Here is a 112,515-nt window from a genome sequence, read left to right on the forward strand (position 1 = left end):
AGTGACGGAATCGCTACAGTCACCGACGGCCCCGTGCCGATTTCCACCCCTCGATGCCTTGGAGGCCGATTTCCATGCCCGCATACCGTGCGGTGGTGTTCGACTTCTTCGGCACTCTCACCCGCTCGGTGCAGCGTGGTCCACAGCACGCCGACATCGCCCGGTCGCTCGGCGCGGACCCGGAAGCGGTGCGGGGCGTGCTGGACCGGACGTTCCGGGCCCGGGCCTGCGGACAATACGGCTCCGCCGAGGCCACCCTGCGCTGGGTGATCGAGCAGGCCGGTGGCCGACCGCGACCGGGCGCCATCCGGGCGGCGGCGCCGGCCCGCGTCGACGCGCTGCGCGCCGACACCCAGCTGCGGCCGGACGCGGTCGACGCGCTCGACGCGATCCGCCGCCGCGGCCTGCGCACGGCACTGATCAGCGACTGCACCCACGAGCTTCCCGCCTTCCTGCCCGGGCTCCCGGTGGCGCCGTTGCTGGACGCCCAGATCTTCTCCGTCGAGCTCGGCGTCTGCAAGCCGGATCCCCGGATCTACCTGGCCGCCTGCGACGCGCTGGGCGTGTCCCCGCAGGACTGCCTCTACGTCGGGGACGGCGGCAGCCACGAGCTGACCGGCGCCGCCGCGGTCGGCATGACACCGGTCCGGCTCGCCGCGCGCGACCTGTCGAACCACCTGGTCTTCGACGCCGACACGAACTTCGCCGGGCGTACGGTGCGATCGCTCACCGAGGTGCTCACGCTCCTGGAGCACACTCCGGCCCTGGTCTGATCGATCGAGTCGGGAAAGCCGGTCGAGGGCGGAGCGCGAACCAGGAGAAGCGGCCTACCATCACTGACGTGACCGGTGTGCTGGACGAGGCGATCAAGAAGGCGGCCGTCGCCTGGATCTCGGTGGACGACGGCCCGGCGTACGCACTCTGGTGCATGCCGGTGGACACGTCGCTGGCCGTGATCACCGGGCCCGGCGAACAGTTCGCGCCCGGCCTGGCCGAGGCCCGGCAGGCCACGGTCCGGCTGCGCGGCGACCACGGTGGCCTGATCGTGACGACCGGGGCCGTCGTCACCCGCCTCGACCCGAACGGGGCGGAGTGGGCGGAACTCGCCCCGCAACTCGCCGGGAAACGCCTCAACGCTCCGGGCAGCGCGGACGAGCTCGTGGCGCGCTGGGCCGCTTCGGACTGCGCGCTGCTGCGGATCACGCCGGCCGAGGAGACGCTGGTCGCCGGGGCGGCGCTGGGTGACGACACGGGAGCGGCGCCGCCGCGGGAGACGCCGGCCCGGGTCGAGACGCGCAAGCCGTTCCGACTGCACAAGGTCACCCGCCGCTGACCTGAGCGGGCCGGGCCGCGCGAGGCACAGCCGCGTTGTCGATCAGCTGGAAGTTGTCCACATTCCTGGGTTGTCCACAGGGCTTCAGCGTGCCGGGCCCCCTCCCCGCGACAATGGCATTGGGCAGGCCCCCCAGTGGCGGGTGGGGACTCGGTGGTGGGTGGGAAGTCGGTGGTTCCGGTGGTCCTTGGGACTGATCAGCCGATGAACGGTGGGACGGCGATCTTGCCGCTGGCGACCGGGTAGACGTGGCCCGTCACCGTGGCGGACGTGGCGGCGCCCGCTGTCGCGGTGACCGTGCAGTCCAGCACCGACGGGCGTTTCATCTCGACGCCCTGGTGGACGCGGAACGACGAGGTGCCGTCGGCGGGGAGCCAGCCGGCCGCGACCAGCCACACGCCGAGGCCCAGCGCCGCCGAGCCGGTTGCCGGGTCCTCCCAGACCGCGTCGCCGGGGACGAAGACGCGCGCGTGGGCCACCCCGTCCTCCCAGGTGAAGATGCAGAGGCCGGTCACTCCGTGCCGGGCGGCTGCCTGATGGTCGAGCTGGACGGCGGCGAGGGCAGAACGCCGTACGGCGAAGAAGTCCCAATCGAGACCGCAGCCTGCCGTGCGTGGCGTGGCCAGGTCTCCACCAGCGGCGTCGTCGGCCGTCAGGCCGGTGATCTCGAGCAGCGCGCCGAGCGGGATCGGATCGCCGAGCCGGGGCGTGGCGCCGGTGAGGGTTGCCGAGCCCGCGGCGGTCACGTCGAGGGGCAGCAGCCCCGCGGCGCATTCCTGCACCACCGGCCCGGGCCCGAACAGGCCCCGCCGCATCAGGGTCACCGCGGTGCCGACGCTGGGGTGGCCGGCGAACGGCAGCTCGGCGGAGGCCGTGAAGATCCTTATCCGGTACGTCGCCGCGGGGTCGGTGGGCGGCAGCACGAACGTGGTCTCGGCCAGGTTGAACTCGCGGGCCAGCGTCTGCATCTGGGCGGTGTCCAGATGGTCGGCGCCGAGGACCACGGCGAGTGGGTTGCCGGCGAAGGGACGGTCCGTGAACACGTCGACGATCTCGTAGGCCACGGTGGACATGTCCGGACCCTAACCTAATGTTGGGCTGTGACCATGGGGACGAGGGTTTATCTGGCCCGCCTGGCCGGCCTGCCGGTGTTCGACCCCAACGGCGACCGGGTCGGGCGGGTGCGTGACGCGGTGGTCAGGCTGCGCACCACGAACCGCCCGCCGCAGGTGGTCGGCCTGGTGGCGGAGATGGCGCTGCGCCGCCGCATCTTCCTGCCGATCGGCCGGATCACCGGGATGGACGCCGAGTCGGTGGTGCTCGGCACCGGGTCGCTGAATCTGCGCCGGTTCGAGAAACGGCCGAACGAGCTGCTCGTCCTGGAGGATCTGCTGGATCGCCGGGTCACCGTCGATCCGGAGCAGGAGGGCGGTGAGGCGAACGACGCCATCGTCGTGGACATCGGCATGGAGCTGAACCGCAACACCGAGTGGGTGGTGACCCGCCTCGCGGTCCGCGAGCACACCGGGCGGCTGGCCCGGCGGGGCCACATCTACCAGGTGGAGTACGACCGGGTGCGCAACCTGGTCGGCCCGACCGACACGCAGGGCACGTCGAACCTGCTGGCGCTGCTGGAGCAGATGCGCCCGGCGGACATGGCGAACGCACTGCAGGACCTGCCGGACGCGCGCCGCAACGAGGTGGCCACCGCGCTGAGCGACCGGAAGCTTGCCGATGTGCTGGAGGAACTGCCCGAGCACGACCAGGTGGAGATCCTGGCCCGGCTGGACCGGGAGCGGGCCGCCGACGTGCTCGAGCGGATGGATCCGGACGACGCCGCGGACCTGCTCGCCGAGCTGCCCAAGGCGGAACAGGCGGTGCTGCTGGACCTGATGGAGCCGGAGGAGGCCGCGCCGGTCCGCCAGCTGATGCACTACCGCCCGGGCACCGCGGGCAGTGTGATGACGTCGGAGCCGGTGATCCTCACCCCGGACGCGACGGTCGCCGAGGCGCTGGCCCGGATCCGTGAGCCGGAGCTGTCCCCGGTGGTGGCCGCACAGGTGTTCGTGGCTCGCGCGCCGAGCGCCACCCCGACCGGGAAGTATCTGGGCATGGTCCACTTCCAGCGGCTGCTCCGGGAGCCGCCGGCCTCGATCGTGGGCGGGCTGGTGGACAGCGACATCGAGCCGCTGCGACCGGACATCGGGCTGCCCGAGATCACCCGCCGGATGGCGACGTACGACATGGTCGCGATGCCGGTGGTCGACAGCACGAACCGGCTGGTCGGCGCGGTGACCGTCGACGACCTGCTGGACCACTCGCTGCCCCGGGACTGGCGGGATCGCGACGCCCACGACGACGAGGAGATCCCATGAGCGGCCGAGGGAGATCCGTCCTGACGGCGCGGAGCGCGGCGGGGGGCCGGCATGACTGAGCCCCGGCGGGATCGTCTGGACCAGCCGCGCGAGCCGGGGCGGATGCACCTGCCGAGATTCGATCCGGAGGCGTTCGGTCGCTGGTCGGAGAGCATCGCGCGGTACATGGGGACGGCCAAGTTCATCGTCTACATGACGATCGTGATCGGGGCCTGGTTCGCCTGGAACACGCTGGCGCCGGAGCGGCTGCGGTTCGACCCGTACACGTTCACGTTCCTCACCCTGATCCTGTCGCTGCAGGCGTCCTACGCCGCGCCGCTGATCCTGCTGGCGCAGAACCGGCAGGCCGACCGGGACCGCCTGACCATGGAAGAGGATCGACGCCGGGCCACCCTGCAGAAGGCCGACACGGAATTCCTGACCCGGGAGATCGCCTCCCTGCGGATCGCGCTCGGCGAGGTCGCCACCAGGGATTTCCTTCGCTCCGAGCTGGCCCGGCTGGCCGGCGAGCTGGACGATGCGGCGCTCCGGCGGGAGAAGCGCGCCCGTATGGAGTGGGACGAGGAGCACTCCTGACCTCGACGTAGCATGGGCAGCATGTCCGCACCCGCTTCCACCCTCGAGGGCGCCGTCCAGGCTGCTCTGGCGACCGTCGACGACCCCGAGATCCGCCGCCCGATCACCGACCTCGGCATGGTCCAGGGCTTCACCGTGCAGGACGGTCTGGTCAAGGTCGACCTGCTGCTCACCGTCGCCGGCTGCCCCCTGCGGGACAAGCTGACCTCCGACATCACCGCCGCGGTCACGAAGATCCCGGGGATCACCGGCGCCGAGATCAACTTCGGCGTGATGAACGAGGAACAGCGCAAGGCGTTGCAGACGACGCTGCGCGGCGGGGGTACGGCGGAGCCGGTCATCCCGTTCGCCCAGCCCGGCTCCCGGACCAGGGTGTACGCGGTTGCCAGCGGCAAGGGCGGCGTCGGCAAGTCCAGCGTGACGGTGAACCTGGCCGCCGCGCTCGCCAAGCGGGGACTGTCCGTCGGGGTGGTCGACGCGGACATCTACGGCCACTCGGTGCCGCGGATGCTCGGCGTCGAGGCCCGGCCCACCCGCGTCGAGGACATGATCATGCCGCCGCAGTCGCACGGGGTGAAGGTCATCTCGATCGGCATGTTCACCGCCGGGAACGCCGCGGTGGTGTGGCGCGGCCCGATGCTGCACCGCGCGCTGCAGCAGTTCCTCGCCGACGTCTACTGGGGCGACCTGGACGTGCTGCTGCTCGACCTGCCCCCGGGCACCGGCGACGTGGCGATCTCCCTCGCGCAGCTCCTGCCGAACGCGGAGATCCTGGTCGTCACCACCCCGCAGATGGCGGCCGCCGAGGTGGCCGAGCGGGCCGGCGCGATCGCGCTGCAGACCCACCAGCGCCTGGTCGGCGTCGTGGAGAACATGTCCTGGCTGGAGCTGCCGGACGGGTCGCGCATGGAGGTCTTCGGCGCCGGCGGCGGTCAGACCGTGGCCGAGTCGCTGACCCAGACGGTGGGCGCGCGGGTGCCGCTGCTCGGGCAGATCCCGCTGGACACCCGGGTGCGGGAGGCGGGCGACGCCGGCAACCCGATCGTGCTGGCGGACCCTGAGGCGCCGGCGGCGAAGGCGCTGGACGCGGTGGCCGACAAGCTGGCGGTCCGCCGCGAGTCCCTGGTCGGCAAGCCTCTCGGCCTCATGGTCACCACCAAGTAACCGACTTCGCAGCGATCCGGCTGACGGCCGCTGAGGTGGGAGGCGATTCCGGCTCGGAAACGCCTGCCGCCCGCTGAGCGGCACGGAACACCTGCCGCTCGGGGAGCGGCACGGAAACACCTGCCGCTCGGTGAGCGGCACGGAAGCACGAAAGGCGTGCCGCCTCGGATGAGCGGCACGCCTTCTGTCTTCGGGGCATCGGCCGGCCACGCCGGGAGAAGCCCTGCGTTGTTCTAGGTCGCGTCGAGGTCGAAACGCTGGGCCGGGCGCACCGCCTGCGGGGCGGGCTCGGCCGGGGCTGCCGCCGGCCTCCGGGACGCCGCGCCCTTGAGGTCGGCCGCCGTCTCGTTCAGGTGTGACTTGACGCCGTCGAGGTCGCCCTTCACCCCGTTCAGATCCTGCTTCACGTCGTCGAAGAGGCTCTGCAGCGGCTTGCGCAGCGACTGCTCCTCGTCCTCGCTGAGGATGTGCTTACGGATGAACGCCTTCGGATGCAAATCCTCCAGCTGGATGTCGGTGCCCAGCTCACGGCTCAGGTCAGAGGTCGCGTTCTGCGCCATGGCGCGCAGGCCGCGCACCATGCGCAGGCCGTCGCCGATGACTTTCGGCAGGCGCTCCCCGAAGATCAGCAACGCGAGCAGCAGCAGCGCGCCGATCTCCCACCAGTTCAGATTCTCGAACACTGACGGCCTCCCAAGCGTCCGGGAGCAAGCGTACGCACGGACGCTCTCCGCGAACACCCCACAGCGCTGTGAGGTGGCCTCTTTTGTGAGTCCTAGTTCGTGTCCGCCGCGAGCGTCACGGAGGCGGACGCGGTCTTGGTGCCGCGCTTGTACTCCACCGCGACGACCGCGCCCGGCGCGTATTTACGGACCAGGGCGATCAGGTCGGTGCCGTCCTGCAGCGGATGCCCGTCGATCTTGGTGAGCACGTCACCGGCCTTCAGCCCGGCCGCGGCGGCGGGGCCGGCCGGCTCGACCGAGCGCAGCCGGGCGCCGGACGCGCTGCTGCCGCCGGTGGTGACCTCGGCGCCGATCACCGTGCGCCGGGCCTTGCCGGTGTCGATGATGTCCTGCGCGATGCGCTTGGCCTGGTTGATCGGGATGGCGAAGGCGAGACCGATGTTGCCGGCCTCGGTGTCCGCGCCGCCGACCGAACGGATCACCGAGTTCACCCCGATGACCTGGCCGGCCGCGTTCACCAGCGGGCCACCGGAGTTGCCCTGGTTGACCGCGGCGTCGGTCTGGATGGCTGCGTAGTACCGCGTGGCGCCGCCGGACTCGCCGGCCTCGATCGTGCGGTCCAGCGCGCTGACGATGCCGGCGGTCACGGTGTTCTCCAGCGCGAGCGGGGAACCGAACGCGAGCACCGGGTCACCGACGGCAATCGCGTCGGAATCGCCGAACTCGATCGCGGGCAGATTGGATTTTGCGACTTTGATCACCGCGATGTCCGACTCCTGCGCGCGGCCGACGAGCGTGGCCGGGGCGGTCGAACCGTCGCTGAACGAGACGCTCATCGTGTCGCCGGCGCCGTCCACCACGTGGTCGTTGGTGATCACGTAACCGTCCGCGGAGACCACGAAACCGGAGCCGATCGCGCCCGTCACGTGCACGGTCACGACGCTGGGCTGCACCTTTTGCGTGATCCCGGCGAACGACTCCGGGTCGCGGCTCACGGTGGCCGGCGTCTGCTGCCCGGCCGCGCCGAGCTGCGTGCCGGGGCCGCCGACATAGCCCCCGCGGACCGCGAAGACGAAGCCGAGCGTCCCGCCGATGCCACCCGCCAGAAGGGCGGTGAGCAGGCAGATCAGAAGAACTGGGGTGTACGACCGGCGCGGCGCGTCCGGATCCGGAACGGGATCGAGAACGGGGCCGCCGGTCGGCGCCGGCGCGGGAAGCACCACCGCGGACGGGGCGTGTGGGTCGCGCCACGGATCGTTGAGCGCATCGGTCCACCAGGGTGACCCGGGCGGCGGCTGGTGCCCGCCGGGCACAGACGACGCCGTGGGTGGCCGGCGCCAGTTCCCGCCGTCGGTCACGTCAGGGCCTCCAGTCGTCGTTCGCCCGCCTCGCGCATCCAGGATGACACGGATTCGGAGTGTCGCGCCGTCCAGCCGAAGCCCTGCCGCGACGAGTGGCCCGTTTATGCATCGACGGCACCGTGCATCACGGGTGATGGTCGCTCTACTCTCTTATCCGATGTGCGTGGTCGGGTCTGTTTCGCCGGGTGATCCCGCGGGGACGGGTCGGACGCCACGCACGTCGCCCCTCGCGCAGCACGGAGGTTCGTCATCATCGGTCCCGCCGCCCGCTCCTTCGGCCAGCAACCGGGCCACTCCATGCCGTTCGCCGAGACGTATGCGGCCGAGGATCCGATCCTGCAGACGGCCCGCTCCCTCGCCCACGAGCTCGGGCTGCCGTGCGTCTCCCCCGGCGCCGGCTCGGTCCTGCGCCTGCTGGCCGCCGCCGGCAACGCCAAAGCGGTCGTCGAGATCGGCACCGGCACCGGCGTGAGCGGCATCTGGCTGCTCCGCGGCATGCGCCCGGACGGGGTGCTGACCACCATCGACGTCGAGCACGAGCACCAGCGGATCGCCCGGCGGGTGTTCGTCGAGGCCGGCTTCGCGCCGTCGCGCACCCGGATCATCAGCGGCCGCTCGCTGGACGTGCTGCCCCGCCTCGCCGACGGGGCGTATGACCTGATCTTCGTGGACGCCGACACGACCGAGTTCGCGGCGTGCACCGACGCGGCCCTGCGACTGCTGCGGCCCGGCGGCGTGCTCATCGTGAACGGGGTCCACGCGAACGGCCGGATCAACGACCCGTCCGCCCGCGACGTGGACACGCTCACCGTGCGCGAGACGGTGAAGGCGATCCGCGAGTCCGAGGAGTGGATCCCGGCGGTGATCTCGTCCGGCGCTGGGCTGTTGACGGCGGTCAAACGGGGTTGAAGTCGGGCTGTGCCTGATGGCCTCGCTTCGCTCGGCGGGCACTGCGCCCCTTTGGTGCTAGGGCAATGACGACAAGTAGCGGATCAGGAAGCGGGCTCCCCAGCCCGTGGCTCCCTTGGTGAGTTCGGCGTCGGGGGCCTCGGCCCACGAGGGGGCGGACATGTCCAGGTGGGCCCAGGTGGTGTCGCCGAAGAAGTCGCGCAGGAACAGGGCGGCCATGACCGAACCGGGGCCCTGCGGGGCGCTGATCCGGTCGGCGATGTCGCTGCGCAGGTACTCGACGTAGTCACCGGGCAGCGGCAGCCGCCACATCCGCTCGCCGGCCGCGTCACCGGCCGCGGCGAGCGCCGTGGCGAGGTCGTCGTCGGGGCTGTAGAGGGCGGCGGTGCGCTTGCCGAGCGCGACAGCGTTCGCCCCGGTCAGCGTCGCCAGGTTGAGCACCAGGTCGGGCTGGAGACGCTCGGCCGCGTAGGCGAGCGCGTCGGCCAGCACGATCCGGCCCTCGGCGTCGGAGTTCGTGTTCTCGCTGGTCGACCCGTCGTAGTGGGTAATCACGTCACCGGGACGGAACGCCGACCCGCTGATCGCGTTCTCGGCGAGCGGGGTGAGCGCGGTGATCCGGACCGGCAGTCGGAGGTCCGCGGCGGCGAGGGTGGCGGCGATGACGGCGGCCGCCCCGCCCATGTCCTTCTTCATCAGCTTCATGGCGTCGCGCGGCTTGATCGAGATGCCGCCCGTGTCGAACGTGATGCCCTTGCCGACCAGCACCACGTGCCGCGGCGACGCCACTCCGGGCGGCGTCCAGGAGAGCTCGACGAAGCGTGGCGGCGAGACCGAACCGGCGCCGACCGCCCGCAGGCCGCCGAAGCGTTCGAGCTGGTCGCCGGCGAGCACCGTCACGGTCACGCCCGGACGGGTCGCGGCCTCGGCGACGACCTGGTCCGCGAACCACGCCGGGTTCTTCACCGACGCCGGGGTGTTGGTGAGGTCGCGCGCCAGCCAGGCGGCGGCCGCTGTCGCGTGCGCCCGGGCGAGGACATCGACGTACCGCGAAGGATCGGCGGTGTTGATCTCCAGAGGCCCGGATCGGCGTGGCTTGGGCGCGTCGCGATAGCGGTAGCCGGCCAGCCAGAGGCCCTCGGCGAGGCCGCGCACAGCGTCCTCGGAGATCCCCGGGGGGATCACGATCTGGGCGTGCTCGTCGTCCTGCAGGGCCCGGACGATCGCGGCGCCGGTGGTGCGCCAGGCTGCCTCGTCACCGTCCTCGACGCCGGCCAGGAGCACGCGGCTCGGACGGCGCAGCGGACGTGGCAGGACGACGACCTCGCCGGGCTTCGCGTCGAGCGCGGCGATCTCCGCCCCGACCTCGCCGGGCAGGGTCCCACCAGCGGGAACGACCCAGGTGTGCGCCTCGTCGAGCGCTTGCGTCAATCCGATCGAGAACACGGGAGGATGACCTTTCCGTAAGACGTGGAAAGCCCGCCGGTACGGGCGGTACCGTACCGGCGGGCTCGCGTGAAACGTCAGCCGGCGATCGACTTCAACGCGTCACCCAGCGCGCTGGCCTCGTCCGGGGTCATCTCCACGACGAGACGGCCACCACCTTCCAGCGGGACGCGCATGACGATGCCACGCCCCTCCTTGGTGACCTCCAGCGGACCATCGCCCGTCCGCGGCTTCATCGCCGCCATCTTGTCTCCCCTCAGACCTACGTCAGGGTCGGTGGGTTGCCCCACAGCCACTTGCTCCTGGAATGCCAGCAGCCACGTCACGTGCTCAGCCCCACATGACGCGGTGCTCGTTTCCGACCGGCGGCCGTACAGGCCGTTTCACGCTTTCACGCGTTGCGGCCCACCGTGCCGATCAAACATTTTCCCTGATGAACACCGGCGAACCCAAACCCAGCCCGGGCGGATGTGACAGCATCTAGCATAACGTCTTTTGGGCTGTCACAATGTGCGGTCATGCAGGCGCGGTCCGCACTCTTCGACCTGTACGGCGACTACCTGCGTACCAGGGGCTCCCGGGCACCCGTCGCGGCCCTCGTACGGCTGCTCGCTCCGCTCGACATCGCGGCCCCGGCAGTCCGCACAGCGGTGTCGCGAATGGTGCGACAAGGCTGGCTGCATCCGCTGCGCCTGGCCTCCGGAGCGGGCTATCTGCTCACTCCCAAGGCGGCGCGCCGCCTGGACGAGGCCGCCGCGCGGGTGTACCGAACCGGTCGTGGCGGCTGGGACGGACGGTTCGACCTGATCATGTTGCACCAGCCGCCGCTGGCCCGGCGGGAGGCGGAACGGCTGGCGTTTCTCGGCTACGGCGCGCTCAGCGATCAGGTGTGGGTCGCCCCGCGGGCGTCGGACGAGCTGGAGGCGGTGCTGCAGGAGGCCGAGGCGGGGTACGACCGGTTCAGCGCCGCCCACACGGCCGGCTCGGCGGGAGCGAGCGGCATCGTCGGGCGGGCCTGGGACCTCGGCCGGATCGGGCGGTCGTACCAGGAGTTCGAGGACGAGCTGCGCCCCGTGGTCAAGGCGGTCACCGCACGCAGCTCGGACGAGGAGGCGTACGCGGCCAGGTTCCGCCTGGTGCACGCGTGGCGCTCGTTCCTCTTCCAGGACCCTCAGCTGCCCGCGGCCCTGTTGCCGCCAGGCTGGCCGGGGCTGCGCGCGGCGGCCTTCTTCGACAAGCACGCCGCCCGGTTGCGCCCAGCGGCCGATCGCTACGTCGAACGGTGCCTGCGCAACGGCCGGAATCACGGCGAGCCGGCCTGACCCGCGCTCGCCCACCGCCGGCTGCGATGCCCAGCTGACGCAGGCGAGGGCCGGGCGGGCGCGGCAACGGTAGATTCGCCCCATGACCGACGTGCTCCTCGTCGACCGCACTGACGCGGTCGTCACACTGACCCTGAACCGGCCCGAGGCGATGAACTCCTTCACCGTGGACCTGAAGGAGGCCCTCCGGGACACCCTGACCCAGCTGGAGACCGACCGGTCCTGCCGGGCGATCGTGCTGGCCGGCGCCGGGAACGCGTTCTGCGGCGGGCAGGACCTGCGCGAGCACGCGGCGCTGCTGGAGAAGAGCACCGACCTGGACACCGTCCGGGTGCACTACAACCCGATCGCCCAGCGGCTGGCCAGCATGCCGAAACCGGTGGTCGCCGCGGTGCGCGGGATGGCGGCCGGCGCGGGCGCCTCGCTGGCGCTGCTCGCCGACTTCCGGATCGGTGGCCCGAAGACGTCGTTCCTGATGGCGTTCGCGAACGTCGCCCTGGCCGGTGACAGCGGCATCTCCTGGTCGCTGCCGCGGATCGTGGGGCACGCCAGGGCGGTCGAGCTGCTGCTGCTCGCCGAGCCGGTGAAGGCTCAGAGGGCGTACGAGATCGGCATGCTCTCCCGTCTCGTCGAGGACGACGAGCAGGTGCTGCCGGCCGCCCAGGAGCTGGCCGCGCGTCTCGCGGCGGGGCCGACGGTGGCCTACGGCGCGATCAAGCGTGAGCTGTCGATCGGGGACGCGGGGACGCTCTCCGACGCGCTGGCCGCCGAGGCGCAGGCGCAGTCGATCTGCGGCGCGACCGCGGACCACCGGAACGCGGTGGCCGCCTTCGTCAACAAGCAGAAGCCGGTCTACGAGGGCAGGTGACCCTCAGTCCGTCTCCTCCTCGTCCTCTTCCTCGGGGTCCTGGTTCGCCTCGGCCCCGAGGACGAAGGCCTGCATGGCCAGCTCGTCGCCGGACGGCCAGACGTAGGTGGGCAGTTCCCGCGGGCCCAGCTCGTTCACGTGCGACCAGAACTGCCGGACCGCCTCGGCCGGGTTCACCGCCTCGATCGGCATGGCGACGCTGACCAGCCAGTTCCGCTTCGGCAGGGGCCGGCCGAGCCGGTCGGCGTAGCGCCGGAACTCGTCCTCGGTCACCGGGCCACCGGTCAGCCCGGCGGCCGGGATCGGCTCGTCGAAGGCCCGCCGCAGGTACGCCAGAGCCAGGTAACCACCGGTCTTCTCCACCCGGGCCAGGGCCACCACGTGCTCGTCGGCGACCAGCAACACCTCGTCACCGGGTGACACGCCGGCCGGGCCGCCCTGCACCACCACGACGTCCTGCTGGAACAACCGTTCCGTCGCCCACTGCTCCGACGGGATGACCACTGACCATTGCGCCATGGTCCTATCGAATCACGGGAACCCAGCAGCCGAGCAGGTGGTCGTCGACCATGCCGGTGGCCTGCATCAACGCGTACGCCGTGGTGGGGCCGACGAACTTGAAACCGCGCTTCTTGAGCGTCTTGGCCATCGCCGTGGACTCCGGGGTCACGGCCGGGACGTCCGTCATCCCGGCGGGCCGCGGCCGCCTGGCCGGCGCGAACGACCACAGCAGCTCGGTGAGCTCGCCGGGGGCCAGCTCGGCGGCGACCCGGGCGTTGTGCATCGCCGCGTCGACCTTCATCCGGTTCCGCACGATGCCGGCGTCGGCCATCAGCCGGGTCGCGTCGTTCTCGTCGTAGGCCGCGACCTTGGCGATGGAGAAGTCGTCGAACGCCGCCCGGAACGCGGGGCGCTTGCGCAGAATGGTGATCCAGGAGAGGCCCGACTGGAAGGCCTCCAGGGTGAGCCGCTCGAACAGCGCGTCGTCACCGCGGACCGGCTTGCCCCACTCGTCGTCGTGATACGCCGCGTACTCCGGGGAGCTGCCGCCCCAGGAACAGCGGGCCTTGCCGTCGTCGCCGAGCGCCAGATCGCCGGTCACGGGAGACGCCCCTGCTCGATCAGCCGGCCGAACTTCTTCAGCGCGCCGGTGAACCCCAGCTTCGAGCCGGGCCACAGCACCGGCCAGGCGATCTTGCCGACCGGGCCGGCCGGCAGGTGGAACCACTCGTGCAGGACGACCTGGGTGCGGTCACCGGACATCGCGGTGCAGCGCATCGAGCCGGGCCCGCGGAGCACCTTGCCGCAGTGCACGACGCGGACCTCGTACGGCGCGTTCACCTTCACCACGCGCAGCTCGTCGCGCAGCACCGCCGGGCCGATCGCGGTGACCGCCTCGACCAGGCTGCCCTCGCCGCCGTCGCCCTCGACCACCCGGACCCGGGTGAACGGGATCCACTCGCCCTGCTTCTCCCAGTTCATGAACGCCGCGAAGACCTTCGGTGCCGGGGCGTTCACGATCACCGTGGCGGTGAACTCGCCGGAGCCGGGACGGGCGGCATCGTCGGCGCCCCCGGCTGGGCTCATCCCGCCGCCTCCGCTGCGCTCCGGCGTCGCGACGAGATGATCACTGGTCCCATGGATTCGCTCGCAAGCTCGCTCATCGGCTCTCCGCCGGCTCCTCGTCGGCGGCCGGCGGGATCTCGGCCACCTCGGCGACCGGACCGTCCGTGTCCTCGCCGATCTTCTCCGCCTCGGCGGTCTTCTTCTCCGCCTCGGCCGGCGTGGCCTGGGTCGGCGCGACCGCGGCCTCCCGGGCGGCGCGCAGCGCGTCGGCGTCCTCGGTGCGGCCCTCGCGCAACGCGGTCACCTCGGCCTCCAGCACGCTGATCAGCTCGCCCTTGTAGCCGATGTCGTACGCCGCGCGCTGCAGCGCCTGATCGACCTGAGCCATCCGGTACCCGCGCCAGGCGGTGTCGAACCTGGTCCTGCCGATGTCGTCCTCGCCCAAGGGCCGGTCACCGGGCAGCGGCACCGACTGGCCGTCGGGCTCGACCGGGGTCAGCCCGGAGTCGCCCCCGCTCAGAAGGACGGTCACGCCGAAGACGATCGTCCCGACGACCAGTGCTACGACAATGAAGAGCAGAAGCTGACTCATGCGCACGATGTTGACATGTCGGCTTTCCGTAGGCGAGTCCGCCACCCAGCAAGGTGCCTCCTCGTGGGCCGGACGCACCGCGGCCCCCGCGTGAAGCCCTTTCAGGTCCAGGTCAGGATCTTCTTGCGCCAGGCATAGAGAATGCCCAGCGCCAGCACAGCCACGAAGACACCCATCTCGGCGATCGCGGCGCCGCCGAATCCGGGGAGATCGAAGATCACCGCCCACGGGAAGAGGAAAACGGCCTCTACCGCGAAAAGCACATAAAGGTACGCATACACGTAGTACCTGATCTGTGCCTGCGCCCAATCGCCGCCGACCGGGTCGATGCCGCTCTCGTACGGGATCCGCTTGCCGGCCGGCTCCGCGGGACGGGCCGGGCGGAGCAGCCGGTTCGCTCCGAAGGCGGCCACGAACAGCAGAACCCCGGCCGCGAGCACCAGCCCGAGCGTGGCGTACGAGCCGAGATATCCCTCCACGAATGGGCAGCCTACCCAAGAGCACTAGCTCATGACAGCGCCGGATGACTACTGTGGGCAACGGTCCGCGGCCGCCTCCGTAAGGAGCGGCGAAGTAGTGTGGAACTGACGATGTGCGGGCCTGCTTCATCGACGTGCGCCCGCGCTCTTTGGAGGTTGAAACGTGGCCGCTCCCGCGAAGCGAGTCGAGCAGCTGGACCGGGTGGTGATCCGATTCGCCGGGGACTCCGGAGACGGTATGCAGCTCACCGGCGACCGGTTCACCTCGGAGACCGCGCAGCTGGGCAACGACATCTCGACGCTGCCCAACTTTCCCGCCGAGATCCGCGCGCCCGCAGGGACCCTGCCGGGCGTCTCGAGTTTTCAGGTCCATTTCGCCGACTACGACATCCTGACCCCGGGCGACTCGCCGAACGTGCTGGTCGCCATGAACCCGGCCGCGCTCAAGGCGAACCTGTCGGAGCTCCCGGCCGGCGCCGATCTGATCGTCAACACCGACGAGTTCACCAAGCGCAACCTCGCCAAGGTCGGCTATCCGAGCAATCCCCTGGAGGACGGCTCGCTCGCCGAGTTCTCGGTGCATCCGGTCGCGCTGACCTCGATGACCGTCGGCGCGCTGGCCGGCCTCGGCATCGCCAAGAAGGACGCCGAACGCGCCAAGAACATGTTCGCGCTCGGCCTGCTCAGCTGGATGTACTCGCGGCCGTTCGAGTCGACGCTGCGGTTCCTGGAGCGCAAGTTCGCCAAGCGGCCGGAGCTGGTCGAGGCGAACAAGACCGCGTTCCGGGCCGGGTGGAACTACGGCGAGACCACCGAGGCGTTCTCGGTGCGCTACGAGATCAAGCCGGCCAAGATGCTGCCGGGGACGTACCGGAACATCACCGGCAACCAGGCTCTCGCGCTCGGGCTGGTGGCCGCGGCGGTGCGCTCCAAGCTGCCGCTGTTCCTGGGCGCCTACCCGATCACGCCGGCCTCCGACATCCTGCACGAGCTTTCCAAGCACAAGCGGTTCGGCATCACCACGATGCAGGCCGAGGACGAGATCGCGGCGATAGGGGCGGCACTCGGCGCGGCGTACGGTGGGGCGCTGGGGGTCACCACGACCTCCGGGCCGGGCGTGGCGCTCAAGGGCGAGACGATCTCCCTGGCCATCGCGCTGGAGCTGCCGCTGGTGATCGTCGACGTGCAGCGGGCCGGGCCGTCGACCGGTATGCCGACGAAGACCGAGCAGGCCGACCTCAACATGGCGCTCTACGGCCGGCACGGCGAGGCGCCGCTGGCCGTGGTCGCGCCGAAATCCCCGTCGGACTGCTTCCACGCCGCGTTGGAGGCGGCGCGGATCGCCCTGACCTACCGGACGCCGGTCATCCTGCTCTCCGACAACTACGTGGCCAACGGCTCCGAGCCGTGGCTGCTGCCGTCGGTCGACGAACTGCCCGACCTGTCGGTCTCGTTCGCGACCGAGCCGAACTCACCCGACGGCAAGTTCCTGCCCTACCTGCGGGACCCGGCGACGATGGCACGGCCGTGGGCGGTGCCGGGCACCCCGGGGCTGGAACACCGGATCGGCGGGCTGGAGAAGGCCGACAAGACCGGCGACATCTCCTACGACCCGGAGAACCACGATTTCATGGTACGGACGAGAGCCGCCCGCATCGAGGCGATCGGAGTCCCGGACATCGACGTCGAGGACCCGTCGGAGGCCGCCCGCATCCTCGTGCTGGGCTGGGGTTCGACGTACGGGCCGATCGGAGCGGCGTGCCGGGCGCTGCGGCAGCGGGGCCTGACGATCGCCCAGGCGCACCTGCGTCACCTGTCGCCCCTGCCGGCCAACCTCGGTGAGGTCCTGAAGTCGTACGAGAAAGTGGTCATCCCGGAGATGAACCTCGGCCAGCTCGCCCACGTGATCCGGGCCCGTTATCTGGTTGACGCGGTGCCGTTCAACCAGGTCAGCGGCCTGCCGTTCACCGCCGCGACGCTGGAGAGCATGTTGGAGGACGTGGTCAAGAATGGCTAGCCCCACGATTCCGCTGAAACTGACCGCGAAGGACTTCAAGTCCGACCAGGAGGTTCGCTGGTGCCCGGGCTGCGGTGACTACGCGATCCTCGCCGCCGTGCAGGGCTTCATGCCGGAGCTCGGCATCCCGCGGGAGAACATCGTCTTCGTCTCCGGGATCGGGTGCTCGTCCCGTTTCCCGTACTACATGAACACGTACGGGATGCACTCGATCCACGGCCGCGCACCGGCGATCGCGACCGGCCTCTCCGCGTCCCGGCCCGACCTGAGCGTCTGGGTCGTCACCGGCGACGGGGACGCGCTGTCGATCGGCGGCAACCACCTGATCCACGCGCTGCGCCGCAACGTCAACCTGAAGATCCTGCTGTTCAACAACCGGATCTACGGCCTGACCAAGGGGCAGTACTCCCCGACCTCTGAGCTCGGCAAGATCACCAAGTCGACGCCGGCCGGGTCGGCGGACTCGCCGTTCAACCCGCTCTCCCTGGCGCTCGGCGCCGAGGCGACGTTCGTGGCGCGGACCATCGACTCGGACCGCAAGCACCTGCAGTCGGTGCTGCGGGCCGCCGCCGAGCACGAGGGCTCCGCGTTCGTCGAGATCTACCAGAACTGCAACATCTTCAACGACGGCGCGTTCGACCTGATCAAGGATGCCGGGTCCCGCGACGAGCACCTGATCCGCCTGGAGCAGGGCCAGCCGATCACGTTCGGACGGGAGAACGAGTGGTCGGTCGTGCACCCCGAGGGCAGCTTCGGCCTGCGCGTCCAGCAGGGCGGGACACCGCTGGTCCACGACGCGACGGTGGAGGACCCGGCCTACGCGTTCGCGTTGTCCCGGCTCTCCGGCTCTGATCTGAACACGACACCGATCGGGGTGTTCCGCAACGTGCAGCGGCCCTCCTACGACGAGATCGTCCGCAAGCAGCTGGTCGACGCACGGTCGCAGTCGACCGGCACGCCCGAGGAGATGCTCAACGATCTCCTCGGTTCCGGGGACACCTGGACGATTCTCTAGCTCCGCTCGGAGGTCCGGCGCCGCTCGGTGCCGGGCCTTCGCCATTCCCTGGGTACGCCGTGAGCCGACGCCCGTGGCCGTCGCCGGCGCGAGCCCGCCGCCGCTTCAGCCCAAGCCGCGGGTTGCGGTTCCGGCTGGTCCTCATGGGCGTTATTCGTGCCTCATAACGCCCATGAGGACCAGCCGGAAGAGGGGGCGCGTCGCTGCCGTGAGCCGGCGACTACGTCGCGGACTCCGACGGGCAGGGCTCTGCAGCGAGCGGGAGGTGTGGACCGGGTTTGTGCTCTGAGCGGGACCACCCACGGAGATCGCCCTGGAGGGGTTCGCGTTCTGGGCGCGCCAGCGCCCTGCGAAGCCCGGAAGGGTCCCCGCGGGAGCGACGATCCGGACCACAGCGGACGTAGGACCTGAAGATCTTGAAGTTGATCTTCAGGGGGCGCCGAGCAGCAGGGCGCCGCCGAACTCGCTCAGAGCGCGACGCCTGCCGAGGCCGCTTCGTCGGCGCGGATGTAGACCAGCAGGTCGCCGGTCTCGATGGTGACGACCTTCTCGCCGCCGAGCGGGAGAACCTTGCCGCGGCGGATCAACGCGACGACCAGGGTCGAGAGCTCGCGCGGGTTGCGGCCGACCTCGGCGCGCTCGGCGGAGCGCATCGCGAGCGCCATGCCCTGGCCCGGGGTGAGCAGGTCCTCGACAACGTCGATCAGCGGGGGCGCGGTGGTGGTGAGGCCGAGCAGGCGGCCCGCGGTCGACGAGGAGACGATCACGTGATGCGCGCCGGACTGTTTGAGCAGCGCGGCGTTCTCCTGCTCGCGGACCGCGGCGATGATCCGGACCTGGCCGGCGGTGAGCTGGCGCACGGTCAGCGTGATCAGCACGGACGCCTCGTCCTGATCGGTCGCGATGATCACCGACTTGGCGTTCTTGACGTCCGCCTCGAGCAGGACCGACGAGCGGGTCGCGCTGCCCTCGATCACCACGAAGCCGTTGGCGGTCGCCTGCCGGACGGCGGCCGCGCGGTTCTCCACGATCACGATGCGGGTCTTGTCGTAGCCCGTCTCCAGCAGCGCGGCAACCGCGGCCCGGCCCTTGGTGCCGTAGCCACAGATGATCACGTGGTCTTTCAACTTCCGCCTCCACCGGCTGATCCGCAGGCCCCTGCGGTACTGGTCGGTCAGCACTTCCAGAGTCGTGCCGACCAGGATGATCAGGAACAGCACGCGGGCGGGCGTGATGAACAGGACGTTGACCAGCCGGGCGCTCTGGGTGGCCGGCGTGATGTCGCCGTAGCCGGTGGTGGAGAGCGAGACGACCGCGTAGTAGAAGCAGTCGAGCAGGGTGAGGCCGTCGTCGTTCACGTCCCGGTAGCCGGCGCGGTCCACATAGACGATCGTGACCGCACTCAGCACCAGCAGCAGTGCCATCGCCAGCCGGACGGCGAGAGCTCTCAACGGTCCTTGTCGGACCAGTGGCAGATGAATCATGGCAGCGCCTGTACGGACACGCCCTAATCAGATCAGTAGTCGGGGTGATCCGCATCATCCGATCTTCAGAATGAGCCGATCAGCGCACTATCTGGGCAAACCTGGCGGCACCGTCCTCGAGGTCGGGATGCTCGACGGCCAGGGCCATCGCGACGATCCGATCGAAGCCCAGATTGGCGCCGTCCGCGTAGGCGGCGTCGAACGCGGCGTCGCCGAGCGCCAGCCGCAGCGCGATCTGCTGCTCCGACCAGAACGCGCCGAACGACTCCGTGCGGCGGGCGCCGCGAGCCGCCTCCGCCCCGCCGAACAGCACCGTCGCGTTCACCGCGTCCCCGCCCAGCGCGCAGCGGGCAGCGATCGCCGCCACCGCATCGGCGGCCGCGCCCCGGAAACCGTGCCGCAGCCGCGACCGCAACGCCACCACCAGGTGATCGTGCGCGGCCACCAGGTCACCGCGGCGCAGCGCGACCATGCCGAGCAGCCAGTCCACGGCACGTCGCCCGCGGTCCTCGGGGCGGCCGGCCTCCAAGTGGCGGGCAGCGCCCAGCAACTCGGCGGCCTCGGTCAGCGCGCCGCGCCGCCAGAACAGCTCGGCCAGCGCCAGCACCGCCGGCAGCGACTCGGTCGCCACCCCGGCCTGTTCCGCCTCGGCGATCACCGACCGGCACGAGACCTCGGTCGCCTGCTCGCCGTGCTCGTCGAGCCGGATCCGGCGGCTTCCCAGCGCCCGCACGAGCAGCGCCGGGTCACCGGCCCGGCGGGCCGCGGCCTCCGCACGGATCAGGAACGCGTCCCGCTCGGACTCCTCGTCGGCCAGGTCGGCGTGGATCAAGTACGCCTGCGCCAGCCCGGCCGGGTCGGCCTCCTCGTCGGCGCGCTCGTACAGCCGGGTGAGCAGGGCGCGGCCCTCACCGGCGCCGCCGTGCTCGCGCCACCACGGGTTCAGCGCGCCGGCCAGACGCAGACCGGCTCGCACGTCACCACCCGCGGACGCCCAGCGCAGCGCGGCCTGCCACTCCGACACGTACGGGCCGAGGTCGGTCAGGGACACCGTCCGCCGCTGGCCGTCGGTGTCCACCGCGACGTCCGTGAGCGTCTCCAGCGACCAGGCGAGATGCCGGTCCCGGGCGGCGGGCTCGTCACCGGTGGCGGCGAGGCGGCGCAGCGCGTACGACCGGACCAGGTCCGACATCCGGTAGCGCGGCCCCGGCACCACCTCGACCAGCGACTTCTCGACCAGCTCGGAGAGCGCGCTGAGGGCGCCCTCGCCGCACCAGTCGACGGTCGCGAGGTCCACCGGGCCGGCGTAGACCGCGAGCCGGTGCAGCAGCTCGGTGGCGCGGCTGCCGAGCCTGCGGTACGACCACTCCAGGCTGTTCCGCAAGCTGTCGTGCCGCCCGTCGCCGCACGCGTCGCTGTCCAGCGCGCCGATCGGATCGTCCAGCCGTCGTGCCAGCAGCTCGGCCGGCAACAGCCGCAGCCGGGCCGAGGCCAGCTCGATGGCCAGCGGCGAACCCTCCAACCGAGCCGCGAGCTCGGCGAGATGCTCGTCGTCGTCACTGCGACGGCCGCCGAGAGCCGCTGCCGCCCGCTCCTTGAGCAGCGCGAACGCGTCAGCCGGGACCATCGGCGGGATCCGCCACACGGTCTCCCCCGGCAGGCCCAGCGGCGCGCGACCGGTGGCCAGCACATCCAACCGGCGGCAGCGCGACAGCAGCCGATGCGCCAGCGTCGCGGTCAGCCCGGGCGCCGCGTCGCAGGTCTGCAGGATCACCAGCATGCGGCGCTCGGCGCACTGCTCGACCAGCGTCTCGATCATCGGCCGGCCGGGTTCCGGGCGCAGCCCCAAGGCCGAGGCGAGCGCGGCCGGCAGCCCACCGGACGCGCTCTCCGCGTCGATCGTCCACACGCCACCCGGATACGCGTCGAGCACCTGCTCGGCCACCTTCAGGCTGAGCCGCGTCTTGCCGGCGCCACCCGGGCCGACCACGCTGACCAGCCGATGGTGGCTGATCAGCTCGGCCAGCTCGGTCGCCTCAGCCTGCCGGCCGACGAACGAGCTGTGCTCGGCCGGCAGGTTGTGGCGGGGCGCCTGCGCGGTCCGCGGGCGCGGGAACTCGCGCTCCAGACCCGGCGCGAGCACCTGGAAGATCCGCTCGTCGTCGTCGAAGCCACGCAGCCGGAACGCGCCCAGGTCGAGCAGGTCCACACCGGCCAGGATCTCCTTGGTGACAGAGAAGTTCGTGGTCACGGCGAGGGCGGTGGCCTCCGAGCAGAGCACCTGCCCACCGTGCGCGGCGGCGGCGACCCGGGCCGCGCGGTGCACTTCGGGGCTCGCGTACTCCACCCCGATCGGCGTGGCGTGCCCGGTGTGCAGTCCCATCCGGACCTTCGGCGCCGCGTCCGGGCGTGGCCAGTCGAACGCGGCCAGTCGCCGCTGGGCCTCCACACAGGCCGCCACGGCAGCCTCGGCGTTGTCGAACGCCACGAAGAAGGAGTCACCCTCCGTCAAGAGTTCGACACCACCGAAGTCACTCAGCGCCGCGCGTAACACAGAGCGATGTGCGTTCAGCACAGCGCGATAGGTGTCACCGAGCATCCGGGCCAGTCGTGTTGACCCCTCTATGTCGGTGAACATAAAGGTCACGAGGCCACTGGGTAGCTCGATCCGTCCCGACACGGTGGAACCTCCGCCCCCTTTGGAAGTCGTGACTCATGCTGCCGTATCTCTGAGTCACCGCCCATCGTAGAAACGGACGGTAACCAAGTTCCCGCCACGGCCGACCCCTTACGGAGTACTTCACCGAAGAGTGGGATCGACATCGGCATACGGGATTACGGGTGTCGTAACGAAAGAGACTGAACGCGGAAACGACGCGCTCGGGCAAAACCGCCGGGCCGTTCGGGTGTACCCGTACGTGTTGTCCCATCCCCTGGGAAAGGAGCGTTGAGCTGGGCAGATTTCTCGGCGGAGGGCTCATCGACAGTCACCGAGGGTGAGAATGGACAGCGGGTTGACCACCAATGTCGACGGACGACCGGTATCGAGCGGTTTGAGGTAAGGAGTGAATCAGATCACTCCTTCGGGTGATGAAAGGATCAACTTCAAGATCTTTCAGGTCCCCTCTCCGCTGTGGTCCGGATCGTCGCTCCCGCGGGGACCCTTGCGGGCTTCGCAGGGCCGCGAGGCGGCCCAGAACGCGAAACCCTCCAGGGCGATCTCCGTGGGTGGGCACGGTCAGAGCCCAAACCCCCACGGGCCCGCGGGGTGTGGAAGCGCACGCGCGGGCCCGCCTTCGTGCGACGAGCACGGGCCAGCCTTCGTGCGACGAGCACCAGCCGAAGAAGGCCTTCGACGCCAAACTCCGTGCGACAGGCGCAGCGTGGAGCACCCGGGAGGCCGCCGTTGGTCACGGTCGCGGCGCGCCCTGAGGTTCTGGCTGGTGCTCACGGTTGCTATCGGGCGGGAAAACAACCGTGAGCGCCAGCCGGGACCGCGACGTTGGCAGGGTCGGATGGCGGGCGCTGAGCGGGTGGTGCGGAGCTGGGTGGCTGGCGCTCGGCGGTGGGTGGTGACGGGCGCTGGATGGCGGCAGGCACTCGGTGGTGGCGGGTGGCCGGCGGACGCTCAGAGGCCGGGGGACGCTCGGTCGTGACAGGCGCTCGGTGGCTGGCGGGCGCTCGGTGGCTGGCGGCCCCCTCGGCGCCTGGCGGTTGCCGGGGCCGGGTCAGCAGCCGCAGGCGCCGCCGCAGCAGCCTCCGCCGGCGCCGGGGGCCGGGGTGGCGGCGCCGCGACCGGTGACGGCGACTGTGGACAGCAGCTTGACGGTGTCGTCATGGCCCTGCGGGCAGGTGGCAGGCTCGGCGGACTCGCGCATCGGGCGGCTGAGCTCGAAGGTGTCACCGCAGGCGCGGCAGCGGAAGTCATAACGCGGCATCGGACCAGCGTAAAGCGCCTTTGCCGAAGCGTTGTCCACAGGTCTCCGACGACTTTCCCAACGTTGGTCGCGGCCCGGTAGGGTCGAGCGCGTGGCGGAGGCACCGAAGACCCCAGCAGAGCGGCCGGAGTTGCGGTCGGCGGCGCCCCCTCAGGGCGGCCCGCTGGGCAGTTCGGGGGCTGCGCCGGGCGGGGCTTCCACCGGCGGTAAGAGCACGCCGCCGCCCAGGTCGGGCAGGTCGGACAAGTCTGCCGCCGCGGCGACTCCCAGCGCGGCGACTCCCGCCGCAGCGACTCCCAGCGCGGCGACTCCCGGCGCGGCGAGTGCTGGGACGGCGAGTGCTGGCGCGGGAAGTGCCGGCACGGCGAGTGCGTCTGCGAGCAAGACTGAGGAAGCGGGCAAGGCGAAAGCGGGCGAACCGGCTGATACAGGTGCCGACAAGACGACCGCGAGCAAGGCGGTCGTCGGTGGCACGGCTGGCGCGGAGGTGTCCGCTTCCGGCGCGGGTAAGGCGGACACGGAGAAGACCGCCTCCGACCCGGGTAAGGCTGGTGCGGAGAAGACGAGCGCTGCCGCGAAGAAGGACTCCGGCGTGTCGTCTCCGGGCGAGGACTCGGCCAAGGCGACAGGATCCGACAAGACGGCCGCCACCGAGACCGGCAACGAGTCAGCAGCGGCGGACAAGGCCGGTACGGACAAGGCCGGTACCGACAAGGCCGAGGCCGCCGACAACGGCGAGGCCGCTGACAAGGGCGAGGCCGGTGCGGCGGGGGGTAAGCGCGGGCTGGCGCGACGGTCGGTGGGACTGGTGGCCCGGGGTGGCCGCGGCGTGGCGGCGTGGGCGCGGCGTCCGAGCGGGCGCGTGATCCTGCCGAGCGTCGTGGTGCTCGCGCTGATCGGGCTCGCCGGGACGGCGGGGGTGTACCTCGTGCCCCGGGCGCTGGAGGCGGCGCCGACGCCGAGTGCCACGCCAATCTTCGGTGGCGCCGGGGCGGCTCCGGCACCGTCGGCCAGTGATCCGTACGGAGTCGGTGGCCTTCCCGGTGTGGGCGGCAGCAACGCGGTGCCGGGCTACACGATTCCGCCTGCGACAGGCGCCGGGGTGCCGACCGGGACGGGAGTGATCCCCGGCACCGGGGTCGTGCCCGGGACGGGCGGCGTGCCGGGAACGGGCGGTGTCCCGGGAGGCGGGGCGCCCGGCACGGCAGCGGTGAATCGCCCGGCGGATGCGCTGGCGGCCTGGGCGCAGACGGTCGGCACCAAGGCGGGGATCCCGGTGATCGCGGTCCAGGCGTACGGGTATGCCGAGCTGGTCGCCCAGCGGACCATGTCGACCTGTCACCTGACCTGGACGACGCTCGCCGCGGTGGGCAAGGTGGCGTCCGCGCACGGCAGCTCGAACGGCGCGGTGCTCGGGGCGAACGGGGTGGCCGAGCCGACGATCTTCGGCCTGCCGCTGGACGGGCAGGGCGGCCGGATCCTGGTCAACGACACCGATCGGGGTGTGCTGGATCAGGACACGACGTATGACCGCGAGGTCGGGCCGATGAAACTGGTGCCGTCGGCCTGGCAGGCGTTCCAGGTCGACGCCGACCGGGACGGGGTCGCCAACATCAACGACATCGACGACGCCGCACTGGTCGCCGCCACGCAGCTCTGCAAGGACTCCAAGGGCGGCATCCGTGACCTGTCCAGGGCCGACTCCTGGTGGGACGCGGTTCTGAACTACAACGGCGGCACGCTCAAGGCGTCGGCGCAGAAGGTGTTCGAGGCCGCGAACGCCTACGGCCGGGACAGCCGGGCCTGATCCCGCAACGGGGTCGGCGGGGCTGTTCGGAGACGAGCGATGACGACGCTCGGTGAGTGGATGCGTACTTTTGCGTGGTCAGCACTTCCCTGAAGGTCCGTTAAACGGCACGATGTACGGGTGAGGGTGCGTGAATGGGATCCCCGCTCCGCGTCCGCGGCCGAGATCCACTCCTTGGTGGAGACGGTCAACGCGGTGCTGGCGACCGACCTCCCGGACGATCCACCCTGGCGTGACGTGCAGGTCAGGGACTATCTCGCCGAGACCATGCCGGGCGAGCGCAGGATCTGCTGGGTCGCCGAGGACGACCGTCTCCCCGAGGGGGAGAGCACGATCTACGCCCTGGTCAGCATCCTGCTGCTGGGTGACATCGGGGTGCTCGAGATCCTGGTGAAGCCCCAGCTGCGACGGCGTGGACTGGGCAGCGAGCTGCTCGCGGTGGCCGCTCGACGGGCGTACCTCGAAGGCTTCTCCTCGATCGGGGTGGAGGCGATCGGCGGCACCCCGGCGATCGGCTTCTACGAGTCACTCGGTTTCGAGCGGGAGTATGTGGAGACTCGCAGTGTCCTGAGTCTGGACACGGTCGACTGGGCGGCTCTGGGCACGATGGCCGGCAGCATCAGCACCGGCTACCGGGTGGAGTATCACCCCGGTGGCCCGCCCGCCGGGCTCCTGGAGCCGTATGCGCGGGCGAAGGCGGAGGCGCAGACCGACGACGACGATCTGGACCTGACCCCGCGTTCGTCGGACCCGGAGCGGTTGCGGGAGTCGCTGGACACGCTGCATCGGCGCGGGCTGAAGCCGTACATCGTGCTGGCGATCCACGAGTCGACCGGCGCGGTGGCGGGGCTGACCGAGGTGGTCGTTCCGGCGCAGCACCCGGAGCGCGCCGATCAGTACGACACGATCGTCGTCCGGGAGCACCGCGGTTACGGCATCGACCGGGCGATCAAGGCACGGATGCTGTTCGAGCTGCGCGCCGCCGAGTCCGGCCTGCGTCAGGTGCAGACGTGGAACGCGCAGCACAACGAGTCGATGTTGAAGGTCAACGCCGAGCTGGGCTACCAGTCCGACCGCGACTGGTTCGAATACATCGCGGATGTAGCCCAGCTCGTCCAGCGTCTAGAGCCGCAATGACTGGGCGACCTCGGTGGCCCAGTAGGTGAGGGTGATCTGGGCGCCGGCTCGCTTGATCGAGGTCAGCGTCTCCAGGATGGTCCGGTCCCGGTCGATCCAGCCGTTGGCCGCGGCCGCCTCGACCATCGAGTACTCCCCGGAGACCTGGTAGGCGGCGACCGGGACGGTCACCCGCTCCCGGATCGCGGCGATCACGTCGAGGTAGGGCAGGGCCGGCTTGACCATCACGATGTCGGCGCCCTCGGCGACGTCCAGGTCGACCTCGCGCAGCGCCTCACGCAGGTTCGGCGGGTCCTGCTGGTACTGCCGCCGGTCTCCCTGCAGCGTTGATTCCACGGCTTCCCGGAACGGGCCGTAGAAGGCGCCCGCGAACTTCGCCGAGTAGGCCAGGATCGAGATGTCCTGGTGCTCGGCCGCGTCGAGGGCTTTGCGGATCACGCCGATCTGGCCGTCCATCATGCCGGAGGGGCCGACCATGTGGGCGCCGGCCTCGGCCTGGGCGACCGCCATCCGGCCGTAGATCTCCAGCGTGGCGTCGTTGTCGACGGAGCCGTCAGCGGCGAGCACCCCGCAGTGCCCGTGCGAGGTGAACTCGTCGAGGCAGAGGTCGCCCATGATCACCGTGGCGTCGCCGAACTCGGCCCGCAGGTCGCGGAGGCCGACGTTGAGGATGCCGTCCGGGTCGAGGCCGGCCGAGCCGGTCTCGTCCTTGTTCGCGTTGTCCGGCACGCCGAAGAGCATCAGGCCGCCGACGCCGGCGCTGACCGCCTCGTGCGCGGCCTTGAGCAGCGACTCCCGGCTGTGCTGGAAGACGCCCGGGAGCGAGCTGATCGGCTTCGGCTCGGTGATGCCTTCCTTGAGGAAGAGCGGCAGGATCAGCTCGGCCGGGGCGAGGCGGGTCTCCTCGACCAGGCGGCGGATCGCGGGGGTGCGCCGGAGCCGGCGCGGGCGGATGTCGGGGAAGGACATCGGTGTCTCCCTAAAAGCAGAACGCGCCGGGGATGATCCCCGGCGCGTTGCAGAACATCAGCGGAAACGGAGGGCCGTCGGGCCCTGCACCTTCGAGCCACGGCGCTGCTTGGCGGGCATTGCCGCCAGCTTCTCGCGCAGCTCCAAGGCGTACTCGGCGAGGGCCTCGACCAGGTCCGGCACCGAGGCGTTCTGCGGCTGGGTGTCCACCCGCAGGCCGAACTCGATCGCGGTCTCCGCGGTCTTCGGGCCGATCACCGCGACAACCGTCCGCGCGTGCGGCTTGCCGGCGATGCCGACCAGGTTCCGGACGGTCGAGGACGAGGTGAACAGCACCGCGTCGAAGCCGCCCGACTTGATCGCGTCGCGGATCTCGGCCGGCGGCGGCGCGGCCCGCACCGTCCGGTACGCGGTCACGTCGTCCACCTCCCAGCCCCGCTCGATCAGGCCGGCCGCGAGGGTCTCGGTCGCGATGTCGGCGCGGGGCAGCAGCACCCGGCCGACCGGGTCGAGGATCTCGTCGTGCGGCGAGAACTCGGCGAGCAGGCCTTCGCTGGACTGCTCACCGGCCGGGATCATCTCGGGCTGGATGCCGAACGCGCGGACCGCCTCGGCGGTGGCCTCGCCGATGCAGGCGATCTTCACGCCGCCGAAGTGGCGGGCGTCCAGGCCGTGCTCGGCGAACTTCTCCCAGACGGCGCGGACGGCGTTGACGGAGGTGAAGACGACCCAGGCGTACCGGCCGTCGACCAGGCCCTTGACCGCACGCTCCATCTGCGCCGGGGTGCGCGGCGGCTCGACCGCGATGGTCGGCACCTCGCACGGGATGGCGCCGTACGCCCGGAGCCGCGCGCTCATCGCGCCGGCCTGCTCCTTGGTCCGCGGGACCAGGACCTTCCAGCCGTACAGCGGGCGGTTCTCCCACCAGCTCAGCGCGTCCCGCTCGCCGACCTCGGCGCCGACGGTCAGCACGACCCGGCCGGTGAAGCCGAGCGCGGCGGCCACGAAACTGTCGACCGTCGAGGTGGTGGTGTACTGCGTCTCACCGGTGCCGTCGCCGGTCACCGCGACCGGGACCCCCGGCTCGACGCCGGACGCGAGCAGCCCGTCCCGGACGGCGGCCAGGTCACCGGCGTCGACAGCGACGGCGAACGAGCCCTTCTGCGCCGCGCCGGCCAGCGCGTCGAAGTCGAGCGAGGTCACGTCGTCGACGTCGGCGGCGATGCGGACGCCGGGCAGCGGCACACCGGCGTACGCGGCGACGCCCTCGGCCTGCCCGATGCCCGGGATCACCTCGAAGTGCACGGCGGTGCGGGCGACCGCCTGCACCTCCTTGACGACCGACTCGTGGCCGAACGGGTCACCGGCGACCAGGTGTACGGCGGACAGGCCCGACTTGGCGGCGGAGAGCAGCACCTTGGCCACGTCGCCAGGGGCGCCCTCGGCCGGGCTGAACTGGGCGTCGTCCTTGGCCTCCGCGCGGATCGCGGACAGCAGCGACTCGGGCACACCCCGGTCGTAGACCACCTGGTCGGCATCGGTCAGCGCGGCATAGGCGCGGCGGGTCAGCAGCTCCGGGTCGCCGGGTCCGGCGCCGATGAACGCGATGCGTCCGGCTGGCTTACGGGCGGTGCGGGTGGTCATTCTGTGCTCCCCATCAGGGTATCGGCGCCGGCGTCGAGGAGATCGGCGGCGAGTGCCTTGCCGATCTCCGCCGCGCCGGCGGGCGTTCCGGTGCGCGACAGCCGGATGGCTCGAACCCCATCCGGGCTGAACACCGCACCGCGCAGGTGAATCATCTCCTCGCCGCGCCCGTCCCCGAGGGCCGAGCCGGCATGCCTGCCCCGGACGAGGCGGGCATATGCGGCGACCGGGGCGGCACACCCGGCCTCCAGCGTGGCCAGCAGCGCCCGTTCCGCACACACGGCGGCTCGGGTCGGTGCGTGGTCGAGCGCGGCCAGCAGCTCGACCAGGTCTGTGTCGCCGGACCGGCACTCGACAGCCAGCGCACCCTGGGCAGGGGCGGGCAGCATGAGCATCGGGTCCAGCGTCTGGGTGATCACATCGGTCCGGGCGATCCGGGCGATGCCGGCCCGGGCCAGGATGACCGCGTCCAGGTCGGCCGCGGGGCCCAGCACCCGGGCGATCCGGGTGTCGATGTTGCCCCGGATCGGCGTGACCTGCAACTCCAGGCCGTGCGCCCGCAGCTGTGCGATGCGCCGCACCGCGCCGGTGCCGACCATCGCGCCGGGCTGCAGATCCGCGAGAGTGCGCCCGTCGCTCGCCACGACAGCGTCCCGCGGGTCCTCCCGGCGGGGCACGGCGGCGATCGCCAGGCGCGGGTGCTCGGCGGTCGGCAGGTCCTTGTACGAGTGCACGGCGAAGTCGATCTCACCGGCGAGCAGCGCGTCCCGCAGCGCGGAGACGAACACGCCGACACCGAGCTGGGCGACCGGCGCGGAGGACGTGTCACCCGGCGTGACGATGCGGACCAGCTCGACGGCCCGGCCGGTGACCGTGGTCAGCTCGTCGGCGACCATCCGGGACTGGGTCAGGGCCAGCTTGCTGCCGCGGGTGCCGAGGCGCAGCGGTCTCACGCCTTACCTCCGATCTGCGGTACGGCATCTGCCTGGGTGGCCAGCGGGACGTCGAGGTCGAACAACTCGCGGAGCAGCGCGGCGTACTGATCGCCACCCGGCTCGGCGGCCAGCTGCCGCACCCGCACGGTCGGCGAGTGCAGGATCTGCTGGACGACCCGGTGCAGGGTACGGGAAACGTCGGCCCGCTGCTCCTCGGTGAATTCCGGGCGCCGGCTCAGGAGCTTGCGCATCTCCGCGGTGACGACGTCCTCCGCGCGGGTGCGCAGAGCGGCCACGGTCGGCGCGATCTCCGCCCCGCGCATCCAGCCGAGGAAGTTGTCCACCTCGCCGGTGACGATCTGCTCGACCGCGGCCGTCTCGGCCACCGCCGGAGCGGCACGACGGCCGGCGGCCAGGCTGTCGATATCGACGACGACCAGGCCGGGCAGACCGGCGGCGTCCGGAGCGACGTCCCGGGGCACGGCGAGGTCCAGCACGACCAGCTTCTCGGAGCGGGCGGCCAGCACCTCGCCCAGCAGTTCCCGGGTGAGCACCGGCACGGTGGAGGCGGTCGCGCTGACGACGATGTCGACCTCGCGAAGGACGGACGGAAGATCCGAGATCGGCACGGCAACCGCGCCGTACGCCTCGGCGAGTCGCTCGGCCCGGTCGGCGCTGCGGTTGGTGATCCGCAGGGGGCCGACCCCGGTGCGGGTCAGCGTGGCGACGGAGAGCGAGCCCATCGCGCCGGCCCCGATGACCAGCGCGGGACGCCCGGTCAGGTCGCCGCCGAGGTGGTCGGCGGCCACCTCCAGGGCGGCCGTGACGACGCTCTGGCCGGCCTTGTCGATGCCGGTCTCGGCGTGCGCGCGCTTGCCGACCCGCAGCGCCTGCTGCATGAGCTCGTGCAGCAGGCGGCCGGCCGAGTCGGACTCGGTGGCCGCGTGGTACGCGTCCCGCAGCTGCCCCAGGATCTGCGCCTCCCCGACCACCATCGAGTCGAGGCCGGACGAGACCCGGAACGAGTGCTGGACAGCGGCCTCGCCGTAGTGCACGTAGAGGTGCCCGGCCAGCTCGGTGGCGGGGATGCCGGAGTGCTGGGAGAGCACGTTGCAGATGTCGCCGAGACCGCCGTGGAACCCGCTGACCGCCGCGTACACCTCGACGCGGTTGCACGTCGAGACGAGCACTGCCTCGCTCACGTACGGCTGGGCGAGAAGTTTCTGCAGGACCTGCGGCACCTCGGCCTCAGGAATGGTGAGCCGTTCCAGTACGGCGACGTCGGCGGTGCGGTAGGACGCACCGATGCTGAGGAGATTCACGACCCGACTGCCTCCTGGTCACCCGCGCTGCCGCCGACTCCACCGGGAAGGGCGGTCAGCGACGCCTTGCGGTGTTCATGGAACGAGAGGATCTGCAACTCGATGGCCAGATCCACCTTGCGCACATCGACGTTCGGCGGGACCGACAGCACGCATGGCGCAAAGTTCAGGATGCTTGTCACACCCACGGCGACGAGCAGGTCCGCCACGGCCTGCGCGGCGGTGGGCGGGGTGGCGATGACGCCGATCGCGATCGACTCCTGCTCGGCGACCGCTTCCAGGTCGTCGATGTGGCGCACCGCCATGCCGTTTATCACTTCGCCGACCTTGCCGTGGTCGGCGTCGAAGAGCGCGACGACCCGGAAGCCGCGGCTGGCGAAACCCGCATAGCCCGCCAGCGCGTGCCCGAGGTTCCCGACGCCGACCACACAGACCGCGCGGTTCTTGTCCAGGCCCAGGATGTACTCGATCTGGTCGACGAGCAGCGCGACGTCGTAGCCGACGCCGCGGGTCCCGTACGACCCCAGATGTGAGAGATCCTTGCGGAGTTTCGCGGAATTGACCCCGGCCGCAGCGGCCAGACCTTCGCTGGATACCGTTTCCGCACCGGCCTCGGCCAGATGATGAAGGGCGCGCAGGTATTCGGGCAGCCGAGCGATAGTCGCCTCCGGGAGATCCGGGAAGGCCGGGACGTCACCGGCTTCGCCGGGCGTGCTTCCGTGACGCTGCTGGCTCATCTGACTCCGTGCCGACGAGGCGAATCTGCGGTGAGCCCGTTCTGTGCGATACCGGTGAGACCCTCGTGGGGCGTCTGTGGTAGCGGGGCTCGTCGAAGCCACAGAGTAGGCGCTTGTGAAGGCGTGCACAAATCGCGATCTTGTCGGGACAATTGGACAAGATCGACTCGACTGTGTTAGCCGAGCCGACCTGTCGAGTATTACGTGTGATACCCCACCAGGGCCAATCGACTCAGAGTGACATTGCCAGCTTCACCGCTTCGACGAGCGAGTCCGCCACCGTACGGCCCGATTCGCGCAATCTCACGGGATCGGTGAAGCCACCCGTGTAAAGGACGGAGCCGGCGCCGACCGAGTCCGCCGCGGCCGCGTCGTCGAGCGAGTCACCGATCAGCACCACGTCGCTGCCGGCGATACCCAGCCCCGCCAGGTGCCGCGCCAGGTGCCCGGCCTTCAGGTCGCCGCCCACCTCGGTGCGCAGCCCGTCGATGCGGCTGAAGACACCGGCCAGCCCGTACGTCTCCACGGCCGGCACCAGCTCGTCGTGGAACCACATGGAGAGCAGCGACTGCGTACCCGGCCAGGCCTTGATCGCAGCCGTCGCGTCGGCCGCCAGGCGGATGTCGGTCAGGCCCAGCCGGTACGCGTCGTGGAAGATCCGGTCCAGCCGGCCGAACTCCTCGTCGTCCACCGCCCGGCCCAGCATCTCGGCGTAGAACTCGGCGACCGGGCGCCGGAACGCCCGCCGGTGCTCGTCCGCCTCGACCGGCCGCCCGCCGACCGTGGCGAAGGCCTCGTTGGTCGACGACACCACCAGGTGAAGATCGTCGAGAAGGGTTCCGTTCCAGTCCCAGACCAGGTGCTTTGCTGTCACCGGAGCAATCTACAAGCGGGGCTCACCGGGCTGTCGAGCCAAATCCCGGATCAGCCGAGCCTCCTCGACCCGCCAGTACCCGTGCTCCTTGCCGTCCAGGAGTACGACCGGCACCCGATCGTCGTAGTCGCGCTGCAACTCGATCGACGAGTCCACGTCCACCCGGGTCCACTGGCCGGGCGCGATCCGGTCCAGCGTCTGCTCGGCCACCTCACACAGGTGGCACCCGGCCCGGCTGATCAACGTCACACGCGTCATGCCGCCACCTCCGCTGCGCTCCGGCGTCGCCATGAGTTCTTGACTGAGCCCGATGATTCGCTCGCAAGCTCGCTCATGGCAGCTCTCTCTTCCGTACCTTGCCGCTGGGCGAGCGCGGCAGGGACGCCACCAGCTCGATCGTCGGCAGCTTGAACCGGGCGAGCCGCGCGGCGCAGTGCACCTGCAGCTCGGTCACCGAGGGCGCCGGGTCGCCGCTGACGACGACGTAGGCGTGCGGATGCTGCCCGGTCCGCCGGTCCAGCCGCCCGACCACCGCGGACTCGGCCACCCGGGGATGGGCGTCCAGCACCCGCTCGATCTCCGCAGGATAGACGTTGAAGCCGTTGACCAGGATCAACTCCCCGATCCGGTCGACCAGGATCAGGTCGCCGTCGGCATCCGCGTACGCGATGTCCCCGGTCGCCCACCAGCCGTCGGCGTCCGGCCCGCCCGAGCCGTCCGGCCAGTACCCGCCGAACAGGTTGGGGCCGCGCACCACGATCTCCCCCGGGTCGGTGCCCGCCGAGCCGGGCGGCGCGAGGTCCAGCTCGGCGAGATCCTCCTCCGGCGACACCGTGCCGTCCCGCCACAATTCGAGACCATTGCGCGTACGCAGGGACAGCTCCACCCCGGGCAGCGGGCGCCCGATCGAGCCGGTCTTCCCCCGGTCGCTCACGGCGGTGGTGGTGAGCACGGGGGCGCACTCCGTCAGGCCGTACCCGATGAGGATGGTCTTGCCCGTCGCGGCCTCGAAGCGCGCGGCGGTCGCCTGGTCCAGCGGCGCCGCCCCGCACACCGCGGTCCGCAGCCCGCGCAGCGCCTCGATCCCGCCGGGCAGCTGTGTCCAGGCCTGGTACATCCCCGGCACGCCGACCACGACGGTCACGCCGTGGTTCGCGACCAGCCCGGCCGCTTCCGCCGGGTCGAACCGGTCGGCCAGCACACCCGTCGCCGCGTGGTGCGCCACGCTGCCGAGGCCGGTGTTCAGCCCGTAGGCGTGGAAGAACGGCACCGCGAGCAGCACCACGTCGTCCGGGCCGACCACCGGCGGCTCGATCCGGTCGAGCTGCTCGTGGTTCGCCGCGAGCGCGCCGTGGGTGAGCATCGCCGCCTTCGGCCGGCCACTGGTGCCGGACGTGTAGAGCAGCACCGCGAGGTCGCCGGCGGCCACCGGTGGGAGCTCGGCCCGCGCCGCGTTGTCGAAATCCGGACGGACGCACGACTCGCGCAGACCCAGTCGTAACTCGTCCGCCTGTCCGATCACGATCAGCGCGCACCCGGCGTCGGCGATCGCGTGCGACACCTCGTCGGCCGTGTAGGCCGGGTTGAGCGGAACCGCGACGCGACCGGCGCGCAAGGTGGCGAACCAGGTGACGACGAAGTCCACGGTATTGCCGAGCACGAATGCGACGCGATCACCGGGCGACGTCCGGCCGGCCACGAAGTGGGCCGCCTCGGTGACCTTGGCATCCAGGTCTGCCCAGGTCACAACGGTGTCGCCGGCGATGAGAGCGGCGGCCTGCGGGCGGCGGGCAGCAGCCGCGGCGACCGGGTCAGGGGCGGGTTCCTCCACGACGCCCGAGTCTGGCACAGACGTCACCCGTACGGGACAGCGGACAGCTGGTCCGTTGTCCCGGCCGCCGGATGAACCAGGGTGACCTTGATACCGGATGCCGAGTTAGGACGGATTCGCGGCTTTGTGCGCACCGCACATGGTGTGCGACTCACCGTGTCCGAACTCGGCGATACTTCCGGTCTGCGTAACCGACTCCACACGAACGGGTGAGGTCACCGGCGATTTCCGCGGGTTACCCCACCCCTTTTGTATGCGAGTGACCACCCTCATCCCGAGGAGGCCGCTGTGCCACACAAAGGACGGAAACGCCGTGAATCCCAGTCTGGCGGGACGGATTCACGGTCGCCGCAGGCCCGCCGGGTTGAGGAGGCGCAGTGACTCATGTGTACGCCGGGGACCCGTACCACCGCGACGTCCTTGCCGGGAGGCACGCAATCAGTGACGGGTTGAACGCCATCCGCGAATCGGTCGACGGAATGATCACCAACGCGATCCGCGGCGACGGCCCGCGACGCACCGGGAACCGGCGCCCGCTGAACAACTCGCCGTCCGTGCCGGCGCCCGGCGCCAACGGCAAGTTCGGCGGCAATCGGCTCGGCGCGCCCCGGCCGCCGTCCCAGCCGACCGCGGGCCAGCGATCGAACCTGCCGGAGAGCGAGACGCCCGGCACCGACCACACGGTCGTGCTGCCCCAGCAGAGCAAGACCGGGCCGCCGACCGAGACCGAGCCGCCCAAGCACCCGGCTCGTCCCGACCGCGGCGACCCCGCCGCCGAGGTGTGGGCGCTGGTCGAGCGTGCCCAGGCCGGCGAGTCCGAGGCGTTCGGCCTGATCTACGACCGGTACGTCGACACGGTGTTCCGCTTCGTCTACTTCCGGGTCGGCAACCGGCAGCTCGCCGAGGACCTCACGTCCGACACGTTCCTGCGCGCCCTCAAGCGCATCGGCAGCTTCACCTGGCAGGGCCGTGACCTGGGCGCCTGGCTCGTCACGATCGCCCGCAACCTGGTCGCCGACCACTTCAAGTCGGGTCGTTACCGGCTCGAGGTCACCACCGGCGACGTGCTCGACGCCGATCGCGAGGACCGCGGCCCGGAGGGCAGTCCGGAATCCGCCGTGGTCGACCACATCACGAACGTGGCTCTGCTCACCGCGGTCAAGCAGCTCAACCCGGAACAGCAGGAGTGCATCGTGTTGCGGTTCCTCCAGGGCTTCTCGGTGGCCGAGACGGCGCAGACCATGGGCAAGAACGAGGGCGCCATCAAAGCCCTGCAATATCGCGCGGTCAGAGCACTGAACCGGCTCCTGCCGGAAGGGTTCCAGTCTTGATCGGGCGCTTTCAGATGTCGATCTCCGATACCCGATGCTCCCCTTCCGCACCCGTAACCGGACCCGCGTGTCGCGCGTTTGTCCGGATGCGACCCGCGGCGGCCAGCGGCGGCCCGGTCGCCGACGCCGGCACACGAGCCGGCGGGACACTCACGAGCGAGGGGAGGTGCCCACGGTGAAGTTCCCTTTTCCGAGCTCCCGGAGCGCCGAGCGCTTCGCGGAGCAGATCGACGACCTCGGTGGCGCCGGCCGGTACCACGGCCACGCCGATGACGAGCTGACCGAACTGGTGGCGCTCAGCCACCGCCTGTCCGCCACCCGGCCGGCCGGGCAGGTCGATCCCGAATTCCGCGTCGGGCTGCGCGCCATGCTGGTCGCGACGGCCGAGCGGGACGGCATCGGCCGGACCGCCGTCGAGGCGGAACCCGAGCCGCCCGTCGAGCTCCCCGAACGGCGATCGGTTTTCGCCCGCCGGTTCCGGACCCGCGGCGCGATCGTGCTCGGCGTCGCCGCCGGCGCGATGGCCGTCTCCGGAATCTCCGCGGCGAGCGAGAGCGCGGCGCCCGGCGACGCCCTGTACGGCGTGAAGCGCTCCACCGAGCGCGCGCAGCTGGCCATCGCCGGCTCGGACGCCAGCCGCGGGCAGCTGTCGCTGGACTTCGCGCGCAACCGGCTGCAGGAGGCGACCACGATGGGCGGGAACGCCGACGGGTTCCGGGGTGTGCTCGACGACATGGACGCGGACACCCGCAAGGGCGTCAAGCTGATCACCACAGCCGCGGTGTCGCGTAAGGACGCCACGCAGCTGAAGACACTGGACACGTTCGTGAAGGACCAGCGCACGACGTTCGAGCCGGCGCTGCAGAACCTCTCCACCGTCAACCGGGAGCGGGCGCTGACCTCGCTCGGCCTGTTGCAGGACGTGTCACAGCGGACCGAACAGCTGCGCACCGGGCTGGACTGCGAGAAGCTCGTCCCGGCCGGCACCGACCAGCTCGGCCCGAAACTGCGCGGCTGCGGCGACGAGCCCACCGACAAGACGCCGCCGAGCACCCATCGCGACGGCGGCGGCGACAAGACGACCAAGCCGAACGGTCAGAACGCCGCGCCGACCAAGCCGGCGCAGACCGGGAGCACGGCCACGCCGAGCAGCACGACAGGCGTGACCGGCAAGGGCCAGAAGACGAAGTCGGCGCAGGTCAGCACGGCGCCGACGGCCAGCACCACGACCAGCCCGACACCGGCGCCGACACAGCCCGGCGGTGTCGGCGAGGAGTCCGGCGACGACGGCGTCCTCGGCGGCCTGCTGGGCAACATCTTCTAGCGACCCCACAACATGGCGAGGGGCGGTGCCGGACAAGTCCGGGGCCGCCCCTCAATCGTCACTATAGGACGGTTCGCGCGACTCGTCACCGGGCGAACGGATCGGGCCTTTTCTGCAGAAGCTCGTGCAGGGTCGCCTGGATCGTCTCCCGCACCTGGTCAGCCAGGTTGTAGACGACGAGCGGATCATCCGCGTACTCGGTGAGATGCGCTGTCGGGATCGGCGGGCAGAACTCGATCAGCCACTTGCTCGGCAGCGGGATCAGGCCCAGCGGGCCGAGCACCGGGAACGTCGGGGTGACCGGGAAGTACGGCACGCCCAGCAGGCGGGCCAGCGGCTTCAGATCGGCCAGGATCGGATAGATCTCCTCGGCGCCGACGATGGCGACCGGCACGATCGGTGTCCCGGTCCGCAGGGCCGCCGAGACGAAGCCACCCCGGCCGAACCGCTGCAGTTTGTACCGGTCGGAGAACTTCTTGCCGATCCCCTTGAAGCCCTCCGGGAAGACGCCGACCAGCTGGTCGTTGGTCATCAGCCGCTCGGCGTCCGGGTTGCAGGCCACAGTGGCGCCGGCCGCGCGCGCCAGCTCGCTCATCCCGGGCACCCGGAAGACCAGGTCGGCGCCGAGCAACCGCAGGTGCCGGTGGTTCTCCCGGAGCGCGACGGTCAGCATCAGCGCGTCCAGCGCCAGCGTGCCGGAGTGGTTGCCGACCACCAGGCCGGGGCCGTGCCCGGGCACGTTCTCGGTGCCGAACACCTCGGTGCGGAACCAGTCGCGGTAGAGCACCCGCAGCATCGGGTGGAAGACCGCCTCGGTCAGCTCCGGGTCGAAGCCGAACTCGTCCACCTCATACGCCCCGGCCAGCCGCCGGCGCAGGAAGGCCAGGCCGTCGGCGACCCGCCGATCCCACACGTCGATGGCGTCCGGCTCCGGCCCGGCGGTCGACTCCAGTTTCGCCACCTGCTCGTCCGGTTTCTCCGGGATCGGGCGGCGGCCGTTGAGCTTCTTGGGTGGGGGCGCCTCGGGCAGCCGGAACTCGGCGGTGCCGGGCAGCATGTCGCGGAACTCGTCCTGACTCATCAGTGATCACCTCCGGCGGCCGCGCGCACCTGCCTGATGCCGTCCAGGATCGCCCGCTCGGCGGCCGCCAGCCGGTCGGCGGTGAGCGAGGAGCCCTCCGCGTGCGACTGGATGAACTCCTCGAACGCGATGGCGGTGGTGCGCGGGGTGAAGCCGAACTCACGGATCAACCGGCTGGTGTCGACCACCCGGCCGTGCACGAAGAGGTCGATCTGGTCCAGCCCGATCTGCTCGACGCCCAGGCGGCGGACGAGCGCGGCGGCGGTGGACAGCCCGGTCTCGGGCAGCGGCACGGCGATCCGGCCGGCCCGGCGAACCGCCTGGGACAGCATGAGCACGCCGGAACCGGCGACGTTGAAGGTGCCCGGATGATCCTCGATCACCGAGCGGTGCAGCACCTCGAGCGCGTCGTCCACGTGGACGAACTGCAGCCGGGCGTCCCGGCCGAGCACGGTGGGGACAACGGGCTGGGAGAAATACCTGGTCAGCGACGTCTCGGCGGACGAGCTGATCATCGGGGCGAAGCGCAGCACGGTCGCCGCGACCTCGGGCCGGCGACGGCGGAAACCCCGGACGTAACCCTCGATGTCGAGGATGTCCCGTGCGAACGGGCCACGCGGCACCGCGCGCGGCTCGGTGTCCTCGGTGAAGACCGCGGGGTCGCGGAACGACGCCCCGTAGGCGGCCGTCGAGGAACGCACCACCAGCTTGCGCAGGTTCGGCGCGCCCTGTGCGGCGGCCAGCACCTGCATGGTCCCGATGACGTTGTGTTCCTTCATCCCCGCGCGGCCGCCGTGCGCCGGGTCGGGGACGCTGGTCACCGCCAGATGGACGACGGCCTCGGCACCGAGTTCCGCGATGGCCTCGGTCGCCGCGCGCGCGTCGGCCCGGATCCGCTCCACCCCGTCCAGCAGGCCGAGCAGGCGTGCGGGCGGGTCATGCGGATCCAGGCCGACGACACGGTCGATCCGGGGATCTGCGGCGAGGCGGGCGGCCACGGATGCGCCGAGGAACCGGCTGACTCCGGTGACCACGACAACGCTGGGCGGTGAGGTCACCACGGGCGCACCTTTCGATGCTGAGCCTCAGAACTGGGCCCGGCGCCGGAGTTGTCGCCGCTCACGGGCCGGAGCCCGGCAGGGAGCGGCGGCCCGGTCTCGGACCTGGGTCGGCAAGCGACGGCAAAGGCCGGGTGGTCCACCCGGCCGACCGTCACTTGCCCAAACGGCGACGCTGGACGCGGGTCTTGCGCAGCAGCTTGCGGTGCTTCTTCTTCGCCATACGCTTGCGGCGCTTCTTGACCACGGAGCCCATACGACAGCCTCTCGAACCATGTTTGAGTGGAACCGGCCCGGCCGGTACCGATCTTGGACGGCGCCCGGGACAGCGCCGTTGACTAGCGGCACACGTGACCCAGGAACCAACCGGTCCAGCGTACCGGCCCGCTCCGCAAGGACCAACACGACCCCGGCAGGGCAGGCGCCGACCCTCAGGCGGTCTGGGAGAACGCGCCGCGCAGGTACTCGTGAACCGCGTGCTCCGGCACCCGGAACGAACGGCCGACCCGGACAGCGGTGAGGTCACCACCGTGCACGAGCCGATAGACCGTCATCTTGGAGACGCGCATCAACGTGGCCACCTCGGCCACGGTCAGGAACCGTACCTCCGAGAGGCGTTCCTCGGTCTGGGCTGGACCCGTCATCTCGTCGCACCGATCCTTTCGCAGGCACGCTCCGCGAGACGAACGTGCGTGTCATCAGAACCGTATCGATGCGGCTGTGACCAGGGAGTTGCGTTCCGTAATTTGCCCACAAAAAGTCAAGTGCGACACGCCTGATCCGTGTCTGATTCGCCCAAAAGGTAGGCTTCGGCCGGGATTGCCCCCGAGCCGGGTCACGCCCGCGCTGAAATCGCCTTCGCGAAGTACGCCACGTTGGCGGGGCGCTCGGCGAAGCGGCGCATCAGATACCCGAACCACTGCTTGCCGTACGGCAGGTAGACGCGCACCGTGTGGCCACCCGCCGCGAGCCGGGCCTGCTCCTCCGGGCGCACCCCGTGCAGCAGCTGGAACTCGCACTCCCCGGTCGAGCGGTCGAACCAGCGCGCCCGGTCCTCCGCGATCGCGATCAACCGCGGGTCGTGCGTGGCCACCATCGGATAGCCCTCACCCGACATCAGGACATTCAGGCATCGCACGTACGACTTGTCGACGTCCAGCGGCGACTGGAACGCCACCGACTCCGGCTCCGCGTAGGCCCCCTTGCACAGCCGCACGCGCGACCCCGCCACCGCCAGCTCACGGCAGTCACCCTCGGTGCGCCGCAGGTACGCCTGGAGCGCCGCCCCCGTCGACGGGAAGTCGCGCCGCAGCTCGAGCAGCGTCTCCAGGGTCGCGTCAGTGGTGGTGTGGTCCTCCGCGTCCAGGGTCACCGTGGTGCCGGCCTCCGCCGCGGCGGCGCAGATCGCGTGGGCGTGCTCGAACGCCACCCGCTCGTCGAGCCGCTGCCCGAGCTCGGAGAGCTTGACGCTGACCTCGGCGGCCGGGGTCAGCCCCGCGGCGCGCAGCCGGGCGAGCAGCGCGACATGTTCGTCCCGGACGGCTTGCGCCTGCTCCAGGGTCTCGGTGCCGGTGCCGAGGTGGACCAGGCTGACCGCCAAGCCGTCGTCGGCCAGCTCGCGGGTCGTGGCCAGCGCCTCGTCGGCACCGCTGCCGGCCACGAAGCGCCTGACCACCCCGGAGCCGGCGGGCGTGGACTCGACCAGCCGCTCCAGCCTGGCGGAGCCGGCCGCGGCGAGAAACAGGGAACGGAGCATGGGCCTACGTTAACCGCCGGGTCTGACGGCGGCGCGGCAGTGCGGTCGAGGAATCGCACCTCGTGGCCCGGGGCGGCTACCGTGGTCGGGTGAACTTCGATGCGTACGCGCGGACGGCGGTCGACCTCGTCAACGCCGGCCTGGACGATCTAGCCGGGCTGCGGGCCCTGTTCGGCGCCGATCTGGAGTACATGCGGGACCAGGTCGTCGAGAAGGACCTGGCCATCTTCCGCCGTGCGCAACGCCGCCTGCGCGAGGTCTTCGAGTTCGGCACCACCGGGCGGGACGTCGACGCGGTGCGCGAGCTGAACACGCTGCTCGAGGCGTTCCCGGTGCAGCCACGCATCTCCGGCCACGACGCCAGCGACTGGCACATGCACGTGACCAGCCGGGGCTCGTCCGTCAGCGCGGAATACCTGGCCGGCGCGGTCTGGGGCCTGTCGGTCTGGCTCTGTGAGTACGGGAGTGCCCGCTTCGGCATCTGCGCCGACGAACGCTGCGGCAACGTCTACCTGGACACGTCGTCGAACAACTGCCGCCGCTTCTGCTCGGAGCGCTGCGCGACCCGCTCGCACGTCGCCGCCCACCGGGCTCGCAAACGCGCCGCCCAGGCCCCCGCCGAAACCCTCACCCCGGCCTGACCCCTCCCGGGAGCGGACACCGCCCGCAACGCCGTCCGCCTGCCACTTCAGTTTCCGACGCAGCCGCCGCGGCACAGGGCGCCGCTCTCCGGTCTCTCCGTGCGTCCACGCGAGGCCCGCATCCGCTCACCCCAGTCACGCGCCGCCCGCCCCTGGCTGGCGCTCACGGTCGTTACCAGCGCCCGAATACCACCATGAAGACCAGCCGCCTGCCGCCACCGCCCCGCAGCCCAGCGCGACGCTCGGGCTGGTGCTCATGGTCGTTATGAGGGACGAATAACGACCATGAGCACCAGCCGGGAGGGTGAGCGCGGCTGGAGAGTCAGCGGTAGCGGCCTTGCGAGGGCCACCGTAGGGGGCTTGTGTGGTGGGGCCGGCTGTGGACGGGTTTGTTGCCCTGAGCGCGACCGCCCACGGAGATCGCCCTTGCGGGCTGAGCGTTCTGGGCGCGCCAGCGCCCTGCTCGGCCCGGAAGGGTCCCCGCGGGAGCGACGGTCTGTACCCCGGCGGAGGCAGGCAAGGAAGATCTTGAAGTTGATCTTCGGTTCAGGCTTTGGTGATCGAATCGGCCGGGGCCAGGTGGCGGCGGGCGAACTCGAGTGACTCGCGCAGGTCGGCCTCGCGGACCGCCCGGCTGGCGGCCTTCCGAGTGTTGATCTCCAAGGCGACCGAGCCGGTGAAACCGCGACCGGCCAGCGAGCGCAGCAGCTCGGCGCAGGGCTGGGTGCCACGGCCCGGGACCAGGTGCTCGTCGCGCGCCTCGCCGGTGCCGTCGCCCAGGTGCACGTGCTTCAGCCCGGTGCCCATCTTCTCGGCCATCGCCAGCGAGTCGGTGTGGGAGGCGGCGCAGTGCGAGAGGTCCAGCGTGTACGCGTCGAAGCCGGTCTCGGTCGGGTCCCAGCCCGGCGTGTACGGCACGAACCAGCGGCCGGCCATCTTGACCGGGAACATGTTCTCGATCGCGAACGTCAGGTCGGGGTGCCGTGCCTGGACCTTGGCGAGACCGGGGGCGAAGTTCTTCGCATAGTCCCGCTGCCAGGTGAAGGGCGGGTGCACGACGACAGTGGGCGCGCCGAGCGACTCGGCGAGCTGGGCGGCCCGGTTGAGCCGCTCCCACGGGTCGGAGCTCCACACCCGTTGCGTGACCAGCAGGCAGGGGGCGTGGACCGAGAGGACGGGGACGTCGTAGTGATCGGCCAGGCCTTTCAGGGCACCGGCGTCCTGACTGACGGCATCCGTCCAGACCATGACCTCGAGCCCGTCGTAGCCCACCGTGGCCGCCATCTCGAACGCGGCCGCCGTCGGCTCGGGGAAGACCGAGGAGCTGGAGAGAAGCACGGGAACTCGAGAACTCACGCCCTCCAGCCTAACCACGCTCGGCATCGTCGGATATGTCCGCGCCGAACGGTCATGATCATCAAGGGTCCCCGGCCACGCCGCGGCCTCGCTTGACCGGCACGACCGGGGGCGCCCGCGTAGGCTGAGCGGGATGAGCCGCGCCCGACGCCCTGTGGAAGTACCGCTCGACTTCCCTCGGGAATGGATCGAGTTCCTCGACCCCGCCGACGAGCAGCACCTGGTCCGAGCCGACCTGACCTGGCTGCTCTCCCGCTGGACCTGCGTGTTCGGCTCTTCCTGCCACGGCATTCTGCCCGGTCGTGCCGAGGACGGCTGCTGCTCGCACGGCGCGTTCTTCACCGACGCCGACGACGAGAACCGGGTGAAGGCGGCAGTCGCCAAACTCAGCCCGGAGACGTGGCAGCGGCACCGGCGCGGGTTCAAGAACTGGACCGAGATGGACACCGTGGACGGCACGAAGCCGACCCGGCGCACCGCCACCCGATCCGGTGACGGGCCGTGCGTGTTCCTCAACGACGCGGACTTCGCCGGGGGCGGCGGGTGCGCACTGCACGCCCAGGCGCTGCGCGACGGGGTGCACCCGTTGAAGTACAAGCCTGACGTGTGCTGGCAGCTGCCGATCCGCCGCGAGCAGGACTGGATCAAGCGCGCCGACGGCACGAAGCTGCTGCAGTCCACGCTGACCGAGTTCGACCGGCGCGGCTGGGGTCCCGGCGGGCACGACCTGGCCTGGTGGTGCACCTCGTCCCCGGAGGCGCATGTCGGGACCGAGGCGATGTACCTGTCCTATGCCCCGGAGCTGACCGAGCTGATCGGCGAGCCCGCCTACCAGAAACTGGCCGAGCTCTGCGACGCCCGCCTCAAGGCCGGCATGGTCGCCGTCCACCCGGCCACCGTCGTCGCGCTCGCCACGCCCACGATGCCGAAACGGCGAGGCGGCCGTGAGCCCGCCTCGCCGCGTCCCACATAGGGGTCGTCCGGCTCAGGGCTCGAACTTGTAGCCGAGGCCGCGCACCGTGACGATGTAGCGCGGGGCGCTGGGCTCCGGCTCGACCTTCGAGCGCAGCCGCTTGACGTGGACGTCCAGCGTCTTGGTGTCACCGACGTAGTCGGCGCCCCAGACGCGGTCTATCAACTGACCGCGGGTGAGCACCCGGCCGGCGTTGCGCAGGAGCAGCTCGAGCAGCTCGAACTCCTTGAGCGGCAACTGCACGCCGGCGCCGTCGACGGTGACGACGTGGCGCTCGACGTCCATCCGGACCGGGCCGGCGGCGAGCGTCGGCGTGCTCACCTCGGCGGCCTCGCCGCCCTGGCGACGCAGCACGGCGCGGATCCGGGCGACCAGCTCACGCGGCGAGTACGGCTTGGTGACGTAGTCGTCGGCGCCGATCTCCAGACCGACGACCTTGTCGATCTCACTGTCCCGGGCGGTGACCATGATGATCGGGACGGCTGACCGCTGCCGGAGCTGACGGCACACCTCGGTGCCGGACATCTCGGGCAACATGAGGTCGAGCAGCACGATGTCGGCACCGGTCCGGTCGAACTGCGTGAGCGCCGAGGTGCCGGTCGCGGCGACCGAGACTTCGAAACCCTCCTTGCGCAGCATGTACGACAGGGCGTCGGAGAACGACTCCTCATCCTCGACCACGAGCACGCGGGCCAATGAAGTTCCTTCCGTCGTCGGCGACCAGGTCACTGCCCGGTCACACCCGACTCGATCTCAATTGCCGTCGATGACGGCGAGGGGGATTCCGAGGGTCGCGCCGGTAGGCGCAGGGTGAACGTAGAGCCGGCGCCGAGAGCGCTGGTCACGTCCACCCGACCACCGTGGTTGGTGGCGATGTGCTTGACGATGGCGAGGCCGAGGCCGGTCCCGCCGGTCGCCCGCGATCGGGCTTGATCGGCTCGATAGAACCGTTCGAAGATCCGATCGACGTCCTGTGGAGAGATGCCGATGCCCTGGTCGGCGACATCGATCTCGATCCATTCGTCTTCCTGACGCATGGTCAGTTCGACCTTGGTGTCCGGCCCCGAATACGCGATGGCGTTCTCCACCAGGTTCGTCACCGCGGTGGCGAACTGGCTGTCGCTACCGTACGCCATCAGGCCCTTCGGCCCGGAATAGGTGATCTCGATGTTCTTCGCGGAGGAGGTCGTCCTGGTCCGGTCGATCACCTCGGCGATCACCCAGTCCAGCGCGACGGGCTCGGGGCTGGGCAGCGGCTCGGCACCCTGCAGCCGGCTGAGCTCGAGCAGCTCGCTGACCAGGCGGCCCATCCGCGCCGACTCGTGGTGGATCCGCTCGGCGAACCGGCGGGCGGCCTGCAGGTCCTCGGACTGCGCCTCGGGCGCCGAGTCGGGCAGCTGGGTGGCGTCCAGCAGAGCCTCGGCCAGCAACTGGAGCGCGCCGATCGGCGTTTTCAGCTCGTGACTGACGTTCGCCACGAAGTCCCGCCGGACCCGGGCCAGCCGGTGCGACTCGGTCACGTCGGCCGCCTCGACGGCGACATGCGTCGCATTCAGCGCGACGGCCCGCAGGTGCAGGCCGAGCGGCGCCTGCGCCCCACCGGCCCGGCCCCGCGGAAGATCAAGTTCCACTTCCCGGCGTACGCCGGTCCGCCGCACCTGGCCGGCCAGCGTGCGCAGGATGGGGTGGGCCGCGATGGTGCCCGGGGCACCGCCGGAGCGCAGCAGCCCCATCGCCCGCGCGGCCGGGTTCACCAGCACCGGGTAGTCGTCGGCGTCGAGCACGACGACGCCGACCCGCAACGAGTCGAGGCTCTTGCGGCCGAGTCCCTTGAGACCGTTCTTGCCTGCCGGGCGATCATCGTCCGGTTCGATGGCGGCTCTCCCCTCCGGTGAGCCGCCCTGGGCCTCGTTCCCCGCCGACGGTCGGCGGGAACGGGCGAGAGTCAGCCCAGCACCGACACCGACGGCAAGCGCGGCTGAAACCGAGCCGACGGCGTATCCCCATTCCACGCTGCGATCGTAGGGTCATTGTTTACCTGGACCACAGGGCCAAAGGGACGAATCAGGCGCGCGTCGAATAATGTTCACCGCCGGGCCTGGCGTCGTTCACCGGTGTTCATGTCCGGGCAGCTCAATCGACTTAGGGTCGGTCTGGCGGACACCCAGGTGCGAGGCGAGGTCCCAGGGACTCCTGGCCAACGCCGCGGCGCCGCGGGATCCGCCAGCCCGGCGCCACAGCGAGCTGCACATCTCGGCCGTCACCCACGAGGCGGGACGGCCCCGACAATCGGGACTTTAAATCATGCGCGAGGAGTTCCAGGCCGAACTCACTGAAGTGACTCGGCTGCTGGTGACCATGGCAGAGTCGGTGCGCTCGGCGCTCCGCAGGGCGACGACCGCGCTGCTGACCGCCGATCTGGAGGCCGCCGAGGCGGTCATCCAGCGCGACGCCGACGTGGACGCGATCTTCACGCAGGTCGAGGCGAAGGTGGCGGACATCATCGTCCGGCAGGCGCCGGTCGCGGTGGACCTGCGCCGGGCGATCACCGCCCTGCACATCTCCGCCGACCTGGAGCGGATGGGGGACCTGGCCGAGCACGTGGCGAAGACCGCCGCCCGCCGGCACCCGTCCCCCGCCGTTCCGGCCGAGCTGCGCCCGGTGTTCAAGGGCATGGCCGACATCGCCGACGAGATGGCCGAGAAGATCACGAACGTGCTCGCCACCTCGGACGCGGGTCTCGCCGCCGAGCTGGAGAAGGACGACGACGCGATCGACGACCTGGAGCGTCAGGCCTTCAAGATCATGCTCGCCGACGACTGGCCGTACGGGGCGGAGACCGCCATCGACGGCGCTCTGCTCGGCCGGTTCTACGAGCGGTACGCCGACCACGCCGTGAACATCAGCGAGCACACGATTTACCTGGTCACCGGGGAGTCGGTCGCGAGCTAGAACGGCGCAGAGGGCCGGGACGCCACGGGGGTGTCCCGGCCCTTCCGCGTATCAGCGACCCTGGTTGGCGACCGCGGCCGCCGCCGCCTTGGCCGCCTCCGGGTCCAGGTAGAGGCCGCCGGCAGTGACCGGGCGCAGGTTCTCGTCCAGGTCGTAGCGCAGCGGGATGCCGGTCGGGATGTTCAGCTTGGCGATCGCCTCGTCCGAGATCGAGTCGAGGTGCTTGACGATCGCGCGCAGCGAGTTGCCGTGCGCGGCGACGAGCACGGTCTTGCCGGCCCGCAGATCCGGGACGATCGCGTCGTACCAGTACGGCAGGGCGCGCTCCAGCACGTCCTTCAGGCACTCCGCCTTCGGCTTGATCTCCGGCGGGAGGTCGGCGTACCGAGCGTCGCCGGCCTGGGAGAACTCCGAGTCGTCCTCGATCGGCGGCGGCGGGACGTCGTAGGACCGGCGCCAGAGCATGAACTGCTCCTCGCCGTACGTCTCGAGGGTCTGCTTCTTGTCCTTGCCCTGCAGAGCGCCGTAGTGCCGCTCGTTGAGCCGCCACGAGCGCTTCACCGGGATCCAGTGCCGGTCGGTGATGTGCAGCGCGATCTCACTCGTCCGGATCGCGCGCCGCAGCAGGCTGGTGTGCACGACGTCGGGCAGCACGTTCTGTTCCTTGAGCAGCTCTCCACCGCGGCGGGCCTCGTCCTCGCCCTTGGCGTCCAGGTCCACGTCGACCCAGCCGGTGAAGAGGTTCTTGGCGTTCCACTCGCTGTTGCCGTGTCGCAACAGCACCAGGGTTCCAGTCATGACCACATCTTCCCCGGCGCACCCGGCGCAGATCCGGGCGGGTGGAAAATCGGTTGCCCGGTCCCCTAGGTTGTAAGGGAACAAGATAGGTTCAGTGCTTACGGGGGATCGTGTGCGAGGGTGGTTGCGGCAGGCTGCGGGCGGACTACCCCGGCAGTTCTGGTTCCTCTGGACGGGCACTCTGATCAATCGGGTCGGCTCGTTCGTGGTGCTGTTCCTGAGCATCTACCTGACCAGTGACCGCCACTTCACGCAGAGCCGGGCCGGCTTCGTCATCGGCCTCTACGGCGTGGGCGGGGCGATCGGCACGATGACCGGCGGCGTGCTCGCCGACCGGTGGGGGCGCCGGCCGACGATGCTCGTCGCCCAGCTCGGCGCGGCGGCGCTGATGCTGACCCTCGGCTTCGCCCAGACGTACACGCAGATCCTGATCGTCACCGGGCTCCTCGGCGCCTTCGCCGAAGGGGTGCGCCCGGCGTTCTCCGCGATGATGGTCGACGTCGTGCCGGAACAGGACCGGGTCCGGGCGTTCTCGCTGAACTACTGGGCGATCAACCTCGGGTTCGCGCTCGCCGCGATCGCCGCCGGGTTCGCCGCGCAGTTCGACTACCTGCTGCTCTTCGTCGTGGACGCGGCGACCACGCTGGTCACGGCGACCATCACGCTGATCTTCCTGGCCGAGACCCGCCCGTCGGTCTCCCGGGCCGTCAAGGCGCCGTCCGGGGGCATGCGGGCCGCCCTCGGTGACCGGGCCTTCGTGGTCTTCCTGGTGATCAACCTGCTGTCCGTGCTGGTCATCCTGCAGCACGCGTCGACCCTGCCGATCGCGATGCTCGACGACGGGCTGTCCGCCGCCACCTACGGCTGGGTGATCGCGGTCAACGGCATCCTGATCGTCTCCGGTCAACTCTTCGTCCCGCGCCTGATCGCGGGCCGCCGGCCGTACCGGGTGCTCGCCCTCGGCTCGGTGATCGTCGGAGCCGGGTTCGGGCTGGTGGCGTTCGCGCACGCGGCCTGGGTCTACGCGCTGACCGTGGTGATCTGGACGCTCGGCGAGATGCTCCAGTCACCCAGCAACGCGGCCACCCTCGCCGCACTGTCCCCGGCGACGCTGCGCGGGCGCTACCAGGGGCTCAACTCGCTGTCCTGGTCCATCGGGACGGCACTGGCCCCGGTGCTGGGCGGCCTCGCCCTCCAGGGGCTCGGGTCGGTGGCGCTGTGGCTGGGCTGTTTCGGCCTGTGCGCCCTGGCGGGTGCCGGCCATCTGATCAGTGGGCCGGCCCGGGAGAGAAGAGCCGATCTCCGGCGTACGGAGGAAGCGGCGCTCCTGGACACGACGGCGACCCCGTCCACGGCGAATCCGCCGGTGGCCACCGCGTCGGACCTCGCACCGACGACCTCCCCCACCTGACGGACCCTGGTCCGCACTCCACACCCGCGCAGGTCAGCGTCCCGGTCATCGGGATCGACCGGCCCGCGGCGTGCCTGACCGCCGGCGCAGGTCGGCTGCGCGGCTGACGCCTCACCATTTACGGTTAGGAAAGTTTGCTGTTTGTCGCTGCCGGGTGCCATCGGGCGGGGACGCGAGCGGGTGCCGGAGGGGTGTTCGGGTGCGGGGGTGGCTGCGAGGTGCGGTCGGAGGGCTGCCCGGGGTGTACTGGTTCCTCTGGGCCGGGCTGCTCGTCAACCGGGCCGGCGGGTTCGCGGTGCTCTACCTGTCGCTCTACCTGACCGCGGAGCGCGGGGCCGGGGCTGCGCTGGCCGGGGTGGTGGTGGGCAGCTACGGAATCGGTGGGATCGCCGGCACGCTCATCGGCGGGGTGCTGACCGACCGGTGGGGACGGCGGGCGACGCTGCTCTGGTCGCACGTGGCCTGCTCGGCGGTGCTCGTGGCACTCGCCCTCAGCACGCCGCTGCCGCTGATCGCCGCACTGTGCCTGCTGCTCGGGCTGACCCAGGCGATGCCGGGGCCGGCGTTCGTGGCGGCGATCACCGACGTCGTGCCGGCCGGGCACCGGTTGCGGGCGTTCAACCTGCAGTTCTGGGCGTTCAACCTGGGGACCGCGGCGGCGTCGCTGCTCGCCGGGGTGCTGGCCCGATGGAGCTACCTGGGGTTGTTCCTGCTGGACGCCGCCAGCACGCTGCTCACGGCGCTGATCATCGCGTGGAAGGTGCCGGAGACGTTGAGCCGCGACTCACGGTTCACGTCTCCGCGGGGCGGCGGGATGCGTACCGTGCTGGCCGACCGGATCTTCCTGACCTTCGTCGGGCTGACCGTTCTGCAGGCGTTGCTGAACACCCAGACCACCACGATCGTGCCGCTAGCGATGCGCGACGACGGGCTCGGGCCCGGCGACTACGGGCTTCTGACCGCGCTCGGCGGGGCGCTGATCGTGATCGGTCAGCTGTTCGTGCCGGGGTTCATCGACGGGCGGCGCAAGGATCGGGTGCTGGCGGTGTCGATGGTGGTGATGGCGGGCGGGTTCGCGGTGCTGGCGGTGGCCGACAGTCTGCCGGTCTATCTGAGCGCCGCGGTGATCTGGACGGTCGGCGGGATGCTGGCCGCGCCACCCAACGCCGCGATCAACTCCGAGCTCGCGCCGGCGCTGCTGCGGGGGCGTTATCAGGCGGTCTTCTACCTGAGTTTCCCGGCTGCGGCGTTCGTGGCGCCGGCGCTCGGCGGGGCCGGGCTGGAGTACTTCGGCTCGGGACACTGGCTGATCGTGGCCGCGGTCGGGCTGGCCGGTGCGGGACTGCACCTGGTGGCCGGGCCGGCCAGGGAACGCCGGGTGGCAGCGACGTCGGTCCACAGTGACACCGCCGGGAGCCCGTCCCGGAATCAGCGGGCGGGGCTGTAGTCGGCCGGTAACGGCAGGACCCGGCGCGGATCCGGGGGTTGCGGTGAGCGCGCCCACCCAGGGACGTCGCCCTTGCGGGCTGAGCGTTCTGGGCGCCCCGCGCCCTGCTCGGCCCGGAAGGGTCCCCGCGGGAGCGACGGTCTGTACCCCGGCGGAGGCAGGCAATGAAGAATCTGATCTTCAAGGGTCGGCTTCGCAGCTCGGCGGCCTTGCGCTGAACACATCGGACAGACGTGCGCGGCGGGCGCAATAAGCGAAGTGACGTGCCCCGAATGGCAACCTGAGAATTCGATGAACGCGAGATCCTTCGCACGCGGACCCGCAAACAAAAGCGCCGGCGGCGGCGGGCGACCCCCATCCCCATAGGCGTCGCCCGCACTAACCGCCGGTCTCGGGTCGCGCCGTCCCCCAACGGCTTATGCCACCCGTCCCCAAACGCCGATCCGTGGAGATCATTACTGATCGTCCCGTTCCCCGAACTGACGGCTCGGCGTCCATCGACCACGCTAGTTGGGGCAGTCAAGCCTCACAAGCCGTATTCGTGTCTACATCTGTCTGAGGCGTCACAATCGCCAACAACCAGCCGATCGGACGATCCGCCATTCACTCGTCCGGACTCCGTGATACCGGGAGAAATAACGACTCGGGCCGCGCGACGAAATGATGGGCGTCGAATCGATCGGGATGCCCGGATGACCTTGACAGTGGGTGTCCGGCAGGTGAATTCCACCTGGGAGGGCGGCGTTTGCGCAGGCCAGCGCGATCTTGTCGATACGGCACCAGCGGGCTCCCGATGCGCGCCTCCCGCGGGATCGGCGAGCACGACGACGCATCGATGTCAACTTTGTGACGGGAGCCGTGCGGCGCCGCGCGATGACCGAGCGGTCAGCCGTGCGGAGCCGTCGCGGGGTCCGGCGTGGGCGCGGAATCGGCAGCGGACGCAGCATCGGAAGCCGGCCCGGAAGCCGAGCCGGGAGCGGAATCCGACCCGGAAGTCGGCTCGGAGCCGGGCGCCGCCTCGGAGCCGGGCGCCGCCTCGGAGCCGGGCGCCGCCTCGGAGCCGGGCGCCGCGAAGTGTTTGAAGGCTTGCAGGTTGGCGAGCGACTCACCCCGCTTGACCCGCCACTCCCACTCGCGGCGGATCGACGTGCCGAAGCCGATCTCCAGCATCGTGTCGAAGGACTCGTCGGCATACGTCAGGACCGAGCCCAGCAGCCTGTCGAGTTCCTCCTCGTCGAGGCCCTTCAGCGACACCCGCCCGGTCAGGTAGATGTCGCCGGCGGCGTCGATCGAGAAGGACACCCCGTACATCCGGGCGTTGCGTCGCAGCAGCCACGCCCACAATTCCTCGCGGCGCTCGTCGGGCTGGCGCATCACGAACGCCTCGATGCGCAGCGCGTGCTCCCCGACGATCAGGTTGCAGGCGGTCTTCAGCTTGTGCGAGCCGGGCAGCGTGACCACGTAGGACGACTCGCCCGTCGGCTCCCACTCCAGCTCACGGTCGGTGAGAACGCGCTCGATCAGACCGGTCACCATGCCCACGCAGCTCCTTCCAGCCGGGCCGCGATCAGCGCCCGGTGCTCGCTCACCGCGTCACGGTAGACGCGGAGCAGACGTTCGGCGGTGCGGTCCCAGGAGAACTGCGACGCGTGGGCGACCGCACCGGCCGACAACCGGTGGCGGAAGCCGGGCGCGGCGAGCAGCCTGTCCAGCACGCGCGCCCAGTCGGCCGGGTCGTGGCCGTCGACCAGGACGCCGCTCTCACCGTCGCGGACCGCCGTGACCAGGCCGCCGACCGCCGCCGCGACCACCGGGGTGCCACAGGCCTGCGCCTCCAGGGCGACGAGACCGAACGATTCGTTGTACGACGGGACGGCCACCAGATCGGCGGCCCGGTAGAGCGCGGCCAGCCCGGCGCCGGTCTGCGGGGGCAGGAACACCACCGAGTCGGTCACGCCGAGCGAGGCGGCCAGGTCCATCAGCGCGGTGGGCTTGTCGAGCCCGCTGCCGCTCGGGCCGCCGCAGATCACCAGCGTCACGTTCTCCGTGCCGCGGGCGCGCAGCTCGGCGAGCGCGGAGATGAGCACGTCGGGCGCCTTGAGCGGCTGGATCCGGCCGACGAACGCGACGACCCGGTCGGACTCGGAGAGGCCGAAACGGGCGCGGTCGGTGTCACCGGGGCGGAAACGCTCCAGGTCGACGCCCGGCTCGACGACGCTGACCAGGGCAGGATCGGCCTGGTAGTACGTGATCAGATCGCGCGCCTCGAAGCGGGTGTTCGCCACCAGCCGGTCGGACTCGGCGACGACCTGCTCCTCGCCGATCACCCGCGCTTTCGGCTCCGGGCGGTCACCGGCCGCGATCAGCCGGTTCTTCACCTTGGCCAGGGTGTGCGCGGTGTGCACGTGCGGCACGCCCCAGCGCTCCCGGGCCAGCCAGCCGACCTGGCCGGAGAGCCAGTAGTGCGAGTGGATCAGGTCGTAGTGGCCCGGCGGGTGTGCCGCCTCGGCCCTGAGCACGCCCGCGGTGAACGCGCAGAGCTGCGACGACAGCTCCTCCTTGTTGAGCCCCTCGTACGGCCCCGCGGTGACGTGCCGGACGTGCACGCCGGGCGACATCTCGACCATCGGTGGCAGCTCGCTGGAGGTGGCCCGGGTGAAGATCTCCACCTCGACGCCGGCCGCGGCGAGACGCTTGGACACCTCGACGATGTAGACGTTCATCCCGCCGGCGTCGCCGGTGCCTGGTTGCTCCAGCGGCGAGGTGTGCACCGAGAGGGTGGCGATCCGCCGCGGGGTGGGCCAGCTGACCTCGACCACGTTCAATCCCTCCGCCAGAGTTCAACCGGAACAAGCCTGTTGCACACTTGTCATCTTCCCCATCGGCGTGGGCTGAACCACTACGCAGCCGGGCCGGGGTGACTCAGGTCATTGGGGTTAGATCGGAGCATGCAGAAAATCGCAGTGGTCACCGGGGCGTCCAGCGGCATCGGGGCGGCCACCGCCCGACGCCTGGCCGGTGAGGGATTCCACGTGGTCGCCGCGGCCCGCCGGGCCGACCGGTTGGAAGCGCTGGTCAAGGAGATCGGCGCGAACGTGACGGCGGTCGTGTGCGACGTCACCTCCGACGAGTCGGTCGCCGCGCTGGCCGCCGCCGTCGCCGAGCTGGGCGCGCCGGTCGCGCTGCTGGTCAACAACGCCGGCGGGGCGGTCGGCCTGGACCAGGTGGCGGACGGATCCGTCGCGGACTGGCAGGCGATGTGGGACGTGAACGTGCTCGGCACGCTCCGCGTCACCCAAGCCCTGCTGCCGGCTCTGGAGGCGAGCGGCGCGGGGACGATCGTGACGGTCGGATCAACGGCGGCCTTCACGCCGTACGAGGGTGGCGGCGGTTATGTCGCGGCGAAACACGGGCAGACCGCGCTCGTCGGGACACTGCGGCTGGAGCTGTCCGGCAAGCCGATCCGGGTGATCGAGATCGACCCCGGCATGGTCCGCACCGACGAGTTCTCGCTCAACCGGTTCGGCGGTGATCAGGCGCGTGCCGACGCGATCTACGCGGGCGTGAAGGAGCCGCTGGTCGCCGACGACATCGCGGACGTCATCGCGTTCGCCGCGACCCGGCCGCAGCACGTCAACATCGACCGGCTCGTGGTCCGGCCGATCGCCCAGGCCGCCCAGCACAAGGTGCACCGGGAGCACTGAGCAGGTGAAACCGGTCGGCGCGATCACCAGGGGCACGACGAACCCGAACCGGCTGCGCCGGGTGGACAACTTCATCGCGTACCGCTGCCGGGATCTTCTGACGGCGGCAGCCGTGCCCCTGGTCGTCGACCTGGGGTACGGCGCGACGCCGGTCACCGCCGTCGAGCTCCGCGGGCGGCTGGCGGCCGCGGTCCGCCCGGACGTTGCTGTCGTCGGTCTGGAGATCGATCCGGCACGGGTCGGCGCCGCCCTCCCGTTCGCCGACCCGCCGCGCCTGGAGTTCCGCCGTGGCGGCTTCGAGCTGGCCGGGCTCTCGCCGGTGGTGGTGCGGGCGTTCAACGTGCTCCGGCAGTACGCCGAGGACGAGGTGGACGCGGCCTGGCGGCAGATGACCGGCACCGGCGCGCTGCTGGTCGAGGGCACCTGCGACGAGCTGGGCCGGGTGGCGACGTGGGCGGTGGTCAAGGCGGGCGTGCCGTCGACGCTCACCCTGTCGGCGCGGCTGGCGGACCTGGAGCATCCGGCGGTCTTCGCCGAGCGGCTGCCGAAGGCGCTGATCCACCACAACGTGCCCGGTCATCCGGTGCACGAGCTGCTGCGCGCGCTGGGGCGGGCGTGGGAGACCGAGGCGACTCCGTTCGGGCCGCGGCAGCGCTGGCTGGCCACCGCCCGGCGGATGCGCGACGAGGGCCGGCCCGTGCTGGACGGCCCGGCCCGCTGGCGTCTCGGCGAGCTGACCGTGCCGTGGCCTACGGCTCCTCCTGGCCCAGGACCCTCCTGATCGCTTCCAGCAGGGCGTCCGCGGTGAACGGTTTCTTCACCAGGGTGTCGTCCTCGGTGACCAGGCCCTTGGCGACCGCGATGTCCTTGGGCAGCCCGGAAATGAAGATCACGTGGATTCCGGGTCGCATCTCCCGGATCCGGCCGGCCAACTCGCCGCCGGACTGCTCACCGGGCAGGGTCAGGTCGGTGACCAGGACGTCGATCGTGCCCGGATGGTCCCGGCAGACCGAGATCGCCTCGTCCGGATCGCCGGCCGTAAGGGCGGCATAGCCTTTGCGCTCCAGCATGCGGCGCATGATGTCGCGGAGGTCTTCTTCGTCGTCGACGACCAAGATGGTCGGCTTATCGGCGACCGGCGCCTCGGACATGGGTCCTCCTCGCGGCTGGGGTCGATCTCACGCTAGCGCCCGGGGACCCGGGAGTTGGGCACTTTCCCGCACCCCCGTCCGGACGGCCGAAGTCTGCGGGAAACACGACGCCGCGCGACGCATCGTGCGTCGCGCGGCGGGTGGCCGGATCAGGTTCAGCGGCGGTTCGCGGCGGCCTTGGCCGCGGCGGCGCTCTGGTTCAGGTAACCGGTGAACAGGGCCTTGTTCGGCGAGCCGGCGCCCGGGCTGCGGACCAGGCCGGAGTCGGCGTGCCCGACCAGGTCGTCACGCACCTGCTGCGGGGTCCACGCCGAGTGGGCGCCGAGCACCAGCGCGGCCGCGCCGGCCACGTGCGGGCTCGCCATCGAGGTGCCGCTCATCACCGCGGAACCGGAGTTCGAGTCCGCCGACGCCGACTTGATGTTCACACCGGGCGCGAAGATGTCCAGGCAGGCGCCGTAGTTGGAGAACGAGGCCCGCTTGTCGTTGCTGTCCACGGCGCCGACGGTGATCGCGTTGCTGGTGTCGGAGGGCGAGAACTTGCAGGCGTTCTTGTTGTCGTTGCCGGCCGCGATGACGTACGTGACGCCCTTCGCGATCGAGCGGTTGACGGCGTCGTCGAGCGCCTTGCTCTGCGGGCCGCCGATGCTCATGTTGGCGACCGCGGGCAGCTTGGCGTGGGCGGTCACCCAGTCGACGCCGGCGATGAAGTCGGAGTACGAGCCGGAGCCCTCGCAGTCCAGCACCTTGACGCCGACCAGCTTGACGTCCTTGGCCACGCCGTAGGAGGCGCCGCCGATCGTGCCGGCCACGTGGGTGCCGTGCCCGTTGCAGTCGTCGGCGACGCGGTCACCGTCGACGAAGTCGTAGCCGCTGGTCGCGCGGCCACCGAAGTCCTTGTGCGAGGTGCGGATGCCGGTGTCGATGACGTACGCGGTGACGTCCTTCGCCGAGCGGTAGGTGTACTTCTTGTCCAGCGTGCGGGCGTGCTGGTCGATCCGGTCCAGGCCCCACGTGACCCCGGGCTGGGTGGCGGTGGCCGCGATCACGGCGTCCTGCTCGACGTACTCGACGGACGGGTCGGCCGCCAGCCGGGCCGCCTGCGTCTCGGACATGCGGGCGTGGAATCCGCGTACGGTGGCCTTGTAGTTGTTCACTACCTCACCGCCGTACGTGGAGACGAGGTCCTGCGAGGCGGAAGCGCCGTCCTTGAGCACCACGATGTAGCTGCCCGGGATGGCCGTCGCGGCGCCGGCCTCCAGGATCGTCCCGGTCGCCGGAGCGGCCGGGACCGCGGCGGCCGAGGCCGGCGCGGCGAAACCGTGAAGAGAAGCGGTGGCGGCGCTCGCGACGGCCATGAAGCGGACGGCCAGGCGACGGGCGTCGGAACCGAGCATCAAATGTCTCCCTCAAGTTGGGTGCCCCGGCCCGGATGTGCATGCCGTGGCGACTTGAGGGAAATCTTGAAGTTGCAAAAGTGCAGATCCAGGTCTCTGTCAGGTGCGACGACGTTGCACCGGTCACCGGGCCGAAGAACTAAGGCCCCCTGGCCCAGGGCCGATCTATTCCGCTGTCAGGACCGCTGCACACCGCCGTTGAGCCCCTTCATTCGGCCACTGAGCAAGGAGAGCGATATGACCACCCTGCTGTCGCCCGAGATCGACACCGTCGGCGAGCTCACCGATCGCTGCGACCGTTGTGGCGCGGCCGCCAAGCTGGAGGTGACCCTGAGCAGCGGCGGCGACCTGGCCTTCTGCGGTCACCACGCGAACCGGATGCACGCCGAGATCGCTCGCGTGGCCAGCAAGGTCCGCCTGGAGGAAGGGTTCGCCTGGGCGGGCAAGTAACCACGCATGCCGCGATATGATCATTTCCTCACGTCATGGGGGGATATGTGCGTATCGCGGCACGCGGCGTGGGCAGGTTGTCCCGGCTGATCGCCGGATGCGCCGGGATCACGGTTACCGTTCTCGGCCTCCTGAACACGCGCACGTCCGAACTCACCGCGCCGCCGGAGGGGCTCACGCCCACTCCGGCGGTCGCGTTGGTTCCGGCCGGGCTCGCCCTGCTGCTGCAGGTCCTGCCACTGACCGGCGGACTCGCCGGCCGGCTGCGCACCGGCACGGCCGCGGGCCTGGCACTGACCACGGCCATCCTCGGCGGCGCGACCCTCGACGAGCACCCGGCCGCCGCGGTGGCCACCATGCTCTCCGGGCTCGCACTGGCCTGCCTCGACCTGCGGCTGCCCCGCCGGGTCGGCGAGATCCCGTTCCGGGTCGCCGACCCGCTGCTGCTCGGCGCCGCTACGATCGCGCTGGTCGCGCTCGTCCCCCGGCTCTTCGCCGCGACCTTCCCCAACGGGCAGGAACCCGCCGGTGTGATGCCCCTCCACCTGGCCGGCGGCCTGCTGGCCCTGACCGCCGGCGCCATCCTCGCGCGGCCGGAGACCGGGCCGTTGCGCACCCTCGACCGGTCCGGGCCGCGGACCGCGGTGCGCCGGCTCGCGCCCGCCCTCGTCGCGGCGCCGTTGATCGCCGCCCTGGTCAGCGCGTTCGCGGTGCGCACCGGGCTGAGCCGACCGGCCACGGCGGTCAGCACCGGCGCGATCCTCGCCGCTCTCGGTCTCCTCGGGTTGCTGGCTTTCCTGGTACGGACGCTGGACCTCGCCGACCGCCGCCAGCGTCACCTCGTCGCCGAGCTGCGTGACCGGCAGGACTTCGCGGACACGCTGCTCCAGTCGATGAACGAGGCGGTCATGGTGCTCGACGCCAACTACCGCGTGATCGACGTCAACCGGCGCTGGCGCGAACTCACCGGCGAACGGGACGAACTGCGCGAGCCGCCGCCGCTCCCGCCCCCGGGCAGCGGCGGGGACTGGCTGCTGCCCCGCGCCGACGGGACCGAGGTGCCCGTGCTGGCCACCATGGCCGCGATCCCGGACGCCGCCGGAGCACCCCGCGGATACGTCGCGACCTGCGTCGACATCGCGTCCCGCAAAGCCGCCGAGGAGAAGCTCACCTCGCACGCCGCCGAGCTCGAACGCGGCAACGAACGGCTGGCCTCGGCGCTCGCCTTCAAGAACGACCTCACCTCGATGCTGACCCACGACGTGGCACAGCCGATCAGCTCCATCGCCAGCCTCGCCGAGCTGCTCAGCGCGGACTGGGCGGACCTGCCCGACGACGTACGGCAGGAGCTGGCCCAGAAGATCGACAAGAACACCCGGCGGCTGGTCAAGATGATGAACGACCTGCAGCTGCTGTTCCGGCTGGACACCGGGACGGTGACCGCGCGACGGACTCCGGTGCCGCTGCTGGAGCTGGTCCGGGCGGCCGCCGGCGGCGCGGATGTCGAGGTCGACATCGACGAGGACGTCTCGGCGCTGGCCGACCGGGGGCACCTCGCGGTCGTGGTGGAGAACCTGCTGAAGAACGCGCTGACGCACGGCGCCGCGCCGATCCGGGTCGGCGCGGGGCGGCAGGCGGACGGGACGGTGCTGCTCACCGTGCAGGACGGCGGCCCCGGCATTCCCGAGGACGTGCTGCCCAGCCTGTTCGGGCGGTTCATCCGGGGAGCCGGGCTCGGGTTGTTCATCGTGCGGCACCTGGTGGAGGCGAACGGGGGCTCGGTCCGTTACGAGCACGCCACGCCGCGCGGCGCCCGGCTGCTGGTCACCCTCGAAGCCGCGCCCCGCTGACCCCGGCTGGTGCTCACGGGTGTTTCACGGGCGGGAAGCACCCCTGAGCGCCAGCCGGAGGCAGGCGCCCACGCCGGGAAGGCGGGAGCGCGGCCCGCTTCATCACGGCGACCAGACGGAGGCCGCCGCCCACGGCGGGACGGCGGCCTCTGGGTTTGATCTTGTGGGTGACCGTGCCCCGCCACGGAGGCCGCCCTTCCGGGCTGAGCGTTCAGGGCCGGCCACGGCCCTGCTCGGCCCGGGAGGGTCCCCGCGGGAGCAGCGGAGAAGGACCACAGCGGACGTGGGACATGAAGATCTTGAAGGTGATCGTCAGCCGATGCCGCGGTCCTCTTCGTTGATCATGCCGCTGCCCCAGATGTCGCTGTTCGGGGTGCGTCCGCCCATCCGGGCCGAGCCGGCGACGCCGCCGCTCACCGGGCCGGCGCCGCGTCCGGCAGCGGACCGCGCGGCATCCGCCGAGGCTGGTCGCTCGGCGCCGGACACGGCGGGACCCGCGCCGGACGTGGCGGATCGCGCGGTGCCGGACGTGGCGGAACGTGCGGTGTTCGCCCGGGTGGCGCCGGTCAGGGCGGCGGTGCCGGTGGCGGCGCTGGGGAGGTTCCCGGCGCCGGCCGCGTGGTGCAGCGGATTGTCGGTGAGACCGAGGCCGGTCGGGTCGGCGTTGCCCAGGTCGGCGGCGCCGGTGTCCCAGCCCGCGCCCGGCGCGGGAGCCGGCTGCGTCGCGGGCGGATGCTTGTGGACGCGGGTGGCGACCGAGGCCGGCGACGCGAAGTCCGGGCTGAACAGGGTGTGCGCCGGGCCGGGGAGGCGCCGGGCGCCGGTCGGCATCGCGCGGCCGCCCAGGACGCCGCTCTCGACCAGGCCCTTGAAGGTGGTCAGGTCGGCCTTGAGGCGGCGGTTCAGCGACTCCTGGCCGTGCCGGTCACTGGGCATGAGGAACGCGATGTCGGCCTCGAGCTGGGCGACGACCTGGGTCTTCGTCTCGCCCATCGGGCGCAGCGTCAGGGTCTCGGCGAGGAGCGGGCCCTCCATGGTCGACCAGGAGACCCGTTCGTCCGGTGTCCGCTCGATGATCTGCGCGTCGAACTCACGGCGCTTGCCGTCCACGTCCATGATCCAGTGGGTCTGATCGCTTCCGGTCGTGGTGACCTGGCGGACGCCCGTCATGAACCGTGGGTAGTTCTCGAACGCGGCGAGCTGCTCGTACACCGTGTGCAGCGGTGCACTGACCTCGATGGCCTGCTGAACCATACTCATCGCATCTCTCCCATGCTGAAGTGCTGGCATGACAGAGAGTACGGAGACGAGCACGACCCGTGTTCACTTTCGCCGAGTCCAGATCTCAGACTCGCCGCAGGTACTGCCAGCCTCCCACCTCGGCGGCGTACCGGGCGTCACTCGCGGGCACCAGCGTCACGCCGGCGTCCCGCAGCAGGGCCACCAGACGCGGCGACGGGCTGCGCCACGCCTCGCTGATCTCCACCACGGTCCCCGTACCGCGGCACGCGGCGGCCAGGTCGGCGATCAGCGCCGGCGACACCGCGGCGTCGTCCACACCGGCCTGCGCCAGCAGCGCCAGCGGGCGGGCCAGCTGCGTCGGCACGTACCGGGAGGCCCGCTCCAAGCCTTGCACGGTCGCCGCGATCAACTGCTCGGCGACCAGTTCGGCGGTCAGCGCGCCGTCGGCCAGCAGCGCACGGATCGCACGGGCGTCCAGTAGCTCGTCGCCGATCGGCAGGGCGGAGATCGCCACCGACAGGGCGTCGAGCTGGGTGAGGTCGGCCGGCAGTGCCAGCCAGCCGTCCGGGCGGACGATCTCGACCTCGGCGGCGACCCGCAGCGTCATCTCGGTGCGGTGCCGGGCGCGGCGCACCGCGTCGGCGTAGGCGTTCAGCCAGGTCGTGTCCGGCCCGGCCTGGTCCGCGAAGGTCAGCGCGGTCAGGCCGGCCCGGTCGGCGGCCGAGACCACCACGCCGACCGCGTCCCGCCCGGCCGAAAACCCGGTGTGCACGTGGGCATCCACCGTCAGATCCAGCGCGCACGCCGCGCCGATGACCGATTCCTGCTTTGCGCCCACGACCACTCCCCGACTGAAGTTCACCGTCGTGGAGAACAATCCCGGTCCTGCGTTGTCTCCGGGGTCAGCCGCCGGTGCAGGTGAGGTGCGCCCTCCCGCCGTACCTTCGCGGGCCGGGCGCACGCCTCAGTCGGCGGGCTTCTCGCCCACCATCCGGGTGATCGCGTCCACCGCCGCGTCGGTCGGCGACGCCGCCGCGCGGTTGCTCTCCTGCAACTCCCGGTACACCTCCTCGCGGTGCACCTGGACGTCACGCGGCGCCTGGATACCCAGCCGGATGACGTCGCCCCGGGCCTCCAGCACGGTGATCACGACGTCGTCGCCGATCATCACGCTCTCTCCGGCCCGTCTGGTCAGCACAAGCATCGACGCCCCTCCTCCAGCCATGGAACGGAAAGCCGGCCATGTAACGAACAGCCGGCCATGGACGAAAGCCGGCCATGGAACCGACAGCATGACAAAGGCGCGGTCGCTGGGAATCGCGACCGCGCCTTTGAGGGTCATTCACGACCCGGCCTGGGCCGTCGTCGAAAACCCTCGGCCGGAGTTTCAGAACGCCCGGTTCATGATTGCCCGGACCGGATAGCCGGACCCGGTCAGGACCGTCTGCATCGCCCGCATGCTGTCCCGGTCGACCACGATCGGGGCGAGGAGGTTCGCGGTGGTCTCCTCCTCGCTCGCCGTGATGACGGCCAGCAGCAGCAGACGGTCCGGGTCCTTGGTGTTCAGCGCGGCGAACACCGCCTCGTCGATCTCCGGCGCGTACTCCGGGAAGAACGGCTCCGGCGGCGCCACCAGGAAGCGCAGCTCCGGGTTGTCGATCGAGGTCAGGGCGTAGAGCAGACCGTCGTCGTTCAGTCGCACCAGGACAAATTCCCTGTGCGACGGGAACCCGGGCATGGGCGTCGCCATCGAGATGGTCGGCAGGCCCAGCGACGGGTCGGTCATGGTGGCCTCGATCGGTCGGGACATGGTGCGAGTAGTCATGGTCACCTCAGGAAATCGATGAGCGAGGGCTGGATCACCTTGGCCGTGGCGGCCAGGGCGGCCTGATACGAGGTCTGCTGGAGCTGCAATTCCATGATCGCCTTGGGCAGGTCGACATCCTCGATATCGGACAGCTGCGACGACACGGACATCAAGCGATCCTCAGCGGACTGCTTCATCTGCGTAACCCGATTGTATCGGGCACCTACGTCCGAAAGAGTGGATTTCACGAGATCAGACGCTTTGTCAAGATTGGTCAGCCCCGTGTTCAAAGCGTCGGCATCGCCGGACTTCATCGCGGCGATGACGTCGTCCAGAACATGGAAGAGCTGGGCCGGATTGCGTACCTTGTTTGCGGCGTCGACGGGGTTGCCGGCGGCGTCGACGAAGCCACCGTCGTCGTCGACGAGGTAGTCAGAGCCGAACGCCTCGGAGCCACGGACATCGACTCTGACCTTCGCGTTCGGCCCGATGGCCCGTAACGTCTCGCCGGCGCCCTCGCCGATGTACTGCCCGGTGCTGTCGTAGGCCGACGAGTCCGGGGTGGAGCCGCCGAAGACGGGGCGGTCCAGATACTTCGAGTTGGCGAACTGGACCAGGTTGGCCTTGATCTGCTCGAGCTCGGCGGCCCGGGCCTTGTTCGCCTCGGGGGTGCCGCCTCCGCCGGTGCTGGCCGCCTCCAGCACGAGGTTACGGGCCACCGTCGTCAGCTCCTGCGTGTGCTGCAGGTTGTCCTGGACGACGCCGAGCCGGCCCGCGGCGTCGTCAGCGTTCGTCGAGTACTTCTTGTTCGCGCGCACCTCCCCACGCAGTTGCAGGGCGGTGACGGTGCCGGTCGGTGAGTCCGACGGGCGGGTGAGCTGCTTCCCGCTGGAGATCTGGTCCTGCGCCTTCTGCGCCGCGCCGAGATTGCGCTGCAGGCTGGCCATGGTGCGGGTGCGCACACTGCTCTGGGTGATTCTGGGACTGCTGGACATGTGGGAACCCCTCGACTATCGGCCGACCATGCCGGTCCGGTTGATCAGCTGGTCGAGCATCGAGTCGATGGTGGTGAGGACCCGGGACGCCGCTTCGTATCCGCGCTGGTAGGTGAGCAGGTTCGTCATCTCCTCGTCGAGGTTCACCCCGGACTCGGCGTCCCGCGCCGCGTCCACCTGGTCGGTCACCGCGTTCTGCACGTCGCGCCGGCGGATCGCGGACTGCGCCGAGACCCCGAGCTCACCGATCATCGACTGGTACTCGGCGTCCGCGTCGGTCTTCGAGTCGGCCAGATCGGAGATCCGGTCGGCGATGTTGCCGTCCAGCACCTTCGGGGTGCCGGTCGGGTTGCCGCTGGAGATCTGCAGCTTGGCCGGATCGGTGACGGCGACCCGGATCTGGGCGGCGGTCACGTTCGCCGTGGAGCTGTTGTCGTTGCGGATGAAGAACGGCTTCCCGGTGGTGCCGTCGGTCGCGTACCCGCCGCTGTAGGCGGTGTTCACCGAGTCGGCGAGCTTCTGCGCGATCGTGTTCAGCCGGGTCGTGACGCTGTCCAGGGTGCCGCCCTTGGCGAGCAGCTCCATCGAGGCGCCCATCGTGCCGCCCGCGCCGACCGCCGCCTTGGTGTCCTTCCAGCGCAGGTTGACCTCGCTGCTGGCCAGATCCTCCAGCCGGGTGGCGCCGCCCGGCTCGATCTCGATCGACCGGGTGGCGAAACCGCTGACCAGCGGCGCGCTGCCGACGAAGACGTTGATCGCGCCGTTCTCCGCCTCGGTGGCGCTCGCCCCCACCAGCTCGGAGAGCTTGAGGATCTGCTGCGCCCGCTGGTCCTGCAGCTCGTTGGCCTGCAAACCGGACTGGGTGGCGATCACGATCTGGTTGTTCAGCTTGGCCACCGCGTCAGCCGCCTTGTTGACGTCGTCGACGTAGGTGTCCAGGCCGGTCCGCGCCGCCTTGTACTGATTGTTGAGCGCCGAGGCCGCGTCGTTGAGCGTCGAGGCGACCGTGGTGGCCTGCTCGAGCACCGCCGACTTGCCGGCCAGCTGGTCGGGGTTGGTGGTGATCGCGTTCCACCCATCCCACATGTCCGCGAGCCGGCCCTGCAGGGCGGTGTCGCTCGGCTCGGCGAACACATCCTCGATCAGGTTGTACGACCCGGCCCGCGCATTGTGGTACGCCGAGCTCGCGTGCTCGGTGTAACTGCGCTGGTCCATCGCCGCGTTGCGCAGCCGGTCCACGGAGGAGACGACTACGCCGTTGCCGACCGCGGTGGTGGTGGCGTACACGCCGGGCACCAGGTTGGCGTTCTGCGATTGCATCGTCACGCGCTGCCGGGTGTATCCCTCGGTGTTCGCGTTCGCGATGTTCTGGCCGCTGACCTCCAAGCCGCGCCGCTGCGCGTACAGGGAGGTCAGTGCGGTGTTGAGTCCACTGAAAGTGCTGCCCATCAGATCGCCTCATCAACGAGGGTGGGGCGGCGCACGCCGCCGGTGACGGTCTGGCCCTGCGGCCCGTACGTTTCCACACTCTCCGCGAAGACGAGCATGGTTTCGCGAGCCGCGCGTTGACCCGCGGTGAGCAGGTCGCGATTGACGTCGGCCAGGGCCCGGATCTCCGACGTCAAGAGCAGGAACGCCTTACGGTGCTGGTGCAACAGGTCCGACCAGGGATCGGGGGCCGCGTCGGCGAGCTCGCCGAGCGAGGCTTCCGGGTCGATGCCGAGCTCGGCGGCGACCTCCTGCGCGTAGGCGGCACGGATGACCTCGGTCTGGCGGATCTGATCGAGCACCACCTCCACCTCCCGGGTGGCGTGGCTGAGCCAGCGCGATCGGTTGGCCGCGAGAAGCAACTGCTCCTCCTCAAGCTTGAACAGCAGCATCTCCAGCAGCTCGCGAGAGCGCCACAGGACGCTGGCCAGGTCGGTCAGGCTCACCCGGTCCTCCGTCGTTCCGCTCGTCGGGCTGCACCCCGTTGGCAACCCGCTCATTCGGACAGGTCGGCATGTTCGCAGTGCCGCTGAGTGGTTTCCCCCAATCGGCATTTATCCGGTAAGCCGGAAAAGGCCGAAGAATTCTCGGAGAATCCTCAGGGCCTTCCGGCGGACAGCCGAAGGGAAAGAGGCAACACCGGCTCATGGATGGGCCGCTCAAGACCCCAGTCAAGGAGGAATCACCCAATGGGTCTTCGCATCAACCAGAACATCGCCGCGCAGAACGCCTACCGGAACCTCTCGGTCACGGACGGCCAGATGCAGAAGTCGCTGGAGAAGCTGTCCAGCGGTTTCCGGATCAACCGGGCGGCGGACGACGCGGCCGGCCTCTCGATCTCCGAGGGCCTGCGGTCGCAGACCGGCGGCCTCAAGGTCGCCGTGCGCAACACCCAGGACGGCGTCAGCGTCGCGCAGACCGCTGAAGGTTCGCTCAACGAGGTCACCTCGATCCTGCAGCGTATGCGTGACCTCGCCGTGCAGACGTCGAACGCCGGTTCGATGGACTCCGACGCCAAGGGCGCCGCCAACAAGGAGATGGACCAGCTCAACCAGGAGCTGGACCGGATCGGTGGCACCACGTCGTTCGGCAAGGCGAAGCTGCTGGACGGCTCGTTCGGCTCCACGTCGAAGTCGACCGGCACCGCGGCCCTCGACAAGAACGCCACGACCGCCCTGACCGCGGCGTCTCCCGCGGGCCCCTTCAACGGGGCAACCAGTTTCAAGATCACCCAGCTGGACGGCACCGACCTGACCACCGCCGGAGCCGGCGGCACGGATGCGTCGATCACGGTCAGCGTCGGGGCCCTCGCTCCGGGCTCCAGCGCCCAGGACATCGCGAAGGCCGTCAACGACGGGATCTCGACGGCCCTCAAGGCCAAGGGTTACCAGGGCAACGAGGTCCAGATGTCGGCCAGCACCGACTCCTCGTCGAACTCGACGTTCAGCATGTCCGGCGTCGGCGCCTTCCAGGCCACCGACGTCGCCGGCGGCGGGCTCGCCGCGCTGAAGCTCGGCGCGACCGCCGGCACGATCGCCAGCACCGACGTGTCCGCGGTCAGCGGTGGGAACACCGGCCGGTTCCAGGTCGGCGCCAACGCCAACGCCAACGAGCGGATCGGCGTCTCCATCGGTGCGATCGACTCGAAGACGCTCGGGACCGCGGCCCTGAACCTGACCACCAGCAGTGGGCCGGGCGACGCCATCACCGCGATCGACAAGGCCATCAAGTCGGTCTCGGACACCCGGGCGAACCTCGGTGCCGTCCAGAACCGCTTCGAGCACACCATCAACAACCTGAACGTCGCGGTGGAGAACCTCTCCGCCTCCGAGTCCCGGATCCGCGACACCGACATGGCCCAGGAGATGGTCTCCTTCACCCGGAACCAGATCCTCACCCAGGCCGGCACCTCGATGCTGTCCCAGGCCAACCAGTCGGCGCAGGGCGTTCTCTCCCTGCTCCGCTAACCGAACTGATACCGACAGCAACTGAATCGGTCGCCTGAACGGCCGAAGAGGTAGGGGTAGCCGGCAGAAACAGTCGGCTACCCCGTTCCTTTTACCCCCTCCACCGAAAGGGTGCGAACGTGAGCAGCTCAGTTGACGGCCTTGTCAGCGGCATGAGTACGTCCAGCATCATCACCCAGCTCATGAAGGTGGAGGCGGCGCCGCAGGACCGACTCAAGACCAAGGTCAAGACCGCACAGACGACCGTTGCCTCGTACCAGTCGGTGAACAGCAAGCTCGCCGCGCTCAAGACCGCCGGAAGCACGCTCGGCGACCTGGCGACCTGGCGGTCGATCAAGGCGACCTCCAGCTCCACCTCGGTCACGGCGACCGCGACCAGCAGCCTCACCAGCGCGGCCGGCTCCACCACCTTCGACGTGATCTCGACCGCGGCGGCCCAGGTCACGACCACCGAGTATCCGGCCGGCAGCACCGACATCACCGACGGCAGCGGCACCCTCACCGTGACGGTCGGCTCGGGCAACCCGGTGACCGTGAACGTGACCGACAAGACGCCCGCCGGCATCGCCGCCGCCATCAACAGCACCAGTGGCGTCGGGGTCCGGGCCGGTGTCGTGACGACCGCCTCCGGCGACAGCATCCTGCAGCTCACCAGCAGCAAACCGGGTGTCGCGAACACCTTCACGGTCGACGGCCTCAGCGGCACCAGCAACGTGGTCACCGCCGCCACCGACGCGAAGATCCGGGTCGGCTCGCTGGTGGACCCGTCGGACCCGAGCAGCGGTCTGACCCCCGGCAGCTACGAGGTCACCAACAGCAGCAACACCTTCACCAACCTGCTCAGTGGCGTCAGCATCACGGTCACCAAGCCGGAGACGGGCGTGACCATCAACGCCCAGTCCGACGTGGCCGGGATCGCGGACAAGATGCAGGCGCTCGTCGACGCCGCCAACAGCGTGCTGACCGAGGTGAAGGCGCAGACCGCCTACGACGCGAACGCCAAGAAAGGCTCCCCGCTCACCGGCGACTTCATGGTCCGCAACATCTCGCAGACCATCCTGGGGTCGGTCAGCAGCGGCCTGGCGTACGACAACCCGGACTACGTCAAGCCCACCAACCCGAACGACCCGGTGGAGACCGCGGACAACCCGCTGAAGATCGCCTTCGGCAGCATGGCCAAGCTCGGCATCCAGCTCGACAGCACGGGCAAGCTGACGTTCGACTCCGCCAAGTTCACCGCTGCCTACAACGAGGACCCGGCCGCGATCAAGAAGGCCGGCGTCGGCCTCGGCGACAACTTCGAGGCCATGGCCAAGAAGCAGTCGGACACGGTCACCGCTGTCGTCACCGGCCGCAGCAACGAGATCGACAACCTGAACAACCAGATCAGCAACTGGGACACCCGGCTCAGCGCTCGGAAGCTGGCGTTGCAGAAGCAGTACACGGATCTGGAGACCGCCCTCGGAAAACTCAAGAACCAGTCCAGCTGGCTGTCCGGACAGCTCGGCTAGTCATGACGTCGCTCGCCCGTTGATCGCCATCCCACACTTTCCGAGGAGCCTTATGACCACGCCGAACCTTCGCGACCGGTACCTGCAGGACTCGATCAACACCGCCTCGCCCGCCAAGCTGCTGATCATGCTGTACGACCGGCTGATCCTCGATCTCACGCACAGCGAGGAGGCTCTCCGGAAGGACGACCGCGAGCTGGCGCACGAGAAGATCAGCCACGCTCAGGAGATCGTCCTGGAGCTGCGGGTCACGCTCAACCTCGAGGCCTGGGAAGGCGCTCCGGGCCTGGCCAACCTGTACGGCTTCATCCTGACCGAGCTGATCGGGGCGAACATCACCCGCGACCCGGACCGGGTGGCCGGCTGCCGCAAGCTGCTGGAGCCGCTGCGCGACGCGTGGCGCGAGGCAGCCGTCGCCGGCGCGCAGGGCTGAGCTCCGCCATGACACAGGACTGGCGGGGCGCCTGGACCGCGGCGCTGGACGAGCTGGAGATGGACGTCGCGACGATCGAGGCGATGCTCGCCGACGAGCATCGCCACGCCGAGACGCCCCCGGCCGACATCTGGAAACCGCCGACCGAGCTCGGCGCGCTGCCGCTGGAGCTCAAGCCGCGGGCCGACGAGATCCTCACCCGCCAGCTGGCCGCAGCCGAGGAGATCGCCCGGCGGCTGACCGCGAACCGTCAGCAGACGGCGATGACGGCCCGGATCGAAACCGGCGAAGCGGTCAAACGCCCGGTGTATCTGGATTGCGCCATGTAGCACCACGAACGTCCCGGATCCTCGCCCGAGGGTCCGGGACGTTTTCGTGTGCAACCTCGCAGCAACCGTCTGACGCTCAGCGAATCACCGGTCACGCCGAAATGCATGGTACGAGCACGGATTGCTCACCGAACTGCCACGGAACGGCGACCAGAGGGGACCGATCAGGGAGCTGCGAAGTGTTCGACGACCTTTCCACCGCCGCGCTGCGCGTCGCTGTCACCGGCCTGTCGGCCCGGCAGAACGCCATTGCCAACAACATCGCGAACGTCGAGACCCCGGGCTTCCGTGCCCGTAAGGTCAAGTTCGAGGAGGCTCTTCAGGGCGCGGTCGCGCGCGGCCAGTCGCCGCTGGGCATCGCCCCGAGCACGAGCGAGTCGCTGGAGCCCACCCGGCTCAACGGCAACAACGTCAACCTCGACGAGGAGACGCTGTCGCACATCGACACCACGATGCGCTACCAGCTCACCCTCCGGGCCATCGACAGCAAGTACGGCCTGCTGCGCGACGCCATCAAGGGAGCCTGAGGATGAGCATCTTCAACGCCATCGGTGTCGCGGGCACCGGAGTCACCGTCTACCGCAAGTGGCTCGACGCGGTCTCCGACAACATCGCGAACATGAACAACACCAGCCGTACGTCCGAGAACGCGTTCCAGGCCCGCTACGTGCAGGCCCGGGCCGCGCAGGACGGCAACGGCGCCGAGGTCGCCGGCATCCAGCTCGGCAGCGCCGAGGGGATCGTGACGCACGACCCGGACAACCCCCTCGCCGACGCGCAGGGCAACGTCCGCCGGCCGGACATCGACATGGGTAGCCAGATGGCCCAGATGATGATGGCCCAGCGCTCGTACCAGGCAAGTCTGTCGGTCGTCGACCGGGCGCGGGATGCCTATGCCGCCGCCATCAACCTCGGGAAGTAGTCATGAGCCCGATCAGCCCCATCGGGGGCATCTCCGGTTTCAGCGGGATCAACGGCCTCTCCGGCGTGTCCGGGCTGTCCAAGATCGCCGACTCGCTCGACTTCGACGAGGCCGCCAAGACGGCGAGCCCCAACACCGACTTCGCCCGGATGCTCTCCAAAGGACTGGAGAGCGTGCAGGCGTCCCAGGACAAGGCGAGCGACCTGGCCGTCCAGGTCGCGAACGGGACGCTGCAGGACCCGGCGCAGTACACGATGGCCGCGAACGAGGCGTCCCTCGGACTTCAGATGACTCTTGCCGTTCGCAACAAGGCTGTCGAAGCCTTCCAAGAGATCATGAGGATGCAGGCCTGACATGACTGACCGCCTTCCCGCACCGGTACGCCGCATAACGGACACCTTCAAGTCCTTCACGCCGGGACAGAAGGCTGTCACGATTTTCGCCATCGTCGCCATCGTCGTCGGGGGGTACTTCTTCGCGACGTGGGCGGCAAAGCCGTCGTACGCCATCCTTTTCAACAACCTGTCGACGAAGGACGCCAGTGCCATCGTCGAGTCGCTGCAGAAGTCGAACACCTCGTATGAGCTGGCGAACGAGGGCCAGACCATCATGGTGCCGCGCGACCAGGTGAACGCCCTGCGACTGCAGCTCTCCGGCGAGGGCCTGCCCAACGACGAGGGCACCGGTTACTCGCTGCTGGACCAGCAGGGCATCACCACCAGCGACTTCATGCAGCACGCCAACTACCAGCGGGCCCTCGAAGGGGAGCTCGCCAAGACCATCAAGTCGATCGAGGGCGTCGAGGCCGCCACCGTGCACCTCGTGCTCCCGCAGAAGGACGTGTTCGCCGACAACGCCACCAAGCCGACCGCGTCGGTGCTGGTCGCGTCCAAGTCGACCCGCCCGCTCGACGGCGACCAGGTGCAGGCCATCGTGCACCTGGTCGCCTCCAGCGTCGAAGGCCTCGACCCGACCCAGGTCACTGTCGCCGGCGCCGACGGCAAGATCCTCTCCACCGGCGGGGGCGCGTCGATCGCGACCGGCGGGGACAGCGGCTCCGAGGCGCAGACCGTCGAGTTCCAGAACCGGATGAACGCCGCGCTGCAGACCATGCTGGACCGGCTCGTCGGCTCCGGGCACTCGGTCGTCACCACGACCGCCGACCTGGACTTCGACGCGACCGAGACGCGTACCAAGACGTACAGCTCAGATCCGTCCCTGCCCTCACTGTCCGAGACCTCCAGCTCCGAGACCTACAGCGGCAGCGGCGGGAACAACGGCGGCGTGCTCGGCCCGGACAACATCCAGGTGCCCAGCGGCGCCGGCTCGAACGGGCAGTACGCCAACAAGAACGACGCCCGGCAGAACGCCCTCAACGAGACCCAGGAGGTACGCCGGAAGGCGCCCGGCAGCATCCGGCGGCTGAACGTGGCGGTCCTGCTGGACAGCACCGTCGCCGCCTCGATCGACCCGACCCAGGTGCAGCAGCTGGTCAGCTCCGCGGCCGGCATCGACTCCACCCGGGGCGACACCATCGCGGTCAGCGCCATGCCGTTCGACACCTCGGCGCAGCAGGCGGCCAAGGACGAGCTGGCCGCGGCGGCCGCGGCGGAGAAGCAGAACAAGCAGCTGACGCTCGTCAAGACGGGGGCGCTGGCCTTCGTCGTACTGGCGCTGATCTTCCTCGCCTGGCGGGCCAGCCGCCGGGCCAAGCGGCGCCAGCAGCTCACCGCCGAGGAGAAGGCGCACCTGGAGGAGATGCAGGCGGCGCTGGACGCGCAGCGCCAGGCCGAGCTGGAGGCCACCCAGGCCATGCACGCGGCGGCGATGATCGAGGGCGGGGTCACCGTGGAGGAGCACGACGAGGCTCGCGAGGAACGGCACCGCGAGATCGAGGAGATGGTCAAGGAGAAGCCGGACGAGATGGCCACCCTGCTGCGCGGCTGGATGTCCGCCGACGCGACGCACCACTGACACCCCCAAAGGCAAGAAAGACGGTTCTAGGAGTACGCGTTGACCACACCCGCGCTCACCACGCTCAACATGACGGGCGTTCGTAAAGCCGCGATCATGCTGATCCAGTTCGGCAGGGAACAATCCGCGCAGGTGCTGGCGAACATGTCGGAGAAGGAGGTCGAGGCGCTCTCCGCGGAAGTCGCGCGGCTGGGCAAACTCGACCCCGTTCAGGTCGACGACGTGATGGACGAGTTCTACGCCATGGCGACCACCCGGTTCGCCGGGTCGGGCGGCATGGACTACGCCCGGGAGCTGCTGGAGGCGTCGCTCGGCAAGGAGCGGGCGGCGCTGATCCTCGACCGGCTCGAAGCGTCGATGAACGACATCCCGTTCAACTTCCTGAGCAACGCGGACCCGCGGCAACTCCTCTCCTACGTGCAGTACGAGCACCCGCAGACGATCGCGCTGGTGCTCGCCCACATCCCGGCCGGCCTGGCCTCGTCGATCCTGGCGGGCCTGCCGCTGGAGGTGCAGACCGAGGTGGCGCACCGCATCGCGATCATGGACCGCACCTCGCCGGACATCATCCGCCAGGTGGAGAGCGCGCTGCAGCGCAAGCTGTCCAGCGTGCTCCAGCCCGACGAGCTCTCCACGGTCGGCGGCCTCGCGCCCCTGGTCGAGATCATCAACCGGGCCGACCGCACCACCGAGCGACTCATCCTGGAAGCGCTGGACGCCCGCAGCCCGGAGCTGGCCGAGGAGATCCGCCGCCGGATGTTCATGTTCGAGGACATCATCAACCTGGAGGACCGCGCGGTGCAGCTCATCCTGCGCCAGGTGGAGCCGGCCGATCTGGCCACCGCCCTCAAGGGCGTCCCGGAGAACGTGCGGGACAAGGTCACCAAGAACCTGTCCGAACGCGGCCGGGAGAACCTGCTCGAGGAGATGGACCTGCTCGGCCCGGTCAAGGTCAAGATGGTCGAGGAGTCCCAGGCCAAGATCGTCAGCGTCATCCGCACCCTGGAGGACTCCGGCCAGATCGAGATCCAGCGCGGTGGCGAGGCCGATGAGCTCATCGCCTGACAGCCCGGTCCTGCGCGGCGTGACCGCCCAGAACGTCGCCGCCGCCCAGTTCGCCACCGACCTGCGGCTGCCCGAGCCGGGCAATCCGAAGGTCCTCGAGGAAGAACGGATGGCGGCCCGGACCACCGGCTACGCCGAGGGCTGGGCCCAGGGCAAACGCGACGCCGTGGCGGCCGCCGAGGAGGCCGCCGCCCGTGCGCACGCCGCCGAGGAACACCACGAGCAGCGCCGGTCGGCCGCCCTGGCGCACGCCGTCAACGCGCTCGGCCGGGCCGTCACCGAGCTGGAGAACCAGCTCATGCCCACCTTCACCGAGCTGCAGGAGCTCGTGCTGGCCAGCGCGTTCGAGCTGGCCGAGGGGATCGTCGGGCGCACCCTGCTCGACGATCCGGAACGCGGCCGGGACGCGCTGCGCCGGGCGATGACCGCCGCCCCCGAACACGGCAACGTGGTGGTCCGGTTGCACCCCGAGGACTACGCCAACCTGGTCGGCGACAGCGACGGCGTCTTCGACTACCAGGGCCGCCGGATCAGCCTGGTCGCCGACCCGTCCCTGCACCCCGGCGACGCGACGGCCGAGACCGGCACCGCGACCGTCGACGCGACCATCGAGGCGGCCATCGCCCGAGCCCGGGAGGCGCTGCGGATATGACCGACGTCTTCCAGCACCGCATGCGGGCCGCCGTGGCCGCGGCCCGGCCCACGGTCTCCGGCCGGGTCACCGGCGCGGTCGGCCTGCGAGTCACCGTCAGCGGGCTGGAGGCACGCGTCGGCGAGCTGCTGCAGATCGGCAGCGGGCCCGACGCGGTGCTCGCCGAGGTGGCGGCGCTCGACGGTCAGCAGCTCAACTGCCTGCCGCTGGGCCCGATCGCCGGGATCGGCGCCGGCACCCCGGCCGTGAGCACGGGCGGGCCGCTGCGCATCTCCGTCGGCCCGGACCTGCGCGGACGCATCCTCGACGGCCTCGGCCGCCCGATGGACGGCGGCCCGCCGCTGCGCGGTGAACTGGTCGGGATCGAGCAGGCGCCGCCCTCGGCGATGGAACGGCAACTCGTCGACAAGCCGATGTCCCTGGGCGTACGCGTCCTGGACACGCTCGTCCCGTGCGGCCGCGGCCAGCGCATCGGCATCTTCGCCGGCTCCGGCGTCGGCAAGTCCACCCTGATGAGCATGATCACCCGCGGCACCTCGGCCGAGCTGAACGTGGTCGCGCTGGTCGGCGAGCGCGGCCGTGAGGTCCGCGAGTTCATCGAGCACGACCTCGGCCCGGAAGGCCTGGCCCGCTCGGTCGTGGTGATCGCCACCTCGGACACGCCGCCGCTGGTCCGCCTGCGGGCCGGCTCGGTCGCCACCCGGATCGCCGAGTACTACCGCGACGAGGGCGCCGACGTCCTGCTCATGATGGACAGCGTGACGCGCGCCGCGATGGCCCAGCGCGAGGTCGGCCTCTCGGTCGGCGAGCCACCCGCCACCCGCGGCTATCCCCCGTCCGTCTTCGCCATGCTGGCCAGCCTGCTGGAACGCGCCGGGCCGGGCGCACGCGGCAGCATCACCGGCCTCTACACGGTCCTGGTCGAGGGCGACGACCACAACGAGCCGATCGCCGACGCGGCCCGCTCGATCCTCGACGGCCACATCGTCCTGGACCGCAAACTGGCCACGGCCGGACACTTCCCCAGCATTCAGGCGCTCGACTCGATCTCCCGCGTGGCCAACAAGATCACGTCGCGGGAGCAGCGCGCGGACGCCACCGAGCTGCGCCGCCTGATGGCCGCCCATCGCGAGGTCCGTGAGCTGGTCGAGATCGGCGCCTACGCGCCCGGCACGAACCCGGAGGCCGACCGGGCCAATGCGGCCTGGCCGCAGATCAGCGCCTTCCTCCGCCAGGACCTCGACGAACGGGTCACGGCCGATGACGCCTGGGCTGCGCTGCGGGCATTGCTCGCCACCACCTGACCGCTTCCGGTCACTACCGACAGAGATCTGCCCGTACGGCGACGAGTCGCCCGCCACTCGCCTCGTCCCGTACCGATCCCGCGCGGCCCCGCTGCCGCTCCGGACAGCAGCGCGCCGCGACGTCCCGGCTGGCCCTGAGGGGTGTTTCGAGAGCGGGAAGGACCCCGGAAAGCCAGCCGGGACCGCGACACCCGCCGGAACCCGGCCACCCCAGCCGTCGCAGGGGACAGTCACGGCGTACTGGTGGAAAGGCGACATGAGGGCGTCGCGGGCCGGGCAGGGAACACGGCGGGCGTCGCGAGGTGCGCGGTCGTTGCGGGTTGGGTGCAGGGGCTCAGCGGATCCGGCCGGAGGCCGAAGCGGGAAGGTGAGGGCCCGTCGCCCCGCTAGGAGGCCAACGTGAACCGCATCTTCCGTCTCACTCCGGTGCTGCGTGCGCGTAAGGCGCAGGAGGACGCCGCCCGTGGGGAGGTGATCCAGTCGCGGCAGGAGATCCGGGAAGCGCAGGCCCTGGTGAAGCGCCGGCAGCTGGACCTGGTCGGGCAGGACGCCCCGTCCGAGGGCTCGGCCCGGGCGATGGTGGCCGCCCTGGTGGCGCGGCAGTCGCTGGCGGCCGGGGTGTTCGGCGCGCAGCGGATGGTGAACGACGCCGAGGAGGTCGAGCGGGAGAAGATGGCCGCGCTCACCGACGCCGCGAAGCGCAGACGCGCCGTGGAGATGCTCTCCGAGCGGCACGCCGACATGGTCAAGGCCCACGATCTGCGCACCGACCAGGCCAACCTCGACGAGTTGGCGGTCACCTCGAAGGCACGGAATGCCGCCCGTGGCGTGGAGACGCCGAGTTCGGACGAGAACGGGAGGGATGCATGAGCGAGGGTGCGGGCTCATGGCGACGGTGGCATGCGACGGAGGTGACGGTATGAGCTTCGGGGTCAGCGGCGTGATGTCGCGCATCTCCGAGTTGCAAGAACAGCTCGGCCTCACCCCGCCGCCGCCCACCGCCGGCACCGGCGCGTCGGGTGACAAGTTCGCGTCGGCGCTCGCCAAGGCCACCGGTTCACCGCGGACCCCCGGAACGCCCGCCGGGCCGAGCGGCGGCGACGTGGTGAGCGCGGCCCGCAAGTACCTGGGCACGCCGTACGTCTTCGGCGGCACCGACCCGAAGAAGGGGCTGGACTGCTCCGGCCTGGTCCAGCAGGTGTACGAGGACCTGGGCGTGAAGCTGCCGCGCAACTCGTGGCAGCAGGCGACCGCGGGCCGCCCGGTGGCGAGCCTGGGCGACGCGAAGCCGGGTGACGTGCTGGCGTTCGGCTCGCCCGTGCACCACGTGGCCATCTACATCGGCGACAACAAGATGATCGCCGCGCCGAAGCCGGGCGACCACGTGAAGGTCGAGTCGGTCTACGAGAAGCCGAGCACGATCCGGCGGATCATCGACAACGTGCCGGCGGCCGCGGTGCAGGACATGTCGGCGTTGCGCCCGGCCGGGCTGCGTGGGGCGGTCGCGGGCGGCGGGCTGACCGGGGTGCCGTACGCGGATCTGTTCCTGAAGGCCGGCGCGAAGCACGGCGTGGACCCGAAGCTGCTGGCCGCCGTCGCGAAGGTCGAGTCCGGGTACAACCCGAAGGCGGTCAGCCCGGCCGGCGCGCGGGGAATGATGCAGCTCATGCCGGGTACCGCGAAGGGGCTCGGGGTGGACGACCCGTTCAACCCGGAGCAGGCCGTCGACGGCGCCGCGAGGATGTTGAAGGGCCTGCTGAAGGAGTTCAAGTCGATGCCGCTGGCGCTCGCCGCGTACAACGCGGGCGGTGGCGCGGTGCACAAGTACGGCGGCATCCCGCCGTTCCGCGAGACACAGGCATACGTGCCGAAGGTGCAGAAGGCGCTGGCCGCGCTGGGCGGCTGAACCGTTCCCGGTGTCCTTTTCGAGTTCTGTGTCCGTTTCGAATGCTGAGGAGTCGCATCATCATGCCGAGTTCCGTGACAGGCCCGGAGCACCGGCCCGCGACCGAGATCGGCCGCCGGCCGGCCGCGCGGCGCGAGGACGGGGCGGACTTCGGTTCGGCGCTCTCCGCCGAACTGGACCGTGACGACCAGGACGAGGTGGCCGAGCACGCCGCCGGCCTGCGCGCTGCGAACCGGGCCGCCGACCTGCGGGCCGCGGCGGACCGGGCCCTGGCGGACCGGCCCGGCACGAGCCGGGCCGGCCTGGGACGGGCAGACCTGGACCGGGCCCAGTTGGACCGGGCCGGCCTGGAACGGGCGAAGCTGGACCGGGCGAAGCTGGACCGGACGACCGGCGACCGGGAAGAACTGGATCGCGCCGCCGGCAACCGGGAGGCCGGCGACCGGCTGGCCGACCGGCGAGCCTCGAGCCGGAACGCGGCCGACCGCGCCGCCACCGAACGCGCATCCGTCAGCCGGGCCGCGGCGGACCGGGCATCCGCGGAACGGGCCGCAGCCGAACGCGCATCCGTCAGCCGGGGCGCGGCCGGGCGCGTGGATACCGCCGGTCGCGCGGGCGCCGCCGGCCGCGCCGTGAGCGACCGGGCCGCACGCGCCGCAGAGGAGCGAGCCGCCCGGGCCGCCGAGGACCGGGACGACGAGCCCGGCGCCGCCGACGAGCGGGACACCGGCGCGACGAGACCGGCACACGGCCAGGACCGTGCGGCCACGCACCGCGCCAGGGCCAAGCCGGCCGGCGCCCGGACCGAGTCCACCTCCACCGACGAGACCGCGGCGGCCGAGGCCACGGGCCGGGCCGGGGGAGCGCAGCAGAGCGGCGAGCAGCAGACCACCGATCAGCAGACCGTCACCGTCGCGACCGCTCAACCACTGGTCGCGCAGGCCGTGCCGGTCGCCATGACGGAGGCCGCCGCGCCGGCCGCCGAGACCAGCGGTGGCGCCACCTCGATCGGCGCCGTCACGGACGTGGCCGCCGCCGCCGGGCCGAACGCCGCGGCCGCCGCTGACCCGCAGGCTGCGGCGGCACCGGCCGCGACGCGTCCCGCGACCGGATCGACCGATCCGGCCCAGGCGGCCGGCCCGGCACAGCCCGCCCAGGCCACCGGCACGGGCCCGGCGACCGGCGCTCCGGGCGTTCCCGGCGCTCCGGGCGTTCCCGGCACACCCGCGGCCGGCGCCGCCACCGGACAGACGGGTCCGGTTCAGCCCGGCGCCGCGCCGACCGGCACCGCGGCCGCCGCCACCGTGGTCACCGCCACCCCGGCCCGGCCGGCCTGGGCCTCCCCGGCCCGGGCCACCACGGAGACCCCTGAAGCGCAGACCACCGTCGCCGCACCCACGGATGCCGCCGCGCAGCCGGTCCCGGCGGCGGACGCTCCGGCCCCGGGCGCGGATCAGCCCGGGGACGGTTCCGGGCAACAGGCAGGGGCAGATTCGTCCCGTACGCCGGAGAACGTCCCTGACGCCGCCGCCGCACCGCCCACCGTGCCCACCGCGATCCCCGCGGCCCAGCCCACTGCCGACGGCGGGCTCCCGCCCGGCGTGGCGGTGCCCGGCGTGACCGGCCCGCAGGCAGCCGCACCGGCCGCACCGGCTGCCCCGGTCACCGAGGCAGGGGCGAACAGCACCCCGGTCCCGACCGGTCCGCCGGCCGAGCAGATCGCGATGCGGATCGCCCCGCTGCGGCTCGACGCGGACGGCGTGCACCGGCTCACCGTCAACCTGCACCCGGTCGACCTCGGTCCGGTCCAGGTGGTCGCGGAGATCCGCAACGGCGACATCACCGTGCAGCTCACGGGCGGAACGGAGGCCGGCACCGACGCGCTCCGCCAGGGGCTCGACGACCTGCGGCGAGAGTTGCAGGAGTCCGGGTTCGGGAACTGTTCGCTGGACCTGCGTCAGGGTTCGGGACAGCAGGACCAGGCTCGGCAGCCGTTCGGGGCGGCCGGCGGCGGGCGGCGCGGCGGTGGAGACAACGCGGGCCGCGAGGACGGCCTGCCGGCCGAGCCGGCCCCGGTGACGACCCGCCGGGTCAGCCCCGGCCGCTTCGACACCCACGCCTAAGACCTCGGCGCCGGCCCTGTTCAGGGCCGGCGCCGGAGCACTGGCAGCTCTTCCCCAAGGCACCAGTGCGAGGTCCTACTCGTTCAGCGGCTTCGGATCCACCGGCGTCGCCGGTGTCTCCTCGGTGACCCCGTAACCGGAGGTCACGAACCGGAAAGCGGTCAGCAGGACCGCCGCGATCGGCACCGCGATCAGGAACCGGATCAGCACCTGGGTCAGCGCGAGCTGGTCGAAGAGCAGGCGATACCACGCCGGCAGGCTGATCAGCAGCGCGAAGACCAGGACCGACGGTCGGATCATCGCCGGCTGGTACGCGTGGCCCGGCGCGGTGAGGCGGCGGCCGGCATCACCTCGGCGGCGATCCGGGCACAGAGCATCGCAGCCCAGGCGTGCGGTGTGGCCGGCTTACCGTCCAGCGAGAAGATCGGCACGTCCAGCCCGAGCACCGAGGCCGGGTCCGCGGTGAGCTCCACGCTGTGCACCACGAGCGCCTCCACCTCACCGAGATTGCGCAGGTGGCGGGCGGTGTCCGCGGTCTTGCGGGTGGCGTCGACGACGGCCCAGAGCGCGGTGGCGCCGAGCGCGTCGCACATCTCGTTGACCCAGAACTCGTCGGTGCCGCCGACCGGCGCGTCGATCACCACGATCCACGGGTGGTCCGAGGTCTGCAGCTTGTCGGCGCGGGACTCGGCCGCTCCCGGGCTGGAGATCAGCCGGGACGAGTGCAGCCCGGTGCCGGCCGTGGACGGCGCCGCGAGCAGCAGGTGCGTCTGGTCCACGTGGATCTGTTCGAGCAGCTGCTTGGCGATCGGCACCGCGGTGTGCACCTCGCCGGCGATCACCAGGATCTCGCCGGGTCCGTCCGGGATGCCGGGTGCGGCCGGGCGGGAGGCGAGGACGCTGAGCACGCCCGCGTACGTGTCCCCACCGGTGATCTGCCGCGCCATCTCCTCGGGCATCCCGACCCTCATCAGGTTGGTCTGCACCGGGTCGAGGTCGCCCGTCCGGGCGCGGACCGGCGCCGGTTTGGGCGCGGGCGCCGGTGGCGCGGCGGCCGCCGGCGCCGGGGCCGGCTCATCGTCCGGGAGGCCGTAGACCTCGGCGGCGGACCGGATCGGGCCGGACGGCGCGGCGGTCTGGAACGCGGCCCGCGGCGGCGCCGCGCTGGGCTCGGCGGTCCGGATCGGAGCTGCCTGCGGGTTGTGCTGGACGACCCGGCGAGTGTGCGGAGCGGTCTCCTCCGGCACCAGCGAGACCGGCGCCGGCGAGACCGGCCGCGGGTTCGACGCGACCGGTGCCGGTGACACCGGGGTGGGCGTGACCCGCCCGGCGGCCGGTGAGACCGGTGAGCCCGGTGGTGCCCCCCGTCCCGGCCGCCCGGGCAGGGCCGCCGGCAGGCTGGGCCGTCCCCCGCCGTTGACCGGCGAGTCGGTCGCGGTCGCCGGGGTGAACGGGCGCACCTCGGGGTCGGCGGGCTGCCGGACCCGATGCCCGGAACGGGTCGCCTCGCCGAGATGGCTGGCCACGTCCAGGCCGGCCATCAGCTCGGCGAAGGCCGCTCCGGTGTCCCCGATGCCGGCGTCCCGGCTCTCCGGCCGGCCCAGTGCGGGCGGGGAGCCCGCTTTCGGCGCCGACGGCCGGGCGACCGGCTGTTCGGCGTTGAACCGGTCCCGGGACTCGGCCTGTTCGAGCAGTCGTTCCAGGGTGTTGGCGCCGTTCTCGGCCACCGTCTGTCGCGCCATGTCCTCACTGTCTTCCTGTGCATCCGGTACCTCGACGGAGAGCTCGTAGTGCTGCTTCGCGAAGAAGCCTCCGATGCCACCGCTGCGTACCTTGTCGGCGGAAACTATCCGGACGCGCGAGCCGTACTCGTCACGTACCTGAGCCAGTAACGGCTCGATGGCCGGTCCCTCAAGCAGCACCCGCGTAGGCACCGTTCACCACCCCTATCGTCTCGATCTGTGCGGTGGAACCAGAGATCTCGCTGTACGACAGCACCTGCACCCGGCGTGAACCGGCTCGCAGAAGTCGCATCAGCGGCAACCGCAGCTGTGGCGAGCAGGCCAGGACCGGGTTGAGGCCCTGCTGCTCGGCGGCCTCGGCGAGCCGGCTGGCCTCACTGACGATCGCCTCGGCACGCATGCCGTCGATCGCCATGAAGGCGCCGGTCTCGCTGGGCCGGAGTGACTCGAGCAGGCTCTGCTCGAGCATCGGGTCGAGTGTGATCACGGTGAGCCGGCCGGCGGTCGCGTACTGCGCGGCGATGGCCGGGCCCAGCGCGCTCCGGGCGGCCTCGACCAGGCCGTCGTGATCCTGGGAGAGCTTGGCCCGCAACGACAGCGCCTCGAAGATCCGGACCAGGTCGCGGATCGGGACGCCCTCGTCGAGCATCGACTGCAGCACCTTCTGGATCTGCCCGAGGCTGAGCAGCCCCGGGGTCAGTTCCTCGACCACGACCGGATGGGTGCGCTTGACCATGTCGGCCAGGGCGCGGACGTCCTCGCGGCCGAGCAGTCGGCTGGCGTTGTTGCGGACCACCTCGGCCAGGTGCGTGATGATCACCGACGCCCGGTCGACGACCGTCGCGCCGGAGAGCTCGGCCTGGTAGTGCAACTCGGCCGGGACCCACTTGCCGGCCAGGCCGAAGACCGGTTCGACGCCGGCCCGCCCGGGCAGCGCCTGCAGGCCTTCGCCGATCGCCAGGACGGTGCCCGGCGGCGCCTGGCCGCTCCCGGCGTCGGTGCCGGAGATCCGGATCGCGTACGACGACAACGGCAGATCCAGGTCGTCGCGGGTGCGCACCGGCGGCATGATGACGCCCAGTTCCATGGCCATCTTGCGGCGCAGCGCGCGGACCCGGTCGAGCAGGTCTCCGCTGCTGGCGTCGACGAGGTCGACCAGGTCCGGCGCGAGGGCAAGCTCCAGCGGGTCGATGCGCATCTCGCCGAGCAGCGACTCGGGCGAGTCCGGGGAGGGCATCTCGACCGCCTCGGCGACCGGTGCGGTCTCCTCCGGAACCTTGTCCTTGACCCGCTGGGCGATCGCCAGGACGGTCGCGCCGACCAGCAGGAACGGCACCTTGGGCAGGCCCGGGATGACGCAGAGCGCGAGGGCCGCGGCGCCACCGATGCGCAGCGCCAGCTTGTTCTGGCTGAGCTGCGAGGTGACGCTCTCGCCCATGTCTCCGGAGGTGGCCGAGCGGGTCACGATCAGACCGGTGGCGACCGAGAGCAGCAGCGCCGGCACCTGGGAGACCAGGCCGTCGCCGATGCTCAGCATGCTGTACTGGTTCATCGCGTCGGCGGGTGCCATGCCGTGCTGCAGGATGCCGACCGCGAAGCCGCCGATCAGGTTGATCAGCGTGATGATGATGGCCGCGATGGCGTCGCCCTTGACGAACTTGGAGCCACCGTCCATCGCGCCGTAGAACTCGGCCTCGGCCGCCACCTCGGCGCGGCGCTTCTTCGCCCCGGCCTCGTCGATCAGGCCGGCGTTGAGGTCGGCGTCGATCGCCATCTGCTTGCCGGGCATCGCGTCGAGGGTGAACCGGGCGCCGACCTCGGCGACCCGCTCGGCGCCCTTGGTCACGACGATCAGCTGGACGATGACCAGGATCGAGAAGATCACCAGGCCGATGACCAGGTTGCCACCGACGACGAAGCTGCCGAACGCGTGGATGACCTTGCCGGCGTCACCGTCGCGCAGCACCAGGCGGGTCGCGCTGATGTTGAGTGCCAGCCGGAACAGCGTCATCACCAGCAGCAGCGCCGGGAAGACCGCGAAGTCGAGCGGCTTGTCCACGAACATGCTGATCAGCAGCACCAGCAGGGCGACCGTGATGTTCATGGCGATGAACAGGTCGAGCAGGAAGGTCGGCAGCGGGACGACCATCATGATGATGATGCCGATGACCCCGATGGGTACGGCGAGTTTGCTGAGGTTCCGGCCTTTCACGACACCTCCGCTCGGCGTTCCGTCGCCGTCACTGGGACCCCTGTGGCACCGCCACGCCCCGATCTTCCCTGCTCATAGCCCGCGATGTGAGTAAATCTCCCGAATCTTCGGTTACGTCATGGCGGAACTGGGGCTGCTGTGAAAGGTGGGGCTCGTGCGGTTCAAAACGGCCCCACCGGTCACACCGGGGCCGGGTTGGGGCTGCGGTGCAGACCGGCCGCCGACCCGCGCGCCTTCAGGCTCATGACGAACGCGAGCACCCGCGCCACCGTGCCGAAGAACTCGGCCGGGATCTCCTGGCCGACCTCGCAGCCCGAGTTCAGCGCCCGGGCCAGCGCCACGTCCTGCACCATCGGCACCCGGTTGTCGGTCGCCAGCTCGCGGATCTTGGCGGCCAGCGGGCCCTTGCCCTTGGCGACCACCCGCGGTGCGCCCTTCTCCGGCTCGTACCGCAGTGCGACCGCGACGTGCGTCGGGTTGACCACCACCACGTCCGCGGTCGGCACGTCGGCCATCTGCCGGTTCCGGGCCATGGCCATCTGCCGGGCCCGGATCTGTGCCTTGATCAGCGGGTCGCCCTCGGTGTTCTTGTTCTCCTGCTTGACCTCCTCCTTGGTCATCCGCAGCTGCTTCTGGGTGCGCCGGCGCACCACCATGTAGTCCGCACCGGCCATCGCGATGCCGGCGACCGCGGCCGCCCGGATCAGGGCGAGCACCGCGTCGGTGACGATGGCGAGCAGCGCGGTGATCGGCAGGCGGCCGGCCGCCATCAGCTGCGGCACGATGTCCTTGAGCGTCATGTAGAGGACCGCGCCCAGCACCACCGTCTTGAACAGCGACTTGGTGAGCTCCCAGAGCGCGTGCGGGCCGACGATCTTCTTGAGGCCGGCGAACGGGTTGAGCCGGTTGAACTTCGGGACGAAGAGCTTGGTGGCGACCCGGATGCCGCCCTGCGCGCCGGCCGCCGCGATGCCCACCGCCATCAGGGTGAACGCCAGCGGCGCCACCGCCCACGCGGCGCCGAACAGGCCCTCCTTGAACAGGGCCAGGGTCTTGGACGGATCCGGGTTCTGGATGACGTCCGGGATCTTGTCGATCAGCTCCTCGGCGTGCTTCATCGCCTGCTTGAGAGTGCGGGGCAGCAGCACGCTCGCGGCGAGCATGCCGAACCAGGCGCCCAGATCCGGCGTACGCCCGATCTGGCCTTCCTGTTTTGCTTTCTTGAGCCTTTGCTGTGTCGGTTGCTCGGTCTTCTCTGACACCTAGCCACCACCGAGGCGCACCACCGCGGTGACCGCCCGCTCGACCAGGGCGTGCAGGATGCCCGGGAGCATCGAGATGGCCAGACCGGCGAGGGTGACCACGAGGAAGATCTTGATCGGGAAACCGAGCTGGAACGCGTTCAACGCCGGCGCGACCCGGTTGAGCAGGCCGAGTGCCACGTCGGCGAGGAACAGCACGCAGATCAGCGGCCCGGCGATCTGCAGCGCGGACAGGAACATCTCGCCGATCCCGCTGACCAGCAGCCGGCTGAACGTCTCGAAGGAGAACGTGCTGTCCAGCGGCATGGTGCGGAAACTCTGCAGGAAGCCGCGCAGGATCAGCTGATGCCCGTCGCTGGCGAAGAGCAGGGTGATCGCGACCAGGTTGTAGAACCGCCCGAAGATCGAGGCCTGGCTGTACCCCATCGGGTCGTACGCGGTCGCCAGCTGGAACCCGCCGAACAGGTCGAGCAGGTCACCGGCGGCCTGCAGCGCGGCGAACAGCAGCGCGGTGATGAACCCCAGGCCGACCCCGACGAAGATCTGCATGGCGACGCTGACGAGCAGCGCCGAGGTCTCCAGCGACGGCAGGGTGTCCCGCAGGTACGGCGCCATCGGCAGCGCCAGCCCCACCGACAGCAGCGCTTTGACCTGTGCCGGGATGAGCCGCGAGTTGAACGGCGGGCAGATCGCCATCCACGCGCCGGCCCGGCAGGCACCCAGCAGGATGGCCAGCAGCTCGGCGATCGGGATGTCGGCGTTCATGTCCGGTACGAGCCGACCAGCGCCGTGATGATCAGCCCCCAGCCGTTGACCAGGACGAACAGCAGCAGTTTGAAGGGCAGCGAGATGGTCACCGGGGGCAGCATCATCATGCCCAGCGACATCAGGGACGCCGAGACGACCAGGTCGATGATCAGGAACGGGATGAAGATGACGAACCCGATGATGAACGCGGCCCGCAGCTCGGAGAGCACGAACGCGGGCACCAGGGTGGTCAGCGGCACCGCGTCCCGGTTCGCCGGCTGCGGCGCGCCGGACACCTTGATCAGCAGGCCCAGCTCGTCCTCCCGGGTGGTCCTCCACATGAAGTCGCGCAGCGGTTTGATGCCGTCGTCGAACGCCTGCGACTGCGTCTTGTCGCCCTTCAGGTAGGGCTGCACCCCGAGGTCGTTCATCTGCGAGACGGTCGGGCCCATGATGAAGAGGCTGATGAACAGCGCCAGCCCGGCGACCACCTGGTTCGGCGGCAGCGTGGTCAGGCCCAGCGCGTTGCGGGTCATCCCGAGGACCATGAAGACCTTGGTGAAACACGTGCAGAGCAGCAGCAGCGCGGGCGCCACCGACAGCAGCGTCAGCCCGAGAACGATCACCAGGCTGGACGCCGGGCGGCTGCCGTCCGGGTTGGTCCCGTTGATGTTGAGGTTGATGCTCGGCGGTGACGTCCGCGGCGCCCGCGGCACCAGTCGCGGTGCTTGCGGCAGCTGTTTCGCCACCGGGTTCGCCGGCGCCCGCGGCGCTTGCCGCGGTACGGCCGCGGGCGCGCGAGCCACCACGTCGACCACCTGTGGCCCGGGCTGCGGAGCGGGCGCCGCCCCGGCCGGAGCGGGCAGGGCGAGCGCCAGTCCGGCAGCCGCCATGAGCAGGAGCATCGCGCGTCTCATCGGAATCCGCCTCGCTCTGTCCTCGCGGCCCTCGCCGGTGGGGTCGCCCACCGGCGCGGGATGGCGCCGTTCGGTGCAGTCGCTCATGGCCTATCGCCTCGTCGTGCGCTCACGCAGGAACTCGATGGTCGAGGTCCAGGTCTTGGGCGAGAGGATCGAGCCGTGGCTCGCCGGTCCCGCCGGCGCCGCCGGGTGCCGTCCCGGCAGGACCGTGTCGTCCTGCCGGAGCACCTCGTCCGGCTCGAGCACCAGGTGGTCCCGGTGCTCGTGCGGTTCCGGCGAGAACACCTCGAGCTCGGCCTCGCCCAGGTAACTGATCTGTTGGTCGGTGACCCCGAGGACCATCGCCCGGTCGGCCACCCGGACCACTGCCACCGCCGCGCCGCGGCTGAGCTGCTGGCGGTTGAGCACCGCCAGATGGCCGTGATGGCTCTTGCCGAACGGGCGCCGCATCGCCCGGGCCAGTCCCCACATCATCAGCAGCACGATGAACAGGGAGAAGCCGACCTGCAGGAGGAGCCGGAACAACGTCGTGACTCCTACTCGGCGCCGGGCGAGACGATCTCGGTGATCCGGATGCCGAAGTTCTCGTCGACCACGACCACCTCGCCGCGGGCGATCAACCGCCCGTTGACCAGCAGGTCCGCGGGGCTGCCGGCGGCCCGGTCCAGCTCGACGATCGCGCCCGGGGTCAGCGAGAGCAGCTCCCGCACGCTCATCCGGGTCCGGCCCAGCTCGGCGGAGACCTCCATCTCCACGTCGTGCAGCATGTCCAGGCCGCCGCGCCGCCCCACCGCAGCGGCCTCGGAGCGCTGGGCCACGCCACCACCGCCGGTCGCGGCCACCAGCAACGGGTCCTCACCGGGCCAGGGGCTCAGGGCGAGGGCGAGCACCGCGCGTACCGCCTCGCCGTCCCGGAGCGGGATGGCGACCGAGCCCTCCTTCGCCGCCAGCGCGCTCAACGCCACCTGCGGCTCCATCACCTGGCCGGGGTCGAGCACCACCGGCCCGAAGATCCGTGACGCGGCCTCCAGAGCGGGCCGGACGGCAGCGGTCAGATCCAGCTCGCCGAGCGGGCTCTCCTTCAGCGCGTCCGCGAGGTCCTGGCCGACCACCACGACCACCTCGCCGCTGGCCGCGCCGCTGAAACGCGCCGTGACCGCCTGGCCCTCGATCACGGTCCCCGCGTCGGGGACCTGCGGATCGCCGATGACCAGGGCTTGGCTGGTCGGCAGGACGGCCAGCGCCGCGTCGGCGGCCTGCCGCGCGAGGGACAGCTGGGGCGCGGTGATGGTGGGGGCGGTCATGAGCGGCCAGACTCCTTGGACGAGTTCTCGTTGGGCGGCGGCACGACGAGACAGGCGAGCCGGGCGCCCTGATTGCCGGGAACGGCATGCGCGAACACGATCTCGTTCACGGTCACCTCGAGCGGCCGGCTGGTCAGATGCCCCAGCGGCACGACGTCACCCGGACGTAGATCCACGATGTCATCGGTACGCATCCGAATGGGCTGGAATCGCACAGCCACGTCGATCGGAGCGGCGGAAAGTCCGGCCGTGAGGTTGCGCAGCGCCTTGTCCTTGGCCTGCCGCTCGGCCGCGCTGAGCACGATCGTCTCGGTGCGCGACAGCACCGGCAGGATGGTGTTGAACGGCAGGCAGATCGTGGCGATGCACTCCTCGGCGCCGATCTTGGTCTCGAACGAGGCCACCACGACCGCGTCGCCGGGCGCGTGCGCGCGCAGGAACTGCGCGTTGTACTCGATCTCCTTGAGGTGCGGCGTGATGTCGACCAGGCTCTCGAAGCCGTACCGCAGCTCGCCGAGCATCCGCTCGATCAGGCCGCGCAGCAGCGGCATCTCCACCTCGGTCAGCGGCCGCTCCGGCTGGGAGCCGCCGGGGCCACCGAGCATGTGGTCGATCGCGGTCATCACGGCCGACTGGGCGATCTCGATCAGCACCGTGCCGGGCAGCGGATCCAGGGTGACCACCCCGATGATCGTGGGGTTGGCCAGCGAGGCCACGTACTCGTCGTAGTTCAGTTGCTCGATCGAGATCAGCGAGACGTTGCTGACCGCGCGCAGGCGGGTGGTCAGCAACGTGCCACAGCTGCGGGCGTACGTCTCGAAGGCGATCTGCAAGGTGCGGACGTGCTCACGGGAGAGCTTGATCGGGCGGCGGAAGTCGTACGCCGTCGGCCCTCCGCCACTGCCACGGCGCGAAATCTTGCCCGGGGTGCGTGCGGTGGTGGTCACGTCGTCCTGATCGGCGGACTTCGCGAACCGCTGAGTCCTGAGCCCGCTTTATCCCCGTAATACACGGATGGGCGGGTCTCCCGGAGGAGACCCGCCCTTAAACCGTGCCGGCTGTTACTGCGTCACGAACGAGGTGTAGTAGACGTCCATGACTTCCTGCTTCTTGTCGACCGTGTAGGCCTTGGTCAGCTTGGCGACCACTTCTTCCTTGATCTTCGTGCGGCCCTCGTCGGTGGAGAGCTCGGCCACCGTCTTGCCGGTGTACTCGTCGATCAGGATCTCGTAGGCCTCGTTCAGGTCGACCGCCTCGGCGCCGGTGTCCTTGGTCTGCAGCAGGGCGAAGCCGAGCTTCAGGTAGTGCCCGTCGGCCAGGTTCACCGTGATGGTGTTCTCCGCGGCGGTGACGATGCCCTTCTCCGGAGCCTTCGCCTCGGCCGAGTCGCCCTTGAGCATGAAGAACGCTCCGGCGCCTCCGCCACCCAGGACCACCAGGGCCAGAGCGATGACGATCATCAGCATCTTGTTCGACTTCTTCGGCGCCGCTTCCGCGGTCGTGTCCTTCTCGTCTGCCATCAGAATCCCCCCAGTCAGTTCTTGGTGTCAGCGGTGATCAGCGTGCTGTGGTCGGTCGTTTCCGTGCCGGTGGTGCCGGTCGCCCCGGAGGCGTTGTCGGCCTTCACCTTGTCGGCCGCGGCCTCGGCGGCGGCCTTGGCAGCCGCAGAGGTCTGGCCGTTGTGCAGCTTGCTGTCCGAGCCGGCCGCGTCGGGCAGCAGCGCGGCCTGGTCGGCGGTGAGCATGGTCAGCACGACCACGTCCACGCGGCGGTTCATCGTGATCGAGCGCGGGTCCTTCGGGTCGATCAGCGGCTTGGTGTCCGAGAAGCCGACCGCGCTGAGCCGCTTCTTCGGGATGCCGTGACCGGTGAAGTACCGGACCGTGGTGGAGGCTCGCGCTGCGGAGAGCTCCCAGCCGCTCGGGTAGTACTTGGTCCTCGCGTTGAGCTGGTTGGTGTTGCCGTCCACCTCGATGTTGTTCGGCAACTTGGCCAGCGTCGGCGCGATCGCCCCGAGGATCTTCTCGCCGGTCGGGCGCAGGTCGGCCCGGTCGCCGGCGAAGACGACGTCGTTGGTCACCACGGTGATGACCAGACCGCGCTGGTCGATCGTGAACTTCACGTTGTTGAGCAGCTTGGCGGCGGCCAGAGCGTCCGCGACCTTGTTCTCGATCGCCTTCATGTTCTCCGCCTCCTTCACTGCCTTGTCGGCATTCGCCGAAGCTTTCTTACGGTCCTCGGCCTTGACGGCCCGGTCGACCGCTTCCTTCTGCTTCGCGTTCAGGCCCTCGGTGCCCGAGGACCCGTCACCCGGGTTGGAGCCCGGGTCGATCTGCACGATCTGCGCGTTGTTCGAGGCGCCGTCCAGCGGGGCGTAGTTCCCCGTGAACGCGGCGCTCTTCGAACCGAAGCTCGCGGACAAGCCCTGGGCCAGCTGGGCGAACTTCTTCTGGTTGATGTCGCTCATCGAGAACAGCACCACGAACAGAACGAACAACAGAGTCAGCATGTCGGCGTACGACACGAGCCAGCGCTCGTGGTTGACGTGCTCCTCGTGCTCCTCATGGGCCTTCTTGCGCTTGCCGCCACCAGAGCTCATCGGATCAGGCCGCCTTCTTCGAGGAGGCCATGGCCTCGGCCTTCTTCGCTTCGTCCGGCGGGAGCAGGCTCCGCAGCTTCTGGGCGACCAGACGCGGGTTCGAGCCGGCCTGGATCGCCAGGACACCGTCGATCACGAGCTCCATCTCCTCGGCCTCGACCGCGGAGAGCCGGGTCAACCGGGCCGCCATCGGGAGCCAGATGATGTTCGCGCTGAGCACGCCCCACAGGGTGGCGACGAACGCGGCGGAGATCGAGTGGCCCAGGGTCTCGGGCTTGTCGAGGTTCTCCAGCACGTGCACCAGACCCATGACCGTGCCGATGATGCCGATCGTCGGGGCGTAGCCGCCCATGTTCTCGAAGAACTTCTTGGCCGCGTTGTCGGCCTTCTTCTTCGCGGCGACCTCGGCGTGCAGGATGTCGTGCAGCTCGTCGGGGTCGGTGCCGTCGATGGCCAGCTGCAGACCGCGCTTGAGGAACGGGTGCTCGACCGTCTTGACCGCGTCCTCGAGGGCCAGCAGGCCCTCGCGGCGGGCGCGCTCGGCCAGCTTCACGACGTTGTCGAGCAGCTGGGTCGGCGGCGTCACCTTGGCGGTGAAGGCCTTCTTCAGCACGCCGACGAAGCCTGTCGCGTCCTTGAGAACACCACCGGCCATGGCGGCCGCGAACGCGCCACCGAAGACCAGCAGCATGGACGGGATCAGAAGGATGGAGCCGGGCGAGCCGCCTTCCAGGATCTGGACGGTGAAGACGATCACCAGTCCGGCGAGCACTCCAACAATGGTTGAGATGTCCATGTCAGCGGTCCTTCCGGTGCAGCGGGAGCACCTTGGCGTCGAGGTCGTCGTCGTCTGAGGAAGAGAGGGCGGCAGCCGCGGGCGCGGGCTCCATGCGACTCGCCTGAGCGATCAGCGAGGCGCGGTAGTGACGTACCGAGTCGATGAATTCGGGCACTGATTCAGAGATGACGTACTTGGTGCCGTCGACCAGCGTGACGACCGTGTCCGGCGTGCAGTCCACACGCTCGACCAGGTCCGGGTTCAACGCGAACACAGCACCGTTGATTCGAGTTACGAGGATCAAGACTGTTTCCGTCCTTGGTTTGTCTGGCTGGTGTCAGGCCCTCCGTGGCCCTACGCCTAGTACTTCGGCTCGTTCTCGGTTGCCGATGAGATCGAGCCGGTCGCTATCCGGGTGCGACCCGCGCCGGTTTTTCCGGTCAAATGAACCCATATCTGGACTCGGCGCCCGCTTGTTCGCAGGCGCAGGCGCAGACGGCTCAGCCGCCCCGCACCGCGCGCTCCGGCGTCTTCCCGGGGCGCCTCCGCAGTGGGAGACACCCCGGAAAGACAGCGGCCGGGGCGGGCGTGTGAGCCCACCCCGGCCGCCGGCCGAGAAACCGCTGCTACTACCGCTTCATGCTGACGAGCTCCTGGAGAATCTCGTCCGAGGTAGTGATGATCTTGGAGTTCGCCTGGAAGCCCCGCTGGGCCACGACCAGGTTGGTGAACTCCTGGGCGAGGTCGACGTTCGACATCTCCAGCGCGCCGCTGATGACCTGGCCCATGCCTGCGCTGGCCGGCTGCCCCACCTGGGCGTACCCGGAGTTGACAGTGCTGCGGTAGGTCGAGTTGCCGACCTTCTCCAGGCCCTCGGGGTTCTTGAAGGTGGCCATCGCGACCTGGCCCAGCGTCTGCTTGAGGCCGTTGCTGTAGACGCCGGTGATCTCACCGGTGTCCGAGACGGTGTACGCGAGCGAGGTCAGCGCGCCGGCCGTCTGCCCGTCGGTGCTGAAGACCCGGGCGTCGGACTGCCCCGAGTACATGGTGATGTCAGCCATGTTGACCTGGTAGTCACCGAGCTTCATGTTGCCGTCCTTGTCCAGCTCGCCCGCCGCCGGTGAGTCGGTGGCGCTGACGATCGCCTTGCCGTTGGTCAGATCGAGCTCCCCGTCGGCACCGGGGATGGCAACCCCGTCCTGGTCGTAGAGCGCGACGTCCCACGTGGTGTCCGGAGTGTCACCGGAGGCCCGGTTCGGGTCGATGGCCCGGGTGAACTTGGCGGTCACCGTGTGCGTGGCGCCCTCCTTGTCGAAGACCTTGACCGGGATCGACACGACGTCCTCGGTGGCCAGTTTGTTCTCCGGGAAGTCACTGGTCAGGTTGCCCTTGAGGGTGATCGACTTGGTCGCCGCCGGCGGAATGGTCGCGCCGAGCGGCATCTTGATGTCGCCGGGCTGGCCACTCGCGGTGACCTTGCCGTCGACCGCGGTCCAGCCCTGGACCGGCTGACCGGTCGAGGTGACCAGCGTGCCGTTCGCGTCGAAGCTGAACGAGCCGGCCCGGGTGTACATCTGCTCGTTGCCCTGGCGGGTGATGAAGAAGCCGTCGCCCTGGACCATCATGTCGCCGGACTTGCCGGTGGTCTGCGCGGAGCCCTGGCTGAAGTTGGAGTTGATGCCGGAGACCCGGACACCGAGGCCGACCTGGGACGGGTTCGTGCCGCCCATGGTGCCCTGCGGCGAGCCGGCCGCACCGACCATCTGGCTCAGGGTGTCCTGGAACTCGACCGACTGCGTCTTGTAACCCACCGTGTTGACGTTCGCGATGTTGTTACCGGTGACGTCGATCATCTGCTGGTGCGCGTGCAGGCCACTGATACCGGAGTAAAGAGAGCGCAGCATGGAAGATCGTCCTTAGGAATCGAGGAGCGGATTGACGAAAGGGGCGGTCTTATCAGGCGGTCTGCTGAATCTCCGTGACCTTGGACAGCTCCACATCCGTGTTACCGATCTTGAGCATCGGTTCGCTGTCCCCGTTGAGCTTCGCCGCGGACACCACACCGGTCTGGGTCTGACCGAGCGAGTCCTGGTACGACACCGTCTTGCCGACCAGCTGAGCCACGCCCGTCATGCGCTGGCCCTTCAACATGCTGATCATGTCTTCCAGCTTCTCGACCTGGGTGAACTGCGCGGTCTGCGCGAGGAACTGGGTCGAGTCCGCCGGCTTCGACGGGTCCTGGTACTTGAGCTGGGCCACCAACAGCTTCATGAAGGTGTCCTTGTCGCCAAGGTTCCTGTCCTTGGCCTTCTTCGCGGCGTCGGCGGCGGCTGCCGCGGCGGCTGCCTGTGCGGCGTCGGAACCGATCGGGCCGGTTCCAGAGGTCGGCGAGGTCATCGACTTCTCCTGTCCCTTGGCAAGCTCAACTTCACTGTTCGGCGGACTTGAGGATTTGCTTAGGCGCTGTTTCGCAGCGCGGCCGAGGGCGAGAACCGCCCAGGAACAAAAACGCGGGCCCACCTTCGCCGGTGGGCCCGCTACAGGAGATCTTCAGTTGTTCCGCGCTCGCGGGCGCGGCCCGGCCGCGGCCTCAGGGCGCCAGCGAGAGGCTGAGCTTGCCCTTGCCGTACCGGCTGACCTCACACATCAGGTCGAGCCGGCGGCCCAGCGCGAGCAGCACCGCCCGCGCGTCGCCCGGCAGCTCCATCCCCGGGTAGATCACCTGGTAGAGCTTGACGTGCGGCGCGCCCTCCTTGTTGAGGAGGCTGGTGAAGATGTTGCACAACTCGAAGACGTTCTCCGCCAGGTTCGGGAAGAGCTGCTTCTCGTCGATGCTGTCCTCGGCGGCGCCGGCCGGCAGCAGACCGAGCGCGGCGCCGGCGTTGGCCGCCAGGCTCAGCTGCAGACCCATGACCGCGTAGATCTTCTGGCCGGCATCGGTGAAGATCGCGACCGTGGCGGTCCGGATCTCGTCCGCGCTGAGCGGGTCGCCGGGGCTGACGGTGACCTCACGACCCAGAAGGTCCTCGAACAGGTTGCGTACGGCTAGAGAGCCGGGAAGAACCGAGACGTCTGACATGTCGCAATCATCCCAAAATAGGAGCGAAGACTTCGTCGAATCGCTCAGCGGTGAAGGGCTTGACGATGAAGAAGGCCGAACCCGAGGCCTCGGCGGCGGTCTTCATCTCGGGCGTGCACTCGGAGGTGACGAATCCGAACTTGACGTTGTTGCCTGCCGCCCGGAGCTGCCGCAGCACCTCGATGCCGGTCATCCCCGGCATGTTCCAGTCGGAGATGACCAGGTCCGGCTTCTCCGCCGTGGTCTTGTCGAAGGCCTCCTGGCCATCGGCTGCCTCGACCAGGTCGTGGTCGCCGAACCCGGCCTGACGCAGGGTACGGACGACGATCTGCCGCATCACCCGGCTGTCATCGGCGATGAGGATCTTCATGCACCCTCCTCCTTCGTGTTGGTGCTGCTCTGCCACATCGAAATGGACACCGGCTCGCCTTCCCAGAGTCCATAGACGCCGCTGATGCGTTCGGTGTTCGGATAACGCGCCGAGCTCTCCGGCGCGAGCACTACCTGCGGGAGCGACAACTGCGCTCCCGGCGGAAGCATCGCCTTGACGTTGCCGCCGACGATGTTCGCCAGCTCACCGAGCGTGTCGGAGATGTCCTCCTCGCTCACCTCGTCCAGCTCCATGGCCAGGAAGGCGGCCGCGGCGCGCTTGGCGGCGGCCAGGGAGGACGCGTACACGATGTGTCCGCTCCACGACCCGGTGATCGACACCGAGGAATGCACCTCGGAGGGCTGATGCTCGTCGTACGTCTGCATCAGAGGGCTCACGCCCTCCGGGTCCAGGTAGGCCTCCCACACCTGTTCCACCATCTCAGCGAGGTCGTTCTCGTCCACCTCGACTTCGACACTCATGAGTTCGCTCCGGTCGGCACGAGGCCCAGCAGGGCCAGCTTCTCGATCATGGCGCCCTCGGTGAAGGGCTTGATCACATATTCGTGAGCGCCCGCGGCAAGCGCCCGGACGATCTGACTCTGTTCGCTCTCGGTGGTGACCATCACCAGGGTCATCTCCCGCAACCGCGGGTCGGACCGGACCTTCATCACGAACTCGAGCCCGTTCATGTTGGGCATGTTCCAGTCGATGAGGGCCAGTTCCGGCACCTCGGTCATGTCGGCGAGCAGGTCGAGCGCCTCCTTACCGTCGCCGGCCTCCACCGCCTCGAAGCTGAGCTTCGTGACGATGCGTTTGAGGATCATGCGCATCGCGCGCGAGTCGTCGATCACCATGGCGCGCATCGGCGTCATCCCCTTCTCGCGGCGCCCGCGGGCACCGCGCTACGGATTCGGTACGCGGAGGTGCGGCCGGCGGCCACCCGCTCGTAGTTGTCGTCGATCCCGATCGTCGTCTCGGCCGCCCCCAGGAACAGCCAGCCGTCGGGACGCAGGATCTTGGCGGCGTTCTGCAACACCTGCCGTTTGGTCGCGACGTCGAAGTAGATCAGGACGTTGCGCAGGAAGATCACGTCGAACGGCTGCATCGGGGGGAACGGCGCAGTCAGGCTCATGTGCTTGAACGAGACGTTCCTGCGCAGCGCCGGGATGATCCGCCAGTGCGCGCCCGCCCGTTCGAAGTACTGGACCAGCTGGGTGGCGGGCAGTCCCCGGTTCACCTCGACCTGGCTGTACTCGGCCTTCTCGGCCCGCTCGACCATCGCGGTGGAGATGTCGGTGCCCTGGATCTCGAAGGACCAGCCGGCCGGCAGCGACTCCTGCAGGGTGATGGCCAGGCTGTACGCCTCCTGACCGCTGGAACTGGCCGCCGACCAGAAGCGGAGTTTCCGCACACTGGCCCGTGACTTGATCAGCTCGGGCAGCACCACGTCGGTGAGCGCGGCGAACGGCTCCCGATCCCGGAAGAAGGACGTCTCGTTCGTGGTCAGCGCGTCGATGATCTTGCGCTGGTACTGCGGGTTCGGACGTTTCTGCAGGTCGCCGATGAACTCGTTGACGTTCGGCGCGCCGACCGCCCGGGCAACGGGGATCAGCCGGGCCTCGACCAGATACTCCTTGCCGGGAGCCAGCACGATCGACGCCTCCCGCCGCACCAGGTTCGCGACGAACGTGAACTCCGCCTGGGAAAGGGTCATCGGGCCACCGCCGCGGAGCGGCCCACCCGGACTCGGTTCAGCAGAGCGGCCGCGATCCGGTCCAGGGGCAGCACCTCGTCCGCCAGTCCCGCGCCGACCACGGCGCCGGGCATGCCCCAGACCACCGAACTCGCCTCGTCCTGGGCCAGAATCTCGCAGCCCGCGTCGCGTAGCACTTTCGCACCACCCCGTCCGTCTTGTCCCATTCCAGTGAGGATCGCCGCGAAGGCCGTTCCGCCGTACAGCGCCGCGACCGACCGGAACATCACGTCCACGGCGGGCCGGCAGGAGTTCTCTTGCGGGGCGTTGCTGAGCTGGGTCAGCGTCGCCGTGCCCTTGCGGTTGAAGACCAGGTGCCGGTCGCCCGGGGCGATGTAGACGGTGCCGGCCGTGAGTTCCATGCCGTCGCCGGCCTCGACCACCTTCAGTGGGGTGGCGCGGTCCAGCCGCTCGGCGAACATCTTGGTGAAGACCGGCGGCATGTGCTGGGTGATCACCACCGGCACGGGCAGGTCCGCCGGCAGGCCGAGCAGCACCTTGGTGAGCGCGTCCGGGCCACCGGTGGAGGATCCGATCGCCAGGATGTCGATCCGGCCCCCCGGCGCCCGGCGGGGAGCGGCCGGGCGGGCCCCGGGCGGCGGCGGAGCACCGGCACCCGGGCGGGCCGCGCTGGCCGGCGGCAGACCGGGGCGGGCGGGAACCGCGCCGGGACGGGCACCGGCCGCCGGGGCGGGACCCCGGGGTGGCGCCGCGGCCGGCGGACGGCGGCGTCCGCCGAGCGCCTGGATCCTGGGGACGAGCTGCTCCCGTACGGCCGCGATGGACTCCTGCACCGAGCCCACGTTGCTGGGCTTGGTGACGTAGTCGGTCGCCCCCGCGGAGAGCGCTTCGAGGGTGGCGGTGGCACCGGCCGCCGACAGCGTGCTGAACATGATCACCGGCAGTTGCGTGTGCCGCTTGCGCAGCTCACGGACGGCTTCGATGCCGTCCATCTCCGGCATCTCGATGTCCATGGTGATCACGTCGGGCTTGAGCTGGTCGATCTTCGCTTGCGCCAGCAGGCCGTTCGCCGCGGTGCCGACCACCTGAATGCCCGGCGCCTCCCCGAGAGCGTCGACGATCAGCCGACGGACCACCACGGAATCGTCGACGACGAGGACCGAGATCATTCGACCACTCCCTTCAACCGAGCCAGGCCGGACCGAGTGCCGCGACGACCGGCGCGAGCAGCCGGTGCGCCGTTGCGGTGTCCAGCAGATCGCGGACGACCAGCGCCTGAACGGCGCCGCTGAGCATGTTCCAGACCCCGCCGGCCCGATCGGCCAGTGAGATTCCGGCCGTGTCCACCGCCTGCACCAGCAGCATCTGCGCCGCTGCCGCGGTCCGGACCCGATCCGAGAGGTACGCCGCCCAGGACGCCGAGTGCACGGCGGGCGACCATCCGGCGGTGTTGCGCCGGGCGTCGTCGGCCGCCGTCGCGACCCGTTCGCGATCCTCCGGCCGCAGCGTGCGCAACCGGTCGAGCAGGGCGGAGACGGTGTAGTGGTGCGGGCCGAGGTCGATCGGCGCGCCCGTCGGCAGCTTCTTCACGGCTGCCACCCACCCGGCGCCGAGCCGGCGCCGGGTGTCGTCGTCGAGCACCTCCCGCAGGTAGCTGGCCACCGCCGCGTCGCAGAGCAGCGCGGTCGCGGAGGCCGCTTCCTCGGTCTGCCGGGCATCCCGGCCGGTGCCCTCCCAGGTCCACGACATGACGTCGTATCGCAGGCAGGTGAGCAACGAGTCGACCGAGCCGATCGGCGCGCGCTCGACCAGGGCCAGGTTTCCCGCCGGATCGTCCTTCGACATGCCCTTGAGGCTGGGCATCCGGCGGGCGGCGCTCTCCACCTCGACCCACAGCGGGCCCCGGACACCCTCGTCCGGGAGCCGCTCGGCGAGCACGGGCAGGTCGTCGCGCTGCAGTCGCAACGCGCGCAGCAGCACGTCGGCCGCCGCCGGCCCGCCCACGAGGCGGGTCAGGTCGAAGCCGAGGACGGGGGCGCTGACCAGGCTGTACATCAGATCGTGGCGCGGTGCGTGTCGACCGCCTGATTCACGTCGAGGGCGAGCATCAGGCGCCCGTCCAGTTTGAACGTGCCCACCACCAACTCCCGGGTCGGTCCGCTGAGCGTGTCCGGCGGCGGCTCGAACGTCTCGTCGTCCAGGTCGACGACCTCGCCGATCTTGTCGACCACCAGGCTCACCGGTTCGCCGTCACCGCGCAGGATCACGTTCATCACCGGGCCCTGCAGCGCCTGCCGGGCCAGCCCGAGCTGGACCCGCAGGTCGACCGCCGCGATCACCTGACCGCGCAGGTTGAACAGGCCGCCGACGGCCGACGGCGCGAGCGGCACCGGGGTGTACTCGTTGTACGAGAGCACCTCCTGCACCGTGTGCACCTCGACACCGAAGAGCTGGCCGGCCACCTCGAAGGTGGCGAACTGGCGACTCGTCATGTCAGACCTCCACCAGCATCTCGTCGCCGGCTTCGTTGTAGAAGTTCGGGTCGGCCGCGAGGATCGCCCGGCGCACGTCGAGCAGCTCGGTGACCCGTTGCTGGATCACCGCGGTGCCGACCAGACCGTCCTCGTCGGCGTCCCGGCGGGCCGTCGTCGAGTTCTCGGCGATGTCCACGATCCGGTCCACCACCAGAGCCACGCTCCGGCCGCCCTCGCTGTAGACGACCACCGACACGGTGTCGCCCTCGGGCTCCTCGCCGTACGCCCCGAGCAGGTGCGACAACCGCACCAGCGGCAGGATCTGCCCGCGGTACTGGACCACCTCGCGGGAGCCGGCATGTTCCAGCCGATCCCTGGGGAACTCCTCGAGCCGGGTGACGGTGTCCAGCGGGATCGCCACGCGGCGGTCGCCGACCGCGGTGACCAGCAGACGCTCGGTCCCGCCACCGCCCTGCGCGCGCTTCTCGACCACGCTCTCCCGCTCCGAGTCCACGGCCAGGTGCGACCGGCGGGCCAGCGACGAGACGTCCAGGATCAGGCCGACCTTGCCGTCGCCGAGGATGGTGGCTCCGGCGTACATGCCGATGTCCTTGAGCCGTGAGTTGAGCGCCTTGACGACGACCTCCTCGGTGTTCAGCACCCGGTCCACGACCAGGCCGAACCGCCGGCCGTCGGCCTGCAGCACCATGATGTAGACGCCCTGGTCGCCGCCGACCTCGAAGCCCAGCGCCCGGTCCAGCCGGACCAGCGGGAGCAGCTTGCCGCGCAGGCGGTAGACGGGCGCGCCGGAGGCGTACTCGACCTTGGTGGCCTTGCCGTCGACGAAGACCAGCTCGAGCACGGCGACCTGGGGCACCACGTAGCGCTGGTCGCCGCAGTCGACGGTGAGCGCCTGGATGATGGCCAGGGTCAGCGGGATGGTGAGCCGCCAGACCGTGCCCTCGCCGACCGTCGAGTCGACGCTGACCGCTCCGCCGATGCTCTCGATGTTGGTCTTCACCACGTCCATGCCGACGCCACGGCCGGAGACGTTGGTGACCTTCGCCGCGGTGGAGAAGCCGGGCTGGAAGACCATCGCCATGATGTCGCGCTTGTCCATGTTCGGAATCTGCTCCGGACGCAGCAGCCCGTTCTCCACGGCCTTCTGCGCGATCCGTTCCACGTTCAGGCCGGCGCCGTCGTCGGCGACCTCGACCGCCACGTGGCCGCCCTCGTGGTACGCGCGCAGCGTCAGCGTGCCCACGGGGCTCTTGCCGCTGGCGACCCGGCGCTCCGGGTCCTCGATGCCGTGGTCGACAGCGTTGCGCACCAGGTGGGTCAGCGGGTCCTTGACCGCCTCCAGCAGGCTGCGGTCGAGCTCGGTCTCCTTGCCCTGCATGACCAGCTCGACCTGCTTGCCGAGCGAGTTGCTCAGGTCCCGGACGACTCGGGGCAGTTTCGACCAGATGTGCTCGATGGGCTGCATGCGGGTCTTCATGATGCCCTCTTGCAGCTCACTGGTGATCATGCCGAGCCGCTGCGCGCTGCGCACCAGGCCCGAGTCGCCGATCTCCATCACGCCGCGGACCAGCTGGTTCCGGGCCAGCACCAGCTCACCGACCATGTTCAGGAGAGTGTCGAGCAGATCGACGTCGACCCGGATCGCGCTGTCCGCGATGCTCCGCTTCGGCGCCTGGGACTGCAGCGCCTCGCTGACCGCGGCCGGCTGGGTCTTGCCGTCGTCGAGCAGGATCGTGCCGAGCTTGCGCTCGTCGCCCTCGATCTGCTGCTGCAGCGCCGAGGTGACGTCGGCAGGCTGGGCGGCGCCGGCCTCGACCAGGATCTGGCCGATCGGCTGGCGCTGCTCGGCGATCGGCTCCGGCGCCGGGCGGGTGGCCGCGGGCGCCTCCTCAACCGTCACCGGCGTCTCGCCCCCGGCGGCAGCGGCGGGCGCGGCGGCCGGAGCGGCAGCGGCGTCGGCCGGCACGTCCATCTGCGCCTTGATCCGGACGATCATGCTGTCGACGTCGACCTCGTCCTCGGTGCCCTTCTCCTCGATGGAGGAGAGCAGCGACCGTACGCCGTCGATGCACAGCAACAGAACAGTGATGGTGTCCGGGGTGACCGGCTGGACGCCGTCACGCAGCCGGGACAACAGTGACTCACCAGCGTGCGCCAGCTTCTCCAGCCGGGAGAACGCCAGGAACCCGCTCGTACCTTTGATCGTGTGGATCGCCCGGAAGATGCGGGAGATCAGGTCACGCGAGTCCGGTTCCTGCTCAAGGCTCACGAGGTCCCGGTCGATCTGGTCCAGGTTCTCGTGGGACTCCATCAGGAATTCGCCGACGATCTCGCCAAGGTCTTCCACGTCAACTCCTCCTGCTCGGCTTCACAGCCCTCATCGACCCCTGCACGCGCCAACTGAGCAGACTCGTCCGATACGCCTTCTTGCCGGGGCATCGCGCCGTCGCGGCCCCGCGTCCCGGAAAGGTCAGCCTTCGCCGCCCGGACGCCGGTAGCGGTAGCCGAACCCGCGAACCGACTCGATCGGCGACTCGTCCGGGTCGGACCAGCCGAGCTTGCGCCGCAACCGCAGCACCGCGAACTTGACCCGCTCCTGACCGATGCCGGTGGGGTCGTCCCAGGCCTGGGTCAGCAGCTGGTTCGGCGAGAGCACCGCGCCGGCATGCCGGACCAACGCGTTGAGCAGGCGGAACTCCGTCGGCGTGAGCCGCTTCTCGTCGCCCTTGACGTAGACCCGGCGCTTGGTCGGATCCAGGTGCACCAGGCCGTCGTCGTAGATCTGGCTGGCCCAGCTGTTCTGCCCGCTCGACGAACGCCGCAGCAACGCCTCGACCCGCGCCAGCAGTTCGTTGTTCGCGAACGGCTTGGTCAGGTAGTCGTCGGCACCGCCCCGCAGGCCGCGCACCTTCTCCGCCTCCTGGCCGTGCGCGGTCAGCACCAGCACCGGCACGTCGGAGACGTCGCGCAACCGCTCCAGCACCTGCCAGCCGTCCATCTCCGGCAGGCCGACGTCCAGCACCACCAGATCGGGATGCTCGGCGTAGGCCTCCTTCAGGCCGGAACGGCCGTCCGCGGCATGGGCCACCTCGTACCCGGCGCGGCTGAACAGCAGCCGCAGGGCGAGTGCGATGTCCGGGTCGTCCTCGACCACGAGTAGGCGACTCATCGTGTGTTCACCCTGCCCCCAACCCGCGCTCGCGCCCGTTTTCGGGCACGGCCGATCCCCGGGCGCTGTCCGGCGCCGGGAATTCGGTGTCTTGCCTGGCACCGCCCGCACGACTGCGGACGGGATATTCAAAGGCGCAAAGACACCATAGCGTGATGTCACCGCCTATTTACGGACAGTGACAGTTTAGCGGGCAAAGGCCCTGCACACGGGCCGGTCTTCGAGGAAGCGCAAGAGCATGCCCGGCTCGACCTTTCGACGCCCGGCTCGCCGATCCCCTCAGGATTTCACTTCTGGTACGACATTTCCGCCGTTCCGAGAAAGATGTGACAAGAGGCGAAGTACGGGGTCGGATATCCCTGGTGGACGAATCGCGTCCACACGGATCCGGGAGGAACCCGTGTTCGACAAGGTGGTACGCCGCGCGTCACTGATCGCGGCAGCGCCCGTTCTGATCGCCCTGCCCGTCGCGCTGTTCGCTCTGCCGCACGCGGTCAGCGCCCAGGGGCCGGTTGTCCCACCCCGGCCGCCGGGCCTGCCCACGCCGTCCGAGTCACCCACTCCGGCTCCGACGGTCACTCCCGCGGCGCCGATCACGCCGACCATCGCCGCCGCCCCCGCCGGCGCGGCCACCCCGGTGCCGGAGAAGGCTCGCGCCCGCAAGCTCATGCGCCAGGTCCTCCGGCTGACCAACCGGGAGCGCGTGGCGAACGGCTGCCCGAAGATCGGCGTCGACCACGAGCTGATCGCGGCCTCCGCGGCGCAGAGCTACTACATGGCCCGGACCCGGCTGTTCAGTCACGTCTGGCGGGACGGCTCGACCTTCGCCATGCGCGCCCGGCGGGCCGGTTACCGCGCGCCGGCCGGTGAGAACATCGCCTGGGGCTACCCGACCGCGGCCGAGGTGATGAAGGCCTGGATGGCCAGCCCCGGGCACCGCGCGAACATCCTGAACTGCAGGGCTCGCAAGATGGGCGCCGCGATCGTCTACGCGGCGGACGGCACGCCTTACTACACGCAGGCCTTCGGCTGGCGCTGAGCCGTCACAGGACGCAATTGACCAGGACGGGCTCGGGGTGCAGGTCGACACCGAAGCGGTCGCGCACCCCGTCCCGGATGGTCCGCGCCAGGGCCAGCAGCGCCTCGGTGCTCCCGCCGCCACGGTTGGTCAGCGCCAGCGTGTGCTTGGTGGAGATCCCGACGTTCTCGCCGGCGAAGCCCTTCGGGAAGCCGGCGCGCTCGATCAGCCACGCGGCCGGGATCTTCACCGTGCCGTCGGCGCCCGGCCAGTTCGGGATCTCACCCCGGGCCGCGGTCAGCTCCGCGAAGAACGCGGCCGGGACCACCGGGTTGGTGAAGAACGAGCCCACCGACCAGGTGTCCCGGTCCTCCGGGTCGAGCACCATGCCCTTGCCCGCGCGCAGCTTCAGGACGGTCTCGCGCGCCGACTCCAGGGTCACCCGGTCGCCCGTCTCGACACCGAGGTGGCGCGCCAGTTCGGCGTACCGGATCGGGGTCGAGAGATCTTCCTTGGTCAGCCGGAAGTCGACGGCGGTGACCAGGTAACGGTCGTTGTGCTTGAACACGCTCGACCGGTACTCGAAACGGCACTGCTCCGGGGTCATCTCCAGCTGCCGGTCGTCGATCCGGTCGTAGGCGTGCACCGCCACGATCGTGTGCGCGACCTCGGAGCCGTAGGCCCCCACGTTCTGGATCGGGGTGGCGCCGGCCGAGCCCGGGATCCCGGACAGGCACTCGACGCCGGAGAAGGAGCGTTCCACCGTGTACGCCACGAAGTCGTCCCAGACCTCACCCGCCGCGACCCGGACCACGACGTCCCGCGCGCTCTCCCGGACGACCTCGATCCCCCGGTTGCGCAGCACCAGCACCTCGCCGTCGAAGCCGGCGTCCCCGATGACGACGTTGCTGCCACCGGCCAGGACCAGCAGCGGACGTCCCCCGGCAGTGGCGGCGCGCACCGCCGAGACGGCCTCGCCCGTGTCGACAGCGGTGGTCACCGTGCCGGCCGGCCCGCCGAGGCGTAGCGTCGTGTAAGCCGCCAAGTTTGGGGAAGTGTCGGTCTGGTGATCGGCGAATGCGTCGGGCACGCCGTTCACCCTAAGCTCAGGCGAAAGTGATAGCACCGGCGGTCCAGCCGAGCGGGAGACTGCGATGAACAGGTTGCACGCGACGAAGGACTTCTGGCTGGCGGCGCTGCGCGCCGACGGCCCGGCCCTCTGCGAGGCCGTGGCCGAGACCGGCCCGGACGTCGAGGTCCCGCAGGTCCCCGGCTGGACCACCGCCGACCTGACCTTCCACCTGCTCGACACGCTGCGCTGGGTGCGCGCCACCGTCACGCGCGGAACGACCGAGCGGCCCGGGGCCCGCCCGGAGCCGGAGCCCCGCCCGGAGTGGGCGGAGGCGCTCGACCAGCTGCGCCGCGAGCTGACCGGCACGATCGAGACCCTCGAGGCGCTCGACCCGGACTACCCGGCGTGGAACTGGGCGCCCCAGCCGAAACGGGCCGTGTTCTGGGACCGGCGGATAGCGCACGAGATCTCCGTGCACCGGTGGGACGCCGAGGCCGCCGCGGGGCGCCCGACGCCGATCGAGACGAAGCTCGCCACCGACGGGGTGGCCGAGATCCTCGACACCTGGCTGGCGGCCGGCCGGCGGCAGGGCCCGACCGACCTGCACGGCGTGGTGCATCTCGTCGGGACCGACGCCGAGCAGGAGTGGTTCGTGCGGCTGCGCGGGACGGGAATCGCGCTGCTGGACATCGGGACGATCCTGGACACCGACGATCACCACGCCCGGGCCAAGGCGATGGGGACGACGAGCGACCTGCAGCTCACGCTGATGGGTCGCAAGCGTCCCGATCAGCTCGCCATCAGCGGCGACCCCCGGCTCTTCCAGGCCCTGCGAACCGGTTGACGGCTGGTCGCGACGCCCGCCGGGCGATTTGCCGCCGGTGCGAGCACGCGGCTCTTCGCCGCCCGCGAGGTTGCGGACGGCGGGAAACCGCCTGCCCGCTCACCGGTCACAAGGCAAATCGCCCCCGAGTGAAGCGGAGCCATTAAGTATAGTGAACCGGTTAAGTTCAGCAGATCAAGGAAGCGGTGAAGACATGACGGCAACCGTCACGTCCACGTCGGCGCAGCCGGCGCGTGCGGGGATCACCTTCCCCGACGGCTTCATCTGGGGCGCGGCCACAGCCTCGTACCAGATCGAGGGGGCGGCGCGGGAGGACGGTCGCGGCCCGTCCATCTGGGACACCTTCAGCCGGACGCCGGGCAAGGTCTACCGGGGTCACACGGGCGACATCGCGTGCGACCACTACCACCGGTACGTCGACGACGTGGCGCTGATGGCCGACCTCGGCCTGGCGTCGTACCGGTTCTCGATCGCCTGGCCCCGCATCCAGCCGGACGGCACCGGCCCGGTCAACGCGAAGGGCCTGGACTTCTACGACCGGCTCACCGACGAGCTGCTCGGCAAGGGCATCGACCCGGTCGTCACGCTCTACCACTGGGACCTCCCGCAGACCCTGGAGGACCGTGGCGGCTGGGCGAACCGGGAGACCGCCGAGGCGTTCGGAGAGTACGCGCAGATCATCCACGGCAAGCTCGGCGACCGGGTCGGCACCTGGACCACGCTCAACGAGCCGTGGTGCTCGGCCTACCTGGGCTACGGCTCCGGCATCCACGCCCCCGGCGTGCAGGACCCGGCGAAGGCGCTCGCCGCCGTGCACCACCTGAACCTCGGTCACGGCCTGGCCGCACAGGCACTGCGGGCGGCCGGCGCCCAGCGGATCAGCATCACCCTCAACCCGTGCGAGGTCTACCCGGTGGACCCGGAGAGCCCCGCCGACCGGGACGCGGCCTGGCTGATCGACGGGCTGGCCAACCGGATCTTCTTCGACCCGCTGCTGCGCGGCGAATACCCGGCGGACGTCCTGGAGCACATCGGCCGGCTGACCGACCTGTCCTGGCTCAAGGACGGCGACCTCGCCACCATCAACCAGCCGATCGACGTGCTGGGGATCAACTTCTACAACCCGGCGTACGTCTCCGCGAAGCCCGGCGCGCCCGGCGACAAGTCGTACCCGGGTAGCGAGGGCATCGCGTTCCGCCCGCCGGTCGGCCCGGTCACCGACATGAACTGGCCGATCGAGCCGGCCGCCCTGACCCGGCTGCTCACCCGGATCCACAAGGACTACCCGGGCACCGCGCTGATGATCACCGAGAACGGCGCGGCGTTCCCGGACGGCCCCGGCCCCACCGGCGAGGTCGCCGACGTCCGCCGGATCGACTACGTCGACGGTCACCTTCGCGCCTGCCACGACGCCCTGGCCGCCGGCGTGGATCTGCGGGGATACTTCGTGTGGTCGCTGATGGACAACTTCGAATGGGCCGAGGGCTACCGTAAGCGCTTCGGTATCGTGCACGTCGACTACACGACGCAGCAGCGTGTGCTCAAGGACAGCGCGAAGTGGTACCGCGAGGTGATCCGCCGCAACGGCCTGGAGTGACCGGACTGAGGAGCTGTTTGTGACGACGCGGGAGCGGCCCACCCTGGAAGCGGTGGCCCGGCGTGCCGGGGTGTCCCGCGCGACCGTCTCCCGCGTCGTCAACGGCTCCACCACGGTGGCCGTCGCCATCCGGGAGGCGGTCAACCAGGCCGTCGACGAGTTGGGGTATGTGCCCAACCAGGCCGCCCGCAGCCTGGTCACCCAGCGGACCGACTCGATCGCGCTGATCCTGCCGGAGACGGCGAACCGGGTCTTCTCCGACGACCTGTTCTTCCCGGCGATCATCCGCGGCGTCGGCATGGAGCTGGAGGCCGCGGACAAGCAGCTCGTCCTGATGATGACCGGCTCCGAGGCCGGCCATCACCGCGTCGAGCGGTATGCGGTCGCCGGCCACGTCGACGGCGTCATGTTCGCCTCGATCCACGGCGCCGACCCACTGCCCGGCGTGCTCGCCCGGCGCGGCATCCCGGTGATCTGCAGCGGCCGGCCGATGACCGCCGAGCCGCCGGTGCCGTTCGTCGACGTCGACCACGCCGGTGGGGTCGCCGCAGCGGTCCAGCACCTGATCGCCGGCGGCCGGCGCCGGATCGCCACGATCGCCGGCCCGCAGGACATGGTCGCCGGCGTCGAACGCCTCACCGGGTACCGCGACACCCTGCGCGCGGCCGGGCTGCCCGAGACGGTCGTGACCGGCGACTTCACCCGCGAATCCGGGATCACCGCGATGCGGGCGCTGCTCGCCCAGGACCCTGAGCTGGACGCCGTCTTCGTCGCCTCCGACCTGATGGCGCACGGCGCGCTGCTGGCCCTGCGCGAGGCCGGGCGCCGGGTGCCGTCCGACGTCGCGGTGATCGGCTTCGACGACTTCGACATCAGCCGGTACAGCGACCCGCCGCTGACCACGGTCCGGCAGCCGATCGCCGAGATCGGTCAGACGCTGGCCCGCCAGATGCTGCGCCTGATCAGCGGAGAGTCCAAGATCCCCGAGTCGGTGGTCCTCCCCACCGAGCTCATCGTGCGCGATTCCGCATGACTTCCTAAACGCCTGCGACGGTACGGGCGGTGGCCGCGACCTCCGGCCCGAAGAGCACCAGATATGCCGTACGCAGATGGTCCGTCTCCGCCGTGCGCAGCACGGTCAGCGCCTGGCGGACCGCGTCGTCGACCGGCCAGCGGTAGATCCCGGCCGAGATCAGCGGAAAAGCGATCGTCTCGGCGCCCAGCCCGTCGGCCACCCGCAGCGAGTTCTGGTAACAGGCGCGCAGCAGCTCGGAACGGTCCTCGGTGGCGCTGTGCACCGGGCCGACCGTATGCACCACCCAGCACGCCGGAAGCCGGCCCGCCGTCGTGGACACCGCCTGGCCGATGGGGAGGCCGTGTCCTTCAGAGGGAGGCGACCGTGGTGATCGTGGTCGGTTTGCCCAGCACCCGGCGGGACAGCAGCGTCGCCCCGGCAATCGCGGCCGGCATCAGGAAGATCGCGCCGAGCGGGATCAGGAAAGCGCAGAAGACCGCGACGCCGAACCCGAGCGTGACCGGCACGTTCGCCGCGAGCACCACACGGCGGTGCCGCAGCCGCTGGCCGCGCCGCTGGAACGGCACCCCGGTCAGCTCCAGAGCCAGCAGCCAGCCACCGACCGCCGCCGCCAGCACCGGAATCACCGTCTGACCGACCACCGGCACGAACCCGAGCGCGAAAAGCGGGATGCCGGCCAGGATCGACAGGCCGATCAGCCGCAACGAGTCGGCCAGGCTGCGCCGCAACGAACTCCAGAAGCCGACCTCGACCGCCTCCGGGACACCGCCGAACCGGTCCTCGACCAGCTCGGAGATCCGCTCGTAGAACGGGTCGCCGATCAGCAGTGTCACCGCGGTGAAGGTCAGAATGCCCAGCAGCAGCGCCAGCCCGACCAGCCCGGCGCCGGCCAGCACCTCGACGAAGTCCCGCCAGAAGCCGGACCAGTCGCCGGCGAACCAGGTGACCTGCTCCGAGAGACTCGGCAGGAACCGGACCAGCAGGACCAGCCCGATCGTGTAGAGCACCCCCGCGATCAGCGCCGGGAGCAACCCCAGGCCCAGCAGGCGGGGACTGCGCAGCACCAGCCCCAGCCCGCGGCCGAGAAACCCGGCCCCGATGGCGAATTGACGAACGGCGGACAGCGGCCGATTCGGATCTTCCTTCACGTCCCGCGAGCTTAGTGGTGCCTGTCGCGTTTCTCTCGGCACGTGGCGGTGGTTCCACGCGTTGATCCCGCTGCCCGTGGTGAACGCTGCGCCCGTCGGGCCGGGTCGCCAGCCCGTCGGGCCGGGTCGCCGGCCGAAGATCGCAGGCTCAGGCCACTGCTGGCGACGACGCGCCGCCATGGCTCAGCTGGCACTCACGGCTGTTCCCCACCGCGAAACCAGCCACCAACACCAGCCGGCCGCACACAGCTGGCACTCACGGCTGCTCTCAGTCATCAGAACAGCCACCAACACCAGCCGACCGCAACAGCTGGCAGTTACGGCTGCCCCGGGGCACAAGCGACCTTCAATGCCGGCTCACTGTGCTCTGGCGGGAGACCGCTGGTATCGGGCCGCTGTTCCGATGCGGCGACCGGAATCGGACGTGGCGCGGGAGCCCGGCGGTCACCACAGCGCCGCCGCGAGGTCAGGATCCGGGGGCGGCACTGGACGAAGGCGCGGCGACGCTCGTACTCGGCGCGACACTGCCGGACGACGTCGGGGTCGGCTCCGGCGGACCGGTGATCTGCGTAGGCGTAGGCACCGGCGGCATGCTCAGGATCGGCGGCGGCGAGGACGAGGCCGCCGGCGCCGGGGGTGCCGAGGCAGCCACCGTGACGGTCTTGGTGAGCACCGTGCTGCTGACGACTACGACGGGGGCAGGGCCGTCACCGGCTGGGTGCCCGGCATATCCGGTGGATGGCTGCGTCCGGGCCGGTGCCACACCGAGGCCGTCACTGCCGCCGGCGCCGCCGGTCTCCGCGGCTGCCGTGGAGCTGACGACGGGTGTGCCCAGCGCCCAGCCGACCACCACAGCGAAGGGCAATCCGATCGCCACAACGCCGATGAAAACGGATTTAGGGGACAAGCGCACGTGGGAACATCGCTCAGGAGCGGGAAAAGTTACGGTTTCCCGACATAAAAACCCGAAAAGCTGCCATAGCGAACGAAGCCAACATACCGATCCTCAGGGACAAAAGCCGCCATCTACCAGACAGTACCCACCCTCCCAGGGGGGCCACCTCCACGCCGAGAATTGTTGCCCGGACGTCGAAGATCATGCCGGTGGCCTGTGGACAACCCGCCACTGTGGATAACCCGTCCTACCCGTTCAGGAAGGTGGAGACTCGATCGCGAAGGTCGTTGCGGTTGGTCCACAGGACTGCAGGGAGGTCGTAGATGTGCAGGTCCGCATCGAGCAGCTCGGCGAGCCGCTCAGCCCAGCCGGCCGGGTGGATCTCGTCGTCCCGGCAGCCCAGGATCAGGGCCCGGCCACGGAATGCCCTGAGCGCCGATTCGTCCGGCACGGCGGGGGCGGTCCACAGGGTGGCCAGTTCGGGGGCGAGGCCGTGGCGCTGCAGTTGTTCGACGCGCTGACGCAGGTGACTCCAGCCGGCCGGGGTGTTGCGGACCGATGGGGGCATCTCGGCCTCGACCGCGTCGGCGATCATCGCGGCCTCACCGGATTCGACCGAGGCGAGCAGGCGGTCCAAGCGCCGGGCGGCGGCTTCGGAGCGACGGCCGTCGAGCGGAGCGGGGAGGTAGAGGACGACTTTGTCGAAGCGGTCCGGCGTGTCGGCGAGCAGGCGGCACAGCGCGCCGGCGCCCATGCTGACGCCGACGGCCCGGGTGGCGCCGGCCAGGTCGGCCACGCCGCGCAGGTCGGCGGCCAGGTCGGCGAAGCTCCACGGGCCAGGTGGCGCGTCGGAGCGGCCATGCCCGCGGAACTGGAAGAACGTCCGGCGGCCGGCCACCGCGCTGCCGAGTGGGCGGGTGCCGGCGATGTCCCCGGCAAGCCCGTGGGCGAAGACGGTCATGGGTTCGCCGGCGCCGGTGGTGAGCTGCTCGAGGCGTACGCCGGAGGGAAGGGTGACCATCTCGGTCGCCGGGCCCGGCAGCGTGGGGCGGCCGGATCGCGGGCCGGTCCGATCGACGCGCTGAAGGCGGGGCCCGCCGTCGGGCGGTGGCGGACCGAAGCGTTTCCTCAACTCAGGCCCGGCCCGACGAAGTTGCTGTGATCAACCCCGGCGGCATTGCCGGAACCCGGCCGGGCAGGACGCCGGCGACCGGATCGGGAGGGATCACCAGAAGCCCTTGCCGTCGGCGATGTCACGCAGGCCGGGCCGCACATCGAACAGGTAGATCATCGCGGCCGCGATGCCGATCAGGCCGAAGATGCCGAGCGCGGACCGCCCGGCGAACGTCAGAAGGCCGCACACGCCGAGGATCACCGCCCACGCGCCCTTGGGCAGGGTGCCGAGGGCCTGGAAGGCCGACCCGCGCTGGGTGAGGCAGTGGACGAACGCGATGACTTCCAGAATCAGGGCAAGAAGGAGGATCAACTGCTCGACATAGAACCGGACGTCGTCGAAGAAGATCGGCGCGGAGAGAGCCATGCCGGGAAGTCTATGCCGAGGGCCCCGGCAACGCCGGGGCCCTCGGATCATGTCGCACGCCGGATGATTACTCGGCCGGCTTCGGGGCCGGGGCGGCCTTGGCACGCTTACGCGGCTTCGGCGTGGCCTCGGCGGACTCGACGGCCTTGGCCTCGGTGACGGTGGCCTGGACGGCCTTCGGCGCCTCGGTGGCCTCGATGTCGGCGTTCACCACCTCGGCGGACTCGACGATGCCGGTACCGACGACCTTCTCGCCGCGGGCGACGAGGGCGGTGTAGGCCGCAACGGCCCGCTCCTGCGCGATCTGCGCGAACGCGGTGGCCGCGGTCTGCGCGTTGGTGCGCAGCGCGTCGAAGTCGGTGTCGGTGGCCTTCTTCTGCAGCTCACCGGCCTTCTTCTGCAGCTCGCCGGCCTGCACGTTGGCAGTCCGCAGCGAGGCGACGGCGCGGTCGCTGAGCTCGGTGAGCACGGCCGGCAGCTTGCGCAGCTGCTGGTACGCCAGGTCACCGGCGCCGGCAGCGGCGTACAGCGGGGTCGGGATCTTGGTCTTGGTCTGCTCGGTCATTTCGTCTCCTCGGCGATCGGGGTGGTCCGGGGCACGCCGCTCTCTTGCGCGAGGACGGCCTGTTTCACGAGGTCTTCCTCGTCGGAGGGCTCCACGGCGGGCGCGGACTCCCCGGAAGCGGGGTGTCCAGGAGCGGACTCCCCAGCGACGGGGTGCCCGAAAGCGGACTCCCCAGCGGCGGGGTCTCCCACAGCGGGCTCCTCAGAAGCGGGTTCCTCAACAACAGCGTTCCGCGCGTTCTCGTTGCGGAACGTCTCGTAGATCTGCGACAGGGACTGCTTCTGCGCGATCGTGAGCTCCGGGTCGACCGCGATGGCTGCCAGCACACCTTGCTGGCCCTCGCCATCGAGCAGTCCGGCCCGCAGATACATCGCGGGCGTCGACACACGCAAGGCGCTGGCGATCTGCTGCAGCACCTCGGCGCTCGGCTTGCGCAGGCCACGCTCGATCTGGCTGAGGTAGGGGTTGCTCACCCCGGCCTTGTCGGCGAGCTGCCGCAGCGAGATCTTCGCGGTCTGCCGGAGGTCGCGGATGAAGGTTCCGATGTCCTGCGGCAGGTCCTTGTTGGCCATGTCCCCAAGCTAGCCTGGCCTGCTAGCTGTTGCAAGCAATTCGCTTGCAACAGCTAGCGTGAGACGAGTCACCCGTAGGGGACAACCCGGTCACCAGACGGAACGGACCTCACCGACCACGCGGCCGCCGCCGAGCACCACCTCGTCCAGCACCGGTGGCGTCACGCCGAGCCGCCGCAGCGCCGCCAGCAGCACCGGGACCCGCGCCCGGGCCGCGCCGTCGGAGATCTTCACGGCGATCCCGGCGGTGCCCGGCACGGCCGCCGCGACCACGCCGTCCGCGCCGCGCTTGACCAGCAGGCCCGGCACCGCGCGCATCAGGATCGTGTCCGCCGACTCGGTGCCGGCGACCAGCTCCGGGTGAGCGCGCATGGCATCCGCGACCTGCCGTTCCGGCCTGCCCGGCTCGGCGTCGACGAGCCGCAGGAAGGCCCGGGCCAGCGCGGCCGGCGAGACGGCCAGCACCGGCGCGCCGCAGCCGTCCACGCCGGCGGCGGCGATCGGCTCACCGGCGAGCTCACTCACCGCGTCGGTGAGCGCCAGTTGCAGCGGATGCTTCGGATCGAGGTACGTCTCCAGGTCCCACCCGTTCGCCACGCAGGTCGCCAGCATCCCGGCGTGCTTGCCGGAGCAGTTCATCAGGATCGGTGCCGCCTCGCCGCCGCTCCGCAGGTACGCATTCCGCGTCGCGTCACCGAACGGCAGGTCGGCCGGGCAGCGCAACGCCTCGGGGCCGAGCCCGGCCGCGGCCAGGATCGCGGTGACCCGTTCCAGATGGAACGGCTCGCCGTCGTGACTGGCACTGATCAGGGCGAGGTCGGCAGCCTCGCGCGGCACCAGGCCGCTGCGGAGCATGCCGACAGTCTGCAGCGGCTTGCTCGACGAACGGGGGAAGAACGGGCTGTCCACCTCCCCGACGCCGGGCCGGTCCGTCAGCGCGACGACCCCGTGGTGGACGCTCTCCACGAAACCGGAACGGACCACTTCCGCGACGATGCTCATGACATCCCCTCTGCTGCGCTGCGGCGCCACGACAAGACGATGCTCATGACA

The 112,515-nt window shown here is 70.5% G+C and carries 115 protein-coding genes; 41 read left to right on the forward strand and 74 right to left on the reverse strand.

The features are described from left to right. Window positions 1–74: 74 nt before the first annotated feature. Both Acy02nite_RS21400 and Acy02nite_RS21405 read left to right on the forward strand, forming a co-directional pair. The gene (locus Acy02nite_RS21400; RefSeq protein ID WP_203743189.1) at window positions 75–773 is read left to right on the forward strand and encodes an HAD family hydrolase; all 699 of its coding nucleotides are present in this window, start codon (window positions 75–77) and stop codon (window positions 771–773) included. Between the two features lie 59 nt (window positions 774–832). After that, the gene (locus Acy02nite_RS21405) at window positions 833–1,333 is read left to right on the forward strand and encodes a hypothetical protein (protein ID WP_203743442.1); all 501 of its coding nucleotides are present in this window, start codon (window positions 833–835) and stop codon (window positions 1,331–1,333) included. Window positions 1,334–1,530: 197 nt separating this feature from the next. Here Acy02nite_RS21405 and Acy02nite_RS21410 read toward each other — a convergent pair whose 3' ends face one another. Continuing rightward, window positions 1,531–2,406: a PhzF family phenazine biosynthesis protein gene (locus tag Acy02nite_RS21410; RefSeq protein WP_203743191.1), complete on the reverse strand. Its 876-nt coding sequence runs from the start codon at window positions 2,404–2,406 to the stop codon at window positions 1,531–1,533. Window positions 2,407–2,433: 27 nt separating this feature from the next. Between Acy02nite_RS21410 and Acy02nite_RS21415 the strand changes: the two genes are divergently transcribed. From Acy02nite_RS21415 to Acy02nite_RS21425, 3 genes are read left to right on the forward strand one after another with little or no spacing between them, the layout of a single operon-like run. Beyond that, window positions 2,434–3,708 (forward strand): magnesium transporter MgtE N-terminal domain-containing protein, encoded by a 1,275-nt coding sequence (locus Acy02nite_RS21415; RefSeq protein WP_203743193.1) that lies wholly within the window; start codon window positions 2,434–2,436, stop codon window positions 3,706–3,708. 51 nt (window positions 3,709–3,759) lie between these two features. After that, complete coding sequence (locus Acy02nite_RS21420; protein WP_203743195.1) at window positions 3,760–4,284, forward strand: DUF1003 domain-containing protein; 525 nt, start codon at window positions 3,760–3,762, stop codon at window positions 4,282–4,284. 21 nt (window positions 4,285–4,305) lie between these two features. Then, entirely contained in the window at window positions 4,306–5,448 is a 1,143-nt protein-coding gene (locus tag Acy02nite_RS21425) for an Mrp/NBP35 family ATP-binding protein (RefSeq protein ID WP_203743197.1), read from the forward strand. Window positions 5,449–5,681: 233 nt separating this feature from the next. Here the strand turns inward: Acy02nite_RS21425 and Acy02nite_RS21430 are convergent, their stop codons facing one another. Beyond that, window positions 5,682–6,131, reverse strand: a complete 450-nt coding sequence (locus Acy02nite_RS21430; RefSeq protein ID WP_203743199.1) for a twin-arginine translocase TatA/TatE family subunit — start codon at window positions 6,129–6,131, stop codon at window positions 5,682–5,684. A gap of 92 nt (window positions 6,132–6,223) precedes the next feature. Next, window positions 6,224–7,489 carry a S1C family serine protease gene (locus Acy02nite_RS21435; RefSeq protein WP_203743201.1) on the reverse strand — a complete coding sequence of 422 codons (1,266 nt, stop codon included), beginning with the start codon at window positions 7,487–7,489 and terminating at the stop codon, window positions 6,224–6,226. A 300-nt stretch (window positions 7,490–7,789) separates the two neighbouring features. Here Acy02nite_RS21435 and Acy02nite_RS21440 point away from each other — a divergent pair, with 300 nt between their 5' ends. Further along, a complete protein-coding gene (locus Acy02nite_RS21440; RefSeq protein WP_203743203.1) occupies window positions 7,790–8,401 on the forward strand; it encodes an O-methyltransferase in 612 nt (203 codons plus the stop codon). A gap of 57 nt (window positions 8,402–8,458) precedes the next feature. Here Acy02nite_RS21440 and Acy02nite_RS21445 read toward each other — a convergent pair whose 3' ends face one another. Both Acy02nite_RS21445 and Acy02nite_RS21450 read right to left on the reverse strand, forming a co-directional pair. Further along, the gene (locus tag Acy02nite_RS21445) at window positions 8,459–9,847 is read right to left on the reverse strand and encodes a leucyl aminopeptidase family protein (protein ID WP_203743205.1); all 1,389 of its coding nucleotides are present in this window, start codon (window positions 9,845–9,847) and stop codon (window positions 8,459–8,461) included. A 77-nt stretch (window positions 9,848–9,924) separates the two neighbouring features. Further along, window positions 9,925–10,092 carry a DUF3117 domain-containing protein gene (locus Acy02nite_RS21450; RefSeq protein ID WP_014694782.1) on the reverse strand — a complete coding sequence of 56 codons (168 nt, stop codon included), beginning with the start codon at window positions 10,090–10,092 and terminating at the stop codon, window positions 9,925–9,927. A gap of 273 nt (window positions 10,093–10,365) precedes the next feature. Between Acy02nite_RS21450 and Acy02nite_RS21455 the strand changes: the two genes are divergently transcribed. Then, window positions 10,366–11,169, forward strand: a complete 804-nt coding sequence (locus Acy02nite_RS21455; RefSeq protein WP_203743207.1) for a PaaX family transcriptional regulator — start codon at window positions 10,366–10,368, stop codon at window positions 11,167–11,169. A gap of 82 nt (window positions 11,170–11,251) precedes the next feature. Next, window positions 11,252–12,037 carry an enoyl-CoA hydratase-related protein gene (locus Acy02nite_RS21460; RefSeq protein WP_203743209.1) on the forward strand — a complete coding sequence of 262 codons (786 nt, stop codon included), beginning with the start codon at window positions 11,252–11,254 and terminating at the stop codon, window positions 12,035–12,037. 3 nt (window positions 12,038–12,040) lie between these two features. Here the strand turns inward: Acy02nite_RS21460 and Acy02nite_RS21465 are convergent, their stop codons facing one another. From Acy02nite_RS21465 to ndhC, 5 genes are all read right to left on the reverse strand, one after another. Further along, window positions 12,041–12,556 (reverse strand): hypothetical protein, encoded by a 516-nt coding sequence (locus Acy02nite_RS21465; RefSeq protein ID WP_203743211.1) that lies wholly within the window; start codon window positions 12,554–12,556, stop codon window positions 12,041–12,043. A 4-nt stretch (window positions 12,557–12,560) separates the two neighbouring features. Continuing rightward, window positions 12,561–13,139 carry a DNA-3-methyladenine glycosylase I gene (locus Acy02nite_RS21470; RefSeq protein ID WP_239175063.1) on the reverse strand — a complete coding sequence of 193 codons (579 nt, stop codon included), beginning with the start codon at window positions 13,137–13,139 and terminating at the stop codon, window positions 12,561–12,563. Next, window positions 13,136–13,624: an SRPBCC family protein gene (locus Acy02nite_RS21475; RefSeq protein WP_203743213.1), complete on the reverse strand. Its 489-nt coding sequence runs from the start codon at window positions 13,622–13,624 to the stop codon at window positions 13,136–13,138. The genes Acy02nite_RS21470 and Acy02nite_RS21475 overlap by 4 nt, the downstream gene beginning before the upstream one ends. 73 nt (window positions 13,625–13,697) lie before the next feature. Then, the gene (locus Acy02nite_RS21480) at window positions 13,698–14,195 is read right to left on the reverse strand and encodes a DivIVA domain-containing protein (protein WP_203743214.1); all 498 of its coding nucleotides are present in this window, start codon (window positions 14,193–14,195) and stop codon (window positions 13,698–13,700) included. Between the two features lie 101 nt (window positions 14,196–14,296). Beyond that, window positions 14,297–14,674: an NADH-quinone oxidoreductase subunit A gene (gene ndhC / locus Acy02nite_RS21485; RefSeq protein ID WP_203743216.1), complete on the reverse strand. Its 378-nt coding sequence runs from the start codon at window positions 14,672–14,674 to the stop codon at window positions 14,297–14,299. 163 nt (window positions 14,675–14,837) lie between these two features. Between ndhC and Acy02nite_RS21490 the strand changes: the two genes are divergently transcribed. Further along, window positions 14,838–16,691 carry a 2-oxoacid:acceptor oxidoreductase subunit alpha gene (locus tag Acy02nite_RS21490; protein WP_203743218.1) on the forward strand — a complete coding sequence of 618 codons (1,854 nt, stop codon included), beginning with the start codon at window positions 14,838–14,840 and terminating at the stop codon, window positions 16,689–16,691. Next, window positions 16,684–17,706: a 2-oxoacid:ferredoxin oxidoreductase subunit beta gene (locus tag Acy02nite_RS21495; protein WP_203743220.1), complete on the forward strand. Its 1,023-nt coding sequence runs from the start codon at window positions 16,684–16,686 to the stop codon at window positions 17,704–17,706. The genes Acy02nite_RS21490 and Acy02nite_RS21495 overlap by 8 nt, the downstream gene beginning before the upstream one ends. Before the next feature lie 467 nt (window positions 17,707–18,173). On the opposite strand, the gene Acy02nite_RS21500 is transcribed toward Acy02nite_RS21495, so the two are convergent. The 3 genes from Acy02nite_RS21500 to Acy02nite_RS21510 all read right to left on the reverse strand — a co-directional run bounded on the left by Acy02nite_RS21500 (window position 18,174) and on the right by Acy02nite_RS21510 (window position 23,128). After that, a complete protein-coding gene (locus Acy02nite_RS21500) occupies window positions 18,174–19,190 on the reverse strand; it encodes a potassium channel family protein (RefSeq protein ID WP_203743222.1) in 1,017 nt (338 codons plus the stop codon). 79 nt (window positions 19,191–19,269) lie between these two features. Next, the gene (locus Acy02nite_RS21505) at window positions 19,270–21,828 is read right to left on the reverse strand and encodes a winged helix-turn-helix domain-containing protein (protein WP_239175064.1); all 2,559 of its coding nucleotides are present in this window, start codon (window positions 21,826–21,828) and stop codon (window positions 19,270–19,272) included. Between the two features lie 1,090 nt (window positions 21,829–22,918). Beyond that, window positions 22,919–23,128, reverse strand: coding sequence for an FmdB family zinc ribbon protein (locus Acy02nite_RS21510; protein ID WP_203743225.1), 210 nt, complete (start codon window positions 23,126–23,128; stop codon window positions 22,919–22,921). A gap of 487 nt (window positions 23,129–23,615) precedes the next feature. On the opposite strand from Acy02nite_RS21510, the gene Acy02nite_RS21515 reads away from it, so the two are divergent. Together Acy02nite_RS21515 and Acy02nite_RS21520 are read left to right on the forward strand one after the other, a co-directional pair. Beyond that, window positions 23,616–24,935: a lysozyme family protein gene (locus Acy02nite_RS21515; RefSeq protein WP_203743227.1), complete on the forward strand. Its 1,320-nt coding sequence runs from the start codon at window positions 23,616–23,618 to the stop codon at window positions 24,933–24,935. A gap of 120 nt (window positions 24,936–25,055) precedes the next feature. After that, window positions 25,056–26,072 carry a GNAT family N-acetyltransferase gene (locus Acy02nite_RS21520; protein WP_203743229.1) on the forward strand — a complete coding sequence of 339 codons (1,017 nt, stop codon included), beginning with the start codon at window positions 25,056–25,058 and terminating at the stop codon, window positions 26,070–26,072. Here Acy02nite_RS21520 and hemB read toward each other — a convergent pair. The 8 genes from hemB to Acy02nite_RS21560 all read right to left on the reverse strand — a co-directional run bounded on the left by hemB (window position 26,058) and on the right by Acy02nite_RS21560 (window position 34,384). After that, window positions 26,058–27,041: a porphobilinogen synthase gene (hemB, locus tag Acy02nite_RS21525; protein WP_203743231.1), complete on the reverse strand. Its 984-nt coding sequence runs from the start codon at window positions 27,039–27,041 to the stop codon at window positions 26,058–26,060. The genes Acy02nite_RS21520 and hemB overlap by 15 nt on opposite strands. Window positions 27,042–27,098: 57 nt before the next feature. Then, entirely contained in the window at window positions 27,099–28,685 is a 1,587-nt protein-coding gene (locus Acy02nite_RS21530) for a bifunctional uroporphyrinogen-III C-methyltransferase/uroporphyrinogen-III synthase (protein ID WP_203743233.1), read from the reverse strand. Further along, entirely contained in the window at window positions 28,682–29,638 is a 957-nt protein-coding gene (gene hemC / locus Acy02nite_RS21535; protein WP_203743235.1) for a hydroxymethylbilane synthase, read from the reverse strand. Before hemC ends, Acy02nite_RS21530 begins: the two co-directional genes overlap by 4 nt. Next, window positions 29,635–30,942 (reverse strand): glutamyl-tRNA reductase, encoded by a 1,308-nt coding sequence (locus Acy02nite_RS21540; RefSeq protein WP_203743237.1) that lies wholly within the window; start codon window positions 30,940–30,942, stop codon window positions 29,635–29,637. The genes hemC and Acy02nite_RS21540 overlap by 4 nt, the downstream gene beginning before the upstream one ends. Continuing rightward, window positions 30,939–31,679 carry a redox-sensing transcriptional repressor Rex gene (locus tag Acy02nite_RS21545; RefSeq protein WP_203743239.1) on the reverse strand — a complete coding sequence of 247 codons (741 nt, stop codon included), beginning with the start codon at window positions 31,677–31,679 and terminating at the stop codon, window positions 30,939–30,941. Before Acy02nite_RS21545 ends, Acy02nite_RS21540 begins: the two co-directional genes overlap by 4 nt. Window positions 31,680–31,911: 232 nt before the next feature. Continuing rightward, the gene (locus Acy02nite_RS21550; protein WP_203743241.1) at window positions 31,912–32,553 is read right to left on the reverse strand and encodes an HAD family hydrolase; all 642 of its coding nucleotides are present in this window, start codon (window positions 32,551–32,553) and stop codon (window positions 31,912–31,914) included. Window positions 32,554–32,562: 9 nt separating this feature from the next. Beyond that, window positions 32,563–32,811: a glutaredoxin family protein gene (locus tag Acy02nite_RS21555; RefSeq protein WP_203743243.1), complete on the reverse strand. Its 249-nt coding sequence runs from the start codon at window positions 32,809–32,811 to the stop codon at window positions 32,563–32,565. 73 nt (window positions 32,812–32,884) lie between these two features. Beyond that, entirely contained in the window at window positions 32,885–34,384 is a 1,500-nt protein-coding gene (locus tag Acy02nite_RS21560; protein WP_203743245.1) for an AMP-binding protein, read from the reverse strand. Between the two features lie 479 nt (window positions 34,385–34,863). Here Acy02nite_RS21560 and Acy02nite_RS21565 point away from each other — a divergent pair, with 479 nt between their 5' ends. Both Acy02nite_RS21565 and Acy02nite_RS21570 read left to right on the forward strand, forming a co-directional pair. Then, on the forward strand, window positions 34,864–35,715 hold the full coding sequence (locus tag Acy02nite_RS21565) for an ECF subfamily RNA polymerase sigma factor, BldN family (RefSeq protein WP_425548164.1): 852 nt from the start codon (window positions 34,864–34,866) through the stop codon (window positions 35,713–35,715). Window positions 35,716–35,890: 175 nt separating this feature from the next. After that, a complete protein-coding gene (locus Acy02nite_RS21570; protein WP_203743249.1) occupies window positions 35,891–37,039 on the forward strand; it encodes a DUF5667 domain-containing protein in 1,149 nt (382 codons plus the stop codon). A gap of 85 nt (window positions 37,040–37,124) precedes the next feature. Here the strand turns inward: Acy02nite_RS21570 and Acy02nite_RS21575 are convergent, their stop codons facing one another. From Acy02nite_RS21575 to Acy02nite_RS21595, 5 genes are all read right to left on the reverse strand, one after another. After that, window positions 37,125–38,120, reverse strand: a complete 996-nt coding sequence (locus Acy02nite_RS21575; RefSeq protein ID WP_203743251.1) for a lysophospholipid acyltransferase family protein — start codon at window positions 38,118–38,120, stop codon at window positions 37,125–37,127. Beyond that, entirely contained in the window at window positions 38,120–39,181 is a 1,062-nt protein-coding gene (locus Acy02nite_RS21580; RefSeq protein WP_203743253.1) for an NAD-dependent epimerase/dehydratase family protein, read from the reverse strand. Before Acy02nite_RS21580 ends, Acy02nite_RS21575 begins: the two co-directional genes overlap by 1 nt. A 151-nt stretch (window positions 39,182–39,332) precedes the next feature. After that, on the reverse strand, window positions 39,333–39,434 hold the full coding sequence (locus Acy02nite_RS21585) for a 30S ribosomal protein bS22 (RefSeq protein ID WP_007465623.1): 102 nt from the start codon (window positions 39,432–39,434) through the stop codon (window positions 39,333–39,335). A 175-nt stretch (window positions 39,435–39,609) separates the two neighbouring features. Continuing rightward, on the reverse strand, window positions 39,610–39,822 hold the full coding sequence (locus Acy02nite_RS21590; protein ID WP_014694808.1) for a helix-turn-helix domain-containing protein: 213 nt from the start codon (window positions 39,820–39,822) through the stop codon (window positions 39,610–39,612). Between the two features lie 191 nt (window positions 39,823–40,013). Next, window positions 40,014–40,934, reverse strand: coding sequence for a proline dehydrogenase family protein (locus Acy02nite_RS21595; protein ID WP_203743255.1), 921 nt, complete (start codon window positions 40,932–40,934; stop codon window positions 40,014–40,016). 89 nt (window positions 40,935–41,023) lie between these two features. On the opposite strand from Acy02nite_RS21595, the gene Acy02nite_RS21600 reads away from it, so the two are divergent. Further along, on the forward strand, window positions 41,024–41,575 hold the full coding sequence (locus Acy02nite_RS21600; RefSeq protein WP_203743257.1) for a CGNR zinc finger domain-containing protein: 552 nt from the start codon (window positions 41,024–41,026) through the stop codon (window positions 41,573–41,575). Between the two features lie 546 nt (window positions 41,576–42,121). Here the strand turns inward: Acy02nite_RS21600 and Acy02nite_RS21605 are convergent. Next, entirely contained in the window at window positions 42,122–42,931 is an 810-nt protein-coding gene (locus Acy02nite_RS21605; RefSeq protein WP_203743259.1) for a sugar phosphate isomerase/epimerase family protein, read from the reverse strand. Window positions 42,932–43,064: 133 nt separating this feature from the next. On the opposite strand from Acy02nite_RS21605, the gene Acy02nite_RS21610 reads away from it, so the two are divergent. Then, window positions 43,065–43,904, forward strand: a complete 840-nt coding sequence (locus tag Acy02nite_RS21610) for a DUF3109 family protein (RefSeq protein WP_203743261.1) — start codon at window positions 43,065–43,067, stop codon at window positions 43,902–43,904. 12 nt (window positions 43,905–43,916) lie between these two features. Here Acy02nite_RS21610 and Acy02nite_RS21615 read toward each other — a convergent pair whose 3' ends face one another. Next, complete coding sequence (locus Acy02nite_RS21615; protein ID WP_067697652.1) at window positions 43,917–44,600, reverse strand: response regulator; 684 nt, start codon at window positions 44,598–44,600, stop codon at window positions 43,917–43,919. 29 nt (window positions 44,601–44,629) lie between these two features. Next, a complete protein-coding gene (locus tag Acy02nite_RS21620) occupies window positions 44,630–45,916 on the reverse strand; it encodes a sensor histidine kinase (protein ID WP_203743263.1) in 1,287 nt (428 codons plus the stop codon). Between the two features lie 292 nt (window positions 45,917–46,208). Here Acy02nite_RS21620 and phoU point away from each other — a divergent pair, with 292 nt between their 5' ends. Continuing rightward, entirely contained in the window at window positions 46,209–46,856 is a 648-nt protein-coding gene (gene phoU / locus Acy02nite_RS21625) for a phosphate signaling complex protein PhoU (RefSeq protein WP_203743265.1), read from the forward strand. Window positions 46,857–46,907: 51 nt separating this feature from the next. On the opposite strand, the gene Acy02nite_RS21630 is transcribed toward phoU, so the two are convergent. Then, the gene (locus tag Acy02nite_RS21630) at window positions 46,908–47,654 is read right to left on the reverse strand and encodes a phosphoglyceromutase (RefSeq protein ID WP_203743267.1); all 747 of its coding nucleotides are present in this window, start codon (window positions 47,652–47,654) and stop codon (window positions 46,908–46,910) included. Window positions 47,655–47,766: 112 nt separating this feature from the next. Here Acy02nite_RS21630 and Acy02nite_RS21635 point away from each other — a divergent pair, with 112 nt between their 5' ends. Both Acy02nite_RS21635 and Acy02nite_RS21640 read left to right on the forward strand, forming a co-directional pair. Further along, window positions 47,767–49,065 carry an MDR family MFS transporter gene (locus Acy02nite_RS21635; protein WP_203743268.1) on the forward strand — a complete coding sequence of 433 codons (1,299 nt, stop codon included), beginning with the start codon at window positions 47,767–47,769 and terminating at the stop codon, window positions 49,063–49,065. Window positions 49,066–49,264: 199 nt separating this feature from the next. Continuing rightward, a complete protein-coding gene (locus Acy02nite_RS21640; protein ID WP_203743270.1) occupies window positions 49,265–50,512 on the forward strand; it encodes an MFS transporter in 1,248 nt (415 codons plus the stop codon). An 885-nt stretch (window positions 50,513–51,397) separates the two neighbouring features. On the opposite strand, the gene Acy02nite_RS21645 is transcribed toward Acy02nite_RS21640, so the two are convergent. Together Acy02nite_RS21645 and mshA are read right to left on the reverse strand one after the other, a co-directional pair. Continuing rightward, window positions 51,398–52,048, reverse strand: coding sequence for a type III secretion system chaperone family protein (locus Acy02nite_RS21645; RefSeq protein ID WP_239175065.1), 651 nt, complete (start codon window positions 52,046–52,048; stop codon window positions 51,398–51,400). Next, window positions 52,042–53,331, reverse strand: a complete 1,290-nt coding sequence (gene mshA, locus Acy02nite_RS21650) for a D-inositol-3-phosphate glycosyltransferase (RefSeq protein WP_203743272.1) — start codon at window positions 53,329–53,331, stop codon at window positions 52,042–52,044. The genes Acy02nite_RS21645 and mshA overlap by 7 nt, the downstream gene beginning before the upstream one ends. 129 nt (window positions 53,332–53,460) lie before the next feature. Between mshA and Acy02nite_RS21655 the strand changes: the two genes are divergently transcribed. After that, the gene (locus Acy02nite_RS21655; protein WP_203743274.1) at window positions 53,461–54,216 is read left to right on the forward strand and encodes an SDR family NAD(P)-dependent oxidoreductase; all 756 of its coding nucleotides are present in this window, start codon (window positions 53,461–53,463) and stop codon (window positions 54,214–54,216) included. A 4-nt stretch (window positions 54,217–54,220) separates the two neighbouring features. Further along, window positions 54,221–54,997 carry a class I SAM-dependent methyltransferase gene (locus tag Acy02nite_RS21660; protein WP_203743276.1) on the forward strand — a complete coding sequence of 259 codons (777 nt, stop codon included), beginning with the start codon at window positions 54,221–54,223 and terminating at the stop codon, window positions 54,995–54,997. Here Acy02nite_RS21660 and Acy02nite_RS21665 read toward each other — a convergent pair. Next, window positions 54,966–55,367, reverse strand: coding sequence for a response regulator (locus tag Acy02nite_RS21665; protein ID WP_203743278.1), 402 nt, complete (start codon window positions 55,365–55,367; stop codon window positions 54,966–54,968). The genes Acy02nite_RS21660 and Acy02nite_RS21665 overlap by 32 nt on opposite strands. Before the next feature lie 155 nt (window positions 55,368–55,522). Further along, complete coding sequence (locus tag Acy02nite_RS21670; RefSeq protein WP_203743280.1) at window positions 55,523–56,764, reverse strand: S8 family peptidase; 1,242 nt, start codon at window positions 56,762–56,764, stop codon at window positions 55,523–55,525. A gap of 237 nt (window positions 56,765–57,001) precedes the next feature. On the opposite strand from Acy02nite_RS21670, the gene Acy02nite_RS21675 reads away from it, so the two are divergent. Further along, window positions 57,002–57,214, forward strand: a complete 213-nt coding sequence (locus Acy02nite_RS21675) for a DUF7455 domain-containing protein (protein ID WP_203743282.1) — start codon at window positions 57,002–57,004, stop codon at window positions 57,212–57,214. A 35-nt stretch (window positions 57,215–57,249) separates the two neighbouring features. Then, window positions 57,250–59,064, forward strand: coding sequence for a sensor histidine kinase (locus Acy02nite_RS21680; protein WP_239175066.1), 1,815 nt, complete (start codon window positions 57,250–57,252; stop codon window positions 59,062–59,064). Window positions 59,065–59,376: 312 nt separating this feature from the next. Here the strand turns inward: Acy02nite_RS21680 and Acy02nite_RS47225 are convergent, their stop codons facing one another. From Acy02nite_RS47225 to Acy02nite_RS21715, 7 genes are all read right to left on the reverse strand, one after another. Beyond that, window positions 59,377–60,324 (reverse strand): SRPBCC family protein, encoded by a 948-nt coding sequence (locus Acy02nite_RS47225; RefSeq protein WP_264653275.1) that lies wholly within the window; start codon window positions 60,322–60,324, stop codon window positions 59,377–59,379. Between the two features lie 85 nt (window positions 60,325–60,409). Further along, window positions 60,410–61,144, reverse strand: a complete 735-nt coding sequence (locus Acy02nite_RS21690; protein ID WP_203743284.1) for a hydrolase — start codon at window positions 61,142–61,144, stop codon at window positions 60,410–60,412. Between the two features lie 126 nt (window positions 61,145–61,270). After that, on the reverse strand, window positions 61,271–61,510 hold the full coding sequence (gene csrA, locus Acy02nite_RS21695) for a carbon storage regulator CsrA (protein ID WP_203743286.1): 240 nt from the start codon (window positions 61,508–61,510) through the stop codon (window positions 61,271–61,273). Window positions 61,511–61,693: 183 nt separating this feature from the next. Next, on the reverse strand, window positions 61,694–62,131 hold the full coding sequence (gene fliW / locus Acy02nite_RS21700; RefSeq protein WP_203743288.1) for a flagellar assembly protein FliW: 438 nt from the start codon (window positions 62,129–62,131) through the stop codon (window positions 61,694–61,696). 2 nt (window positions 62,132–62,133) lie between these two features. Further along, the gene (locus Acy02nite_RS21705; RefSeq protein WP_203743290.1) at window positions 62,134–63,108 is read right to left on the reverse strand and encodes a flagellin N-terminal helical domain-containing protein; all 975 of its coding nucleotides are present in this window, start codon (window positions 63,106–63,108) and stop codon (window positions 62,134–62,136) included. A 15-nt stretch (window positions 63,109–63,123) separates the two neighbouring features. Then, on the reverse strand, window positions 63,124–64,557 hold the full coding sequence (gene flgK, locus Acy02nite_RS21710; protein WP_203743292.1) for a flagellar hook-associated protein FlgK: 1,434 nt from the start codon (window positions 64,555–64,557) through the stop codon (window positions 63,124–63,126). After that, window positions 64,557–65,042, reverse strand: coding sequence for a flagellar protein FlgN (locus Acy02nite_RS21715; protein ID WP_203743294.1), 486 nt, complete (start codon window positions 65,040–65,042; stop codon window positions 64,557–64,559). The genes flgK and Acy02nite_RS21715 overlap by 1 nt, the downstream gene beginning before the upstream one ends. 243 nt (window positions 65,043–65,285) lie before the next feature. Between Acy02nite_RS21715 and Acy02nite_RS21720 the strand changes: the two genes are divergently transcribed. The 14 genes from Acy02nite_RS21720 to Acy02nite_RS21785 all read left to right on the forward strand — a co-directional run bounded on the left by Acy02nite_RS21720 (window position 65,286) and on the right by Acy02nite_RS21785 (window position 78,782). Then, window positions 65,286–66,563 (forward strand): flagellin N-terminal helical domain-containing protein, encoded by a 1,278-nt coding sequence (locus Acy02nite_RS21720; RefSeq protein ID WP_203743296.1) that lies wholly within the window; start codon window positions 65,286–65,288, stop codon window positions 66,561–66,563. A gap of 119 nt (window positions 66,564–66,682) precedes the next feature. Beyond that, window positions 66,683–68,074, forward strand: a complete 1,392-nt coding sequence (fliD, locus tag Acy02nite_RS21725) for a flagellar filament capping protein FliD (RefSeq protein ID WP_203743298.1) — start codon at window positions 66,683–66,685, stop codon at window positions 68,072–68,074. 52 nt (window positions 68,075–68,126) lie between these two features. Continuing rightward, complete coding sequence (fliS, locus tag Acy02nite_RS21730) at window positions 68,127–68,507, forward strand: flagellar export chaperone FliS (RefSeq protein WP_203743300.1); 381 nt, start codon at window positions 68,127–68,129, stop codon at window positions 68,505–68,507. A gap of 8 nt (window positions 68,508–68,515) precedes the next feature. Next, window positions 68,516–68,836, forward strand: coding sequence for a hypothetical protein (locus Acy02nite_RS21735; protein WP_203743302.1), 321 nt, complete (start codon window positions 68,516–68,518; stop codon window positions 68,834–68,836). A 179-nt stretch (window positions 68,837–69,015) separates the two neighbouring features. After that, complete coding sequence (locus tag Acy02nite_RS21740) at window positions 69,016–69,363, forward strand: flagellar basal body rod protein FlgB (RefSeq protein WP_203743304.1); 348 nt, start codon at window positions 69,016–69,018, stop codon at window positions 69,361–69,363. A 2-nt stretch (window positions 69,364–69,365) separates the two neighbouring features. Continuing rightward, complete coding sequence (locus Acy02nite_RS21745; protein WP_203743306.1) at window positions 69,366–69,758, forward strand: flagellar basal body rod protein FlgC; 393 nt, start codon at window positions 69,366–69,368, stop codon at window positions 69,756–69,758. Between the two features lie 2 nt (window positions 69,759–69,760). After that, entirely contained in the window at window positions 69,761–70,111 is a 351-nt protein-coding gene (gene fliE / locus Acy02nite_RS21750; RefSeq protein ID WP_203743308.1) for a flagellar hook-basal body complex protein FliE, read from the forward strand. 1 nt (window position 70,112) lies between these two features. Continuing rightward, a complete protein-coding gene (gene fliF, locus Acy02nite_RS21755; RefSeq protein WP_203743310.1) occupies window positions 70,113–71,732 on the forward strand; it encodes a flagellar basal-body MS-ring/collar protein FliF in 1,620 nt (539 codons plus the stop codon). Between the two features lie 39 nt (window positions 71,733–71,771). Next, window positions 71,772–72,797, forward strand: coding sequence for a flagellar motor switch protein FliG (gene fliG, locus Acy02nite_RS21760; RefSeq protein WP_203743312.1), 1,026 nt, complete (start codon window positions 71,772–71,774; stop codon window positions 72,795–72,797). Next, window positions 72,781–73,449, forward strand: a complete 669-nt coding sequence (locus tag Acy02nite_RS21765) for a FliH/SctL family protein (protein ID WP_203743314.1) — start codon at window positions 72,781–72,783, stop codon at window positions 73,447–73,449. The genes fliG and Acy02nite_RS21765 overlap by 17 nt, the downstream gene beginning before the upstream one ends. Continuing rightward, on the forward strand, window positions 73,446–74,753 hold the full coding sequence (locus tag Acy02nite_RS21770) for a FliI/YscN family ATPase (protein ID WP_203743316.1): 1,308 nt from the start codon (window positions 73,446–73,448) through the stop codon (window positions 74,751–74,753). The genes Acy02nite_RS21765 and Acy02nite_RS21770 overlap by 4 nt, the downstream gene beginning before the upstream one ends. A 399-nt stretch (window positions 74,754–75,152) precedes the next feature. Further along, window positions 75,153–75,623: a flagellar export protein FliJ gene (locus Acy02nite_RS21775; RefSeq protein WP_203743318.1), complete on the forward strand. Its 471-nt coding sequence runs from the start codon at window positions 75,153–75,155 to the stop codon at window positions 75,621–75,623. 49 nt (window positions 75,624–75,672) lie between these two features. Further along, window positions 75,673–76,659 (forward strand): transglycosylase SLT domain-containing protein, encoded by a 987-nt coding sequence (locus tag Acy02nite_RS21780; RefSeq protein ID WP_203743320.1) that lies wholly within the window; start codon window positions 75,673–75,675, stop codon window positions 76,657–76,659. A 62-nt stretch (window positions 76,660–76,721) separates the two neighbouring features. Beyond that, complete coding sequence (locus Acy02nite_RS21785; RefSeq protein ID WP_203743322.1) at window positions 76,722–78,782, forward strand: flagellar hook-length control protein FliK; 2,061 nt, start codon at window positions 76,722–76,724, stop codon at window positions 78,780–78,782. A 75-nt stretch (window positions 78,783–78,857) separates the two neighbouring features. On the opposite strand, the gene Acy02nite_RS21790 is transcribed toward Acy02nite_RS21785, so the two are convergent. The 25 genes from Acy02nite_RS21790 to Acy02nite_RS21910 all read right to left on the reverse strand — a co-directional run bounded on the left by Acy02nite_RS21790 (window position 78,858) and on the right by Acy02nite_RS21910 (window position 101,175). Beyond that, window positions 78,858–79,082 carry a hypothetical protein gene (locus tag Acy02nite_RS21790; protein ID WP_203743324.1) on the reverse strand — a complete coding sequence of 75 codons (225 nt, stop codon included), beginning with the start codon at window positions 79,080–79,082 and terminating at the stop codon, window positions 78,858–78,860. Then, window positions 79,079–80,704, reverse strand: coding sequence for a hypothetical protein (locus Acy02nite_RS21795; protein ID WP_239175067.1), 1,626 nt, complete (start codon window positions 80,702–80,704; stop codon window positions 79,079–79,081). Before Acy02nite_RS21795 ends, Acy02nite_RS21790 begins: the two co-directional genes overlap by 4 nt. Beyond that, window positions 80,694–82,736 (reverse strand): flagellar biosynthesis protein FlhA, encoded by a 2,043-nt coding sequence (flhA, locus tag Acy02nite_RS21800; RefSeq protein ID WP_203743327.1) that lies wholly within the window; start codon window positions 82,734–82,736, stop codon window positions 80,694–80,696. Before flhA ends, Acy02nite_RS21795 begins: the two co-directional genes overlap by 11 nt. Before the next feature lie 179 nt (window positions 82,737–82,915). Continuing rightward, entirely contained in the window at window positions 82,916–83,998 is a 1,083-nt protein-coding gene (locus Acy02nite_RS21805; RefSeq protein WP_203743329.1) for an EscU/YscU/HrcU family type III secretion system export apparatus switch protein, read from the reverse strand. Beyond that, window positions 83,999–84,763 (reverse strand): flagellar biosynthetic protein FliR, encoded by a 765-nt coding sequence (locus Acy02nite_RS21810; protein ID WP_203743331.1) that lies wholly within the window; start codon window positions 84,761–84,763, stop codon window positions 83,999–84,001. It abuts the gene before it with no gap. Further along, window positions 84,760–85,662, reverse strand: a complete 903-nt coding sequence (gene fliP / locus Acy02nite_RS21815) for a flagellar type III secretion system pore protein FliP (protein ID WP_203743333.1) — start codon at window positions 85,660–85,662, stop codon at window positions 84,760–84,762. Before fliP ends, Acy02nite_RS21810 begins: the two co-directional genes overlap by 4 nt. 90 nt (window positions 85,663–85,752) lie before the next feature. After that, entirely contained in the window at window positions 85,753–86,190 is a 438-nt protein-coding gene (locus Acy02nite_RS21820; RefSeq protein ID WP_203743335.1) for a flagellar biosynthetic protein FliO, read from the reverse strand. An 11-nt stretch (window positions 86,191–86,201) separates the two neighbouring features. Then, window positions 86,202–86,969 carry a flagellar motor switch protein FliN gene (gene fliN, locus Acy02nite_RS21825; RefSeq protein ID WP_203743337.1) on the reverse strand — a complete coding sequence of 256 codons (768 nt, stop codon included), beginning with the start codon at window positions 86,967–86,969 and terminating at the stop codon, window positions 86,202–86,204. Next, complete coding sequence (locus Acy02nite_RS21830; RefSeq protein WP_203743339.1) at window positions 86,966–87,916, reverse strand: flagellar motor switch protein FliM; 951 nt, start codon at window positions 87,914–87,916, stop codon at window positions 86,966–86,968. Before Acy02nite_RS21830 ends, fliN begins: the two co-directional genes overlap by 4 nt. Window positions 87,917–88,030: 114 nt before the next feature. Further along, a complete protein-coding gene (locus Acy02nite_RS21835; RefSeq protein ID WP_203743341.1) occupies window positions 88,031–88,489 on the reverse strand; it encodes a flagellar basal body-associated FliL family protein in 459 nt (152 codons plus the stop codon). 14 nt (window positions 88,490–88,503) lie between these two features. Then, window positions 88,504–89,568, reverse strand: a complete 1,065-nt coding sequence (locus Acy02nite_RS21840) for a flagellar motor protein MotB (protein WP_203743342.1) — start codon at window positions 89,566–89,568, stop codon at window positions 88,504–88,506. A 4-nt stretch (window positions 89,569–89,572) separates the two neighbouring features. After that, entirely contained in the window at window positions 89,573–90,364 is a 792-nt protein-coding gene (locus Acy02nite_RS21845; protein WP_203743344.1) for a flagellar motor protein, read from the reverse strand. Between the two features lies 1 nt (window position 90,365). After that, window positions 90,366–90,650: a flagellar FlbD family protein gene (locus tag Acy02nite_RS21850; protein WP_203743346.1), complete on the reverse strand. Its 285-nt coding sequence runs from the start codon at window positions 90,648–90,650 to the stop codon at window positions 90,366–90,368. 325 nt (window positions 90,651–90,975) lie between these two features. Then, window positions 90,976–92,250 (reverse strand): flagellar hook protein FlgE, encoded by a 1,275-nt coding sequence (locus Acy02nite_RS21855; RefSeq protein WP_203743348.1) that lies wholly within the window; start codon window positions 92,248–92,250, stop codon window positions 90,976–90,978. 52 nt (window positions 92,251–92,302) lie between these two features. Then, window positions 92,303–92,743 carry a flagellar hook assembly protein FlgD gene (locus tag Acy02nite_RS21860; RefSeq protein WP_203743350.1) on the reverse strand — a complete coding sequence of 147 codons (441 nt, stop codon included), beginning with the start codon at window positions 92,741–92,743 and terminating at the stop codon, window positions 92,303–92,305. A gap of 193 nt (window positions 92,744–92,936) precedes the next feature. After that, a complete protein-coding gene (locus Acy02nite_RS21865) occupies window positions 92,937–93,425 on the reverse strand; it encodes a hypothetical protein (RefSeq protein ID WP_203743352.1) in 489 nt (162 codons plus the stop codon). A gap of 7 nt (window positions 93,426–93,432) precedes the next feature. Next, window positions 93,433–93,795 carry a response regulator gene (locus tag Acy02nite_RS21870; RefSeq protein WP_203743354.1) on the reverse strand — a complete coding sequence of 121 codons (363 nt, stop codon included), beginning with the start codon at window positions 93,793–93,795 and terminating at the stop codon, window positions 93,433–93,435. Next, entirely contained in the window at window positions 93,792–94,277 is a 486-nt protein-coding gene (locus tag Acy02nite_RS21875; RefSeq protein WP_203743356.1) for a chemotaxis protein CheX, read from the reverse strand. The genes Acy02nite_RS21870 and Acy02nite_RS21875 overlap by 4 nt, the downstream gene beginning before the upstream one ends. Continuing rightward, a complete protein-coding gene (locus Acy02nite_RS21880; protein WP_239175069.1) occupies window positions 94,274–94,660 on the reverse strand; it encodes a response regulator in 387 nt (128 codons plus the stop codon). The genes Acy02nite_RS21875 and Acy02nite_RS21880 overlap by 4 nt, the downstream gene beginning before the upstream one ends. Before the next feature lie 5 nt (window positions 94,661–94,665). Beyond that, a complete protein-coding gene (locus Acy02nite_RS21885; RefSeq protein ID WP_203743360.1) occupies window positions 94,666–95,511 on the reverse strand; it encodes a CheR family methyltransferase in 846 nt (281 codons plus the stop codon). After that, window positions 95,508–96,680: a protein-glutamate methylesterase/protein-glutamine glutaminase gene (locus tag Acy02nite_RS21890; protein WP_203743361.1), complete on the reverse strand. Its 1,173-nt coding sequence runs from the start codon at window positions 96,678–96,680 to the stop codon at window positions 95,508–95,510. The genes Acy02nite_RS21885 and Acy02nite_RS21890 overlap by 4 nt, the downstream gene beginning before the upstream one ends. 13 nt (window positions 96,681–96,693) lie before the next feature. Continuing rightward, window positions 96,694–97,566: a hypothetical protein gene (locus Acy02nite_RS21895; protein ID WP_203743363.1), complete on the reverse strand. Its 873-nt coding sequence runs from the start codon at window positions 97,564–97,566 to the stop codon at window positions 96,694–96,696. Further along, entirely contained in the window at window positions 97,566–98,003 is a 438-nt protein-coding gene (locus tag Acy02nite_RS21900; RefSeq protein WP_203743365.1) for a chemotaxis protein CheW, read from the reverse strand. The genes Acy02nite_RS21895 and Acy02nite_RS21900 overlap by 1 nt, the downstream gene beginning before the upstream one ends. A 1-nt stretch (window position 98,004) precedes the next feature. Continuing rightward, window positions 98,005–100,353 (reverse strand): chemotaxis protein CheA, encoded by a 2,349-nt coding sequence (locus tag Acy02nite_RS21905; RefSeq protein WP_203743367.1) that lies wholly within the window; start codon window positions 100,351–100,353, stop codon window positions 98,005–98,007. 123 nt (window positions 100,354–100,476) lie between these two features. Then, on the reverse strand, window positions 100,477–101,175 hold the full coding sequence (locus tag Acy02nite_RS21910; RefSeq protein ID WP_203743368.1) for a response regulator transcription factor: 699 nt from the start codon (window positions 101,173–101,175) through the stop codon (window positions 100,477–100,479). A gap of 400 nt (window positions 101,176–101,575) precedes the next feature. Here Acy02nite_RS21910 and Acy02nite_RS21915 point away from each other — a divergent pair, with 400 nt between their 5' ends. After that, window positions 101,576–102,214, forward strand: coding sequence for a CAP domain-containing protein (locus Acy02nite_RS21915; protein WP_203743370.1), 639 nt, complete (start codon window positions 101,576–101,578; stop codon window positions 102,212–102,214). 4 nt (window positions 102,215–102,218) lie between these two features. Here the strand turns inward: Acy02nite_RS21915 and Acy02nite_RS21920 are convergent, their stop codons facing one another. Next, the gene (locus Acy02nite_RS21920) at window positions 102,219–103,292 is read right to left on the reverse strand and encodes a UDP-N-acetylmuramate dehydrogenase (RefSeq protein WP_425548240.1); all 1,074 of its coding nucleotides are present in this window, start codon (window positions 103,290–103,292) and stop codon (window positions 102,219–102,221) included. A 55-nt stretch (window positions 103,293–103,347) separates the two neighbouring features. On the opposite strand from Acy02nite_RS21920, the gene Acy02nite_RS21925 reads away from it, so the two are divergent. The 3 genes from Acy02nite_RS21925 (at window position 103,348) to Acy02nite_RS21935 (ending at window position 106,739) form a co-directional block, all read left to right on the forward strand. Then, complete coding sequence (locus Acy02nite_RS21925; RefSeq protein WP_203743374.1) at window positions 103,348–104,109, forward strand: maleylpyruvate isomerase family mycothiol-dependent enzyme; 762 nt, start codon at window positions 103,348–103,350, stop codon at window positions 104,107–104,109. A gap of 193 nt (window positions 104,110–104,302) precedes the next feature. Further along, window positions 104,303–105,706, forward strand: coding sequence for a GH1 family beta-glucosidase (locus Acy02nite_RS21930; protein WP_203743376.1), 1,404 nt, complete (start codon window positions 104,303–104,305; stop codon window positions 105,704–105,706). Window positions 105,707–105,725: 19 nt separating this feature from the next. Then, a complete protein-coding gene (locus Acy02nite_RS21935; protein ID WP_203743378.1) occupies window positions 105,726–106,739 on the forward strand; it encodes a LacI family DNA-binding transcriptional regulator in 1,014 nt (337 codons plus the stop codon). A 4-nt stretch (window positions 106,740–106,743) separates the two neighbouring features. On the opposite strand, the gene Acy02nite_RS21940 is transcribed toward Acy02nite_RS21935, so the two are convergent. The 7 genes from Acy02nite_RS21940 to Acy02nite_RS21970 form a co-directional block, all read right to left on the reverse strand. After that, window positions 106,744–107,163 carry a macro domain-containing protein gene (locus Acy02nite_RS21940; protein ID WP_203743380.1) on the reverse strand — a complete coding sequence of 140 codons (420 nt, stop codon included), beginning with the start codon at window positions 107,161–107,163 and terminating at the stop codon, window positions 106,744–106,746. Continuing rightward, window positions 107,090–107,890: an EI24 domain-containing protein gene (locus Acy02nite_RS21945; RefSeq protein ID WP_425548241.1), complete on the reverse strand. Its 801-nt coding sequence runs from the start codon at window positions 107,888–107,890 to the stop codon at window positions 107,090–107,092. The genes Acy02nite_RS21940 and Acy02nite_RS21945 overlap by 74 nt, the downstream gene beginning before the upstream one ends. Window positions 107,891–109,032: 1,142 nt before the next feature. Beyond that, window positions 109,033–109,917, reverse strand: a complete 885-nt coding sequence (locus Acy02nite_RS21950; protein WP_203743382.1) for an alpha/beta fold hydrolase — start codon at window positions 109,915–109,917, stop codon at window positions 109,033–109,035. 93 nt (window positions 109,918–110,010) lie between these two features. Beyond that, window positions 110,011–110,325, reverse strand: a complete 315-nt coding sequence (locus Acy02nite_RS21955) for a DUF2516 family protein (RefSeq protein ID WP_203743384.1) — start codon at window positions 110,323–110,325, stop codon at window positions 110,011–110,013. Window positions 110,326–110,392: 67 nt separating this feature from the next. Further along, the gene (locus Acy02nite_RS21960) at window positions 110,393–110,890 is read right to left on the reverse strand and encodes a hypothetical protein (RefSeq protein WP_203743386.1); all 498 of its coding nucleotides are present in this window, start codon (window positions 110,888–110,890) and stop codon (window positions 110,393–110,395) included. Continuing rightward, on the reverse strand, window positions 110,887–111,462 hold the full coding sequence (locus Acy02nite_RS46600; protein WP_239175070.1) for a helix-turn-helix domain-containing protein: 576 nt from the start codon (window positions 111,460–111,462) through the stop codon (window positions 110,887–110,889). The genes Acy02nite_RS21960 and Acy02nite_RS46600 overlap by 4 nt, the downstream gene beginning before the upstream one ends. A gap of 90 nt (window positions 111,463–111,552) precedes the next feature. Further along, the gene (locus tag Acy02nite_RS21970; RefSeq protein ID WP_203743388.1) at window positions 111,553–112,464 is read right to left on the reverse strand and encodes an asparaginase; all 912 of its coding nucleotides are present in this window, start codon (window positions 112,462–112,464) and stop codon (window positions 111,553–111,555) included. Between the last annotated feature and the right edge of the window lie 51 nt (window positions 112,465–112,515).

Source organism: Actinoplanes cyaneus, assembly GCF_016862095.1.
GTDB lineage: Bacteria > Actinomycetota > Actinomycetes > Mycobacteriales > Micromonosporaceae > Actinoplanes > Actinoplanes cyaneus.

Bases quoted from the DNA above. Each gene is read 5' to 3' on its own strand.
- Acy02nite_RS21400 (WP_203743189.1), top strand. From the start codon at position 75: ATGCCCGCATACCGTGCGGTGGTGTTCGACTTCTTCGGCACTCTCACC.
- Acy02nite_RS21410 (WP_203743191.1), bottom strand. From the start codon at position 2,406: ATGTCCACCGTGGCCTACGAGATCGTCGACGTGTTCACGGACCGTCCC.
- Acy02nite_RS21420 (WP_203743195.1), top strand. From the start codon at position 3,760: ATGACTGAGCCCCGGCGGGATCGTCTGGACCAGCCGCGCGAGCCGGGG.
- Acy02nite_RS21425 (WP_203743197.1), top strand. From the start codon at position 4,306: ATGTCCGCACCCGCTTCCACCCTCGAGGGCGCCGTCCAGGCTGCTCTG.
- Acy02nite_RS21440 (WP_203743203.1), top strand. From the start codon at position 7,790: ATGCCGTTCGCCGAGACGTATGCGGCCGAGGATCCGATCCTGCAGACG.
- Acy02nite_RS21450 (WP_014694782.1), bottom strand. From the start codon at position 10,092: ATGGCGGCGATGAAGCCGCGGACGGGCGATGGTCCGCTGGAGGTCACC.
- Acy02nite_RS21455 (WP_203743207.1), top strand. From the start codon at position 10,366: ATGCAGGCGCGGTCCGCACTCTTCGACCTGTACGGCGACTACCTGCGT.
- Acy02nite_RS21460 (WP_203743209.1), top strand. From the start codon at position 11,252: ATGACCGACGTGCTCCTCGTCGACCGCACTGACGCGGTCGTCACACTG.
- Acy02nite_RS21465 (WP_203743211.1), bottom strand. From the start codon at position 12,556: ATGGCGCAATGGTCAGTGGTCATCCCGTCGGAGCAGTGGGCGACGGAA.
- Acy02nite_RS21475 (WP_203743213.1), bottom strand. From the start codon at position 13,624: ATGAGCCCAGCCGGGGGCGCCGACGATGCCGCCCGTCCCGGCTCCGGC.
- Acy02nite_RS21480 (WP_203743214.1), bottom strand. From the start codon at position 14,195: ATGAGTCAGCTTCTGCTCTTCATTGTCGTAGCACTGGTCGTCGGGACG.
- Acy02nite_RS21495 (WP_203743220.1), top strand. From the start codon at position 16,684: ATGGCTAGCCCCACGATTCCGCTGAAACTGACCGCGAAGGACTTCAAG.
- Acy02nite_RS21500 (WP_203743222.1), bottom strand. From the start codon at position 19,190: ATGATTCATCTGCCACTGGTCCGACAAGGACCGTTGAGAGCTCTCGCC.
- Acy02nite_RS21505 (WP_239175064.1), bottom strand. From the start codon at position 21,828: ATGTTCACCGACATAGAGGGGTCAACACGACTGGCCCGGATGCTCGGT.
- Acy02nite_RS21510 (WP_203743225.1), bottom strand. From the start codon at position 23,128: ATGCCGCGTTATGACTTCCGCTGCCGCGCCTGCGGTGACACCTTCGAG.
- hemB (WP_203743231.1), bottom strand. From the start codon at position 27,041: ATGTCCTTCCCCGACATCCGCCCGCGCCGGCTCCGGCGCACCCCCGCG.
- Acy02nite_RS21530 (WP_203743233.1), bottom strand. From the start codon at position 28,685: ATGACCACCCGCACCGCCCGTAAGCCAGCCGGACGCATCGCGTTCATC.
- Acy02nite_RS21545 (WP_203743239.1), bottom strand. From the start codon at position 31,679: ATGAGCCAGCAGCGTCACGGAAGCACGCCCGGCGAAGCCGGTGACGTC.
- Acy02nite_RS21555 (WP_203743243.1), bottom strand. From the start codon at position 32,811: ATGACGCGTGTGACGTTGATCAGCCGGGCCGGGTGCCACCTGTGTGAG.
- Acy02nite_RS21565 (WP_425548164.1), top strand. From the start codon at position 34,864: ATGATCACCAACGCGATCCGCGGCGACGGCCCGCGACGCACCGGGAAC.
- Acy02nite_RS21575 (WP_203743251.1), bottom strand. From the start codon at position 38,120: ATGAGTCAGGACGAGTTCCGCGACATGCTGCCCGGCACCGCCGAGTTC.
- Acy02nite_RS21585 (WP_007465623.1), bottom strand. From the start codon at position 39,434: ATGGGCTCCGTGGTCAAGAAGCGCCGCAAGCGTATGGCGAAGAAGAAG.
- Acy02nite_RS21590 (WP_014694808.1), bottom strand. From the start codon at position 39,822: ATGACGGGTCCAGCCCAGACCGAGGAACGCCTCTCGGAGGTACGGTTC.
- Acy02nite_RS21595 (WP_203743255.1), bottom strand. From the start codon at position 40,934: ATGCTCCGTTCCCTGTTTCTCGCCGCGGCCGGCTCCGCCAGGCTGGAG.
- Acy02nite_RS21610 (WP_203743261.1), top strand. From the start codon at position 43,065: ATGAGCCGCGCCCGACGCCCTGTGGAAGTACCGCTCGACTTCCCTCGG.
- phoU (WP_203743265.1), top strand. From the start codon at position 46,209: ATGCGCGAGGAGTTCCAGGCCGAACTCACTGAAGTGACTCGGCTGCTG.
- Acy02nite_RS21630 (WP_203743267.1), bottom strand. From the start codon at position 47,654: ATGACTGGAACCCTGGTGCTGTTGCGACACGGCAACAGCGAGTGGAAC.
- Acy02nite_RS21645 (WP_239175065.1), bottom strand. From the start codon at position 52,048: ATGGTGACCGGTCTGATCGAGCGCGTTCTCACCGACCGTGAGCTGGAG.
- Acy02nite_RS21655 (WP_203743274.1), top strand. From the start codon at position 53,461: ATGCAGAAAATCGCAGTGGTCACCGGGGCGTCCAGCGGCATCGGGGCG.
- Acy02nite_RS21665 (WP_203743278.1), bottom strand. From the start codon at position 55,367: ATGTCCGAGGCGCCGGTCGCCGATAAGCCGACCATCTTGGTCGTCGAC.
- Acy02nite_RS21670 (WP_203743280.1), bottom strand. From the start codon at position 56,764: ATGCTCGGTTCCGACGCCCGTCGCCTGGCCGTCCGCTTCATGGCCGTC.
- Acy02nite_RS21675 (WP_203743282.1), top strand. From the start codon at position 57,002: ATGACCACCCTGCTGTCGCCCGAGATCGACACCGTCGGCGAGCTCACC.
- Acy02nite_RS21680 (WP_239175066.1), top strand. From the start codon at position 57,250: ATGGGGGGATATGTGCGTATCGCGGCACGCGGCGTGGGCAGGTTGTCC.
- Acy02nite_RS47225 (WP_264653275.1), bottom strand. From the start codon at position 60,324: ATGAGTATGGTTCAGCAGGCCATCGAGGTCAGTGCACCGCTGCACACG.
- csrA (WP_203743286.1), bottom strand. From the start codon at position 61,510: ATGCTTGTGCTGACCAGACGGGCCGGAGAGAGCGTGATGATCGGCGAC.
- fliW (WP_203743288.1), bottom strand. From the start codon at position 62,131: ATGACTACTCGCACCATGTCCCGACCGATCGAGGCCACCATGACCGAC.
- Acy02nite_RS21705 (WP_203743290.1), bottom strand. From the start codon at position 63,108: ATGTCCAGCAGTCCCAGAATCACCCAGAGCAGTGTGCGCACCCGCACC.
- flgK (WP_203743292.1), bottom strand. From the start codon at position 64,557: ATGGGCAGCACTTTCAGTGGACTCAACACCGCACTGACCTCCCTGTAC.
- Acy02nite_RS21720 (WP_203743296.1), top strand. From the start codon at position 65,286: ATGGGTCTTCGCATCAACCAGAACATCGCCGCGCAGAACGCCTACCGG.
- fliS (WP_203743300.1), top strand. From the start codon at position 68,127: ATGACCACGCCGAACCTTCGCGACCGGTACCTGCAGGACTCGATCAAC.
- Acy02nite_RS21735 (WP_203743302.1), top strand. From the start codon at position 68,516: ATGACACAGGACTGGCGGGGCGCCTGGACCGCGGCGCTGGACGAGCTG.
- Acy02nite_RS21745 (WP_203743306.1), top strand. From the start codon at position 69,366: ATGAGCATCTTCAACGCCATCGGTGTCGCGGGCACCGGAGTCACCGTC.
- fliE (WP_203743308.1), top strand. From the start codon at position 69,761: ATGAGCCCGATCAGCCCCATCGGGGGCATCTCCGGTTTCAGCGGGATC.
- fliF (WP_203743310.1), top strand. From the start codon at position 70,113: ATGACTGACCGCCTTCCCGCACCGGTACGCCGCATAACGGACACCTTC.
- Acy02nite_RS21765 (WP_203743314.1), top strand. From the start codon at position 72,781: ATGAGCTCATCGCCTGACAGCCCGGTCCTGCGCGGCGTGACCGCCCAG.
- Acy02nite_RS21770 (WP_203743316.1), top strand. From the start codon at position 73,446: ATGACCGACGTCTTCCAGCACCGCATGCGGGCCGCCGTGGCCGCGGCC.
- Acy02nite_RS21780 (WP_203743320.1), top strand. From the start codon at position 75,673: ATGAGCTTCGGGGTCAGCGGCGTGATGTCGCGCATCTCCGAGTTGCAA.
- Acy02nite_RS21785 (WP_203743322.1), top strand. From the start codon at position 76,722: ATGCCGAGTTCCGTGACAGGCCCGGAGCACCGGCCCGCGACCGAGATC.
- Acy02nite_RS21790 (WP_203743324.1), bottom strand. From the start codon at position 79,082: ATGATCCGACCGTCGGTCCTGGTCTTCGCGCTGCTGATCAGCCTGCCG.
- Acy02nite_RS21810 (WP_203743331.1), bottom strand. From the start codon at position 84,763: ATGAACGCCGACATCCCGATCGCCGAGCTGCTGGCCATCCTGCTGGGT.
- fliP (WP_203743333.1), bottom strand. From the start codon at position 85,662: ATGAGACGCGCGATGCTCCTGCTCATGGCGGCTGCCGGACTGGCGCTC.
- fliN (WP_203743337.1), bottom strand. From the start codon at position 86,969: ATGACCGCCCCCACCATCACCGCGCCCCAGCTGTCCCTCGCGCGGCAG.
- Acy02nite_RS21835 (WP_203743341.1), bottom strand. From the start codon at position 88,489: ATGGCAGACGAGAAGGACACGACCGCGGAAGCGGCGCCGAAGAAGTCG.
- Acy02nite_RS21840 (WP_203743342.1), bottom strand. From the start codon at position 89,568: ATGAGCTCTGGTGGCGGCAAGCGCAAGAAGGCCCATGAGGAGCACGAG.
- Acy02nite_RS21845 (WP_203743344.1), bottom strand. From the start codon at position 90,364: ATGGACATCTCAACCATTGTTGGAGTGCTCGCCGGACTGGTGATCGTC.
- Acy02nite_RS21855 (WP_203743348.1), bottom strand. From the start codon at position 92,250: ATGCTGCGCTCTCTTTACTCCGGTATCAGTGGCCTGCACGCGCACCAG.
- Acy02nite_RS21860 (WP_203743350.1), bottom strand. From the start codon at position 92,743: ATGACCTCGCCGACCTCTGGAACCGGCCCGATCGGTTCCGACGCCGCA.
- Acy02nite_RS21865 (WP_203743352.1), bottom strand. From the start codon at position 93,425: ATGTCAGACGTCTCGGTTCTTCCCGGCTCTCTAGCCGTACGCAACCTG.
- Acy02nite_RS21870 (WP_203743354.1), bottom strand. From the start codon at position 93,795: ATGAAGATCCTCATCGCCGATGACAGCCGGGTGATGCGGCAGATCGTC.
- Acy02nite_RS21875 (WP_203743356.1), bottom strand. From the start codon at position 94,277: ATGAGTGTCGAAGTCGAGGTGGACGAGAACGACCTCGCTGAGATGGTG.
- Acy02nite_RS21880 (WP_239175069.1), bottom strand. From the start codon at position 94,660: ATGCGCGCCATGGTGATCGACGACTCGCGCGCGATGCGCATGATCCTC.
- Acy02nite_RS21885 (WP_203743360.1), bottom strand. From the start codon at position 95,511: ATGACCCTTTCCCAGGCGGAGTTCACGTTCGTCGCGAACCTGGTGCGG.
- Acy02nite_RS21890 (WP_203743361.1), bottom strand. From the start codon at position 96,680: ATGATCTCGGTCCTCGTCGTCGACGATTCCGTGGTGGTCCGTCGGCTG.
- Acy02nite_RS21895 (WP_203743363.1), bottom strand. From the start codon at position 97,566: ATGTACAGCCTGGTCAGCGCCCCCGTCCTCGGCTTCGACCTGACCCGC.
- Acy02nite_RS21900 (WP_203743365.1), bottom strand. From the start codon at position 98,003: ATGACGAGTCGCCAGTTCGCCACCTTCGAGGTGGCCGGCCAGCTCTTC.
- Acy02nite_RS21910 (WP_203743368.1), bottom strand. From the start codon at position 101,175: ATGAGTCGCCTACTCGTGGTCGAGGACGACCCGGACATCGCACTCGCC.
- Acy02nite_RS21925 (WP_203743374.1), top strand. From the start codon at position 103,348: ATGAACAGGTTGCACGCGACGAAGGACTTCTGGCTGGCGGCGCTGCGC.
- Acy02nite_RS21930 (WP_203743376.1), top strand. From the start codon at position 104,303: ATGACGGCAACCGTCACGTCCACGTCGGCGCAGCCGGCGCGTGCGGGG.
- Acy02nite_RS21955 (WP_203743384.1), bottom strand. From the start codon at position 110,325: ATGGCTCTCTCCGCGCCGATCTTCTTCGACGACGTCCGGTTCTATGTC.
- Acy02nite_RS21960 (WP_203743386.1), bottom strand. From the start codon at position 110,890: ATGACCGAGCAGACCAAGACCAAGATCCCGACCCCGCTGTACGCCGCT.
- Acy02nite_RS46600 (WP_239175070.1), bottom strand. From the start codon at position 111,462: ATGGCCAACAAGGACCTGCCGCAGGACATCGGAACCTTCATCCGCGAC.
- Acy02nite_RS21970 (WP_203743388.1), bottom strand. From the start codon at position 112,464: ATGAGCATCGTCGCGGAAGTGGTCCGTTCCGGTTTCGTGGAGAGCGTC.